At 45.7% G+C, this 115,343-nt stretch carries 99 protein-coding genes and 1 tRNA gene (2 of these 100 only partly in view); 30 read left to right on the forward strand and 70 right to left on the reverse strand.

Going from position 1 to position 115,343, the window contains the following annotated elements:
- Positions 1–2,433 carry the 3' portion of a hybrid sensor histidine kinase/response regulator transcription factor gene (locus SEDOR53_RS16990; protein WP_051416468.1) on the forward strand. The gene continues 1,746 nt to the left of window position 1, outside the view, so the window shows 2,433 of its 4,179 coding nt (coding positions 1,747–4,179); the start codon falls outside the window, past its left edge; it ends in the stop codon at positions 2,431–2,433.
- A 16-nt stretch (positions 2,434–2,449) separates the two neighbouring features.
- Here SEDOR53_RS16990 and SEDOR53_RS0102955 read toward each other — a convergent pair whose 3' ends face one another.
- Complete coding sequence (locus tag SEDOR53_RS0102955) at positions 2,450–3,817, reverse strand: aldehyde dehydrogenase (RefSeq protein ID WP_198018781.1); 1,368 nt, start codon at positions 3,815–3,817, stop codon at positions 2,450–2,452.
- Positions 3,818–3,946: 129 nt separating this feature from the next.
- Between SEDOR53_RS0102955 and SEDOR53_RS0102960 the strand changes: the two genes are divergently transcribed.
- Positions 3,947–4,450 carry a DUF4337 domain-containing protein gene (locus SEDOR53_RS0102960; protein WP_026768372.1) on the forward strand — a complete coding sequence of 168 codons (504 nt, stop codon included), beginning with the start codon at positions 3,947–3,949 and terminating at the stop codon, positions 4,448–4,450.
- Here the strand turns inward: SEDOR53_RS0102960 and SEDOR53_RS0102965 are convergent.
- On the reverse strand, positions 4,447–4,995 hold the full coding sequence (locus SEDOR53_RS0102965; protein ID WP_051416724.1) for a DUF421 domain-containing protein: 549 nt from the start codon (positions 4,993–4,995) through the stop codon (positions 4,447–4,449). The genes SEDOR53_RS0102960 and SEDOR53_RS0102965 overlap by 4 nt on opposite strands.
- A gap of 118 nt (positions 4,996–5,113) precedes the next feature.
- On the opposite strand from SEDOR53_RS0102965, the gene SEDOR53_RS0102970 reads away from it, so the two are divergent.
- The gene (locus SEDOR53_RS0102970; protein ID WP_026768374.1) at positions 5,114–5,884 is read left to right on the forward strand and encodes a glycosyltransferase family 2 protein; all 771 of its coding nucleotides are present in this window, start codon (positions 5,114–5,116) and stop codon (positions 5,882–5,884) included.
- A 226-nt stretch (positions 5,885–6,110) separates the two neighbouring features.
- Complete coding sequence (locus SEDOR53_RS0102975; protein WP_026768375.1) at positions 6,111–6,566, forward strand: hypothetical protein; 456 nt, start codon at positions 6,111–6,113, stop codon at positions 6,564–6,566.
- Between the two features lie 3 nt (positions 6,567–6,569).
- Here the strand turns inward: SEDOR53_RS0102975 and thrC are convergent, their stop codons facing one another.
- Genes thrC through thrA form a run of 3 tightly spaced genes read right to left on the reverse strand, consistent with a single transcriptional unit; the run spans position 6,570 to position 11,265 of the window.
- Positions 6,570–7,868, reverse strand: coding sequence for a threonine synthase (gene thrC, locus SEDOR53_RS0102980; RefSeq protein WP_026768376.1), 1,299 nt, complete (start codon positions 7,866–7,868; stop codon positions 6,570–6,572).
- Positions 7,869–7,873: 5 nt separating this feature from the next.
- Positions 7,874–8,800 (reverse strand): homoserine kinase, encoded by a 927-nt coding sequence (locus SEDOR53_RS0102985; protein WP_026768377.1) that lies wholly within the window; start codon positions 8,798–8,800, stop codon positions 7,874–7,876.
- Positions 8,801–8,817: 17 nt separating this feature from the next.
- Entirely contained in the window at positions 8,818–11,265 is a 2,448-nt protein-coding gene (gene thrA, locus SEDOR53_RS0102990) for a bifunctional aspartate kinase/homoserine dehydrogenase I (RefSeq protein ID WP_026768378.1), read from the reverse strand.
- A gap of 26 nt (positions 11,266–11,291) precedes the next feature.
- On the opposite strand from thrA, the gene SEDOR53_RS19000 reads away from it, so the two are divergent.
- The gene (locus SEDOR53_RS19000) at positions 11,292–11,453 is read left to right on the forward strand and encodes a hypothetical protein (protein ID WP_157576682.1); all 162 of its coding nucleotides are present in this window, start codon (positions 11,292–11,294) and stop codon (positions 11,451–11,453) included.
- Between the two features lie 57 nt (positions 11,454–11,510).
- On the opposite strand, the gene ilvA is transcribed toward SEDOR53_RS19000, so the two are convergent.
- From ilvA to SEDOR53_RS16995, 10 genes are all read right to left on the reverse strand, one after another.
- Positions 11,511–12,761 (reverse strand): threonine ammonia-lyase, encoded by a 1,251-nt coding sequence (gene ilvA, locus SEDOR53_RS0103000; protein ID WP_026768379.1) that lies wholly within the window; start codon positions 12,759–12,761, stop codon positions 11,511–11,513.
- A gap of 58 nt (positions 12,762–12,819) precedes the next feature.
- Entirely contained in the window at positions 12,820–13,884 is a 1,065-nt protein-coding gene (ilvC, locus tag SEDOR53_RS0103005; protein WP_026768380.1) for a ketol-acid reductoisomerase, read from the reverse strand.
- 46 nt (positions 13,885–13,930) lie between these two features.
- On the reverse strand, positions 13,931–14,521 hold the full coding sequence (gene ilvN, locus SEDOR53_RS0103010; protein WP_026768381.1) for an acetolactate synthase small subunit: 591 nt from the start codon (positions 14,519–14,521) through the stop codon (positions 13,931–13,933).
- Between the two features lie 5 nt (positions 14,522–14,526).
- Positions 14,527–16,269 carry a biosynthetic-type acetolactate synthase large subunit gene (gene ilvB / locus SEDOR53_RS0103015; protein ID WP_026768382.1) on the reverse strand — a complete coding sequence of 581 codons (1,743 nt, stop codon included), beginning with the start codon at positions 16,267–16,269 and terminating at the stop codon, positions 14,527–14,529.
- 24 nt (positions 16,270–16,293) lie between these two features.
- Complete coding sequence (ilvD, locus tag SEDOR53_RS0103020) at positions 16,294–17,973, reverse strand: dihydroxy-acid dehydratase (protein ID WP_026768383.1); 1,680 nt, start codon at positions 17,971–17,973, stop codon at positions 16,294–16,296.
- 317 nt (positions 17,974–18,290) lie between these two features.
- Entirely contained in the window at positions 18,291–19,406 is a 1,116-nt protein-coding gene (gene leuB / locus SEDOR53_RS0103025; protein WP_026768384.1) for a 3-isopropylmalate dehydrogenase, read from the reverse strand.
- A gap of 31 nt (positions 19,407–19,437) precedes the next feature.
- Positions 19,438–20,883 carry an ATP-binding cassette domain-containing protein gene (locus SEDOR53_RS0103030; protein ID WP_026768385.1) on the reverse strand — a complete coding sequence of 482 codons (1,446 nt, stop codon included), beginning with the start codon at positions 20,881–20,883 and terminating at the stop codon, positions 19,438–19,440.
- A complete protein-coding gene (leuD, locus tag SEDOR53_RS0103035) occupies positions 20,880–21,461 on the reverse strand; it encodes a 3-isopropylmalate dehydratase small subunit (protein WP_026768386.1) in 582 nt (193 codons plus the stop codon). The genes SEDOR53_RS0103030 and leuD overlap by 4 nt, the downstream gene beginning before the upstream one ends.
- A gap of 13 nt (positions 21,462–21,474) precedes the next feature.
- Complete coding sequence (gene leuC, locus SEDOR53_RS0103040) at positions 21,475–22,848, reverse strand: 3-isopropylmalate dehydratase large subunit (protein WP_026768387.1); 1,374 nt, start codon at positions 22,846–22,848, stop codon at positions 21,475–21,477.
- Positions 22,849–22,924: 76 nt separating this feature from the next.
- On the reverse strand, positions 22,925–24,091 hold the full coding sequence (locus SEDOR53_RS16995; protein ID WP_084220299.1) for a 2-isopropylmalate synthase: 1,167 nt from the start codon (positions 24,089–24,091) through the stop codon (positions 22,925–22,927).
- A gap of 139 nt (positions 24,092–24,230) precedes the next feature.
- On the opposite strand from SEDOR53_RS16995, the gene SEDOR53_RS0103055 reads away from it, so the two are divergent.
- On the forward strand, positions 24,231–25,802 hold the full coding sequence (locus SEDOR53_RS0103055) for a hypothetical protein (protein WP_026768388.1): 1,572 nt from the start codon (positions 24,231–24,233) through the stop codon (positions 25,800–25,802).
- Here SEDOR53_RS0103055 and SEDOR53_RS0103060 read toward each other — a convergent pair.
- The 14 genes from SEDOR53_RS0103060 to SEDOR53_RS0103125 form a co-directional block, all read right to left on the reverse strand.
- Positions 25,790–27,643 (reverse strand): PAS domain S-box protein, encoded by a 1,854-nt coding sequence (locus SEDOR53_RS0103060; RefSeq protein WP_026772603.1) that lies wholly within the window; start codon positions 27,641–27,643, stop codon positions 25,790–25,792. The genes SEDOR53_RS0103055 and SEDOR53_RS0103060 overlap by 13 nt on opposite strands.
- Positions 27,644–27,768: 125 nt before the next feature.
- On the reverse strand, positions 27,769–29,286 hold the full coding sequence (locus tag SEDOR53_RS18485) for a PAS domain-containing protein (protein ID WP_026768390.1): 1,518 nt from the start codon (positions 29,284–29,286) through the stop codon (positions 27,769–27,771).
- 147 nt (positions 29,287–29,433) lie between these two features.
- Positions 29,434–31,218, reverse strand: coding sequence for a long-chain fatty acid--CoA ligase (locus tag SEDOR53_RS0103070; protein WP_026768391.1), 1,785 nt, complete (start codon positions 31,216–31,218; stop codon positions 29,434–29,436).
- Positions 31,219–31,282: 64 nt separating this feature from the next.
- Entirely contained in the window at positions 31,283–32,305 is a 1,023-nt protein-coding gene (locus SEDOR53_RS0103075; protein ID WP_026768392.1) for a lipopolysaccharide assembly protein LapB, read from the reverse strand.
- 41 nt (positions 32,306–32,346) lie between these two features.
- Positions 32,347–33,582, reverse strand: a complete 1,236-nt coding sequence (locus SEDOR53_RS0103080) for a DUF1015 domain-containing protein (protein WP_026768393.1) — start codon at positions 33,580–33,582, stop codon at positions 32,347–32,349.
- 52 nt (positions 33,583–33,634) lie between these two features.
- The gene (locus SEDOR53_RS0103085) at positions 33,635–34,579 is read right to left on the reverse strand and encodes a phosphatase PAP2 family protein (protein ID WP_026768394.1); all 945 of its coding nucleotides are present in this window, start codon (positions 34,577–34,579) and stop codon (positions 33,635–33,637) included.
- A 1-nt stretch (position 34,580) separates the two neighbouring features.
- Positions 34,581–35,876 (reverse strand): DUF4833 domain-containing protein, encoded by a 1,296-nt coding sequence (locus SEDOR53_RS0103090; RefSeq protein ID WP_026768395.1) that lies wholly within the window; start codon positions 35,874–35,876, stop codon positions 34,581–34,583.
- A gap of 80 nt (positions 35,877–35,956) precedes the next feature.
- Complete coding sequence (locus tag SEDOR53_RS0103095) at positions 35,957–38,518, reverse strand: DUF5686 and carboxypeptidase-like regulatory domain-containing protein (protein WP_026768396.1); 2,562 nt, start codon at positions 38,516–38,518, stop codon at positions 35,957–35,959.
- 5 nt (positions 38,519–38,523) lie between these two features.
- Positions 38,524–38,895 carry a GtrA family protein gene (locus SEDOR53_RS0103100; protein ID WP_026768397.1) on the reverse strand — a complete coding sequence of 124 codons (372 nt, stop codon included), beginning with the start codon at positions 38,893–38,895 and terminating at the stop codon, positions 38,524–38,526.
- 3 nt (positions 38,896–38,898) lie between these two features.
- A complete protein-coding gene (locus tag SEDOR53_RS0103105; protein ID WP_026768398.1) occupies positions 38,899–39,351 on the reverse strand; it encodes a phosphatidylglycerophosphatase A in 453 nt (150 codons plus the stop codon).
- Positions 39,348–40,673, reverse strand: a complete 1,326-nt coding sequence (locus tag SEDOR53_RS0103110; RefSeq protein WP_026768399.1) for an inositol-3-phosphate synthase — start codon at positions 40,671–40,673, stop codon at positions 39,348–39,350. Before SEDOR53_RS0103110 ends, SEDOR53_RS0103105 begins: the two co-directional genes overlap by 4 nt.
- A 38-nt stretch (positions 40,674–40,711) precedes the next feature.
- Entirely contained in the window at positions 40,712–41,341 is a 630-nt protein-coding gene (locus SEDOR53_RS0103115; protein ID WP_026768400.1) for a TetR/AcrR family transcriptional regulator, read from the reverse strand.
- Between the two features lie 71 nt (positions 41,342–41,412).
- Positions 41,413–42,486: a 3-phosphoserine/phosphohydroxythreonine transaminase gene (gene serC / locus SEDOR53_RS0103120; protein ID WP_026768401.1), complete on the reverse strand. Its 1,074-nt coding sequence runs from the start codon at positions 42,484–42,486 to the stop codon at positions 41,413–41,415.
- 30 nt (positions 42,487–42,516) lie between these two features.
- Complete coding sequence (locus SEDOR53_RS0103125) at positions 42,517–43,155, reverse strand: DUF502 domain-containing protein (protein ID WP_026768402.1); 639 nt, start codon at positions 43,153–43,155, stop codon at positions 42,517–42,519.
- A gap of 224 nt (positions 43,156–43,379) precedes the next feature.
- Here SEDOR53_RS0103125 and SEDOR53_RS0103135 point away from each other — a divergent pair, with 224 nt between their 5' ends.
- Genes SEDOR53_RS0103135 through SEDOR53_RS0103150 form a run of 4 tightly spaced genes read left to right on the forward strand, consistent with a single transcriptional unit; the run spans position 43,380 to position 50,212 of the window.
- The gene (locus SEDOR53_RS0103135) at positions 43,380–44,012 is read left to right on the forward strand and encodes a TetR/AcrR family transcriptional regulator (RefSeq protein WP_026768404.1); all 633 of its coding nucleotides are present in this window, start codon (positions 43,380–43,382) and stop codon (positions 44,010–44,012) included.
- Positions 44,005–45,351, forward strand: a complete 1,347-nt coding sequence (locus SEDOR53_RS0103140; RefSeq protein ID WP_051416469.1) for a TolC family protein — start codon at positions 44,005–44,007, stop codon at positions 45,349–45,351. The genes SEDOR53_RS0103135 and SEDOR53_RS0103140 overlap by 8 nt, the downstream gene beginning before the upstream one ends.
- Before the next feature lie 25 nt (positions 45,352–45,376).
- Positions 45,377–46,579, forward strand: coding sequence for an efflux RND transporter periplasmic adaptor subunit (locus SEDOR53_RS0103145; RefSeq protein WP_026768406.1), 1,203 nt, complete (start codon positions 45,377–45,379; stop codon positions 46,577–46,579).
- A 33-nt stretch (positions 46,580–46,612) separates the two neighbouring features.
- On the forward strand, positions 46,613–50,212 hold the full coding sequence (locus tag SEDOR53_RS0103150) for an efflux RND transporter permease subunit (RefSeq protein ID WP_026768407.1): 3,600 nt from the start codon (positions 46,613–46,615) through the stop codon (positions 50,210–50,212).
- A 67-nt stretch (positions 50,213–50,279) separates the two neighbouring features.
- On the opposite strand, the gene SEDOR53_RS0103155 is transcribed toward SEDOR53_RS0103150, so the two are convergent.
- From SEDOR53_RS0103155 to rplM, 7 genes are all read right to left on the reverse strand, one after another.
- A complete protein-coding gene (locus SEDOR53_RS0103155) occupies positions 50,280–51,431 on the reverse strand; it encodes a methionine aminotransferase (protein ID WP_026768408.1) in 1,152 nt (383 codons plus the stop codon).
- A gap of 159 nt (positions 51,432–51,590) precedes the next feature.
- Complete coding sequence (locus SEDOR53_RS0103160) at positions 51,591–52,889, reverse strand: TolC family protein (protein ID WP_026768409.1); 1,299 nt, start codon at positions 52,887–52,889, stop codon at positions 51,591–51,593.
- A 61-nt stretch (positions 52,890–52,950) separates the two neighbouring features.
- The gene (gene pyrH, locus SEDOR53_RS0103165; RefSeq protein ID WP_026768410.1) at positions 52,951–53,667 is read right to left on the reverse strand and encodes a UMP kinase; all 717 of its coding nucleotides are present in this window, start codon (positions 53,665–53,667) and stop codon (positions 52,951–52,953) included.
- A gap of 120 nt (positions 53,668–53,787) precedes the next feature.
- Complete coding sequence (gene tsf, locus SEDOR53_RS0103170) at positions 53,788–54,627, reverse strand: translation elongation factor Ts (protein ID WP_026768411.1); 840 nt, start codon at positions 54,625–54,627, stop codon at positions 53,788–53,790.
- Between the two features lie 187 nt (positions 54,628–54,814).
- A complete protein-coding gene (gene rpsB, locus SEDOR53_RS0103175; RefSeq protein WP_026768412.1) occupies positions 54,815–55,702 on the reverse strand; it encodes a 30S ribosomal protein S2 in 888 nt (295 codons plus the stop codon).
- A gap of 53 nt (positions 55,703–55,755) precedes the next feature.
- A complete protein-coding gene (gene rpsI / locus SEDOR53_RS0103180; RefSeq protein ID WP_026768413.1) occupies positions 55,756–56,145 on the reverse strand; it encodes a 30S ribosomal protein S9 in 390 nt (129 codons plus the stop codon).
- 35 nt (positions 56,146–56,180) lie between these two features.
- Positions 56,181–56,624 (reverse strand): 50S ribosomal protein L13, encoded by a 444-nt coding sequence (gene rplM / locus SEDOR53_RS0103185; protein WP_026768414.1) that lies wholly within the window; start codon positions 56,622–56,624, stop codon positions 56,181–56,183.
- A gap of 312 nt (positions 56,625–56,936) precedes the next feature.
- Here rplM and SEDOR53_RS0103195 point away from each other — a divergent pair, with 312 nt between their 5' ends.
- From SEDOR53_RS0103195 to SEDOR53_RS0103205, 3 genes are read left to right on the forward strand one after another with little or no spacing between them, the layout of a single operon-like run.
- The gene (locus tag SEDOR53_RS0103195; RefSeq protein WP_026768415.1) at positions 56,937–57,230 is read left to right on the forward strand and encodes a type II toxin-antitoxin system HigB family toxin; all 294 of its coding nucleotides are present in this window, start codon (positions 56,937–56,939) and stop codon (positions 57,228–57,230) included.
- A gap of 10 nt (positions 57,231–57,240) precedes the next feature.
- The gene (locus tag SEDOR53_RS0103200) at positions 57,241–57,612 is read left to right on the forward strand and encodes a type II toxin-antitoxin system HigA family antitoxin (protein WP_026768416.1); all 372 of its coding nucleotides are present in this window, start codon (positions 57,241–57,243) and stop codon (positions 57,610–57,612) included.
- Between the two features lie 4 nt (positions 57,613–57,616).
- Complete coding sequence (locus SEDOR53_RS0103205) at positions 57,617–58,801, forward strand: amidohydrolase family protein (RefSeq protein WP_026768417.1); 1,185 nt, start codon at positions 57,617–57,619, stop codon at positions 58,799–58,801.
- A gap of 43 nt (positions 58,802–58,844) precedes the next feature.
- Here SEDOR53_RS0103205 and recO read toward each other — a convergent pair whose 3' ends face one another.
- The gene (gene recO / locus SEDOR53_RS0103210) at positions 58,845–59,582 is read right to left on the reverse strand and encodes a DNA repair protein RecO (RefSeq protein WP_026768418.1); all 738 of its coding nucleotides are present in this window, start codon (positions 59,580–59,582) and stop codon (positions 58,845–58,847) included.
- A gap of 9 nt (positions 59,583–59,591) precedes the next feature.
- Positions 59,592–60,623: a phenylalanine--tRNA ligase subunit alpha gene (pheS, locus tag SEDOR53_RS0103215; protein ID WP_026768419.1), complete on the reverse strand. Its 1,032-nt coding sequence runs from the start codon at positions 60,621–60,623 to the stop codon at positions 59,592–59,594.
- Between the two features lie 25 nt (positions 60,624–60,648).
- On the opposite strand from pheS, the gene SEDOR53_RS0103220 reads away from it, so the two are divergent.
- Both SEDOR53_RS0103220 and murA read left to right on the forward strand, forming a co-directional pair.
- Positions 60,649–61,389 carry a DUF4290 domain-containing protein gene (locus tag SEDOR53_RS0103220; RefSeq protein WP_026768420.1) on the forward strand — a complete coding sequence of 247 codons (741 nt, stop codon included), beginning with the start codon at positions 60,649–60,651 and terminating at the stop codon, positions 61,387–61,389.
- A gap of 46 nt (positions 61,390–61,435) precedes the next feature.
- Positions 61,436–62,749, forward strand: a complete 1,314-nt coding sequence (gene murA / locus SEDOR53_RS0103225) for a UDP-N-acetylglucosamine 1-carboxyvinyltransferase (RefSeq protein WP_026768421.1) — start codon at positions 61,436–61,438, stop codon at positions 62,747–62,749.
- Here the strand turns inward: murA and SEDOR53_RS0103230 are convergent.
- The 9 genes from SEDOR53_RS0103230 to SEDOR53_RS0103270 form a co-directional block, all read right to left on the reverse strand.
- Complete coding sequence (locus SEDOR53_RS0103230; protein ID WP_026768422.1) at positions 62,739–64,271, reverse strand: S10 family peptidase; 1,533 nt, start codon at positions 64,269–64,271, stop codon at positions 62,739–62,741. The two genes, murA and SEDOR53_RS0103230, sit on opposite strands and share 11 nt — an antisense overlap.
- A 68-nt stretch (positions 64,272–64,339) precedes the next feature.
- A complete protein-coding gene (locus SEDOR53_RS0103235; RefSeq protein ID WP_051416470.1) occupies positions 64,340–65,509 on the reverse strand; it encodes an AGE family epimerase/isomerase in 1,170 nt (389 codons plus the stop codon).
- Positions 65,506–67,584 (reverse strand): GDSL-type esterase/lipase family protein, encoded by a 2,079-nt coding sequence (locus tag SEDOR53_RS0103240; RefSeq protein WP_026768424.1) that lies wholly within the window; start codon positions 67,582–67,584, stop codon positions 65,506–65,508. Before SEDOR53_RS0103240 ends, SEDOR53_RS0103235 begins: the two co-directional genes overlap by 4 nt.
- Positions 67,581–68,813: an MFS transporter gene (locus tag SEDOR53_RS0103245; protein ID WP_026768425.1), complete on the reverse strand. Its 1,233-nt coding sequence runs from the start codon at positions 68,811–68,813 to the stop codon at positions 67,581–67,583. Before SEDOR53_RS0103245 ends, SEDOR53_RS0103240 begins: the two co-directional genes overlap by 4 nt.
- On the reverse strand, positions 68,810–70,012 hold the full coding sequence (locus tag SEDOR53_RS0103250) for a kelch repeat-containing protein (RefSeq protein WP_051416471.1): 1,203 nt from the start codon (positions 70,010–70,012) through the stop codon (positions 68,810–68,812). The genes SEDOR53_RS0103245 and SEDOR53_RS0103250 overlap by 4 nt, the downstream gene beginning before the upstream one ends.
- An 18-nt stretch (positions 70,013–70,030) precedes the next feature.
- Positions 70,031–70,951, reverse strand: coding sequence for a dihydrodipicolinate synthase family protein (locus SEDOR53_RS0103255; protein WP_026768427.1), 921 nt, complete (start codon positions 70,949–70,951; stop codon positions 70,031–70,033).
- Positions 70,952–71,182: 231 nt separating this feature from the next.
- Positions 71,183–72,733 (reverse strand): RagB/SusD family nutrient uptake outer membrane protein, encoded by a 1,551-nt coding sequence (locus tag SEDOR53_RS0103260; RefSeq protein ID WP_026768428.1) that lies wholly within the window; start codon positions 72,731–72,733, stop codon positions 71,183–71,185.
- Between the two features lie 37 nt (positions 72,734–72,770).
- Complete coding sequence (locus SEDOR53_RS0103265) at positions 72,771–76,112, reverse strand: SusC/RagA family TonB-linked outer membrane protein (RefSeq protein ID WP_026768429.1); 3,342 nt, start codon at positions 76,110–76,112, stop codon at positions 72,771–72,773.
- A gap of 114 nt (positions 76,113–76,226) precedes the next feature.
- Entirely contained in the window at positions 76,227–77,795 is a 1,569-nt protein-coding gene (locus tag SEDOR53_RS0103270; protein WP_037361644.1) for a sialidase family protein, read from the reverse strand.
- A gap of 97 nt (positions 77,796–77,892) precedes the next feature.
- Between SEDOR53_RS0103270 and SEDOR53_RS17005 the strand changes: the two genes are divergently transcribed.
- Entirely contained in the window at positions 77,893–78,624 is a 732-nt protein-coding gene (locus SEDOR53_RS17005) for a FadR/GntR family transcriptional regulator (RefSeq protein WP_051416473.1), read from the forward strand.
- A gap of 54 nt (positions 78,625–78,678) precedes the next feature.
- Here the strand turns inward: SEDOR53_RS17005 and SEDOR53_RS0103280 are convergent, their stop codons facing one another.
- The 3 genes from SEDOR53_RS0103280 to SEDOR53_RS0103290 are packed head-to-tail and all read right to left on the reverse strand — an operon-like array spanning position 78,679 to position 82,045.
- Positions 78,679–80,037: a Gfo/Idh/MocA family protein gene (locus tag SEDOR53_RS0103280; protein ID WP_026768431.1), complete on the reverse strand. Its 1,359-nt coding sequence runs from the start codon at positions 80,035–80,037 to the stop codon at positions 78,679–78,681.
- Complete coding sequence (locus SEDOR53_RS0103285; protein ID WP_026768432.1) at positions 80,034–80,552, reverse strand: hypothetical protein; 519 nt, start codon at positions 80,550–80,552, stop codon at positions 80,034–80,036. The genes SEDOR53_RS0103280 and SEDOR53_RS0103285 overlap by 4 nt, the downstream gene beginning before the upstream one ends.
- 2 nt (positions 80,553–80,554) lie before the next feature.
- Entirely contained in the window at positions 80,555–82,045 is a 1,491-nt protein-coding gene (locus SEDOR53_RS0103290; RefSeq protein WP_026768433.1) for an arylsulfatase, read from the reverse strand.
- A 195-nt stretch (positions 82,046–82,240) separates the two neighbouring features.
- On the opposite strand from SEDOR53_RS0103290, the gene SEDOR53_RS17010 reads away from it, so the two are divergent.
- Complete coding sequence (locus tag SEDOR53_RS17010) at positions 82,241–83,530, forward strand: sugar MFS transporter (RefSeq protein WP_026772564.1); 1,290 nt, start codon at positions 82,241–82,243, stop codon at positions 83,528–83,530.
- A gap of 8 nt (positions 83,531–83,538) precedes the next feature.
- On the opposite strand, the gene SEDOR53_RS0103300 is transcribed toward SEDOR53_RS17010, so the two are convergent.
- Positions 83,539–84,168 (reverse strand): MgtC/SapB family protein, encoded by a 630-nt coding sequence (locus tag SEDOR53_RS0103300; protein WP_026768434.1) that lies wholly within the window; start codon positions 84,166–84,168, stop codon positions 83,539–83,541.
- A gap of 6 nt (positions 84,169–84,174) precedes the next feature.
- Complete coding sequence (locus tag SEDOR53_RS0103305; protein ID WP_026768435.1) at positions 84,175–85,392, reverse strand: DUF2252 domain-containing protein; 1,218 nt, start codon at positions 85,390–85,392, stop codon at positions 84,175–84,177.
- Between the two features lie 95 nt (positions 85,393–85,487).
- On the opposite strand from SEDOR53_RS0103305, the gene SEDOR53_RS0103310 reads away from it, so the two are divergent.
- The 4 genes from SEDOR53_RS0103310 to SEDOR53_RS0103325 are packed head-to-tail and all read left to right on the forward strand — an operon-like array spanning position 85,488 to position 88,997.
- Positions 85,488–86,081, forward strand: a complete 594-nt coding sequence (locus SEDOR53_RS0103310; RefSeq protein ID WP_026768436.1) for a nitroreductase — start codon at positions 85,488–85,490, stop codon at positions 86,079–86,081.
- Between the two features lie 16 nt (positions 86,082–86,097).
- The gene (gmk, locus tag SEDOR53_RS0103315; protein WP_037360449.1) at positions 86,098–86,676 is read left to right on the forward strand and encodes a guanylate kinase; all 579 of its coding nucleotides are present in this window, start codon (positions 86,098–86,100) and stop codon (positions 86,674–86,676) included.
- Between the two features lie 18 nt (positions 86,677–86,694).
- Positions 86,695–87,513, forward strand: coding sequence for an NAD(P)-dependent oxidoreductase (locus SEDOR53_RS0103320; protein WP_026768438.1), 819 nt, complete (start codon positions 86,695–86,697; stop codon positions 87,511–87,513).
- 23 nt (positions 87,514–87,536) lie between these two features.
- On the forward strand, positions 87,537–88,997 hold the full coding sequence (locus SEDOR53_RS0103325) for a M20 family metallopeptidase (RefSeq protein ID WP_026768439.1): 1,461 nt from the start codon (positions 87,537–87,539) through the stop codon (positions 88,995–88,997).
- Here the strand turns inward: SEDOR53_RS0103325 and lysS are convergent.
- The 3 genes from lysS to SEDOR53_RS0103340 are packed head-to-tail and all read right to left on the reverse strand — an operon-like array spanning position 88,994 to position 91,584.
- Complete coding sequence (gene lysS / locus SEDOR53_RS0103330) at positions 88,994–90,514, reverse strand: lysine--tRNA ligase (protein WP_026768440.1); 1,521 nt, start codon at positions 90,512–90,514, stop codon at positions 88,994–88,996. The two genes, SEDOR53_RS0103325 and lysS, sit on opposite strands and share 4 nt — an antisense overlap.
- 28 nt (positions 90,515–90,542) lie before the next feature.
- Positions 90,543–91,007 (reverse strand): GNAT family N-acetyltransferase, encoded by a 465-nt coding sequence (locus SEDOR53_RS0103335; protein ID WP_026768441.1) that lies wholly within the window; start codon positions 91,005–91,007, stop codon positions 90,543–90,545.
- Complete coding sequence (locus SEDOR53_RS0103340) at positions 90,994–91,584, reverse strand: pseudouridine synthase (RefSeq protein ID WP_026768442.1); 591 nt, start codon at positions 91,582–91,584, stop codon at positions 90,994–90,996. Before SEDOR53_RS0103340 ends, SEDOR53_RS0103335 begins: the two co-directional genes overlap by 14 nt.
- A 424-nt stretch (positions 91,585–92,008) precedes the next feature.
- Between SEDOR53_RS0103340 and SEDOR53_RS0103345 the strand changes: the two genes are divergently transcribed.
- Positions 92,009–92,953, forward strand: a complete 945-nt coding sequence (locus SEDOR53_RS0103345) for a UDP-3-O-(3-hydroxymyristoyl)glucosamine N-acyltransferase (protein ID WP_026768443.1) — start codon at positions 92,009–92,011, stop codon at positions 92,951–92,953.
- A gap of 1 nt (position 92,954) precedes the next feature.
- On the opposite strand, the gene SEDOR53_RS0103350 is transcribed toward SEDOR53_RS0103345, so the two are convergent.
- The 3 genes from SEDOR53_RS0103350 to SEDOR53_RS17015 are packed head-to-tail and all read right to left on the reverse strand — an operon-like array spanning position 92,955 to position 95,050.
- Positions 92,955–93,929 carry an NAD-dependent epimerase/dehydratase family protein gene (locus SEDOR53_RS0103350; RefSeq protein ID WP_026768444.1) on the reverse strand — a complete coding sequence of 325 codons (975 nt, stop codon included), beginning with the start codon at positions 93,927–93,929 and terminating at the stop codon, positions 92,955–92,957.
- A 35-nt stretch (positions 93,930–93,964) separates the two neighbouring features.
- Positions 93,965–94,387: a Fur family transcriptional regulator gene (locus tag SEDOR53_RS0103355; RefSeq protein ID WP_026768445.1), complete on the reverse strand. Its 423-nt coding sequence runs from the start codon at positions 94,385–94,387 to the stop codon at positions 93,965–93,967.
- Between the two features lie 6 nt (positions 94,388–94,393).
- Positions 94,394–95,050: an SCO family protein gene (locus SEDOR53_RS17015; protein WP_037360461.1), complete on the reverse strand. Its 657-nt coding sequence runs from the start codon at positions 95,048–95,050 to the stop codon at positions 94,394–94,396.
- Between the two features lie 98 nt (positions 95,051–95,148).
- Here SEDOR53_RS17015 and SEDOR53_RS0103365 point away from each other — a divergent pair, with 98 nt between their 5' ends.
- Positions 95,149–95,553 (forward strand): MerC domain-containing protein, encoded by a 405-nt coding sequence (locus tag SEDOR53_RS0103365; RefSeq protein WP_026768446.1) that lies wholly within the window; start codon positions 95,149–95,151, stop codon positions 95,551–95,553.
- 2 nt (positions 95,554–95,555) lie between these two features.
- Here the strand turns inward: SEDOR53_RS0103365 and cysS are convergent, their stop codons facing one another.
- From cysS to rlmD, 5 genes are read right to left on the reverse strand one after another with little or no spacing between them, the layout of a single operon-like run.
- The gene (gene cysS, locus SEDOR53_RS0103370; RefSeq protein ID WP_026768447.1) at positions 95,556–97,061 is read right to left on the reverse strand and encodes a cysteine--tRNA ligase; all 1,506 of its coding nucleotides are present in this window, start codon (positions 97,059–97,061) and stop codon (positions 95,556–95,558) included.
- 33 nt (positions 97,062–97,094) lie between these two features.
- Complete coding sequence (locus SEDOR53_RS0103375) at positions 97,095–98,210, reverse strand: endonuclease/exonuclease/phosphatase family protein (protein ID WP_026768448.1); 1,116 nt, start codon at positions 98,208–98,210, stop codon at positions 97,095–97,097.
- Between the two features lie 30 nt (positions 98,211–98,240).
- Positions 98,241–99,158 (reverse strand): rhomboid family intramembrane serine protease, encoded by a 918-nt coding sequence (locus SEDOR53_RS0103380; RefSeq protein WP_037360467.1) that lies wholly within the window; start codon positions 99,156–99,158, stop codon positions 98,241–98,243.
- 18 nt (positions 99,159–99,176) lie between these two features.
- Positions 99,177–100,025: a rhomboid family intramembrane serine protease gene (locus SEDOR53_RS0103385; protein ID WP_026768450.1), complete on the reverse strand. Its 849-nt coding sequence runs from the start codon at positions 100,023–100,025 to the stop codon at positions 99,177–99,179.
- On the reverse strand, positions 100,022–101,410 hold the full coding sequence (gene rlmD / locus SEDOR53_RS0103390; protein WP_232214710.1) for a 23S rRNA (uracil(1939)-C(5))-methyltransferase RlmD: 1,389 nt from the start codon (positions 101,408–101,410) through the stop codon (positions 100,022–100,024). The genes SEDOR53_RS0103385 and rlmD overlap by 4 nt, the downstream gene beginning before the upstream one ends.
- Before the next feature lie 97 nt (positions 101,411–101,507).
- On the opposite strand from rlmD, the gene SEDOR53_RS0103395 reads away from it, so the two are divergent.
- The 7 genes from SEDOR53_RS0103395 to SEDOR53_RS0103425 all read left to right on the forward strand — a co-directional run bounded on the left by SEDOR53_RS0103395 (position 101,508) and on the right by SEDOR53_RS0103425 (position 106,951).
- Complete coding sequence (locus SEDOR53_RS0103395) at positions 101,508–102,968, forward strand: redoxin domain-containing protein (protein WP_026768452.1); 1,461 nt, start codon at positions 101,508–101,510, stop codon at positions 102,966–102,968.
- A gap of 155 nt (positions 102,969–103,123) precedes the next feature.
- The gene (locus tag SEDOR53_RS0103400; RefSeq protein WP_026768453.1) at positions 103,124–103,693 is read left to right on the forward strand and encodes a peroxiredoxin; all 570 of its coding nucleotides are present in this window, start codon (positions 103,124–103,126) and stop codon (positions 103,691–103,693) included.
- 10 nt (positions 103,694–103,703) lie between these two features.
- A complete protein-coding gene (locus SEDOR53_RS0103405; protein ID WP_026768454.1) occupies positions 103,704–104,300 on the forward strand; it encodes a carboxymuconolactone decarboxylase family protein in 597 nt (198 codons plus the stop codon).
- Positions 104,301–104,440: 140 nt separating this feature from the next.
- Entirely contained in the window at positions 104,441–105,175 is a 735-nt protein-coding gene (locus tag SEDOR53_RS17020) for an outer membrane beta-barrel protein (RefSeq protein ID WP_037360473.1), read from the forward strand.
- 86 nt (positions 105,176–105,261) lie between these two features.
- On the forward strand, positions 105,262–106,449 hold the full coding sequence (gene hflX / locus SEDOR53_RS0103415; protein WP_026768455.1) for a GTPase HflX: 1,188 nt from the start codon (positions 105,262–105,264) through the stop codon (positions 106,447–106,449).
- Between the two features lie 5 nt (positions 106,450–106,454).
- Positions 106,455–106,805, forward strand: coding sequence for a Rieske 2Fe-2S domain-containing protein (locus SEDOR53_RS0103420; protein WP_026768456.1), 351 nt, complete (start codon positions 106,455–106,457; stop codon positions 106,803–106,805).
- A 72-nt stretch (positions 106,806–106,877) separates the two neighbouring features.
- Positions 106,878–106,951: transfer RNA gene (locus SEDOR53_RS0103425), tRNA-Asn, on the forward strand.
- Between the two features lie 323 nt (positions 106,952–107,274).
- On the opposite strand, the gene SEDOR53_RS0103430 is transcribed toward SEDOR53_RS0103425, so the two are convergent.
- The 7 genes from SEDOR53_RS0103430 to SEDOR53_RS0103460 all read right to left on the reverse strand — a co-directional run.
- Complete coding sequence (locus tag SEDOR53_RS0103430; protein ID WP_026768457.1) at positions 107,275–108,210, reverse strand: hypothetical protein; 936 nt, start codon at positions 108,208–108,210, stop codon at positions 107,275–107,277.
- 69 nt (positions 108,211–108,279) lie between these two features.
- A complete protein-coding gene (locus SEDOR53_RS0103435) occupies positions 108,280–108,846 on the reverse strand; it encodes a DUF6498-containing protein (RefSeq protein WP_026768458.1) in 567 nt (188 codons plus the stop codon).
- Complete coding sequence (locus tag SEDOR53_RS0103440; RefSeq protein ID WP_037360477.1) at positions 108,843–110,117, reverse strand: PDZ domain-containing protein; 1,275 nt, start codon at positions 110,115–110,117, stop codon at positions 108,843–108,845. Before SEDOR53_RS0103440 ends, SEDOR53_RS0103435 begins: the two co-directional genes overlap by 4 nt.
- A gap of 119 nt (positions 110,118–110,236) precedes the next feature.
- The gene (locus SEDOR53_RS0103445; protein ID WP_026768460.1) at positions 110,237–110,866 is read right to left on the reverse strand and encodes a response regulator transcription factor; all 630 of its coding nucleotides are present in this window, start codon (positions 110,864–110,866) and stop codon (positions 110,237–110,239) included.
- Positions 110,853–112,751, reverse strand: coding sequence for a 7TM diverse intracellular signaling domain-containing protein (locus SEDOR53_RS0103450; protein WP_026768461.1), 1,899 nt, complete (start codon positions 112,749–112,751; stop codon positions 110,853–110,855). Before SEDOR53_RS0103450 ends, SEDOR53_RS0103445 begins: the two co-directional genes overlap by 14 nt.
- Before the next feature lie 482 nt (positions 112,752–113,233).
- Positions 113,234–114,886 (reverse strand): alpha-L-fucosidase, encoded by a 1,653-nt coding sequence (locus SEDOR53_RS0103455; protein ID WP_026768462.1) that lies wholly within the window; start codon positions 114,884–114,886, stop codon positions 113,234–113,236.
- A gap of 67 nt (positions 114,887–114,953) precedes the next feature.
- Positions 114,954–115,343, reverse strand: the 3' end of a protein-coding gene (locus SEDOR53_RS0103460) for a zinc-binding alcohol dehydrogenase family protein (protein WP_026768463.1). Its footprint extends 627 nt past the window's final position; the window shows 390 of its 1,017 coding nt (coding positions 628–1,017); its start codon lies beyond the right edge, outside the window; it ends in the stop codon at positions 114,954–114,956.

A 115,343-nucleotide genomic window follows, 5' to 3' on the forward strand; every position in this document is an offset into this window, starting at 1 on the left:
GGTTTATTTAATAAAAGCACAAAGCAATTCATTACTTATTCAGAGAAGGATGGCCTGCAAAATAATACGGTTTACAAAATAGTATCCGACCAAAGCGGGCTGTTATGGGTAAGCACCAACAAAGGCATTAGCAGCATTGACATCAATACAAAAAAGATCAACAATTACAATTACCATAACGGTGTTCAAAATAACAATTTCGTTCATGGAGCCGGACTGCGGATTTCGCATGGTGAATTGTTTTTCGGAGGTCTCGACGGCTTTAATTACTTCAATCCGGCATACCTGAAGAAAAACATCAATATCCCCTCTGTTTTGATTACGGAATTACGAATTTCAAATCAATTGGTAGTACCATCGGCAGATGGTCCTATAAAAGAAAATATTTCTATTGCTAAAGAAATAAACCTTGATTATAAACAAAACTTCGCTTTAAGTTTTGTTGGCCTGAATTATACTTCACCTGAGCAAAACATGTATGCCTACAAACTGGATGGTTTTGATAAGAACTGGAACTATGTGGGAAGTTCCACCACCGCCTCTTATACCAATCTTGATCCGGGTGAATATATATTTCGTATCAAAGCAAGCAATAACGATGGTGTTTGGAATAACAATGGGGCTTCAATAAGAATATATGTCCGTCCTCCTTTCTGGCGAACTACATTGGCTTATATACTTTATGCCTTAATTATTATTGGTTCAGTACTTTACTTCCGCTATAAAAGCATTCAAAAAATAAGAAGGGAGTTTGCATTAGAACAGGAAAGAATGCAGAAAGAACAAGAACGCAAAGAAGCAGAAAGAACACATGAGCTGGACCGTTTGAAGATTAAGTTCTTAACCAATTTAAGCCATGAGTTCAGGACCCCGATTTCTTTAATTCTGGGCCCGGTGGAAAAGTTATTGTCGCAGAAAAAAAACGAATCTTCAATTGGCCAGTTGCACATGATCAAGCGAAATGCAAGAAGGTTATTAAACCTGGTGAATCAACTCCTCGACTTCCGCAAGATGGAAGAACAGGAACTAAAGTTGCAAACCTCTGAAGGCGAACTGGTAACTTTTGTAAAAGAAGTGGTAGATTCATTTAAGGATCTTTCAGAAAGAAAGAAAATCGATTTTGTTTTTCGAAGTCAGATTGACCAATTGTACACCTTATTTGATCACGATAAGCTGGAACGGATATTGTTCAATATTTTATCAAATGCTTTTAAATTCACATTGGCAGGCGGGCAAATACGCCTGGAATTGGAAAGGGATGACAACAGATCCAGAGAATCAATCACATGGGTAGCAATAAAAATAACTGATACAGGCATTGGTATTCCGGAAGATAAAAAGGGAAAAATTTTTGAACGCTTTTTTCAGCACACAACGGCTACCACCATTTTGAATCAGGGAACCGGAATTGGCTTGTCTATTACAAAAGAGTTTGTAAAAATGCACAACGGCGGTACCATTGATGTTGAAAGTGAACCAGGAAAAGGAACAACTTTCACCGTTCATCTTCCTTTTGTTTCACTGAAAGCTCCTGAAAAAAACGCTGAATATTCGCCGGAGGAGGACACAGAACCAACCATCGAATCTAAGCAAACAGAAGAACTCTTAGAAGAAGTAAATGAAGTTGCTTTACCGAATAACAAAAAGGACTTGCCTTCGATTTTGTTAGTAGAAGACAATGAAGACTTCCGGTTTTATTTGAAGGATAATCTCCGGCTGCAATACAAAGTTTTTGAGGCAGCTAACGGAAAAGAAGGTTGGCAGAAAGCATTGGCCTGTCATCCGCAATTGATTGTTAGCGACATTAGTATGCCTTATATGAATGGAATTGAATTAACCCAAAAAATTAAATCAGATAAAAGAACCAGCCATCTCCCTGTTATCCTGCTCACTGCATTAACAGGAGAAGAAGACCAGCTAAAGGGCCTGGAAATAGGTGCCAATGATTACATTACCAAACCTTTCAATTTTGAAGTACTGAATGCCAAAATTAAAAACCTGCTGGTATTAAACACTACTTTAAAGAATACATACACCAAACAAATTAAAGTCATTACTCCTGAAATTGAAATTGAGTCGGCAGACGAGAAACTATTACAAGAAATCATGCGCCACCTGGAAGAAAATCTTACCAATTCGCAGTTATCAGTTGAAGATCTGAGCAGGCATGTGGGCATGAGCCGGAGTTCTTTGTACAGCAAGCTGCTTGAATTAACGGGCCAAACACCAGTGGAATATATCCGTTCAGTAAAGTTGGAAAAGGCAGCTTTTTTACTGGAGAAAAGCGACATGAACATTGCTCAGATTGCCTACTCGGTCGGCTTCTCCACACCCAACTATTTTGCCAAATCATTCAAAGCCAAGTTCAACATGCTTCCTTCTGAATACATGAACAAGATGAGAAAGGAAAGTGAAAAAAAGGGTTCCGATTAAAAATCGTTTCATAACATTACCCGGTTATCCATTTGAACAATTTAAGTTTTCCTTTGAATGGCGGGTATTTCAGCGCCGGATCAAACCAGGTGGGCGTTTTCATTATGGCTTTGCGATGACTGAACGTTTCGAAAGAATATTTACCATGGTATGCGCCTATTCCGCTGTTTCCCCTGCCGCCAAAAGGCAAATGGTGGTTGGTCAGGTGCCAGCTGGCATTGTTAATGCAAACGCCGCCCGCAGGTATTTCCTGTATCCATTCCTTTTCTTTATCAGGACTGGAAGTAAAGATGTAGAAAGCCAGCGGATTGGGATTTTTTGCAATGATGGCTTTGGCTTCTTCCATTGTATCGAAACCAATAACAGGCAATACCGGCCCGAATATTTCTTCCTGCATCACTGGAGCGTCCATCGCTACATGATCCAGTATAGTGGGTTCTATAAAAAGTGAAGTTTCATCTGTTCTTCCTCCATGCACAACCGTGCCCTGTTTCAGATATGCAATAATTCGATGGAATTGTTTTTGATTGATGATCTTTCCATAATGATAACAGGTTTCCGGGCTTTCGGTAAAGAATTGCCCGATGGTTTGTTTCATCGCCTCCAATAATTGATCCTTTACCGAATGATGCACCAGCAGGTAATCGGGCGCTACACACATTTGTCCTGCGTTGGAAAATTTGGTCATCACAATACGCTTCGCGGTAACAGCAATTTTGGCATCTGCTTCCACTACACAGGGACTTTTCCCCCCTAATTCCAGTGTCACCGGCACGAGTTGCGCAGCAGCCAGTTTATACAGGATGCGTCCCACTACAGTGCTTCCGGTATAAAAAATATGATCAAACCGGAATTCATTCATCATAACCGGAATAACTGTGGCACCATCACCTGTTGTATACCCTATGTATTCCGGAGGAAATGTATGGGTGATGATCTCCTGCATCACTGCCGATGTGGCCGGCGCAAATTCACTGGGTTTCAACATCACACAATTACCAGCTGCTATAGCACCTATGAGCGGGGTAAATAGGAGTTGCAGGGGATAATTCCAGGGGGCCGCGATCAACACCACACCCAGCGGCTCATACACGAGTTGACTGCTGCTGGGAAAATTGAGCAGATTGGTTCGTTTGGCTTCTGCTTGCATCCAGGATCGCAAGTGGCGGATGGTATTCTTCAATTCGCTCAATACAAAACCAATTTCAGTAATCCAGCATTCTTCCGGACTCTTCTTCAAGTCGGCATATAAAGCCGCATATAGTTCCTGCTCCCTGCTTTCAATTGCTTTTTTTAAGGCTAACAATTGCCGGCGCCGGAAATCATAAGTCTTTGTAATACCGGTACCGAAATGCCGGCGCATCTGATGTAGTATAGATAACATATCATTGGATATCATGCGGCCTGGCTGATTATACTACAAGGTAACATTTCTTTCGAAAGGCTTAAAAACTCCTCAAAACGATTTTTCTATTATGAAATCCATTTACCTTAACACATCCAATCAATCGCTATGGAAGAAATAGAAGTACCCACTGAGCACCTGCACGAAACCATACACGAAAAAGTAGGCGAAGCCGGCTGGTTCCGTTATGTAGCCATTTCAACCGCGCTGATGGCCGTATTTGCAGCCTTTTCCAGTCTCATGGCCGGGCATCATTCCAACGAAGCCCTGATCGACCAGATCAAAGCATCCGATCAATGGTCTTATTTCCAGGCCAAGGGCATCAAAGGAGAGATCAAAAAACTACAGGCCAATAACGGAATGGCAGATGCAGCTGCCGCCGGTAAATATGCACAGGAACAGGAAGAGATCAAAAAAAGTGCAGAAGAAGCGGAACACAGTTCTGTTAGCCACCTCGAAAAACATGTTACGCTTGCCCGTTCGGTTACTTTATTTCAGATCGCCATTGCCATATCGGCCATTGCCATTTTGATGAAAAGAAAATCGCTCTGGCTATCCAGTCTCGTCATAAGCCTGGTTGGACTGGTATTTTTTATCATGGGGCTCCTTTAATTTTTGATCACCCTTCCTTTCAATTTGTGCCGCCTGGGATGCGCTAACATGCTGCGTTTCTTGAAATCGTCGCTGATTACGCTGATGTTACCATCTACTTCCAGCATCGCGAGGTCTACATGTGCAATGTCCTTGGCTCCATGTTCTCTTACAGCAGCTTCCAGTTCTGCTATAGTAATTTCTGCTTTTTTGCAATTTTCTTCATTGATATCTCCTTTATAGATCAATGGCATCGCTTCACCCTGTAACAGGCTGCTGAATTTCTTGTTTTTATACAGGATCCGCTTCAGGGTATAGTTCACTGCAAACAATGAACCCGCTGCTACCAATCCCCCGTCGAGTGAAGTATCCGGCCCAACCATGGCATTTTGCACCGCGTTGCTGATGAGCAATATGAACACCAGGTCGATCACCGACAACTGAGCCAGTTCTTTTTTCCCGAATATCCTTATGGCGATAATCATGAATATATATACCGCTATTGCCCTTGCCACTACTTCCAGGTAAGCGTTGTGCAGAAAGGAAAGATCGATCTGTAGTATCATACGATAAAAGATATGGGCACAAATTAAGAAAGCTGCGGCAAAATAACCCAAACATAACCTGCAGCTAACAATCATATCACAATCAATGTGAAATTTTATATCCGCCCAAATTTTAACTATGAAACAGCCTGCACTTCCTAAAGTATCGGTATTGATCCCCGCCTATAATGAGGAAAAATACATTTGTTATGTACTCGCCGCATTGCTGAAGCAGGACTATCCCAATATAGAGATCATCGTTGCCAATAATGCATCTACCGATCGTACGGCGGTAATGGTAGAAACATTCATCGCAACACACGCCGGTTCGCCCGTATCTATCCAGCTCGTACACGAGATGAAGCAGGGCACTAATCATGCGCGTGAATGCGCACGCCTGCATGCCACCGGTTCCATCATTGCCCAAATAGATGCCGATTGCGTTCCCGGTCCCAACTGGATCAGCAAAGGACTACGGTACCTGATCAGGAGCAAGCGGGTAGCCGTTACCGGTCCGTATGATTATTTCGATGGTAATTTCTTCATGCGTTATGCCACCATCATCACGCAGTGCCTTACCTATCCCATGACCAATGAAGTGGTACAAGTAGCGCAGCGGGGCGCCATATTGATTGGCGGCAATGCTTTCATCAGGGCCAGTGCGTTGAGAATGGCCGGTGGTTACAATACCGAACTTACTTTTTATGGAGATGATGTAGACCTGGGTGCACGTCTCAGCCGACTGGGTCATGTAATGTATGCACCCCAACTCATGATGCGCACTTCTTCACGCCGGTACCATGCACTGGGTTTCTGGCAGGTCAATAAAAAATACCAGGATTGTTTCTGGAAACTGGTATTCAGGCAAAATCATTTGAATGAAACGGTTGAGCTGAACCACCCAAGGTAATTACTTTTTTTATATTCAAACAAAATATAAAGTAATTTTCGCTCCTTGTTAAACCTTTGTCAGCTTTTCCCCTCCAAATAACAGCCTTCCGGGTGAAGCAACGCCTGAACAAAAATTTGTGTCATGCGTAAAAGCTCGTGGTTGAATTGTTTCAATTTACTTATTTTTGTCATCTATCCTTATGTGAAGGATACGCCTGTGTCTTTTACTTTAAAACCAATATCTGATGAGAAGAACACTGTTTCGGCTTGGATTACTATTCCCTATTTTCTATTCCCTCGGTTGTGGTACAAGCAGACCTACTGCACACATCATCGTCAATAATGAGAACGCTTACCAGCAGCCGGTCTACCTGACCGTGCAGATGTCTGGCAAAACGGAACATTCAAAAGAGGTCCTGGCCAATGCTACCGTTCAGCCCGGACTGCAGTTCATTCCGGGAAAAAAGTACAAAAAAGGCACTTACGAGCTCAATATCGATGCACACGATGGTACATTGAATGTTAAGCATCCTCTTACCCTGGATACGGACCGTTGGATTATCATCAACTACTTGCTGAGCGACTCTTCCAGTATCGTAAAAACTTATGGATACCTGGATACCACCAGCTTTAAAAAGGTGAAGGGCCGTTACGCTAACCTGGATGTCTATATTGATAACAGAAGGCCTCCAAACCTGTAAAAATTAGCGCTGCAACAACCATTCTTTCAGTCCGCTGAAGGAAGGTTCCATTACAATACGCTGTTTTTCCCGGCTGAACAAATATTGCGCTTCCGGGGGAACCGTTACCTCTTTACCGGTAGCTGCCGACACGGTTTCGGGAAACTTCACCGGATGGGCTGTTTCCAGTATCATTCCTTTCATTCCCGGGTGTGTATACAGGTAATCTGCCAGTGCATGATAAGCAACCGCACCATGCGGATCCAATACATAGTGATAGCGATTGAACACCCCGGTGATCGTTTGTTCTGTGACTGTATCGCTGACCGTATAACCCGAGAGATGTTTACTAATATCCGTATGATCATTGTGAAACAATTCCATCACCCTGATGAAATTACTCGGACTGCCCACATCCATCGCATTGGAAACAGTAGCCACTGCTTTTTTAGGTTGATACGAACCTGTACGCAGGTACTCGGGCACGGCATCGTTTACATTGCAGGCCGCAATAAAATGCTTAACCGGTAATCCGCTTGCCTGTGCCAGCAATCCCGCGCAGATGTTACCGAAATTTCCGCTGGGTACCGCAACAACCGGCAGCTCCTGTTGGTTGGGCCATTGTTGGTATGCAAAGAAATAATACAACTGTTGCGGTAACCACCTCGCTACGTTGATAGAATTGGCGGAAGTGAGCGAATAATGGGCGTTCAGATCGGCATCCATGAATGCATCTTTCACCATCGCCTGACAATCGTCGAAACTGCCTTTTACTTCCAATGCGGTAATGTTCTGTCCGCAGGTAGTTAGTTGCAATTCCTGCACGGGACTCACTTTTCCCGAAGGATACAAAATGATCACTTCCACACCTTCCACACCAAGAAAGCCATTGGCTACGGCACCGCCCGTATCGCCAGAAGTGGCTACCAATACGGTTACTTTTTTTTCTTGTCCGCGTGAAAAATAACCCAGGCACCTGCTCATAAACCTGGCGCCTACATCTTTGAACGCCATGGTAGGCCCGTGAAATAACTCCAGTGAAGAAATATTTTCTGTGATGGGCACCAATGGAAAAGGAAAATCAATGGTCTCCGATACGATCTGGTACAACACTTTTTCCGGTATGGTAGTTCCAACATAAGGAAGCATGATACGGAAAGCCAGTTCTTCTTTTGAAAAATTGGTGATATTGTTGATGATCTCTTTCTCAACTGTTGGTATCCTCCGTGGAAAATACAACCCTTTATCCGGCGCTTGTCCGCGTACGGCAGCCTCTTTGAAATCTACATCCGGTGCTGTTTTATTTAAACTGAAATATTGCATGATGATTAACTGGTAAATTTTACGCCTTCGTTGTTGATGGTGGTTACATAAGTGTGATGATCGAGTCCCAACCGTTGATAGGTCTGTTGCATCTGTTGCTCTACCGTGCGGGCGGTGGTTTCATCTTTGCTGAGCATGAAAATAGAAGGCCCGGATCCTGATATACCTCCTCCCAATGCGCCGGCTTCTTTGCTTTCCTGTTTGATGGTATCGAAACCGGGTATCAGTATGCTACGTACCGGTTCTATCAACACATCTTCCAGCGAACGGCCAATCAGGTCATAATCGCTTTTCAGCAAGCCTGCTACCAGTCCTGCGATATTGCCCCATTGCCTGATGGCATCTTTCAATTGCACTTGCTGTTTCAGAATGCCCCTGGCATCGGCCGTACGCACTTCTATCTGCGGGTGCACAATGGTTACATACAAGGGCGGCGCCTGAAGCGGTACAATATCAAGCGGGTGAATAGAACGGATCAATGTTACACCACCGTAAATACACGGTGCAATATTATCGGCGTGTTTTACACCCGATGCCACTTTTTCTCCGTTCATTGCAAAACGAACAAGATCCTGTTTGGAAAACCGGTCATTCAGTAAACGGTTGGCCGCTACTACCGCACCCGCGGCACTGGCGGCACTGGAACCAACGCCACTGCCCGGTTTGATCTGTTTGCATATACCCAATTCAAAACCCAGGGGTTCCTTTATTTCTTCCAGCATAGCCAGCAATGCTGCACCTGCTACATTTTTTTCCGGATCGGTAGGTAAACAATAATCGTCCTTATTGATGATGGTAATTCCCCGACGATCGCTGAACCGAATATCCATCACATCATAAGGTTCATGCACAGCAAAGCCCAGTACATCGAAACCGCAAACCATATTGGCAACTGTAGCCGGTGCGTGAATTATTATGTGTTGATCATTCATGGTTATAGGTTTAGCATTCATGCTTTGGCAACACGGATGATGTCTGCAAATACACCGGAAGCAGTTACTTCTGCGCCGGCACCGGCACCTTTGATCACCAGTGGCTGCTCGGGATACCTTTCTGTATAGAACAACACCAGGTTGTCTTTTCCATAGAGATGATAAAAATCAGAATCGGCAGGTATGTGCTGTAAGCCTACCGACGCCTTGCCATCCTGGTAACTGGCCACAAACTTGAGTTTGCATTTTTTTGCAGCTGCTTCATCATACAAAGCCTTAAAATGCTTTTCCTGCTTCTCCATTTCTGCATAGAAATCTTCTACGGTACCATCAAAACAAGATGCGGGCAGGAAACCATTGTTGGTAATGTCTTCCATCTCTATTACCTGTCCCGATTCCCTTGCCAGGATCATGATCTTGCGCATTACATCGGTTCCACCCAGGTCGAGTCTCGGATCGGGCTCTGTATATCCTTCGTCCTGCGCCTGTCTTACTACTTGCGCAAATGGTTTCTTGCCATCGTAATGATTGAAAACAAAATTCAGCGTGCCCGACAACACCGCCTGTATCCTGTTTACCTGGTCGCCACTGCGCAAAAGATCGTTAAGGGTGCCAATTACCGGCAAACCGGCGCCTACATTGGTTTCAAAAAAGAAAGCCGCATTGTATTCCCTGGCCAGTGATTTCAATTGCTGGTAAGAACTGTACGCAGAAGAGCAGGCGATCTTATTACAAGCTACCACTGAAATACTTTTTTCCAACAATGATCCGTATACACCAGCCACTTCTGCATTGGCGGTTACATCTACAAACACACTGTTGCGCAGGTTTTTGGCTTTGATACGGGTTACCAGGTCGTGTATATTACCAGGTGTAGCGTCTTGCAGCAATGCTTTCCAGTTCTCCAGGTCGATTCCGTCTTCGTTCAGTAAAACGCGTTTGCTGTTAGCCAATCCCACTACCCTTATTTGCAAGCGCAGGTGTTGTTGCAGGTAACTCATTTGTTTTTTCAACTGATCCAGCAATTTGCTTCCTACATTCCCCGCTCCTGCAATGAAAAGGTTCAGTTGTTTATAGGTAGTTTCAAAAAACTCCTCGTGCAGGATGTTGATGGCTTTTTTAACGTCCGAAGCCGCTATCACCGCCGAAATATTTTTTTCCGATGAGCCCTGTGCAATGGCGCGTACGTTGATACCATTCCTGCCCAATGCACCAAACATTTTTCCGCTCACACCAGGGTGACTCTTCATCTTTTCTCCTACCAATGCCAGTATGGCCAATCCCGATTCTACCTTTACCGGATCCACTTTCCCAGTTTTGATCTCAAAATCAAATGCCTGGTCAATCACTTGTTTGGCGCGGGTGGCATCGGCATCATTAATGCCTACGCAGATAGAATGTTCCGAAGAACTTTGGGTGATCAATATCACATTCACACGTTCATTTGCCAGGGCTTCGAACAATCGCTTAGAAAATCCGGGGATCCCCACCATTCCACCGCCTTCCAGGCTCAACAGGCTGATATTGTTAATACTGGAGATACCCCTGATGAAACTTCCGCCGTTAACGGCAGTGGCATTTTCTATCAATGTACCGTAAGCATCGGGCTCGAATGTGTTTTTTACAAATACTGGTATGTTGGCCAACATCACCGGTTGAATGGTGGGCGGGTAGATGATCTTGGCGCCAAAATGCGATAACTCCATTGCCTCCTGGTAAGAGATATGCTGGATAGGTTTTGCATTCTGTACCAGCCGTGGATCGGCGGTCATCATACCACTTACATCAGTCCATATTTCCAGTACAGTAGCCTGCAAAGCCGCTGCAAAAATGGAAGCGGTGTAATCAGAACCACCCCTGCCCAGGGTAGTGGTTTGCTGCGTTTCATCCGCCGCAATAAAACCAGGCGCTATATAAAGTTGGTATTGATGCTCTTCGAAATAGCATTTCATTTTACTATTCGTAGCTACAAAATCAACCGCCGCATTTCCAAAATGGGAATTGGTGGTGATGAGTTGCCTCGAATCTACCCACTGGTAATGGGCATTCAACGATTGCAGTTTGGCTGCAATGGTAAGCGAGGATAACAATTCACCATAAGCAACGATCCTGTCTTTGGTGCGGGGCGATAATTCGCGCAATAAAAAAACCCCATCGCACACACTCTCCAAGTCGTTGAAATGTTGTTTGATGAGGCTCAGCGTTGCGCTTTGTTGCTGGATGGGCAATAGCGATCGCACTGCATCCAGATGTTTTTGCTCCAGCTCTTTCAGGAGGGCTTTATATGCCTCATCGCCTTTTGATGAGAGATCACCTGCTTTTAATAAAGCATCGGTAACACCACCCATGGCCGATACCACCAGTATAACGGGTTCCTTCTTTGCTTCTTTTTGAACTATATCAATGACTTTGTTCATGTTGACCGCACTGGCCACCGAACTTCCGCCAAATTTTAAAACCTTCATGTTGTTTGTGTAATATCCCTGTTGGGATGGATTTGAAAATGGAATACGATGCTTCTGTTTTACAGATACAGCTTTTTGACAAGCCCGCAGGTAATATGGAAATGTACAACCCTTTACAGGGTCGTAATAATAGTAATGATAGCAGTCACAAACAGGAGTCCTGTTTGTGCGGAGAGATGAATATTTGACTGCTTCAGGTTCATTCTATTAAAAGATGTCTAAAGATAGTACTATTTTTTAATTATTTATACAAGATAACCAAAAAGATGGTCATTTTTATTCAATTCGGTATAGTTGATGTGATATTGGTCCATTTTCTTCATCAAAACATCATAATCCGATCGGGACTTCAATTCAACACCTACCAGGGCAGGTCCTGCTTCTTTATTATGCTTTTGCATATATTCAAAACGCGTAATATCATCATGGGGGCCCAATACATGATTTACAAATTCTTTCAGTGCACCCGGTCTTTGAACAAAGCTGATGAGGAAATAATGTTTGAGTCCTTCGTATTGCAGCGACCGTTCTTTGATCTCCTGCATACGGTCGATATCATTGTTGCTGCCGCTTACAATGCAAACCACTTTTTTCCCTTTGATCTCCGCAGCATAATCATCCAGCGCCGCAATAGACAACGCACCGGCTGGCTCTGCTACGATCGCGTCTTCGTTGTATAATTTTAAGATGGTGGAGCAAACTTTTCCTTCCGGCACCAGGTGCATATCATCCAATACTTCCTTGCAGATACTGAATGTGAGGTCACCCACTTTTTTCACCGCAGCACCGTCTACGAAACGTTCAATATCATCCAGCACAACCGGATGCCCGGCTTTCAATGCTTCTTTCATAGAAGGAGCTCCTTCGGGCTCCAGTCCTATAATTTTTGTTTTGGGAGAAAAGGTTTTGAAATAACTGCCCACACCCGCACTGAGTCCGCCGCCACCTACCGGTACAAACAAATAATCCACCGTTGGCTGGTCTTCCAGTATTTCAATGCCCACCGTGGCCTGTCCTTCAATGATACGGATATCATCAAAGGGGGGTACAAAGACCATCTGGTGATCGATGGTATATTTCTTTGCCGCCTGCGCGCAATCATCGAATGTATCGCCTATCAGTTTTACCTGCACAAAACCTTCGCCAAACATTTTGGTCTGGTTTACTTTCTGGTTGGGAGTGATGATGGGCATGAACACCACTCCTTTCACATTCAGTTTTTTACAACTGTACGCAAATCCCTGCGCATGATTGCCTGCACTGGCGCATACTGCACCGCGATGCAATTCATCCGCAGAAAGGCTGCTCATCATATTATAAGCGCCACGCAGTTTATATGAACGAACCACCTGCAGGTCTTCCCTTTTCAGATAAACTTCGCAGCCGTATTTGCGCGACAGGTTGTGATTGAAGGTCAGCGGGGTTCTGTTCACCACCGGCTTCAATCGCGCTGCAGCAGCCTGGTAGTTCAAGGTATGTGATGTTACGGTTGACATGTGCTTGTATTAAAAGGCACTACCGGCAGTTGAACTACCGGTAGTGCTTATGTGCAGCTTACGCTTCTGTTGCTACTTTCTGATTTTCGGGGCGCAGGCTCCTTACTGTTTTACCTGCCTGCCACATTTCGCTTTCACGCAGTTCTTTCAACTCTTCTTCGAGTTTCTCACGGTAGTCTGCCTTACTATTGCTCTCGATCGATTTGGCTGCTTCCTTACCGGTAGCTACGCTTTCATACAATTCTTTGAACACGGGCAGAGAAGCGTCGCGGAATTTTTTCCACCAGTCGAGCGCTCCGCGCTGTGCAGTAGTAGAACAGTTGGCATACATCCAGTCCATACCGTTCTCTGCAACCAATGGCATCAGCGATTGCGTGAGCTCTTCTACTGTTTCGTTGAATGCTTCAGAAGGTGTATGTCCTTTTGAACGCAACACTTCGTATTGTGCGGCGAAGATACCCTGTATAGCGCCCATCAATGTTCCGCGCTCACCGGTAAGATCGCTGTACACTTCTTTCTTGAAATCTGTTTCGAACAGGTAACCGCTACCGATTGCAATACCCAGCGCTACTACTCTGTCGAAAGCGCGACCGGTTGCATCCTGGAAGATGGCATAACTGCTGTTCAGGCCACGACCTTGCAGGAACATCCTGCGCAGAGAGGTACCTGATCCTTTAGGAGCCACCAGGAATACGTCTACATCGGCCGGCGGCACGATGCCTGTCTGGTCTTTATAAGTAACACCGAAGCCGTGTGAGAAATACAGGGCTTTGCCTGGTGTCAGGTGTTTTTTAACGGTAGGCCACAGGCTGATCTGGGCAGCGTCGCTCAGCAAATAACAGATAATGGTTCCGCGTTGCAAAGCTTCTTCTATTTCAAATAATGATTCGCCCGGTACAAATCCGTCGCGAACCGCTTTATCCCAGCTCTTGGAATTTTTACGCTGGCCAACAATTACGTTGACGCCGTTTTCTTTCTGGTTCAGTGCCTGGCCTGGCCCCTGTACGCCGTAGCCTATCACTGCCACCACTTCATCTTTCAGCACCTGCTGTGCTTTTGCAAGGGGGAACTCTTCGCGAGTTATCACGTTCTCTTCTACACCACCGAAGTTTAATTTTGCCATTGTTCTGGTTTTTAAAATGATTGATTGTTACTTTTTATTTTGTTTGTTACATGCTGAATACTTCGTCCTGCTTATCGAGGAATTCGTTTTCTACCACAGTTTCTCCCGGCTCACTTTTCTCAAATGCCTTGATCTTGGCGTGAAAACTATCACTGCCTTTAATGATGGCCACCCTTCCACTTCTCACAAACTCGATCAGTCCGCAGGGTTCCAATACCTTAACTAACTTGTCTATCTCTTCGCGATGGCCACTGGTTTCGAAAATGGTATAGTCTTTACGAATGAGTATCGCTCTTGCTCCATATTTGTGCAGCAGCCTTTCCACTTTTATTTTTTCGGCGATCTCATCGGTAGATACTTTGTACAAAGCCATTTCCTGCCAAACGATCTCATCGTTGGTATTGTAATACGCTTTCAATACTTCCACCTGCTTTTCTATCTGGCGAACCAGCTTGCGCACCACTTCTTCCGTTTCTTCAATAACAATGGTGAACCGGTGAATGCCTTCTATTTCCGATGGCGAAGTATTCAGACTTTCAATATTGATCTTCCTCCTGGAGAACATGATCGCAATACGGCTTACCAAACCGATGCGGTTCTCCGTGTATACTGTTATGGTGAATTCCTGTTTGTTCATGTTGCTTATTTTAAACGTATTTCACTTACACTGCATCCCTGCGGAACCATGGGGAATACATTGTTCTCCTTTCCTACCATTACTTCCAACAGATAAGAGCCCTGGTGGTTCAGCATGGTGGCCAGTGCATCGCGCAGGTTTTGCCTGTCTGTTACTTTTTGTCCCGCTATGCCGTATCCTTTGGCTACCGTTACGTAATCGGGACTCGCAATGTCAACAAAGGAATAGCGCTTGTCGTGGAAGAGTTGCTGCCATTGCCTCACCATACCCAGGAACTCATTATTCAGGATCAATATTTTTACATTGAGTTCTGTTTGCATGATGGTACCCAGTTCCTGTATGGTCATTTGAACACCTCCATCGCCAATGATCGCTACTACAGTTCGATCCAGTGCACCAAATTTGGCACCGATGGCTGCAGGCAGGGCAAAGCCCATCGTGCCCAATCCACCGGAAGTGATATTACTTCTTGTCTGGTTGAATTTTGCATATCGGCATCCCACCATCTGGTGCTGGCCCACATCTGTTACAATGATGGCGTCTCCCTGCGTAAGCTCGTTCAAATGTTTCATCACTTCGCCCATGGTCATCTCTCCCGAACCCGGGTTTAATTCGTGATCGATCACTTCTTTGATCTCTTCCTGCTGGTAATTTCTAAATCTATCCAGCCACTGTGTATGTTTTTTTGCTTCCACGAGTTTGGTCAGCATAGGCAACGTCTCTTTACAATCGCCCCATACGCCTACAGTAGCTTTTACATTCTTATCTATCTCGGCGGGGTCAATATCCAGGTGGATCACTTTCGCCTGCTTGGCATATTTATCGAGCCTGCCGGTAACGCGGTCATCGAAGCGCATACCTATAGCGATCAACACATCACAATCATTGGTAAGTACATTCGGACCATAATTGCCATGCATACCCAGCATACCAACATTTAATGGATGGTCGGTAGGCAATGCGCTCAACCCGAGAATGGTCCATGCGGCAGGAATGCCCGACTTCTCAATGAAAGCTCTGAATTCATCTTCTGCGTTACCCAATATTACACCCTGACCAAACAGCACAAAGGGTTTCTCTGCTGCATTGATCAGCTTGGCTGCTTCTTCAACATATTCTTTCCGCACAATGGGCTTGGGCCGGTAACTGCGAATATGATCGCATTTTTCATACCCTGCATATTCAAACTTTTGCAACTGCGCATTCTTGGTGATATCGATCAGCACGGGTCCGGGTCTTCCGCTCCTGGCAATGTAAAAGGCTTTCGCTAACACAGTAGGCAATTCTGTTGCATCTGTTACCTGGTAATTCCATTTGGTAACTGGTGTAGTGATATTGATCACATCTGTTTCCTGGAAAGCATCGGTACCCAGCAAGTGTGCAAACACCTGTCCGGTTATACATACCAGCGGCGTACTGTCGATCTGTGCATCGGCCAGTCCTGTTACCAGGTTTGTAGCGCCTGGTCCGCTTGTTGCGAACACCACGCCCACTTTCCCGGAAGAGCGTGCATAGCCTTGTCCGGCATGTATACCACCCTGCTCGTGTCTTACCAGTATATGTTTCAGTTTATCGTGATAATCGTATAAGGCATCATAGATAGGCATGATGGCTCCGCCGGGATAACCGAAAATGGTATCTACGTCTTCAGCGATCAATGCTTCAAGCACTGCCTGTGAACCGGAAAGCGTTACCGTTTCTTTAGCGGGTGTTGCTTTCTCTGCTGTGATGGTATCTATTGCTTCCATTCCTTTATTATTAGGGGTTGATGGTTATGCTTCGTCTGTTACGCAGCCTTCTGAGGCATCTTTCACACACTGGGCATATTTGAATAATATTCCTTTCTCTGCTTTGAGCGATGGACGTTTCCACGCTGCTCTTCTTTCGGCTATCACATCCTCCGGTACTTTCAGGGTCATAGACCTGGTAGCTACATTCAGTTCGATGATATCGTCATCTGCTACCATGGCTATCAATCCCCCGTTGTATGCTTCGGGTGTGATGTGTCCGACGACAAATCCATGTGTGCCACCGCTGAATCTTCCATCTGTAATCAACGCCACACTCTTACCCAATCCTGCACCAATGATGGCAGATGTAGGTTTCAGCATTTCCGGCATACCGGGTCCGCCCTTAGGGCCTACATAACGGATCACTACTACATCACCGTGTTTTATTTTTCCGCTGTTGATGCCATTGATCAGTTCATGTTCTCCATCAAACACACGGGCCGGTCCTTCGAAACGCTCTCCTTCCTTACCACTGATCTTCGCAACACTACCGCCTTCTGCGAGGTTACCGTACAATATTTGCAGATGGCCTGTTGCTTTGATAGGATGCTCCAGCGGGAATATGATCTTCTGTTTTTCAAAATCGATCTCGGGTACATCGGCCAGGTTTTCGGCTAATGTTTTTCCGGTAACTGTTAAACAATCTCCATGCAGTAATCCTTTGTTCAACAAATATTTCATTACAGCAGGTGTTCCTCCGTGCTCATACAGGTCCTGCATGAGGTATTTACCACTGGGCTTGAAATCGGCCAGTACCGGTATCCTGTCGCTGATGGCCTGGAAATCATCCTGTGTTAACGCTACATCTACACTCTTGGCCATCGCTATCAGGTGCAATACGGCGTTGGTGCTCCCGCCCAATACCATGATTACGATCATCGCATTCTCAAATGCTTTGCGTGTCATGATGTCTTTGGGCTTGATGTCTTTTTCCATCAGGTGACGGATGGCTTTTCCTGCCGCCAGGCATTCCTGTTTTTTCTCTTCGCTCAATGCGGGGTTGGAAGAAGAATAAGGCAGGCTCATACCCAATGCTTCAATAGCGGCAGCCATGGTATTTGCTGTGTACATACCGCCACAGGCGCCCGCACCCGGACATGAATGCTGAACGATGCCTTTGAAATCAGCCTCATCCAATTGCCCTGCTATTTTTTGTCCCAATGCTTCAAAAGCAGAAACGATGTTCAGGTCCTGTCCTTTGTAATGACCAGGCGCGATGGTCCCTCCGTACACCATAATGGCCGGCCGGTTCAATCTGCCCATAGCGATGATGGAACCTGGCATATTCTTATCACATCCAGGCAATGCGATCACCGAATCATAATATTGCGCGCCGCATACCGCCTCGATGGAGTCGGCAATGATATCGCGACTCACCAGGGAATAACGCATGCCGTCGGTTCCATTACTGATACCATCGCTCACGCCAATGGTATTGAATATCAATCCTACCAGTTCGCTGTCCCACACACTTTGTTTGACCAGCTTGGCCAGGTCGTTCAGGTGCATGTTACAGGTATTGCCGTCATAACCCATGCTCACAACGCCTACCTGCGCTTTTTTCAGGTCTTCTTCTGTTAAGCCAATACCATACAGCATGGCTTGTGCCGCCGGCTGTGTTACATCCTGTGTAATTGTCTTTGAATATCTATTTAACATCATAATCTATTTTTTTTGCCCTGGGCTTAAGCCCAAGGCAAAGAATAAAATAAAAAAGCCCTGCCTTTTTGGAGGGCGGGGCTTTATATTTTCAATGTTTTCTTTTTTATATAAGGGCTCCTCCTCCGTTCAGTGCAGGTACAATAATGACAACCACAATAATAATTGTGTTAATGATGTTGACATTATGGTTGATGCCTTTGAACATAGAGGATTCGTTGCCCCGGACTTAAGTCCGAGGCTATAAAAATACTCCCGCCTGTTGAAAAAACAAAGAACTTTTAAAAAAATTGTGCAATCGTTCTATAACGATCGTTCGTTTATATAATAGTAGAGCGATTCAGCGAAGCATTGTTGCTACGCCTGTTCGCATCTGCATTCCTTTCTATGTGTTCAGTGATCAGGTCGCCGATAGCCGTAGTGGTGTAATTGTTTACCGGATCAATGTCTTTCGATACAAACCCATTCGCCAGTGTCCAATCAACAGCTTCTCTCACAGCAACAGCTTCTTCCACCAGTTGAAAATGATCCAGCAGCATGGCCGCAGAAAGAATAGAGCCCAAAGGATTGGCAATGTCTTTTCCTGCAGCCTGCGGATAAGAACCATGTATTGGCTCAAACAGCGCTACGGTATTGCCTACCGATGCCGATGGCAGCAATCCCAGTGAACCACTCAATACGCTCGCTTCATCACTGATGATATCGCCGAACATATTCTCGGTGAGCACCACATCGAATTGTGCGGGATTCAGGATAATCTGCATAGCAGCATTGTCTACGAACATATAATCTACTGCTACGTCTGTATACTCTTTGGCGATCTCTTGCACCACTTTACGCCACAAACGTGATGTCTCCAGCACATTGGCCTTGTCCACCAGTGTCAATTTTTTCTTTCTTCCCTGTGCATATTTAAACGCCAGGTGTGATACCCTTTCTATTTCTGCTTTTGTATAGGTGCATTCATCAACCGCGGCCGATTGGTCTTCACTCAATTCTTTTTTACCAAAATATATGCCACCGGTGAGTTCACGGAATACAATAAAATCAACCCCTTCCATTTGTTTGGCTTTCAGGGGCGATAAATGTTGTAACGCACGGTAAGTCGTAACCGGACGGATATTGGCATACAATTGCAGCGCTTTTCTCAGCTTCAGCAAACCCTGTTCCGGCCTCACTTTTGCGGTAGGATCATTATCATATTTAGGGTGACCGATGGCACCAAAGAGGATGGCATCGCTTTTCAGGCAGGTATCGATGGTTTCGTCGGGCAAAGGATTGCCGGTTTTGTCTATCGCATCGGCACCCATGATACCATAGCTGTATTCAAAAGAATGACCGAAGCGATCCGCAATCGCATTCAGCACTTTAATGGACTGCTGCGTTACTTCCGGGCCGATTCCATCTCCCAATATAACGGCTATCTTCTTTTCCATACTGTATAATTATTTGGTTGTTAGTTTTAGTTTAAGCTGCGATTTTTCCTGATTCCAATAATAATGTTCTCGTTACACAAGAAGGCACTTCTTCATTGTAATGACTTACATAGATCAGCGTCTTCTTCAATACCGTGCAGATATCATTGACCATCGCAACAAATGCTGCTGCCATCTGGGCATCCAGTCCCTGACAGGGTTCATCCAGTATCAGCAGCGGCGGGTTCTTCACCATGGCCCTCGTCAGCAATACCAGTCTTTGCTCTCCATTGGATAATTGCAACAACGGCCTGTTGGCAAAATCTGTTAGTTGCAATAATTCCATCCAGTGCAGGGTGATCTTTTTCTGTTGACCGGTGAGCTGCCTGAACAGACCAATTGTATCAAACAAGCCGGACGCAACTACTTCAAAGCAGGTAGCGCCCGGCTCAAAATGCTGATGCAACTCAGGTGATACATAACCGATCTTCTGTTTGATATCCCAGATGCTTTCTCCACTTCCTTTCCTCCTGTCGAACAAATAGATTTCATTGGCAAATGCCTGCGGGTTATCGCCGTTCACCAGGCTCAACAAGGTAGACTTGCCTGCTCCATTGCCACCGGCTATACGCCAGCATTCTCCACGCTTCACCTCCCAGTTGATATTGTGCAGTATCTTTTTATTGCCGTAGGTTACATTGGTATTCACCATTTTAACCGCAGTAGCAAAATTGTCGTAACGATAAGCTTCCGGTATGCCCTGTTGAATAGGCAATGCCTGCTTTGCAACAGTACCTGTTGCCGGTTTATGCAGATCAAATTCCTGATGTGTTATCCTGGGTTGCAGGGAACCTTTTTCCAGCACAGCCACATGGGTTACTGCAGGCGGTATTTCCGATTCGGTAGTAACCAGCAGTATGCCGATTCCTTTTACAGCCAGTTGTTCCATGATCATACTGAGCGAATACCTGGAAGCCGTATCGAGTCCGGTATATGGATTGTCGAACAGCAGCCAGTCGGCCTGCCGAAGCAAAGCTTTCGCCAGCTGTAATTTTTTTTGTTCTCCGTTCGACAATTGTATCAAACGGGTGTATCGCACGTGGGTAATACCCAACCAAGATAACACATCGGCAATGGCCTGGTCATCCGTAGTGATCTGTTGCAGCACATCATTCAATGATACCGTATCTTCTGCATCGGATGAATTGAACCGTTGTTGATAGTAAAAAGAAGAAACGTTAGAGAGGTTCTTGAATTTGTGTTGTTGGGTAATAGCTACAACACGGGGCTCACCATTGTGGCGGGCCGTGAACGATATATCGCCGCGACTGAAACAATGACCCGAAAGCGCTTTGATCAATGTAGATTTTCCGCTACCCGATTTACCCACCACAGCCAGCACTTCTCCTTCATGTACAGCAAAAGAAACATCTTTCAGTATGGTTTTACCCGACAACTGAACCGTCAGATGTTCTACCTGTAATGAAGTTGTTTTCATCGTTGCAATTCAAATGCTTCAATATCTTTTTTAATGCTCAGCAGGAAATCGATATCATCGTATCCGTTGAGCAGGCATGTTTTCTTGTATGCGTTGATCTCGAACTTTTCCTGTTCGCCCGTACCATCGATGGTAATGGTCTGCTGTTCGAGGTTAACCGTTACTGTAGCAGCTTCACCTTGTGCAAATAATTTTTGCAGGAAGTTTTCGCTCACCGTCACCGGCAGCACGCCATTGTTCAATGCATTATTCTTGAAGATGTCGGCAAAGAAGCTCGACACCACCACTTTAAATCCATAGTCCTGGATAGCCCATGCCGCATGTTCGCGTGAAGAGCCGCATCCGAAATTTTTACCGGCTACCAGTATCTCGCCACTGTATTTCGGCTGGTTGAGCACGAAATCTGCTTTGGGTTTTGCTTCATCATTGTTCTCATAACGCCAGTCGCGAAACAGGTTCTTTCCAAAACCATCCCTCGTAGTTGCTTTTAAAAAGCGGGCGGGAATGATCTGGTCTGTATCCACGTTTTCCATCTGCAACGGAACAAATCTGCTATGTATGGTACTTAATGCCTGCATGTCTTCTATTTGATTAGATTAACTCCCTAACATCTGTTACAACACCGGTGATGGCAGCAGCTGCCGCTGTAAGCGGACTCGCCAGCAACGTACGCGCACCGGCGCCTTGTCTGCCTTCGAAATTCCGGTTACTGGTGCTGATGCAATATTCACCCGCAGGTATCTTGTCTTCATTCATTCCCAAACAGGCACTGCATCCTGCCTGCCTGATCTCAAAACCGGCTTCTTCAAATATTTTATCAAGACCTTCCGCCTTTACCTGTTTAGATACCTGCTGTGATCCGGGAACGATCATCACCTGCACTTTATCGCTCTTCCTTTTTCCCTTGATCAATGAAGCCACCATGCGCAGGTCTTCTATCCTTGAATTGGTGCAACTTCCAATGAATACATGCTGCACGGGCATACCCAGCAAGGGCTTGCCGGCTTCCAGTCCCATATATTGCAAAGCTTTTGCATTATCGCTGCCTGAAGGTATTTTACCATTCACGGCAATGCCTTGTCCGGGATTGGTACCATAAGTGATCATGGGTTCTATATCTGCTGCATTGATATGAAGTTCTTCATCGAACGCAGCATCTGCATCGCTGTACAATGTTTTCCATTCGGCCAGTTTCTTTTCCCAGGCTTCTCCCTGGGGTGCGAATTCGCGGCCTTTTATATAAGCGAAGGTTACTTCATCGGGAGCGATCATACCACCACGGGCGCCCATTTCAATACTCATATTGCAAATAGTCATGCGGGCTTCCATGGAAAGTGAACGAATAGCAGAACCTGCATATTCAACAAAATAGCCGGTACCACCGCTCGCAGAGATCAGTGCAATGATGTGCAGGATGATGTCTTTTGAAACAACGCCTTTGTTCAGTTCACCTTCAATGTTGATGCGCATCAGCTTGGGCTTGCTCTGCATCAGGCATTGCGATGCGAATACCATTTCCACTTCACTGGTTCCTATTCCAAAAGCAATAGCACCAAATGCACCATGTGTAGAAGTGTGACTATCGCCACATACAATGGTCATGCCCGGTTGCGTAATACCTAGTTCAGGTCCTATTACATGTACAATGCCCTGGTAAGGATGTCCGAGTCCATACAACTCCACACCATGATGCGCACAATTCTCTTTCAGTTGTTGTACCTGTAACCTCGACAGTTCATCTTTAATAGGCAAATGTTGGTTGATCGTAGGCACGTTATGATCGGCAGTGGCCACTATCTGCTGCGGGCGAAAAAGTGAGATACCCCTTTTTTCGAGGCCTTTGAAAGCTTGCGGACTGGTCACTTCATGGATGAAATGTTTGTCGATATACAGCACGGAGGGACCGCCTTCCACTTCCTTAACAATGTGCTTTTCCCAAATCTTATCGAATAATGTTTTTGACATGAGATTGATCTTGAATAAAGGCGTGGCATGAGAACATGCCACGCGAACTAACTAAAACTATACATATGAGAAAATCCTAAGTTGTTGCCGGCACAGCTTTATATGTGCTGGCCAGTTGATGCAGGTCTGCTTCCTCCACTTCTTTTTTCCTGTCTGCTACCTGTAGAAATGACTGGTATAGTATATCTATATCATTCCGGTTAAATTGGTATCCCAATTTTTGGAGGCGATGTGCCAGGGCACTGCGTCCACTGCGGGCGGTCAGCACAATCTTGCTGCCATCGGCGCCCACTTCTTCGGGGTTGATGATTTCGTAGGTCTGTGCATCTTTCAGGAAGCCATCCTGGTGAATGCCGGAAGAATGGGAGAATGCATTGGCACCTACAATGGCTTTATTGGGCTGAACCGGCATACGCATGGTATCCGATACATCGCGACTCATGGGGTTCAGCAATTGTGACTGGATATTGGTATAATAACCCAGGTCTTTGTGTTGTTTGATCACCATCACTACTTCTTCAAGTGAAGTATTTCCGGCGCGCTCACCCAATCCGTTCACGGTACATTCTATCTGGCGGGCGCCATTAATCACACCTGAAATGGAATTGGCGGTGGCCAGTCCCAGGTCATTATGACAATGACAGGAAATAATGGCCTTATCGATATTGGAAACGTTATTTTTCAGAAAAGCGATCTTCTCGCCATATTGATGCGGCAGGCAATACCCGGTGGTATCAGGAATATTCACCACGGTGGCGCCGGCTGCGATCACGGCTTCGATTACACGTGCCAAGTATTCATTATTGGTACGTCCGGCATCTTCGGCATAAAACTCCACATCATCGGTAAAATTCCTGGCCCATTTCACGGCCTGTACCGCTCTTTCCAGGATTTCTTCCCGGGTGGCATTGAATTTAGATTTGATATGAAAATCGGAAGTACCAATACCGGTATGTATTCTTGGTCTTTTCGCATATTTAAGCGCCTGAGCGGCCACTTCAATATCTTTTTGCACGGCGCGGCTCAGTCCGCATACCGTTGCATTTGTAATCGCTTTGGCTATTTGTTCTACAGATTCAAAATCTCCCGGACTGGAGATGGGAAAGCCAGCTTCAAGGATGTCTACACCCAACGACTCCAGCTTCAGTGCCAGTTCCAGCTTCTCTTTGGTATTGAGTTTGCAGCCGGGCACCTGTTCTCCGTCGCGGAGCGTAGTATCGAAAATGTACACCTTTTCAGCCATGAATCTTTCTATTTTATTCGAATTTAGAGGGATATCACTGGCCGATAAGTTCAAAATTGGCGTTATTTTACATCCTGTAAACAGTGCCCGGGGCCTTGTAACCCTTATTGGTATTGGATTTTAGTATAAATGAATTACGATGCCCAACCGTTCTACCGATGCACTTTTCCAGCTGGTTCAATCGCTCGAAAGGTCTGAAAAACGCAACTTCAAGCTCTATATGAACCGGATTTCGGCCGGAGGAGGTGGTGATTTGAAGATTGTGCAGCTTTTCGATGCCCTGGATAAGATGAAACAATATGATGAGGAAGCCCTCCTGAAAAAGAACCCTTCCCTTCAAAAACAGCAGCTTTCCAATCTCAAAGCCCACCTGTACCACGAGCTCCTGGCCAGCCTGCGCCTGTTGAAACAGGAAGAGAATATCGACCTGCAGCTGCATGAGCAGCTCGATTTTGCCCGTTTATTATACAACAAGGGGTTGTATCACCAAAGTTTGCGGATACTCGACCGCATTAAAGACCTGGCCCGTACCAATAACCAGGTCACTTATATCGGGCAGGTATTATTCTTAGAGAAAAAGATCGAATCGCTGCATATTACCCGGAGTATGCAGGACCGGGCGGAGCGGCTCAGCGCCGAAGTGGAAGAAGTGAATGCGCGGCTTTCTGTTATCGGTAAACTGTCAAATCTTTCCCTGCTATTATACAGTTGGTATATCCGTAATGGTCACGCCCGCAATGAAAAAGATACGGCAGCGCTGGATCTTTTTTTCAAGCAGGATGTACTGCAGCATAGCCAGACCTGCAAAGGCTTTTATGAACGACTCTATCTTTATCAGTGTTACTGTTGGTATGCCTTCATTACCCAGGATTTTCTGATGTATTACCGTTATTGCCAGAAATGGGTAGACATTTTCGATAGTGATCCCAAAATGATCGAAATAGAGACTGCTCATTATATCAAGGGCATGCACAACCTCATGAGTGCGCATTTCGATCTCAGGAATTACCAGAAATTCAACGAGTCGATCGAGGTGTTTGAAAAATTCACCGAAACACCTGTGATTCAAGGCAACCAGAACAACCTCATTCAAACTTTCATTTACCTGGTAACCGCCAAGTTGAACAAACATTTCATGGAAGGGACTTTTACAGAAGGGCTCTACCTGGTTCCTTATATTGAAGAGAAGATCAAAGAATACGAATTGTATCTCGACAGGCACCGGATATTGGTATTCTATTATAAAATAGCATCACTCTATTTCGGTAGCGGCGATCATGATAAAAGCATCGATTACCTCAATAAGATCATCAACCTTAAAGTAGACCTACGCACCGATCTGCAATGTTATGCACGCCTGCTTCACCTGATTGCACATTATGAGTTGGGCAATTTTGAATTGCTGGAATACCTGTTGAAATCGGTTTACCGCTTCATGGCCAAGATGGAGAACCTGAGCACTGTTGAAGAAAAGATTTTTGCTTTTTTGAGAAACTCTTTCCGGTTAACGCCCCGTCAGCTGAAACCGCAATTCGAAACGCTGTTACAAACATTGAAACCGCTCGAAAAAAATCGTTTGGAAAGTCGCGCCTTCATGTACCTCGATATCATTTCCTGGCTCGAAAGCAAGATCGACCAGAAACCGGTGCAGGATATTATCCGGCAAAAATTCCTGGATGCCAGGCGTAATAAAACCGATCAAACGGTTTGAGTAGGCGGTTCGATTAGTATTTCTTTTCCGGCAGGGAAAACAATATGCAGTTGGCATCCTTTGTTGGGAGCGCTTTTCAATTCAATACTGCCGTTGTATAGTTCCACGCGGCTGAAAATATTGTTGAGGCCGATGCCCTTTCTCTTTACAGCGGTGTCGAAGCCCTTCCCGTTATCGGCAATGGAAAGGCGAATGAAATCATCCCTGTACAATTCAATGGTAACACAGTTCGCATTGGCATGCTTGATAATGTTGTTGATCTGCTCCTGCACGATCCTGAAAATATTGAGCTTGAACTCGTAGTTGATGTCTTCTTCATAAAAAGATTCGTAGAAAAATTCAATGTTCATCTGGTTCGCCACCAGTATATCTTCCACCAGTCCGTCGATGGCTTTGGCCAGACCAAAATCTTTGATCAGCGGCGTTACGAGCGCCTTGGATAGTTTCCGGATTTCTTCAATGGCGTTGAAAATAAAACCAGAAGATTGTTTCAATAATTCCTGGTGATTATCGCTTCCCTTCAACGCCGTTGCCAGGTACATCATGGCAACTGTGAGCTGCTGGTTCACATTGTCGTGCAGTTCTTTGCTGATCTCATATCTTTCTTTTTCCTGTTCACGTATAACGGCCTCCGTGATCTCTTTCTGCTTCATCTGCCTTTCTTCCTGCAGCTTCTTTTCCATCCGCTTCTTTTCCGTCACATCCCGCGAGTTCGACACAATGCCCCTGATAGAAGGATCTCCAATGAGATTAGTGAGTTTGGTTTCGAGCCAGCGCCATTCCCCATCGGCATTCTTAAACCGGAAGGAAGATATTTCAAGTGATGGTTGTTGACTGATCTGTTTGAGTCGTTTACGTATAAATGTCATATCATCCGGATGGATGAAATCGAATAAATTCCTGCCTACGAGGGTTGATGGCGTATAACCCAGCACTTTTTCTACCGTTGGACTTGAAAAAGTGAAATGGCCATCTGCATCCAGTATTTTGATCATATCTGATCCATTCTGCACCAGCGACCGGAATCTTCTCTCGCTGTTGATGACTTTGAGTTCGGCCAGTTTACGGTCTGTGATGTCCTGCATGGCGCCTATCATCCGGCGGGGTGTTTGACCATGATACAGCAGGTATCCTTTGTCAACCACGTGCGCATAAGTTCCATCGGCCTTCCTGAAACGGAATTCATCCTGCCAGATGGAATGCGTATTGCCGCTGATGGATTTGAACAAACCATCTATGACCCGCTGCCTGTCGTCCGGGTGTATACATTTCTCCCAGAAATCTGCCGAAGTTTTAAAATCGGTGACCTGGTATCCATAAAGTTTGTAGATGTTTTCACCGGCCCAATAAATCTCGTTCGTATCGAGGTTCCAGTCCCACACCATATCATTGGTGGCCTTGGTAACAAATTCATAACGCTCATTACTTTCGCGCAGGTTTTCCAGGTTCCGCTTACGTTCTATGCTGTATTGAATGGATTTGGAAAGCAGCTTCTCATCAAACTCTCCTTTTACCAGGTAATCCTGCGCGCCGTTAGCCATGGTTTCCAACGCTACGTGCATATCTATCATACCTGTTAATACGATGATGGGAATAGAAACGGCATATTGGTTGATGATCTTATAAGATTCCAGCCCATCGCTGTCGGGCAAGGTAAGGTCGAGCAACACCAGGTTGATCTTTTGCAGTTGGAGTACGGTAATAGCTTGTGTCGCATTCGTTACCCTGAAGAGCCTGGCCACAGGCAACGAAGTGGCACCGAGCAACTCTTCCAATAAGAAAAGGTCTCCCGGATTATCCTCTACAATAAGTATGTTCATTGGCAGGTAATGATCGGACATACTCATCTGTTATTTTGAACGGCCTTGGTTTTCCTCATACAAACAGGGATGAAATAAGTTACAAAAAAACATAAACTATTCTGCTATTCCATGTTTTTCCTTTCATTTCATTGAAATGATGAAGATTATTTACCGATTGTCAGGTAAAAACAACTTCCATTCTCTTTGCCAGATTCCACCCATATACTGCCGCCATGCCTTTCTACGATCTTTTTACAAATAGCCAACCCTATACCGGTTCCGCTGTAATTGCCTTTGCTGTGGAGGCGTTGGAACAGCTGGAAAATCTTCTCATAGTGCGCTGCATCAATACCAATACCATTGTCTTCCACGCTGAACAGGTACTGGCTCTCCATTTCTTTGCATGTTATTTTTATCGAAGGCATTTCCTTGCTATGGTATTTCAATGCATTTCCTAACAGATTCTGAAACAATTGAAACATCTGCGTTTTATTCGCATTGATCCTGGGCAGATTGTCTATTTCTACTTGTGCATTTGTTTCCCTGATCTCTTTTTCGAACAAGTTGCAAATATCTTTCAACAACTCATTCATATTTACTTCCTCGTACCCGCTTTTATCCGATCCTACGCGGGAATAAGTGAGCAGGTCCAGGATCAATTTCTTCATCCTTTCAGCGCCATCCAGCGCATAATGGATGTACTTATCTGCCGTTTCGTCGATTTGCCCTTCATATTTTTTCCTGAACAATTGTAAAAAACTGCTCACCATGCGCAAAGGTTCCTGCAAATCGTGAGAAGCTACATACGCAAACCGCTCGAGTTCAATATTTGAAGTAGTCAGTTCCGCAGCCCTTTTTTTCAGGCGTGTGTTCAATTCCCCAAGCAACGCTTCTGCAGCCCTTCTTCTCGTAATATCCTGCGTGGCGCCGATCATGCGAATAGCTTTCCCTTCCTGATTGCGTATGATATATCCCTTGTCGTAAATATAAGCAAAGCTTCCGTCCGCCTTGATGATCCTGTACTCATCATCCCAATAAGCATCCTGCGAATCGTTGAGTGCCCGCGTCCTTTTATCCAGCATGGATTCGAGATCGTCGGGATGCACTTTCTTAATCCAGAAATCCTTGTCTTTTGAAGCTTCTGCCGGATCATATCCGAAATTGGTTTTCAATCCATGCCCTGTTCTTGTAACAATATCCGACTCAAGGTCCCAGTCCCAGATGGCGTCGTTGGTTGCCCTGGCTACGTATAAAAAACGCTCATTACTTTTATAAAGTTCTTCTTCTTTCTCTTTTTTTTCAGTGATATCACGCTGGTTGATGATCACACCCTCCACACCTTTCATGTGCAACAGGTTAACCACCGTAGCTTCCACCCAAACAAAACCGCCCTCTTTTTTTTTGACTCGATATTCTTTTTTGAAGCTCTTGCCCGGTGATTGGATGACCTCTTCAAATTCACTCAATAACCGGTTGAGGTCTGCTTCATAGATCATGTCACGTAATCGCTTTCCTACTACTTCTTCTACTTCATAGCCCATGATCTTTTTTACAGCTGGACTGATATACGTGATCTCCCTGTGTATATTGGCATGGATAATAATGTCCATGCTATTCTCTACCAGCATCCTGAACCGTAGTTCACCGGCACCATCTGAAGCAGCTTCAGCATTTCTAGTCATACAGCAGCATTGGTCTTCGCACAATTTCGCCAAGATTTGCAAAATCGCCAAGAAGATTTATTACACAACAAAAGCACGTTGTGCAGCTTGCTATTAAACTGATTAATAGCAGTTTACGAAGATATTCTATTTAAATAGGAACTGGGGTCAACGATAAATCTGCTCGATCGCTTCTCTGAATTTTTCCATCACTACTTTTCTTTTCAGGCTCAGCTTGGGGGTCATTTCACCTGTTTCGATGGTCCATTCATGTGGCAGCAATTCAAATTTTTTGATTTGTTCAACGTGGTTGAAACCCGTATTGTACTGATCTACCAGTTTCTGATACATTTCCAATACACGGGGTTCACATATCGCTGCCTCATTGGTAGTAAAAGTAATGTTATTTGCTTTCATCCAATCTTTCAGGGCTGCAAAAGCTGGCACAACCAAAGCGCCTACGAACTTACGTTCAGGGCCTACCACCATTACCTGTTCTATGAAACGGCTTTCTTTGAGTTTATTTTCAATGGGTTGTGGGGCAACATATTTTCCCCCGCTGGTTTTGAACAATTCTTTTTTCCTATCGGTGATTCGCAGGAAACCCCCTTCTTCCAATACACCTATATCGCCGGTATGCAACCATCCGTCTATCACCGTTTCGGCCGTGAGATCAGGTCGTTTATAATACCCTTCCATTACACTGGGGCCGCTTACGCATATCTCACCGTCTTCTTCCAGTTTAAGGGTTACTCCTTCTATCACCGGCCCCACTGTTCCTAAGCGGTTACCGCCTTTTGCTTTCCGGTTTACCGCGATAACCGGACTGTTCTCGGTTGGTCCATACCCTTCATAGACAGGTATGCGGGCAGCATTGAAAATACGCAATAGCTTTACCTGGCAGGCCGCTCCTCCGGTTACAATGAAGGCAACATTACCCCCCAGCGCTTCGCGCCATTTGCTGAAGACCAGCTTATTGGCAAGCGCCAACTGCAAACGATACCAGGGCCCACTGCTGTTGTTGTTATCGTATTGAGATGCCAGGCTAACAGACCAGAAAAAAAGTTTACGCTTGATGCCTGTAAGCTCATTGCCTTTGTTCATAATGCGCTCAAACACTTTCTCCAGCAAGCGCGGTACTGTGGTAAACCCATTAGGCTTTACTTCGCGGAGATTGTCTCCAATAGTATCCATGCTCTCTGCATAATAAATACCAATGCCGCTGTAGAGATAGATGTAGGTGACCATCTTTTCGAAAATATGGTTGAGCGGCAGAAAGCTCAGCACTTTATATTGAGGTGCATCTTCAAAAGGGAAACTTATTTTCGAATAATACAGGTTCGAATAGATATTACGGTGACTCAACATCACGCCTTTGGGTGTACCCGTTGTTCCCGATGTATAAATGATGGTAGCCAGTTGCGATACCGGGATGTTCTTTTTGATACGCGCTACTTCCTGTAGCAGATCGTCATTTGCGAGCTCTGTTACCGCACTCCAATGTTCAGCTCCTTCTATCTTGTCAAAGCTGTAAATGGTTTTTATAGAAAGCACACGGCCCGCCACCGATTTTGCTTTTTCATACAGTTCTTTATTGCCTACAAAAATGTATTTTACCGCGGCGTCGTTCAGTATAAATTCCAGTTCAGCCGGGTTGGTGGTAGGATATACAGGCACCAGTATGGCGCCCAGTTGTTGTACTGCAAGATCGGCGAACAGCCATTCGGGCCTGTTATTACTGATGATGGCGATCTTATCGCTGCTCTCGGCGGTCATATCACCGGCGCTCACGCCCAAATGTAACAGGCCGGCGCTGAGCCTGTTCACAATACCCACCACTTCTTCTGTTGAATAAGACACCCATACGCCGTTCTCCTTTGCCGACAGCATATCCTTTTTAGGAAAATGTTGTAACTGGTGTTCCAGGCAATCAAACAATCTTTTCACTGTCATAACAATCGGCACCTTTATAAATGCACCAGGGGTAAGTTAGGCAAAACAGTACAAATAACAAAGCCTAACGGTTCATGTAGTATTGCCCTGCCACCAGTTTAAACACACGGCCTTGTTGAAACGATTTGAAATCGTTGTATTCTTTGGGATGATTGTTCTGCCATATCTGGTAAGCATCTGCGTTGATCACTCCGCCGAACAACCATTGATTGTACGCTTCAAAAATTCCTTCCCGCAAAAGATATTGTTCCTGCTCGAACAAACGGAAAGGATACTGTTGTTTGTTATTACCCTGGAACCATTCCAGGATGAAGCGAGTCCTAATCGTAACCAGGTTGTCGATATTAACGCCGTCTTTCGCCAGCGCCATTGTTTTAGCATAAGTGTTCAGCACTTCTTTTTCAAAGTTGCTGGTACCTTTCGCAGCAACAGCATCCTGCAGGGTATTCCCTTTGAACAGATTCGCGTATGCAAACAATAATCCTTTTTTCACATCTTCTGTCCGGGGTGTAAAGCTTTCCAGGTTCAGGAAGATCTCTCCATATAATATCACCCTGATCCACTCGGCTTTTTTAGCGTAATAGCGTGCTGCATTATAATAATTACTGCTGTAATTAGGATCGGACATGATGCCTTTTTCCCATTTTACAATGGCATCGCCAAGACTGTTATCCATTTCGAGTAACTCACCGTACTCGTTGTAGATAACGCCGCTGTTGGGGAATTTTTTGATAGCTTCTTTGTACAGTTTGCCGCAATCTTTATATGCAGCAATGCTTTTGTAACTCATTCCCAGTATCTGGAAAGTTTGCTCATCGGCATCAGGCCGCTGCACGAGTGGTTTGGCTACCTCTATCGCTTTTGCAAAATCCCTTTTAAGGTAATTGGCAAAGGAGAGATTTTTCAGCAACTCGAGGTTCTGGGGATCTTTCGCCACGGCTTTTTCAAGGACTGTTACAGCATTCGTAAAATCTCCCTGCCGCATCATGGACATGGCTGTTTCCTGTAACTGCTGGGCAGTAGTTTGTTGTCCGTAAGAACCGTGAAACAACAATAAAGCAACGAAAGCTATCAGTGTGTTTTTCATATTATTATTTTGAATCGGCGCCGGATGCCGGCACGCGCTGTTTATTGATAAATAAGATGGGTCAACAATCCATCCCTTAGTTTCGGTTCAAACCAGGTGCTTTTGGGAGGCATTACATTACCGCTGTCGGCAATATCGAACAGCTGTTCGATGGTTACCGGGTACAAGCTGAAAGCAGCTGCCATCTCCCCGCTGTTCACCCTTTTTTCCAGTTCCTGTAATCCGCGTATACCGCCTACGAAATCAATCCTTTTATCGGTACGGGGATCCTCTATACCCAGGATGGGATCAAGTGCATTGTTTTGCAGGATAGTAACATCCAATACACCAATCGGGTCTTCTGTAAACGTGCCTGGTAAGGCGGTGAGCTTGTACCAGCTGCCTTTTAAATACAACCCGAATGTGTGCAGATGGGAAGGCTTGTATGCTGCAGCGCCCACCAACTCTATCGTAAATTTCTCTTTCAATGCCGCTAGGAATTGCGCTGCATCCAGTCCGTTCAGGTCTTTCACCACCCGGTTATAATCCATGATGTATAACTGGTTAGAAGGAAAAAGCGTAGTGAGAAAAAAATCGGCTCCGTTGCCAGTTTTGTTTTCTATCGCTTTGCGCACTTTAGCTGCAGAAGCGGCCCGGTGATGGCCATCAGCAATATAGGTATAGGGAATTTCTGATTCGAAAAGGCCGCTGATCATTTCGCAGGCAGCGGTATCATTGACGATCCAGATGGTATGTTGTATCGCATCATCGGCAACAAAATCATATACCGGCGATTTGGTTTCCTGCCATTCGGCAATGAGGGCATCTACTTTTTCATTGTGACGGTATGCGAGGAAAACATTCCCTGTTTGCGCACCGGAAGTTTTGATATGGTTGATGCGATCCTGCTCTTTCTCCGGGCGGGTGAATTCATGTTTACGGATAATGTCGTTCTCATAATCGTTGATACTGCTTACGCAAACAAGTCCTGTCTGGCTGCGGCCATCCATCACCAACCGGTAGATATAATAACATTCCCTGTTTTCCCTGAAAAGCACATCTCTTTTAATGAATGCCTCCAGGTTTGCTTTCGCCTGCTCATACACTTGCTGTGAATGAATGTCCACAGATTCGGACAGGTCGATCTCGCTTTTGGTAATATGCAGGAAGGAATTGGGGTTGCCTTGTGCTTCAATTTTTGCTTCTGTACTGTTCAATACATCATACGGACGGCTGGCCACTTGCTTGGCCAGTTGCGCATGCGGACGCAGCGCCTTAAAAGGTTTTACTATTGCCATGCGGCAAATATCTGCAAATAATTATAAAAGAAATGTTAGGTTATGGGCTTTCTCAACGTATAGCGTTCTCAAAAGCGGCCAGTCCTTTTTTGACGAGGGATTGTTTTTCCGACAGCCATTTGAACAGGAATATCCCGGCTACCGAACAGGCGATGCCGGCCAGCACATCCAATACATAATGATGGCTCGAATATACTGCCGAGAACCAGATGCCTGCCATTACCAGCACAAACAGGAGGTTGACGGCTCCCAGCTTGTTTTTGACACCGTAATGCAACACGATCAGCGGATATGCGGCATGCAGCGAAGGCATGGCAGCGAACACATTAGAGCTTTTAGCATACAGGGCTTTGAATATCCCCACATGAAAAATACGGTCGAACGCCCCTAGGCCGGCGGTATTGCCTGGTGTGTCCGGAATAAAGCCAAAACCATATTGCTGTACATACCAGGGCGGCGCTGCGGGATAAATATAATAGAACGCAAATCCTATCAGGTTCACCAGCAGAAAGCTGAGCGAGAAATAAAGGAACTGCCTGCGGTCCTTAAAAAATAAAAAGCCCGCGAAAGCCAATGGCACCGGCACCCAGCAGAGATAAAAGATGCCCGAAGCTATATCCAGCAGGGTATAGCGGTGCAAAGACCAATATTCATTGGGTGTCAGCAGCCGGCCGTCTTGCCAGGTGCCAAACAGTTTTTTTTCTGCCTGGTACAGGCTTTCTATATGCACCGTATTGTAATGGTAATTCGGAAATGCCTTCATGTAATCAAAAATGATCCAGAAGACCATGAAAATGGAAAAGCCTGTGATGAATCTGCGGGTGGCGGCAGACAGGTAGTAAAACGTGTTGAACAATGCTACTAGTATCAGTTGATCAGATTTGAATCCAATAAGAAATGACGATAGCAAAAGATAGACAAAAGACAAGATACCCGTTAGCAGCAGGTCTTTTCGTGTGAATAGAGAAACAGTAGTAAGGGAAGAAGGTCTTTGCATATCAGGGTTTAAATCGTTCCATCACTTCTTTGCCGGTTGCTTCATCCCTGCCCTTCAACTCCATATAAATGATGTTGGGCGACCAGAAAGTACCGCCCGGGTCGATGCGGATGAAGATCCTGTTCAGCACCACCATTTTCTGGTTGATATTGGTGTAAACATGGAATTTATTGTCGTGCGTCGATTTCATGAGGTATAAAGTCTGCTTTCTATACGATACAAAATGCAGCTTGTATTTGCCGGCCGATTCCATCTGCGACCTGATGCCGTAAGCGAAAATGCGTTGGATATAGTTGAGCTCTTTTCTCATCCCTCCTTCCGGATAGCGTATCCAGCATACATGCACGGGGTTGTCTTCATCCAGCTCTCCTTTGCTGTTCAGGTTCAGCTCACAAATGATGGTGTTGGTATTCGACGTTCGTTGCAGGTAAAACAACTGCTTGTCATTGCCTTTGGGAACCGGAAAAGTGTCTTGCGGATCGATCACTGTGGCGCTTATAATTGGCTTCACGGTTTTACGGGGCGCTTCATGAGCCTGCGCTGCCATACCCAATACCAGCAGACCTGCCAGCATTACCAGTCTTTGACCTGCATCTCTATGGTTGAGTGCTTTCCCCGCCTGCCGTAAACGATTGATGGCCGTGAGATTGGTGAGTACCGCCATCACTGTAATGGGAACGGTAAAAATAGACATAGTTTCCAGCACATGGAAAGAAACACCCGGAATATACCATTTATGATCGCCGCCAATATAATGAGCCGTGACGCCACAGGCAATCGCAGTGATCCCGATCAGGATCACCCGCTCGGGCCTTTGCATCAACCCGTCTTTACACTGTATGCCCAATCCTTCCGCTCTTGCCCTCGTATAACTTACCATCATAGAGCCGATCATGGCAATGAAAGCAAAAATGGAGCTGAGAAAATAGTGATGCGCCACGAGATAATAACAGATGCCGAAGAACATCACCAACTCACTGTAACGGTCCAGCACCGAATCGTATAAAGCACCAAATGAAGAGCTCATATTTCCCAAACGCGCCACCTGTCCGTCGAGCATATCGAACAGGCCTGCAAACAAAATCAACGCACCGGCCCAGGCCACATAAGAAAGATCGCCACGGTTTCCGCGCTCACCACCCCTGATAAAAATAATGGTTACACCCACATTCAACGCGAAACCAATAGTGGTAACAGCATTGGGGGTGAGCCCTGCTTTGATCAACAGCTTCACAAAAGGGTCTATCACAACATAAATGGCTTTCTGCAATCTTACTCTAAGCGGCGCCTTTTCCATGAATCATGCACTTTTCAATACAAAATAAAAATATATTAACCAGAAAGCTGTAATCATCAACCACAGCTTTCCAACTCGTTTTAAAAATCGAACTTGAACCTGGTCCGTACACCGATCGTAGCGATATAAGGATTGTTCAGGTAAGTGAATCGTTTCACCAGGTCTACCCTGATCAGTTTGAATATATTACCCACTCCTACACTGCCTTCGATATAAGGTTCTTTGGAAAGTGAGAAACTCGTTGTAGTTCCTTCCAGGGAAGGAAACTTGATCAAAGCAGGGTTCAGGTTGGGATTGTTTTCATCCCGGACACCTCCGTACAACACTTTCACCGACAACAGTTCCCTCAATTTGAGTTTTCTCAGCAAAGGAATCCGGTTAAAGATCAAACCGTTGAAATGGTGATCTACCGTAACACCTGCATAGTGGTCACTTACGAATTCCATAAAGTTCATCAGGTTATATGAATTCAACTGGTAAGCATATGTCTGGTTGGCTCGGTGAATGGTCATGAGCGGATAAGGAAGCTGCCCGAAAATATAACCGCCTTCCAACACCAGGTCGCTGTAACCTAACTGCGCCATATAAGCCCTCTTTTCTACCCGCAGGTTCAGGTTCTCGTAATTGTATTCACTACCAAACAATCCTTTCACACCTGCCGTAAACCGCAGTGTTAAAATGGGATATTTATTGATGATGGGAATACGATACACTTTACCCTGGTAAAACTGTTCATGCGGCGCCCAGCGCAATTCACCCGAAAGTTCGGTAGTAGTGATATGATCTACGGCCACTGTTCCGGTACTATCTACTTTGCTATAACTGATAGCTCCCGCGGGTTGGTGTTGCCAATGCTTGAACCCAAAAGTGTACGACAAATGGCTGGGCAATTCATGTACGTATTCCAGTTTAAAGATATCGTTGTACAATAGTTTATTGTTCTTACCTCTTTTGAAAGACAAGAGGAAATTATCTTCCGATACAAACTGCAATTCCTGGCCGGGTATCTTGGTATCTTTCTGGTAGCTGGCCCTGATGAAGTTCAAAGGGTATTCATAGATCGATTTATTGTTGATGGAATAAGTTCCACTGAGGAAGTATTTCCATTTCTCATCTTTGAATCCGTAAGCGCCATAGGTTTCAAAGTAAATGCGTTTACTCATCTTGGGCGTGGTTCTGCCACCCAGTCTCAGTCTGAATCCTTCAATGGGATTGAAACTGTAGAACGCATTAACAGGTCCTACTTCAAACGGACCAAAAGAGGTATATCCTGCAACCAGCAAAGTAGCAATGGCCATGGCTCTCCGGAACGAAGGCATTTTTTCCAGGCTGTCGATATTGCTGTAGATCTTCGATTCGGTATGCGTAAGCGAATCGTGACGGTTGGCCAGCCAGAAGCTATCGGTGTGCAGCTCGGCTTTATCCAGTTTTACCAGTGAAGGTCCATTGTATACACTATCAGACAATGGTTTGTTCACCACATAGTTCTTATACGATACGGTCCTGCCGCCATAAAAACCGCTGGCTCCTGATTTGGTAATACCGGCTTCGGCCATCACACTGCTTTTCTTGATATGGTAACGGCCATCTTCGCTTTTTTCAAAATCAAGATCAATATGCAGTTCGCGCACCCAGTTCAGGTTGGCATTTTTGCTGATGAACATGTTCAGTTTCTGTACGGCATAGTTTCCATCGAGCGTGATATACATATTGCCCCTGAAGAGCAGGTCGTTGGTATTCCTGGGGGTGAAATACATCTTGATCAGCTTCCTGCCATTCTCATCGGTTACCGTATCCCTGATGTAATACATGTAAAACGTGGGGCCGAGATCGGCAATGGGACTCAGGAACTGGTACGTAAAGAGCGGGATATTGTTGTCGTATATATCCACATCCATCACCAACCTGTTCAGGTAGCTACTTACTCCGTGGTTATCGATGTATTCACCAAAATTCACCTGTTTCTGTCCGGTGACAATGGTTTTGGTTTTTTCGGGATTCCGGCGATAATATTTTTTCGACAATGTTTCTTCCAGGTAAACCGGCATCAGCGATTTGCCGCGAACAGATAGGGTATCCCTGTTATCGAATAAGAACTGGTACTTGCGCAACAGTTTGCTGTTCATTATTTTTTCAGGAATGCTGCTGAGCGATACCTCCAGTTTTTCGTATTGATCGTATTGGAGATAATTATACCGCTCCATGCGGTTGATCGGTTTGTTTTCGATCACATGCCTGATGAGTTCAACCGCCGGGTTGTTTTTATTCCTGTATTTCGCCCGCTTATTAGTAGTAACGGTTACATTGTTCACGGCACGGGGGTCCGCCTCCATTTCAAGGTTGATGGTTTGTTCCTTACCTATTGCAATGGGTCTCGAAATGGTGATATATCCTACATAGAAAATCTGAATGGTAGGATTGGATATCTTGCCTATTGATTGGAGTGTATAATTACCCAGGCTATCGGTAACCGTTCCGCGCCCTCCCTTGAATACCACGCTCACATACTGCAATGGCTGTTTGGTGACTGCATCAACGACCTTCCCCTGTATCACGGTTTGCGATACAGCTGCATAAGCAAAGCCCAGCAACAAGAACAGTAAGGAAAATAAATATTTTATCAGGGTCCTTTTCCTTTCCATAATAACTATTTAAACACGAATCTCTTTTGCATCAGGTAATTATAGGTAGCGCCTATAACTATCGATACCAGGATCTTCGACAACACGTAATTTATTCTTCCATAGTTCGTAACTACATATACCCCACCTGAAACCAATACGAGGTTGCCCGTCCATACCAGCAGGTATTTGATCGCCTGCATAGGAATACCTTTCTCTGTTGCCTTGAATACCCATCTTCTTCCCAGCATGAAGTTGGCAACTCCTCCGCTGATGGTACCGATTACACTTGCAGCCAGGTACCAGCAGTGAAATACTTCCACCAAAATGATGGTGACAGCGAAATCCACTATGGTAGCGGCCAGCGAAGCGGCCTGTGCTTTTATAAAAGTAACCATCGTTTAAAACAAGTTGAACCACAACACAAGTTGGAGCAGCAGGTTACTGTATATACCTGCAACCACATCATCGGCCATCACACCCCAGCCTCCGGGCAGTGATTCTGTTTTACGGATCAGCAGCGGTTTTGCGATATCAAAAAAACGGAACAGGATCAGTCCTGCTACCACATACCAAAACTTTACAGGCACGAACAACAGCGTAACACACATACCCGCCACTTCATCGATTACTACACGGCTGCTGTCTTTCCCCCAATCTCTTTCGGTCTTCGATGCAACCCAGGTTCCCACAAAAACAACGATCACTGCAACTATCAGACCAGTCGTGTAGCCCGCTGTATTCAACGGAGTCAGATACCATGCTGCGGCAGTTAGCGCCGCAGCAATGGTACCTCCTCCGCGGATATATCCTATTCCAAAGCAACTGGCAACCAGTTTACTGATGGTGATCATAATGCTTCAACCAGGTCCTGGTAATAATCCAATCCCAGATGGGTGATCAGGTCTTCTCCCATAAGATGACGCAACGTATTCTGCAACTTGATCAGCTGTTTGAAAATATCATGTTCCGGTCTCAGGCCCGGCGCCGTTTGCGGCGATTTGAAATAGAACGATAACCATTCCTGGATACCGGTCATACCCGCGCGTTTGGCAAGGTCCATGAACAATGCCAGGTCAAGCACGATAGGAGCTGCCAGGATAGAATCGCGACAGAGGAAGTTGATCTTGATCTGCATGCCATATCCAAGCCATCCGAAAATATCTATATTGTCCCAACTCTCTTTGTTATCACCGTGCGGAGGATAGTAATTGATGCGCACTTTATGATACAGTTCTCCATATAAGCCGGGATTGATCTCCGGTTGTAAAATATCTTCCAGTACACTCAGCTTGGATACTTCTTTTGTTTTGAAATTATCCGGATCGTCCAGCACCAGTCCGTCCCTGTTACCCAATATATTGGTAGAGAACCAGCCGCGAACACCCAATGCCCTTGCGTGTAAACCGGGTGCCAGTATGGTTTTCATCAATGTTTGTCCGGTCTTGAAATCTTTTCCGCCGATCGGTGTATCGGTTTCTTTGGCCAACTGTATCAATGCAGGTATATCGCAGGTAAGGTTGGGAGCGCCGTTCGCAAAAGGTATACCCATACTGATCGCAGCATAGGCATAGATCATGCTGGGCGATATGGCCGGATCATTATTTTTCAATCCTGCTTCGAATACCTCAATGCTTTCATGCACGGCCGATTGTTCAATGTATTTCTCGGTTGAACCGCACCATACCAGCACAACCCTGTTACAACCATTGGCCTTACTGAACTGTTCGATATCGGCAGCCACTGCTTTCGCCAGGTCGTATTTGGTAGGCGCTTCTTTGATATTATGGCCATCCAGATTTTTGACATAAGATTTATCGAACACGGCCTTCATGGGCACGATGGCTTCCAGCTCCGGCTTGATGGCTTGTAACAGGGCCGGTTCCAGCACTTTTGCTTTCATGGCCGCTTCATACACATTATCGCCGTACACATCCCATCCGCCGAAAACCACGTCCTGCAGGTTGGCCAAAGGAACAAAATCCTTGATCAGCGGATACCTGTTTTCCGTGCGCTTACCCAAACGGATATTTCCCATCTGCGTGAGCGCTCCTATGGGTTGGGCCAGGCCCTTGTTTACGGCTGCTACCCCGGCAATGAACGTGGTGGCTACAGCACCTAAACCGGGCAGTAGTATACCCAGTTTACCATCCGCTGATTGAATCTGTTCTTTCATTTTTTATGTATTTATCATCAATAAATCCGCCAATCAACCTATGATAGAACGATTGGCGGCTGTGTATATTTTACTTTTTTAAGTCCGCGTATCAGAATCGAAACAATGGATCCTATCCGCACTTCCATTTTAGTGTATTTATTGTTGAGGAACATGTCGCGTTCTATGCCGCGCAGCGAGCTCACCATAACCGAGGGTAACAGGTCGAGCTCTTTACTGATGCTCCTGTCAAATTCGCCATTGGCCAGTCCGAATGAAAGGATACTCTTCATCAGTTTGGTTTCCTGCTGGTCATACGCGAAGTACATGTGTTTCATACACCGCATGTTCTCCTGTAATTCGCCCCTGACGATCTTATAAAGGTTTGATTTTTTTTGCAGGGCCTTGATCTTGGTAACGGCAAACATTTTCAGCTTTTCCTCTGCAGTAACTGCATGGTTCACAGCCTGCATCACCTGGTGGAACACTTCATCCATTTCTTTCATGATGACCGCATCGAATATTTCTTCCTTGCTGCAGAAATAATAATACAATGTACTTTTCCCCTTACCCAGTGTTTTGGCAATATCTTCCATCGTGGTCTTTTTAAGACCATACTGCTGGAAAAGCTTCTGCGCTACTTTCAGTATCTCTTCCCTGATCAGTTCGTCTTTGGGTGAGGTGAGCATTTTCGACTAAAATCGTTTTTCGGTCCAAAATTAGTGCAAAAACTTTTTCCCGTCCCAACCGTTTATCAAAATCATCCGTTCTTGGAGGCAAAATGGCGCATCAGGTCGCAGAATGTCTGTACGCTTTCCAGCGGCAGCGCATTATACATGCTGATCCTGACGCCGCCCACGGTACGGTAGCCTTTAACACCGATCATACCTTCCTGTTTGCAAAGATTCAGGAAGCTTTCTTCGAGAGAGGGGTTCTGTAAAAAGAAAATACCATTCATCCAGCTGCGGTCTTCTTTGGCAACCACCGGCTGGTACACTTCCTGCAGGCTGTCGAGGGTATTGTAAAACAAGTCCGCCTTAGCGCGGTTTCTTTTCTGCATTTCGGGCAATCCGCCTTCGTTCAATATCCAGCGCAGCGTAAGCATGCTCACATAGACTGCAAAAACCGGTGGTGTATTCATCAGCGATCCTGCTGCAATGTGTTTGCTGTAGTCCATGATGGTAGGTATCTTCCGGGATACCTTACCCAATATGTCTTTGCGAATCACGGTCATATTCACACCGGCGGCTCCCATGTTCTTTTGCGCACCTGCATAGATGAGGGCGAATTTATTGAAGTCCATCGGCCGGCAAAAAATATCGCTGCTCATATCGGCCACCAGCGGTACTGCTGTTTGCGGGAATTGGTGCCACTGTGTGCCTTCCACCGTATTGTTGGTGGTGATATGCAAATAGCTGGCATCGGAAGGAATAGCAAAATCCTTCTGGATATAACTGTGTTTGCGGTCAGATGTATCAGACACTACCTGCACTTCTCCAAACAAAGCCGCTTCCTTGTGGGCTTTGTTCCCCCAGATACCATTATCACAGTATGCGGCCATGGCATTTTCATCCAGCAGGTTCATCGGCACCTGCATGAACTGGGTGGTAGCACCTCCGTGCAGGAAAAGCACTTCATGGTCATCACCCAGTTGCATCAGTGTTTTTACGGAGCTGATGGCTTCATTCAGTATTTCCTGGAACCAGGCAGTGCGGTGGCCGATTTCCAGAACAGACAATCCGGTGCCATTGAAATCGAGGATAGCTCTGGAAGCGGCTTCCAATACGGGTTGCGGCAGGATTGAAGGTCCTGAATTGAAGTTGTGAAGTTTCATTTCGGTTGCTTGAGGCCGCAAGATACTATATTATTCATGCACATCTGTTACACCGCCCGATACCGCATACTTCATAGCATCTGCGGCGCTCACCTTATCGATGAGGCGGATATGATCGCGGGGAACGATATACGTAATGCCCGATATGGCATAAGAATGCGGCACATACACCGTTACATGATCGGCGAGGTTGAATTCACGAGCCGATTGCTGTGTCATGAAACCGATACGCCATACATTGGGAGCATCTACATTCACCAGAACGGCTTTGTCGAATTTTTTCTTATTGCCTGCAAAAGCTTCCAGGAAATCTTTCACAGAGGAATAAATGAATTTGATACCCGGTGTTTTTTCCAATACGGTATCCAATACCGCTACCAATCTCCCCACTACGAAAAGAGATGACAACCATCCTACCAATAATACCAGGGCCACTACCACCACAAAACCCAGGCCGGGCAGGCTGTTCACATTGCCGGCTATATCTTTTTTTAACAGATCGGGAAACAAGGCATTCACCAGGTTGGGTAAAAAACCGTCTACCAGCTTAAAAAGGCCTACTACTACCCACAGTGTGATGCCTATCGGCGCCAGTACAATCAACCCTTGTAAAAACAACTGCAAAAGTTTCTTCAAATAGTTGCGTACATTGGGTTTGAGCCTGCTCATGGCATTCAATTTGTATGCAATCTACAGAAGATTTCTTAATAGCACCGGAACCGTTCTTTTCAAAAAAACAACCATCCAGATACAATATCAGGTAAGCTGGCACGTCTCCCCAGTTTGCGTTCATCTTATTTTTCAACCGTTCAACACAAAAAATCAGGGAAAAAAGGCCGGAAACTTTAGCAACGATTAAAGTTTCCATAGTTTTACGGCCCGAAATGTGAGTCATGGACATACAAGAAAGAATTGTACTAAAAGCACACGAGCTGTTTATGCGTTACGGTATCCGTAGCGTAAGCATGGACGAAATTGCCAACCACCTGGGCATGAGCAAAAAAACCATTTACCAGTTTTTTGCCGATAAAGATGCGCTGGTAGAAAGTGTGATAGACATTGAGATCAGCAGAACCAGGGAAGATTGCAGTGTGCATCGTCAAAAATCGGAAAATCCCGTTCACGAGATCTTCCTGGCCGTTGACATGCTGCAGGAATTGCTCAAAAGTATGAATCCTTCCCTGATGTTCGACCTTGAAAAATACCATGCCAGGGCTTTTCAGAAAATCAGTGAGCACAAAAACCGCTTCCTGTACGATGTGATCAAAAGCAACTTGGAAAAAGGCATTAGAGATGAGTTGTACCGGCCCGAGATCAATACGGATATCATGACCCGTTACCGGTTAGCTACTACATTCCTCTTGTTCAACCCGGAGTTGTTCTCTACAGGAAAGTATACGCTGCCGCAGGTGATGGAAGAGATCACGGATAATTTTTTATACGGACTGGTAACGACGAAAGGACTGAAGCTCATCCAGAAATACAAGCAACAACGATTAAAGACAAAAAATGTAACCTATGAGTAAAAGAGGATCAACAACCATTTGGCTGTTTTGTCTGGCATTGTTCAGCAGCACGGGTTTTGCACAAGCACCGGGGGCCATACATGAACTTTCCATTCAACAGGCTGTGGAATATGCACACAAAAATAATGTACAGGTAAAGAACGCCCTGCTCGATATCAGCATCCAGCAGCAGAGCAACAGGGATATTACTTCTGCAGCCCTGCCCAGCGTAACAGGATCGATCGGAGCAACTGATTACCTGAAGATACCTACTTCACTGTTGCCCGGAGAAGTGTTCGGCCAACCGCGCGGAACTTATATCCCCGTTCAGTTCGGTACCAAATACAATTCTACTGCCAGCATACAGCTTCAGCAACTGTTGTTCGACGGACAGGTATTCATTGGTCTGCAGGCAAGGGCCACTTCCCTGGAATGGCGTAAAAAATCTGCGGAAGTAACCGAGGAGGCCATCAAGACCAATATTTATAAAATATACTACCAGCTCGTTGTAAGCAAAACACAGATCGCGCTGCTCGATGCCAATATCAACCGGTTGAATAAATTGGATCATGATACGCGTGAGTTGTACAAGAATGGTTTTGCAGAAAAGCTGGACCTTGATAAGATCGCTGTGCAGGTTGCCAATCTGCAAACTGAAAAAACCAAAGCGCTCAACAATATCGATATTGGCTACCTGGGACTGAAAACACTTATGGGTATGCCCATTAAAGACAGCCTCGTGCTAACCGACAAGATCACGGACGATCAGATCAAGGAAGATTTTACGAATGACAGCAGCTACCAGTACTCCGACAGAAAGGAATTTCAATACCTGCAACTGGCCAAGAAGCTAAACGAGTTCAATATCAAGCGTTACAAGCTGAGTTATTTCCCCACCCTTTCATTGACCGGCGCTTACAGCAAAAATGCCCAGCGTAATGAATTCGATTTTTTTGGAAAAGGCGACTGGTTTACCACTTCGTATGTAGGGCTGAATATTTCCATTCCTATTTTCGACGGTTTTGCCAAAGATTCCAGGATTAAAAAGTCGAGGATGGAGCTGACACAAACCAATAACCAGATCGATAATCTCCAATTGTCTATCGACAATGAAGTAGCGCAGGCCAGGATCAATTTCCGTTCTGCCATCTCCACTATGAGTTACCAGAAGAAAAACATGGACCTGGCAGAAGATGTGTACAACCAGACCAAAAAGAAATACGAAATAGGTTCGGGCTCGAATACAGAAATCACTTCTGCCCAAACAGATCTCGTTACTGCTCAAACTAATTATATCAACGCTTTGTATACCGCCATCATTGCGAAGGTGGATTACCTGAAAGCAATAGGAAAATTATAATCACTACCAACCTAAAACCGAGTATATGCAAAAGATAGTACAACTGGCGCTCATGGCAACCGCTATTACCCTGGCGTCTTGCGGAGCCAAGTCAGACAACAATGCAACCAGTGAAAAGCAAACAAAACTGGCCGAGCTCAAAAAACAGCAGGCCGGTATCAATGCTCAAATTGAAACACTGGAAAAAGAACTCGCCAAAACCGATCCCGCCGCAGCCAAAGAAGAAAAGGCCAAGCTGGTAACCATTGCTGCCATCCAGCCCGAAACCTTTGTGCATTATATTGACCTCCAGGGAAGGGTTGAAGCGGTAAATATTTCTTATGTGGCTCCTAAAGGTGCGCCTGGCGTAGTGAAAGCGGTGTATGTGAAAAAAGGTGATGTAGTGAAGAAAGGTCAGCTGTTGCTGAAACTCGAAGACGCCATCCCCCGCCAGAGCCTGGCCGCAGCACAGCAGAACCAGGAGACACTCAAAACACAACTGGCGTACCTGAAGAACTTGTACCAGAAGCAGAAAAATCTTTGGGACCAGAACATCGGTACTGAAGTACAACTCATCACTGCTAAGAACAATGTTGACAATGTAGAGAGCCAGATGAAAGCCAGCGATGAACAAATCAAGATCGCCAAAGAGCAACTGAATTATACTTCTATTTACAGCGATGTGAATGGTGTGGCTGAAGATGTGAACATCCGCGTAGGTGAAACTTTTGCAGGTATCGCCGGCAACAGTCCGCAAATAAAGATCGTGAACACATCCGACCTGAAAGTAACCACACAGGTACCGGAAAATTATCTTGGTAAAGTAACCGTAGGCACTAAAGTGAAAGTAAACCTGCCCGATATCAATCGCACACTTGATGCCAAAATCAGTGTGGCCGGTAAACTCATCGATCTTACCAACAGGAGTTTCTTTGCAGAAGCCAGGATACCTTCCGATGCTGCGTTTCATCCCAACCAGGTGGCGCTTGTGCAGATACAGGATTACACCAAAGCACAATCTATCACCGCTCCTGTCAATACCATTCAATCGGACGATAAAGGCAAATACGTAATGGTGGCTGTTAAAGAAAATGGCAAAATGATCGCTCACAAAAGACCGGTAGTGATTGGTGAATTCTATGGCGATAAAATGGAAATCAAATCAGGACTGCAAACAGGAGACCTGATCGTTACCGATGGTTTCCAGAGCCTGTATGAAGGCCAGCTCATCACAACGGAAAACAAATAACCCACTGTCTAAGACCAATACCAAACTATTTATATGAGCGTATTAGAAAATATCAAACACAAGTTCAAAGAGTTTGGGCCTACTACCTGGAGTATCAAAAACAAAACATCGATCTACCTGATGATGCTCTTCGTGAGTATTGCAGGTATATTCCAGTTTGTTACGTTGCCCAAAGAACAGTTCCCGGATATTGTGATCCCTACTATTTATGTTCAAACCATTTATGTAGGTAACTCTCCGAAAGACATCGAAAACCTGGTTACGAGGCCTATCGAAAAACAAATCAAGGGAATCACCGGAGCCAAGATCAAAAAGTTCACCAGTACATCGCAGCAGGATTATTCTGCCATCATTGTTGAATTTGACACCGATGTAAAGACCGATGTGGCGTTACAGAAAGTGAAAGATGCGGTGGACAAATCAAAGCAGGACCTTCCCAACGATCTTACACAAGAGCCTACCGTATTGGAAGTAAGCTTCAGTGAGCAGCCCATCATGTACGTAAACCTGAGTGGCGATTATGATCTTCCCCGCTTGAAGAAATATGCCGATGACCTGAAAGACAAGCTGGAAGACCTTTCGCAGATCACCCGCGTGGATATCGTAGGCGCTCCGGAAAGGGAATTTCAGATCAATGTAGACAATTACCGCATGCAGAGTTCCGGTATCACTTTCGATGATATCAATGCTGCCGTACAGCGCGAGAACATGGATATATCCGGCGGTTTGCTTGATGTGGGTAATATGAAGCGTAACCTGCAATTGAAAGGACAGCTGAAAACAGCCAAGGATATTGAGAAGATCATCGTTCGCAACACCAGCGGCGCTCCCATCTACCTGAAAGACATTGCCAGGGTGATCGATACCACCAAGGAAAAAGAAAGCTATGCCCGCCTCGATGGCAAGAATGTGGTAACCCTGAACATCATCAAACGCAGTGGTGAAAACCTCATCGAAACCAGTGATGGTGTGAAACAAGTAGTGGAAAATGCCAAAGGCGTGCTGTTTCCTAAAGACCTCAAAGCAGTGATCACCGGTGATATGAGTATCAAAACAAGGATATCATTCAACGACCTGGTGAACTCTATTGTGATCGGTTTCGTACTGGTATTAATTGTACTCATGTTCTTCATGGGGGTCATCAATGCCTTCTTCGTAGCGCTCTCGGTACCATTGAGTATGTTCGTGGCCTTCGTGTTCTTACCGGGTGCCGATCTCATCATAGGCACACACGTGACACTGAATTTCATTGTGCTCTTTGCCTTGTTGTTCGGTCTCGGTATCATTGTGGATGACGCGATTGTGGTGATCGAAAACACCCACCGTATTTTCACGGAAGGAAAAGGCAGGCTACAGATTACGACTTCTGCACGAATGGCTGCGGGCGAAGTATTTGTGCCGGTATTGGCTGGTACGCTTACTACGTTGGCTCCCTTTTTCCCGCTACTCTTCTGGCCGGGTATCATTGGCAAGTTCATGGTGTACTTACCCACCATGCTCATATTCACGCTGGCCGCTTCATTGGTGGTAGCATTCATCATGAACCCGGTATTCGCCGTAGACTTCATGGCCCATGCCGATGATGAGAGCAAGGAAGCGCCTGGCGCCATCTTTAAAAAGAAAGGTTTCTGGATTGCTATTGGTGTAGGCTTGTTGCTGGATTTGGCCGGCGCTCCTTTCTGGGGCAACCTGCTCATCTTCTTCATGCTGCTCGTTATCTTAAACCGTTTCGTGCTCGACAAAGCCATCCACTCATTCCAGAACAGAGCCCTGCCCTGGATCATGAATCACTATGAACGTTTGCTCCGCTGGGCGTTGAAAGGATGGAGACCCGTGCACCTTTTATTAGGAACCATTGCTTTGTTCTTTGTCTCCTTCTTTGCATTCTCCGGCAGCATCAGTTCAGGCAGGATACCTATTACTTTCTTCCCGCAGGGAGATCCCAACCAGATCTATGTATATCTCAAATTGCCGGTAGGAACGAATGTAGCTTATACCGATTCCATTACCCGCATACTGGAATCACGTGTGAACAAAGTATTGGGCGTTGAAAACGGCAAACAAAACCCCGTAGTGGAAAGTATTATCAGCAACGTGGCCATCGGTGCGGGCGACCCTGCCAGTGGCGACCGTAGTACACGCAGCGAACTGGGAAGGATACAGGTATCATTCGTGGAATTCGAGAAAAGGCATGGTGTTTCTACACGGCCTTATCTTGATAAGATCCGCGCAGAGATGAAAGGTATTCCCGGCGCCGAGATCAGTGTTGACCAGGAGAAAGGCGGACCTCCCACCGATCCTCCCATCAATATTGAAATTGCCAGTGAAGAATTTGATGACCTGATCAAGACCGCCTCTGCGCTCAAGAATTATCTCGACAGCATACAGGTGCCTGGTGTGGAAGAGTTGAAGATGGATGTGGATCTCCAAAACCCAGAGATCACCCTTACGGTAGACCGCGACCGCGCCCTGATCGAAGGTGTTTCTTCTGCCCAGATCGGGTCTCAGATACGTACTGCTTTGTTCGGAAAAGAAGTATCGAAGATCAAAGAAGGTAAAGAAGAATATAAAATACAATTGCGCAACAACGAGCTGCAAAGAAAAAGTCTCGTTGATCTGCTGAACATGCGCGTTTCATTCCGTGATATGGCCAGTGGCGGTGCAGTGAAGAATATTCCTATCAGTGCATTGGTAAAAGTAGAACCTACTTCTACCCTTGGAAGCGTGAAACGCAAGAACCAGAAGCGCCTGATCACTTTGCGTTCGAATGTATTGACCACAAAAGGTTACAATGCAACGGCTGTAAACCAGGTACTGGCCAAACATATTGCCAATTTCAACAAGAAGCCTGATAATGTAACCATCAAGCAAACAGGTGAAGGTGAACAACAGGCTGAGACAGGCGCATTTCTGGGCAAAGCTTTGGCTATTGCACTCGGATTGATCCTGCTGGTACTGGTATTGCAGTTCAACAGTGTGAGCAAACCGGTGATCATCCTCACCGAGATCATTTTCAGTGTGATTGGTGTATTCATCGGTTTCACTATCACCGGAATGGAGGTATCGATATTGATGACAGGACTGGGTATCGTTGGTCTCGCAGGTATTGTGGTGAAGAACGGTATCCTCGTGATTGAATTCGCCGATGAGTTGCGCTCCCGCGGTATCAAAACCAAGGAAGCAGTGATACAGGCAGGTAAAACACGTATCATTCCGGTACTGTTGACCGCGCTTGCGGCGATACTCGGATTCATTCCCATCGCGACCGGCTTCAACATCAACTTCATCACACTGTTCTCTGAGCTCAATCCGCATATCTTCTTCGGAGGTGATAACGTGGTATTCTGGAAGCCGTTGAGCTGGACCATCATATTCGGTCTCGCCTTCGCCTTCTTCATGACCCTGTTCATCGTTCCCAGCATGTACCTCATTGCAGAACGCCTGCGCAGGCCCATGCGTAACATGTTCGGCGGTAAATGGATCAGCTTCATGGGTATTCCGCCGCTCACCATCATATTCCTGTTCTTGATGGTAGTGGCGCTCATCAGGCACCGTATTGCCAGGAAGAAAAGAGAAAGAAGATTGAGGAACGATAAGAATGTTAACGCTGCTTTTACCGGCAGTTGGTTCTAACATAGTTTTGGTTAATAATCAACCGGCCGCCAACGTTTGTGAAGACACAAGCCTGGCGGCTTTTTTATTAACCCAGGTAAACCAGCTTCTCTACTGCTTTTTCTAATGTCTGCTCTTTTTTAGCAAAACAAAAGCGCAGCACTTTATCATCTTTACCTTCTTTATAAAAGGCCGATACGGGAATGGTGGCAATGCCATATTCCCGTGTTAACCTGATAGCTAACTCCTTATCGGTTTCATTACTGAAATGCCCGTATCCGTAGCATTCGAAATAACTGCCGTGCGAAGGAATGCACCGGAATGGTGTTGCTGCCATCAGTTTCCGGAAATAATCGCGCTTTTGCTGCATGAAGTCATTCAATGAAAGATACGCGTCTTTATGTGTAATGTATTCAGCTAACGCTACTTGTTTGGATGTATCGCAACTGAAACAATTGAATTGATGCACTTTTCTAAACTCTTGCATCAGGCTGGGGGCGCTGATGCAATAACCCATTTTCCAACCGGTGCAATGATAGGTTTTGCCAAAAGAAAAACATACAAAGCTTCTCTCAAGCAAAGCTGGGTAACGCAAAATCGACTGGTGGGCTATGCCATCGAATATCAGGTGCTCATACACTTCATCGCTTAGGATAATGATATGGGTTCCTTCAACAATCTCCTGTAACTGCCGCATATCTTCTTCACGCAACACACTACCGGTAGGATTATGCGGCGAATTGATCATGATCATCCTGGTCCGGCCACTGATCTTTGCGCGAACTTCATCCCAGGGAATCGAATAACCAGGGTATTGCAGTGGTATCAATACCGGTTTGGCGCCATTGACTTCAATATTGGGAATATAGCTATCGTAAGCCGGTTCAAAAACGATCACTTCATCGCCTGGTTGTAATACAGTGGTGAGTGCTGTATAAATAGCATAAGTACCACCAGGTGTTATCGTTATTTGTGTGTCAGGGTCAATGACAGCGCCATAAAGTTGCCCGGCTTTGGCGGCCAGTCTTTCCCGCAGCAAAGGCAGTCCGTTCATGTGCGTGTACTGGTTCCATCCGTTGCGCATGGCTTCATTAACAAGTGAAACCAATTCCTCGCTCATGGGGAAGTCGGGAAATCCCTGGCCCAGGTTCACTGCCCCATGCTCTGCAGCCAGCTGGCTCATAACCGTAAAAATAGTTGTGCCTACATTGTGTAGCTTCGAATGGATGAGGGGTTGCATGAAAGAACAATTAGGTATGATCAATGCATTTATTACAGCAATTTACTGATATGCACCAATCTTCCATCCTGTGTTATTCCTTCCAGTATAAATTGGAGTGAATGACTGATACGGCAATGACTGCCGGGCGTTGTTAAAGAAATGGCAAAAGTGCATGTATCAGGGAGCCAACTGGTTGGAGAGACGCTTCAATTCTGTTTCAGCAATTTTGCCCATATAGTTGAGGTTCATCAAACGGTAGCCTGCATCTTCAAAGCTTTGCTGCGCCAGCTTTACGTCAACGATGGTGGCCTGCCCCACCTGAAAACGCTGTAATACCAGGTCCATCAACTGGCCCGAGAGGCGATAATTGTCCTGCTCGGTCTGTAATTGCTCCAACGCGTTAGTGTAAGATTGAAAAGTCTTTACAGCGCCCGCTTCCAGACTGAGCGCCAGGTTATCGCGTTGAATAAGGGCATTGCGCGTATTGATTTCTGCTACCTGTTGTTGTCTTTTGCTGGCACTTCCGTTATAGATGGGTATTGATAAACTGATTCCAACAAAAGGGCCATAGCTTTGGTTCAGCAGGCTGAAACCTGCACTACTCTTGTTACTATTGAAATTATACCCGGTATTGGCACGCAGGGAGGGATAACGAAGGGCGGCTGTTTCCTTTTCTATGAGCGCATTGATCTGCACCTGGCTGGCAGCAGAAAGTAACTGTGGGTTATCTTTCAATGCAGAACGGATATTATCCAGGCGAATGGAACGGTCTACCACAATCGTATCGGTAATATTCACGGAAGAGTCGGGCTTTGCAACGATGAGGTTGAGCAGATCTGTTTTGGCCTGATGGATTACCAGTTGCTGGCTGAGTTTTGACTGCACCAATGTATTGAGATCGAGCTGTGCCTGGTATATATCTGCATTGTTCGATAGGCCTGCTTCTTTGCGTACCTGCAGTATGGATAATTTTTGTTTCGATACTTCAATGGATTGCAGAATGGTTTGCAGGAGTTGCTGCTGCCGTACAATATCATAGTATTTCACACTAACCGCCGCAATGGTATTCTGTATCTGGGCATTCAGCAATTGCTGGTTCTGGCGCTGTAGTTCACCCAGTCTCTTCTCGGTTGTTACTACCCGGTACCCGTTGTATAATAAAATGCTGCCAGTAATACCCGCCGTTAAGTTGTTGGAGCCTACATTGTTCCTTTTCACATCACGCGCAGCGTCTGCATATTTCTGGTTGATGGTAGTGAGCTGTTCATTATCGCCTGCCGTTGCACTCACTACCGGTAAAGCTCCTGCCACACCGCTGTTATTATTGATGTTGCTGATCTCCAGGTTGTTTTTAGCCAAACGGATATCGAAACTGTTTTTCAATGCAGTATTAACAGCATCGGAAAGCGACAGTGACTGCTGCGAATACCCTTCCATGGCAAGGGCCGTCAGGAAAACAAACAATAATTTTTTCATGTGCTGTGAAATTACCGGGCTGCTGTTGATGCATCCTCAAAAATTACACCAACGGATGAGTTCAGCTTACCAGGGTACCAACACGCATGCCTTCTACCACTTTCAACAGGTTGCCTGGTTTATTCATGTCGAATACAATGATGGGCAGCTTGTTTTCCATGCAGAGCGTAAATGCGGTCATATCCATCACTCGCAGGTTCTGGTTGATGCATTCCTGGAAACTTACCGTATCGAATTTTTTTGCTGAAGGGTCTTTTTCGGGATCTGCATTATAGACACCGTCTACGCGCGTTCCTTTCAATATCACATCTGCTTTCATTTCAATAGCACGCAGTGATCCCGCTGTATCGGTAGTAAAATAAGGGTTGCCGGTACCCGCACCGAAAATTACCACACGCCCCTTTTCCAGGTGACGAAGGGCTTTCCGGCGGATATACGGCTCGGCCACCTGCTCCATATTGATGGCGCTTTGCAAACGGGTATACACGCCGATCTTTTCCAGCATCGCCTGCATAGCCATCGCATTAATCACTGTGGCAAGCATACCCATGTAATCGCCATGCGCCCGTTCGATACCACTTTCAGCCTCATTCATACCCCTGTAAATATTACCCCCGCCGATCACAATGGCTACCTGAACACCCAGGTCGGTCACCATTTTGATATCCTGTGCATATTGCTCAATGATACGGGGGTTAAAAGGATCACCATTCTGCTGGTCGCCTAATAAGGCTTCACCGGAGAGTTTGAGGAGAATACGCTTGAACTTGGGGAGCATGAGGAGGTTATTGATTCGACTGCAAATAACCTGAATTTTTAATGAGTCGCCAAACAGAAAATAAAAAGGAGTGGCCTGTATCAGTACCACCCCTTCAATTATGCTACAACGGCATTGCCCTTATCCCAGTGCAACGCGTTTAAAACCTGTTACTTTCAGATCGGCTCCTACACTCTTCAGGTACTCGCCAACGCTCTTACCACCGTCTTTCACAAAAGCCTGTGCCAGCAAGGTTTGCTCTTTGAAGAAAGCATTCAGTTTGCCTTCAGCGATCTTGGAGATCATTTCATCGGGCTTACCGGCCATTTTAGGATCCTGCTTCATGGTATCTACGATGATAGCTCTTTCCCTTTCGATCACATCGGCAGGAACTGAGTCGGCATCTACCGCTACAGGATTCATCGCTGCGATCTGCATAGCAATGTCTTTTCCTGCTTCAGCAGCTTCGCTTGACAGTCCAACCAGCACGCCCATACGGTAAGCGCCATGGATATAAGAAGCTACATAAGGCGCTTCGATTTTTTCAAATTTCGCAACACCGATCTTTTCACCAATGGCTGCGAGTTTATCGTTGATCAGGTCAGATACTTTAGCGCCATTGATCACCACTTCATTCAGCTCTTCCGCACTGTTCACATTGTTGGCTACGGCAGCATCGGCGATGCTTTGCGCGAAGGCAACAAAGTCTGCGTTTTTAGAAACGAAGTCGGTTTCGCAACTGATACATACAATGAAACCGGTTTTGTTATCAGCAGATGTTTTTGCAATGATCACACCTTCTTTCGCTTCACGGTCGCTGCGCTTGGCAGCTACTTTCTGACCCTGCTTGCGGAGCCAGTCAATCGCTGCTTCAAAATCACCGTTTGTTTCGGTGAGGGCCTTGCGGCAATCCATCATGCCGGCGCCGGTAGCCTGGCGGAGTTTATTAATTTCTGCGGCTGTAATTGTTGCAGTACTCATATTCTTTTACAATTTTGAAACGTTATTATGGATGCGGTGTGAGCAAAACTAATAGCTGCACCCGGATACCAACATTATGGTTTAATGAAATAAAAATCAGTAGCAGCGGATCAAACAAATTGGGTCATCATGCCATTACCCATAAGAGAATGACGTAATGACCCAACGAATATTTCATTCAGGATGATTATCTGCTTCCACCACCGGCAGGGCGACGGTTACCCGGAACACGACGTTTGGGTTGTCCTTGTCCACCTGCATCGGCGCTTCCACGCTGTCTGCCCCCGCGGCCAGATTCAGACTGGGCTTCTGCTTCGAGGCGACGGGCCTTCGCCTCATTTTCGTTATTGCTCTCTTCTGTTTCTTCTTCATCTTTAGAAGCCTGACGTTCTGCCAAACCTTCAGCTATAGCTGCTACGATATAGTTTACAACGATAGCGATAGACTTGGTGGCATCGTCGTTGGAAGGAATAGAAAAGTCTACTTTATTGGGATCGCAGTTGGTATCAACCATACCAAAAGTAGTAATGCCCAGGCGCTTGGCTTCTGCCAGTGCAATATGTTCATGCCCGATGTCTACCAGGAACAAAGCAGCCGGCAGGCGTCCCAGTTGAGCGATACCGCCCAATACTTTTTCCATTTTATCCTTATCGCGACTCAAAGTCAGACGCTCTTTCTTGGTGAGGCTGTCGGCGCTGCCATCTGCCAGCATTTTTTCAATGCTCTGCATTTTCTTAACGCTCTTACGAACCGTATTGAAGTTGGTAAGCATACCACCCAGCCAACGCTCGGTAGCATAAGGCATGTTCACACGCTTAGCGCACTCGCTCACGATCTCTTTCGCCTGCTTTTTGGTAGCAATGAACATGATCTTCTTACCGCTTTTCGCAATTTGTTTAACAGCAGCAGCCGCTTCCTGCAGGTGGTCCACTGTTTTATTCAGATCGATGATGTGGATGCCTTTCTTCTCAGCGAAGATATAAGGCAACATCTTGGGATTCCACTTCTTTTTCAGGTGACCAAAGTGTACGCCGGCCTCCAGAAGTTGTTGTTGCAGTGAAGTGTTATTTTCCATTGTATTGATTGTATAAGTTGTTATAGTTTAATAATAACCACAGGAGCCAACGATTAACGCTTGCTGAACTGGTAGCTTCTACGTGCTTTCTTGTGACCGAATTTCTTACGTTCAACACCACGGGGATCACGCTTCAACTGACCTTCTGCTTTCAGCGCAGGACGGAATTCAGCATTCACTTCAAGCAATGCACGGGCAATACCCAGTTTGGCTGCTTCGGCCTGGCCTTTCAAACCACCACCGGTTGCATTGATTACCACATCGTACTTGCCAAACACATCGGCAGTTTTCAGCGGAGCTTCCACCTGGTTCTGCAGGTATACCAGCGGAAAATATTCTTTATAGTCCCTGTCATTTACAGTGATCTTACCCTCACCCTTGCTGATGAATACGCGGGTAACGGCTTCTTTACGGCGACCAACTGCGTTTTTTTGTTTTTCCATTTATGTTGGAATTAAAGTGTTTTAAAACGGTTGATTTAGAATTTAAATTCTTTGGGTTGCTGTGCAGCATGCGGATGGTTGGGACCAGCATACACGAACAGTTTCTTGATCATTTTGCGACCCAGGCGGTTCTTAGGCAGCATGCCTTTTACCGCTCTTTCCATGATCACTTCAGGACGACGCCTGATCAGGTCCTGGGCAGCTTCTTCTTTCTTACCACCGGGGTAACCAGAGAAGTTGATGTATTGTTTGTCTTCGAACTTGTTACCGGTGAAGACTACCTTTTCTGCATTGATAACAATGACATAATCACCGCAGTCTACGTGAGGTGTATAATACGCTTTGTTCTTACCGCGAAGAGCAGCAGCGATCTTGGATGCAATACGACCTACGGTTTGATTAGTACCGTCAACCACGTACCAGTTGTGCTGCACGGTAGCCGCATTCGCATGCTTTGTAGTGAAATGAAGTTTACTCATGATCTTTATTTTTTTGTTCAACCGGCGCTATCCCGACGGTTTTTAAATGGACGGCAAAGGTACGGCCACAGTAATCGATTTTCCAAGGATTTTGCAAAGTATTTTGAATGATGCCTTTACAAATGACTGATAATCAATAAAAAAATAGCGTCTCGAAAATCATCACGTCTATTTTACCCGCTCCGTTACAGCCGGAGCATAGCTATTCATATTTGTGACATTATTTAATTGCCTTAAAAGTTGGCAATTTACCAACTTTTAATACCTTTGCTTTATGCTAGTAAGCAAAGGTGCAGGTACAAACCATTACTTATGCTTATTATCAACGGAAGGTTACTGGATTCTTTTGCTCTTGCTCATGCTTCTACAAGAAAAAGTCTGGCAGCATGGAAAAAAGCAACCAAAGAAGCTTCCTGGAAAAAGAAACAGGATATACTTTTTTCTTTTCCCAATGCAAAAGTCCTGGGCAATAACAGGGCAAGATTCGAGATACAACACAATAAATACCGTCTGATTGCCGAAGTGTTTTATGAAGATGGGTTGGTGGAAGTAAGGTTCATCGGCACGCATACGGAATATGATAAAATCGATCCTTTAACTGTATAAATATTGAATTATGTCAGATTGGTTCTTTATCGAAAACGAATCCGAATACCAAAAAGCCATGGAGCGTTTTCAGGAAATTAAATACGCTGAAAAAGGCAGTATGGAGTACAGGGAGAAAATGTTACTCGCTCACCTCATCGATCGTTATGAAGACAGAACATCTTCTCTCCCCGAATTAGACCCCATCGAATTCATTAAAATTCGAATGGAAGACTTTGGCTATAAAGCCACTGATCTTGCCAAAGCATACGGAGACAAAGGCACCGTAAGCAAGGTGTTGAATTATAAACAACCGCTTTCTTTAACGATGATCCGGAAATTTAGTGAGATATTGCACATCCCTGTTGAAGCGTTGATCAAAGAATATAAACTTCAATCCTAGCATTTTGGCATTCAGAAAACTCCAGGCAACACAGCTTTTTACCGGATCGGAGATGCGCGGTAATGATGCTGTACTGGTTATCGATGAAACCGGGGTCATCAAAGACCTGGTATCCCTGGCAGATGCCGGTGATAACGTTGAATCTTACAAGGGCATCCTTTCACCTGGATTTATCAACTGTCATTGTCACCTGGAGCTCAGTCACATGAAGGGTTTGATACCCGAACAAACAGGACTGGTCGATTTTGTTTTCCATGTGATCACCCAACGGCATTTCCCTGATGCTGAAATACTGGAACATATTACCCGTGCAGAAGATGAAATGCTGCAAAACGGTATTGTAGCGGTGGGGGATATCTGTAACAATACACTCACCATTCCGCAAAAACAGTTACAGCAACTGGCATATTATAATTTCATTGAAGTAAGCGGCTGGCTCCCCGCCCTGGCAGAACAGCGATTCCAACGGTCTTTCGGGTATTACCAGGAATTCAAAAACCTGAATGCCTGTAATCCTCGTTCGCTCTCCCCCCATGCGCCTTATTCGGTTTCCGAAGAATTGTGGCATTTGTTACAACCTCATTTCAACAATAAAACCATCACCATACATAACCAGGAAACGGCTTTCGAAGATGAACTGTTCGAAAAAGGCAGCGGCGGTTTCTCCCGTATGTATGAAATGATGCAATTGGATACGGCTTTCTTTAAACCCACTGGCAAGACCAGTCTGCAATCTTATTACAGCCAGTTATCGAATGCCCGGCAAGTACTCCTCGTTCACAATACATTCACTAAAGAGCCCGACCTGTTATTTGCTAAAAGCCAGGCAATCGCTAACAGGCAGACCCTGTTTCATTGCCTATGCATCAATGCAAACCGTTATATCGAAAACAGTGTTCCTCCGGTTCAACTCCTGCGCGGCTACGATTGTACCATCGTGTTGGGCACAGACAGCCTGGCCAGTAACCACAGCCTAAGTATTCTTGCAGAACTTCAATCGATCACTAAATATTTCCCCCAGGTGCCGCTCAACGAATTATTGCGATGGGCAACCCTCAACGGCGCAAAAGCATTGCAGATGGAAGATGAACTGGGAAGCTTTGCCAAAGGCAAGAGGCCGGGCGTTGTATTACTCGAGGGCAGTGATGGGAAGATTGATGAAGCTACTACTGTTCGGAGGATATTATAGGAGTTGATAGTTGTTAGTTGTTAGAAAAGACATCCTCTGACAACTAATTCAATACTTCCTGTAAAACACCCAGACTCCTCATTTCACCAAAATCAGCTACATGTAGTGCAATATAGGTTTGAAAAGCTTGTAAGAGTTCCCGTCTTATTTGCCTGTTCAACGATATATGATCAAGATCATTGTAAAACTGTAACGATAACAATTGACCGGCTACCTCGGCCAACCGGCTTTCTATGTAATAAGGGTGTGCAGGTTTTTCCCGGATAAAAATTCCTTCCTGTAAATCAAGCACCGGTGTTTGTGCATGATAAGTGCCCTGCATCTGGAAACCTAATTCACTTCCCAGGTGGAGAATGAAATACAATGGTAAATTGGCTACGAGTGTATCTGAGCCTTTGTCGAGTTGTTTAAGGGTATCTTCTATCAGGTAGAACAATTCCGGGTTGGCTTCCGGTTGTTTGAGGCTATGCTGTAACAGTTCTATCACGTACATGGCAACTGCATTCCGCATCACATCGAACAATAATCTCTCGTAGAGATAAGCCCACTGGAACTCTTTCACAAACTGTAATTGTTTGAGTTCGTTGTGATACACTTCCATCTCCAGTATGGCTGCCGGCTGAAAATAAACTGCTTTGCCCGCTGAGGTTTTACTGCTTTGCCTCACCCCTTTTACAATATAACTCTGCACCCCAAACAATTCGGTATATACCGTGGTAATGACGCTTGTATCGCCATATTTCACGGTACGCAACACAATGCCTTTGGTAGCATGTATCATAGGCTAGGTTCAGATCGCCCCGGTAAACTGCTTCAGGAAGCGCAGGTCGTTCTGGGAGTAAAGGCGCAGGTCGTTCACCTGGTATTTCAACTGGGTGATTCTTTCCACACCCATTCCAAAAGCAAAACCGGTGTATTTATTCGGATCGATACCAAAATTCTCGAGCACTTTCGGATGCACCATGCCGCTGCCCAATATCTCTACCCAACCGGTATGTTTGCAAATATTGCATCCTTCGCCACCACAGATCAGACAGCTGATGTCCATTTCGGCGCTGGGCTCGGTAAAAGGAAAATAACTTGGCCGGAAGCGCACTTTCACATTCTTTCCAAACATTTCCTGCACAAAAAAGTAAAGTGTTTGTTTGAGGTCGGCAAAGCTTACATGCTCATCGATATACAAACCTTCTACCTGGTGGAAGAAACAATGGGCGCGGGCGCTGACTGTTTCATTACGATACACCCTGCCCGGACATATCACCCGGATGGGCGGTTTTTGTTTTTCCATCACCCTTGCCTGCACACTACTGGTATGGGTACGCAATAACCAGTCGGGATTGCGGCTGATGTAAAAAGTGTCCTGCATATCCCTGGCCGGATGGTCTTCCGGCAGGTTCATCGCGCCGAAATTATGCCAGTCGTCTTCTATCTCAGGCCCTTCGGCCACAGCAAAACCCAACCGTTTAAAAATAGATACGATCTGGTTCCGCACCAGGCTGAGCGGATGGCGTGAACCTACGGCAACAGGATCTCCGGGTAATGACCAGTCGATCTGGTTACCGTGTACATGGTCTTCCTGCGCACCCAGGGATTTCAGCGTTTCGTAACGTGTTTCAGCAAACTGCTTGAATTCGTTCAATACCAGTCCGAATGCCTTTTTCTGTTCATTCGGCACATTCTTCATTTCCCCCATCACTTCTTTTACCAGTCCCTTGGTTCCCAGGTATTTGATGCGAAAAGCCTCCACCGCTTCGGCAGTCGCAGCCTCATAAGCGGCCATTTCCTGCTTGTACGCCTCTATCTGTTGCACTAACTGTTCCATGGGAGCGAAGATAGAGATAAAATAAATGAGTACATTTGCTTCGAAGAACGAATACTACATGGAATATAATACCAGCAGGAATTACCTGGGCATGAAGGAATATGGTCGCCACGTGCAGAAGATGGTGGAATACCTGCTTACCATAGAAGACCGCGAAAAAAGACAGCGACAGGCACAGTCAGTGATTGAATTGATGGGATTTCTCAACCCGCACCTGAAAAACGTAGATGATTTCAAGCACATGTTGTGGGACCATCTGTTTTTCATCAGTGATTTCAGCCTGGATGTAGACAGTCCTTACCCCATCCCCCAAAGAGAGACTTACAAGCAAAAGCCCGATCCGCTTCCTTATCCGAAGCGTAATCCCAGATATGCCCACCTGGGTAAGAACCTGGAAATGGTCATCGATAAAGCGTTAAAACAGGAAGACGCTGAAAAGAAAGCAGGTTTTGCCCATGCCATTGCTTATTACATGAAACTGGCTTACAGCAACTGGCATAAAGAACTGGTGCACGACGATGCCATCCGCAGCGAGTTGAACAATATCACCGGCGGTGAGCTGGAATTCAGCAACACCCCTTTTATCAAACACCGCAACCAGAATTTCGAGCGTGATGATTATAGTACCGGAAACCGCGGCCGCTGGCAACAGAATTTTGGCGGCAGAAACAACCGCAACAACCGGAATAATAATAACAACAACCGCAGCAATAACGGAAACCGCAACAACAATAAGAACCGGCAGTTCAAGAAACGGTTTAATTAATGTAATAGTTGCTCCATAGGCAATGGCTCAATAACAACTTAACTACATGAGTTCCTTCGAAGTAAGGGGAGGCAGACAACTGAAAGGAGAAATTGTTCCGCAAGGGGCAAAAAACGAGGCATTACAAATCCTGTCAGCCGTGTTGCTGACCGCCGAACCCGTTACCATCGCCAATATACCCGATATACTGGATGTTAATCTGCTCATTGAACTGCTCGATGAGATCGGCGTTAAAATTTCCCGCAGCAACAGACATACCTGTACCTTCCAGGCCGACCAGATAGACGCAGATTACCTGGCTTCCGATGAGTTCAGGAAAAAAGGCGGCCGCCTTCGCGGAAGCGTAATGCTCGCGGGGCCTATGCTGGCCAGGTTCGGAAAAGCCTATATACCCAAGCCGGGCGGCGATAAGATCGGGCGCAGAAGGCTGGATACGCATATCATCGGTTTTGAAAAACTGGGCGCGCGATTTGAATACGATGAGTTACACAGTTGCTTCAAATTGAGCTCGCCGCGTTTACGTGGTGCATATATGTTGTTGGATGAACCTTCTGTTACCGGCACTGCCAACATTATCATGGCAGCCGTATTGGCTGAAGGCATCACTACTATTTATAATGCTGCCTGTGAACCTTATGTGCAGCAACTGTGTCAAATGCTGAATCGCATGGGTGCGCGCATCTGCGGTATCGGCAGTAATCTCCTCACCATCGAAGGAGTAGGCAAGCTCGGTGGCACTACGCACCGCATGTTGCCCGATATGATCGAAATAGGCAGCTTTATTGGGCTGGCGGCCATGACGCAAAGCGAGATCACCATCAAGAACGCAGGCGTGGAACACCTTGGCGTTATTCCCGAAAAATTCCAGCAACTGGGTATTCAGTTCCAAATAAAGGGCGATGATATTTATATCCCTTCGCAAGACGTTTACGAGATACAGACATTCATGGATGGAGGCATTCTCACGATATACGACCATCCCTGGCCCGGATTTACGCCCGACCTGTTAAGTATCGTATTGGTAGTAGCTACACAGGCAAGAGGCAGTGTACTCATTCATCAGAAAATGTTCGAAAGCCGTTTGTTCTTTACCGATAAACTAATCGATATGGGCGCGCAGATCATTCTCTGCGATCCGCATCGCGCTACCGTAATTGGCCTTGGCAGGAAACAGAACCTGCGGGGTATTACCATGACCAGTCCCGATATCCGCGCAGGACAGGCCCTCCTCATTGCCGCATTGAGCGCCGAGGGCAAAAGCATCATCCAGAACATTGAACAAATCGACCGCGGGTACCAATATATCGATGAAAGGCTCAGGAGCCTTGGAGCCGATATAAAGAGGGTTGCTAATACTTAGCCGCCTGCCCGGGCTTAGGAGTAGATTGCTTAATGAATTCACGAAGGCGTTCATTGCTCGTAGCCAGGTCTTCCTTGCGCAGGTACATCATGTGTCCGCTGCGGTAACCTTCCCAACTCATACGGTCTTTCAGTTTGCCGCTGGGGTCCATCTGCCACATGCTGTATTTCGCATTGAAATAATCACAGGCCCCATCATAGTAACCAGATTGTACCAATAAGTGCATGTAAGGGTTTTCGGCCATCGCCTGGCGCAGGTTCTCACCTGTTTTGTCATTACTACCATCCCAGGGATGAACGGGACCAAACATGTAATAGTCCAGATCAGTCTTATAGTTTAATTCTTCTCTCAGGTACATATTGATGGCCGGAGTGAATGAATGCAACCAGGATGTGAGCTCAGCATTATAATCGGGATAGTCGCCCGCGTTTTTACGATCGATACCCAGGTAGCGCGAATCAAGACGGCCAACGGTCTGTCCCTTGCTGCGCAACAATTCTTTCCAGAAATATCCTGCAGGAACATCAAGGTTCTGATCCAATACCTGCTGCACTCCTATCCCGGAATAGCGGGCAACTTTTTCGGCAATCTCTTTTTTCTTGTTCTCCGTTAAAGAGCCACCGAGCGCAAGTGCAGGAATGAATTCATCCACCGTAAATTTTTCTACTTCAGGCAAAACAGCCGTCAGGTCTTTTTGTTGCAGATCAGATGCCAGCGCTTTATGATACCAGGCCGTTGCCGCGAAATAAGGTAACCGCAATGCGGCGCTTAACGGTCCGTTTCTTTCGATACCCAATGTAGTAGGTGATACCAGTATAACCCCGTTCAGGTAAATCCAGTGTGCATTCTGTAGTTCAAGCGACAGCCCGGATACACGGGTAGTACCATAACTTTCCCCAATAAGATATTTGGGTGAAGCCCAACGTTTATAACGGCTGATAAAAGTGTTGATCCAGTCAGCCAGGTATTTGATATCGGCATTGACACCAAAAAACTTGGACGTAGGCACATCTTTCGACAAAGGCCTGGAGAAGCCGGTATTGACGGGATCTACGTAAACAATATCTGCAACATCCAGGATCGAATTCGGGTTATCCTTGAGACCATAAGGTTGTACAGGATTGCCTTCGTCATCAACCTTAAGTATCCTTGGTCCGGTATAACCGATCTGCATCCATACAGAAGCGGTTCCGGGACCTCCATTGAAAGAGATCATGAGGGGTCTTGCAGAACGATCGCTTACATCGGACCGCTCATAGTAAGTATAGAAAATACCAGCAATGGGCTTTCCCTCTTCATCCCATACCGGCAGGGTGCCAGCAACTACTTTATAAGGCACTCGCTGTCCCTTGATCGTAATTTCGTTTTTGGTAACAACAGACGATTCAACCTCAACCGCTCTTTTATGGGCGTTCTGTTGTTTATCGTTTTTGGAAGTGGTATCGGCTGCCGCAGGTTTCTGAGCCTGAACAACGGCAAGACAGGTAATCAGCAAAAGCAATGACAGAAATATTCTCTTCATGTTAGTTTTTGTTAGTTCCCGTGAATAAGTTCAACGGAGATTAAAAATAGGGAATATTACAGAAATGACTAGCAAAGTAGCTGATAACAGAACCATTCCTGCCGGGGCAGGTGGAAAGGCCCTTTGAAAAGATTGCCTTTTGCCGTTTGGGCAATACTTCCATCGCGATGCAGGTATCCATACCATTCACCGTTCACTTTGTCATGGAATTTATCATAAGCGTAGTCATGCACCATCTTGTGCCAACGGGCATATTTTTCGTTGCCCGTTAACAGGTAAGCCATGAGCGTAGCGATGATGACTTCATTGTGCGGCCACCAGAATTTCATGTCCTGCCAGTATTCCTGCACGGGCTTCCCATATACATCTCTGAAATAAAGGATGCCGCCGTATTCTTTATCCCATCCCCGCTCCCACATATAATCCAGCATGGTGCAGCCGAGTGTGATGAGTTCTTGGTCGTTATTGCGATGCATGGCTTCACGAAGAATGAACCAGGCGCCCTCGATGGCATGACCGGGGTTAAGGGTCCGTCCATCGATATGATCGATGATGCTTCCATCCGGCGCCACCTGCTCCATTACACATTTGATGTCGTGTTTAACAAAATCCGTCTCAATTTCTTTTATCCATTTTTCAATCCATTCATCACAGCGCGGATCACCGATGGTATTCCTGATCTCCTGCGCCGTATTGATCATGATCATAGGTACGCCGATACCTTTGGCAGGTCTGGTATGGGTGAATTTGGGCGGCAGCAGTCCCGGGGTTGACGCATATTCAATGCATTTTCCAAAAAGCTGTCTGGCCTCTGCAGCAATTATTTCACTTCCGATAGCTTTGGCGTAAGCTGCAAACCCAATAGCTGCAAATGTTTCTGAAAAAAAATACCGTCTTTTTCGGATGGGCTTGCCTTCTCTTGTTACATGAAAAAACATTCTTCGGTCTGTATCAAAGCAATGTCGTTTTAAAAATTCATACCCTAGTTTAGCACCGTCCAGCCATTCCTGCCGGGGCTCAATGGTATTGTATAAGGTGGATAATGTCCAGGTAGCACGGCCTTGTATCCATACTGCTTTATCGTCATCGATCAGGGTTCCGTCTGCATCACGCATGAACGTATAACCGCCGTATTCATGGTCATAAGAACGCGGGAACCAGAAGGGTATCGTATCATTCACCAATTGATTATGGTAAAACGTCTTCAGTCGCTGCAAATCATCTTGGGTATAACTCATGGATGTAATTTTTTTGAAAAAGTAGATGCAGGCAGCCCGTATTCATTAACGAGATTGGCCCGTGTAAAGGGCTGCCAGGCATATAGTATTTTTTGAAAACGTTCGCCAGGCGGTATTTCGATCCACACTTCATTTCCATGAATAGAAGCGGCGGCTGCAAAACGAACACCTTTGTCGTTCACGAGTTCAAACCCGGTAAGCGTTTTACCATTGCCGGTTGACAATCTTCTTGCATGAGAGAACTGCAAAATCATTTTCTGTCCCCGGATATCGGTGCCGATAAGTTCCGGTCCGCTTGCCGCAACCGGTCTTTGGTAGGTATAATGCAGTGCCAGCGCTGCCAGGCGCTCGGCCACTTCTTTTTTCCTGGTTGGATGTACATTCAGGGAATCTCCCAGATCAAGCGTCACCGCCATTCCCGTACCGGGTATTTCCTTAACCATTTGTCTTTGCAGGTCGCGGAAAGATGGCCAGGAAGGCCTGTCGATGCTGGTCAGTTGTACATAATAAAAAGGAAAGGCATCGCCCCATTTTTTCCGCCAACTGTTCACAAGGGCAGGGAAAAGGTGATGGTATAGTTCCACATTGTGCGCATTGCTTTCGCCCTGGTACCAGATCACTCCTTTTATCGGAAAAGAAGTGAGCGGCTCTATGGCCGTTTCATAATTATAGCAAGGCTCATAAGGATGCCGTTGTTTATCGTTCGTTGTATTCCGCAAATTAACCGACGATCTTTCACGACAGAAGTCCTGGTAAAAATCAGATTTTCGCCAGTTGTTCAGCTCATCTACCAACAGTGGATCCTGTTCCATGGTATGCCTGTCTATCCATGATTCAATGGGAGATCCTCCCACCGAAGCTTGTATCAATCCAATGGGTATATTTTCTTCTTTCGCCAGTCTCCTCCCGAAATAATAGCCAATGGCCGAGAAATCGGCCGCTGCACTGGAATCACCATCTTTCCAATTGCCCGAGAAAAATTCACCCCGGTTCGTTTTTACCAATGTAAGGGAATCCCAGGCACTGTTATCTGTTTGGGCAATTGCCTCCAGCCTGAATAAGCGGATATTCCTGTGAGCCGCATTCACGCTTCTCAATTCCTCCTTGCCTCCTTCTGCATTTTTCAATTTAAAATCCATGTTCGACTGGCCGGAACAAAGCCATACATCTCCGATAAGAATATTTTCTATAATAATTTTTTGATGTCTGCCGGTGATGGTAAGTTTATACGGACCACCATGCTCCATGGCAGGGAGCATTATTTTCCATTTTCCGTTTGCATCAGTCACAGCAGATGCATTGTTGCCTGCCAGTTGCACTTTTATTCTTTCACCTGCATCGGCAGTTCCGTATACAGGGATGGGTTTTCTTCTTTGCATCACCATATTATTGGTGAATACTTTCGCCGGTTGCAGTCCCCCATAGTTACCCGTAATAGACTGATACACTGTTCGGGCAATGATGGCAGCGCCTTCTTCTACAGGATGAAGGTTATCGGGAAAAAGATCGGGACGATGGTATAAAGCTTCGTGCAGGTTGATCAATGATGCGTGATTGGCTGCTGCAATGCCAGGGATCAGTTCCTGTATTTGCCAGAACCAGTTGCGCGTACCCGATTTAAAACGTGGATGGCCGCTGAAAATAGGTGTGAGCCTGCAAACATATAATTGAACAGATGGATTCACCTTCTTCAGGGTATCCAGCAACCAGGCATAATCTGCTTCAAATGTTTCTTTATGGTTGGGCCAGTTCCTCGGGTCCGTATCATTCAATCCGAGGTGAACAATGGCAATATCCGGCTTGAATGCCAGCGCCTCGGAAAAAGCTTTGGTTTTATAATAGGGGTTATGCCCCTGTTTCAAAAGTGTTGCACCGCTGTGACCGAAATTCTCCACTACATACCCCTTGCCCAGCAAATGTTGTAATTGAGCGGGATAAGATGATACAGCACGGTCTTTCAATCCATATCCATATGTAACAGAATTGCCAATACAGGCAACCCTGGTCAACTGTGCATGGCTGGCTGGCAAACAGCCGAGCAAAAAGAAAAATAAAATGATGGTTTGCTGTTTCATTCTGCCAGGTCATTTTCTTTAGGGCGCAGGAAATAAAGTTGTACCACGAGCGCCACCAGCACAATCACGGCCAGCATGGCAAAGTCCCTGCCCAGGTGTCCGCCGTCGGTTGATTTGCCCAGCAGGTTGGTGATGAAGGCGCCGGAAAAAACGCCTACCATATTCATCATTCCATAAGCGGTAGCCCTGCTCCTCGCCGGTACAAACTGGCAGAGAATGGGCATATTATTCGCATCGAACATGCCGTAACCAAAACCAAAACAAAGAGCCGCACCCACAATATGAATCAGTGTATGACCCGATCCCAATAATAAAAGCGCGGGAATGGTCAACGCAATGCCGATGGCACTGGTGTACACCCTTCCCCGGATATTTTTCTGTATCCATTTATCCGACAATATTCCTCCGGTGATCACACCCAGGAAAGAAGATGAGGCGATGGTGATGGTTGATAAAGGACCTGCTTCCGACATGGGGATGTTCAGGTTTCCTGCAAACAGGGTAGGTAACCAGTTCTTGGTAGCCCATCCGGGTAAACTCGGCACGGCAAAATAGAACAGTATGACCCAGAAAGCCATATTGGAAAACAGGGGCACCAATCCTTTCAAAAATGAACCACCGGGTGTTACCGGCTGCTTAGCAGGGGCTATTTCTTTTTTCCTGTACTCTTTGAGGCCAATCATCAATACGCAAGCGTAAACAATCCCGATCATGCCAAATGAATGAAAAGTAGCCTGCCAGGAATAACTGGCTGCTACTGTAGCCCCAAAGCCGCCAATGGCCTGGCCCAGATAAAAACCTGTCATATGAATACCTACTGCAAGTGACCGGGTTTTATGCTGATGATAATCTGCTATCAATGATAGTCCGGCTGGTATATACAAAGCTTCGCTTACACCCATGATGGCGCGCAGCCAGTACAACTCGTTGAACGTGCGGGCATATCCCATGGTGAAAGTAACGCCCGACCACACGAAAAGACTGCCAACGATCAGCCATTTACGGTTGAACTTATCGGCTATGATGCCAGAAACCGGACTCATACATCCATATATCCATAAAAATATGGCCATGAGGTAACCGAAATTCGTGGCCGACTGCAACTCGGTAATATCATGCTGCATTGCAGGCTTCATGGTCGACAACATTTGCCGGTCCATATAATTGAGCAGTGCCACACCCCAAAGCAGGCCTACTACAACCCATGAATATGTCTTGGATGGTTTCATTTTTTATCCGGCAGTATCCTGCCTACCATGATTTTAGGGGTACGCACACCTGGTTTTATTTCTCCGCTCGGAATAAAAATATAATCTTTCCATTTCACCAGTGTTGTGGTTACCTGTGCGTTATCGGGCAACTCACCTATTTTTTCCCATCGATCGTTTGTGGTGTGATAGAGATAAAGGTTCCTGGAAAAACCGGAATGATGGTGGATCAAAGACAGCTTTTCTTTCTGCAGCGCCTGTTTTTCTGACTCCGATTGTACCGCAGCAATATGCGCATTGTACGTTTCTATTTTATGAAAGGTAAGCCCGTTATCACCGCCCGGCAGCAAAATATAGTCGGCACCCAGTGCAACACCTGTACCGGCAGACAGGTTGGTATTTTTATTACCGTCGCTGATCGGATGCTTTTCTTTCCATTGGCTGGTCGCAGGATCGAAACAAAAATTAGTATGGTGCAGTTTGCTGATGCCCGAAGCTGATGCTGTTCTTCCGCCTATGATGTATACGCAATCATGTGTGCCATCGGACTGCGCTACTGCTACTGAATGCGACATGGCAGCCGGTATTGAAGGTAATGTTTCCCACTGCGGGTTAGCAGCCGAAAGATTGAGCCGAAAGAAGGCCTCCGATACCTTGCCTGTTGTTTCGCCGCCTGCTACATAAATACTATCTCCGATATGGGTAACAGCGGTGTTTGCAATAGGTATGGGTAATGAAGGAAGTTCCCGGAAGATCACGCTTTGTTCAGCATCGTTCCACTGCATCAGGAATACCTGGTTGCTGTAAGTAGCTGCACCTGTTTCACCACCAATGCATACAACACCAGCGGGAATGGTAACACTTGCCCCATAGGCTATAGCCTGTTTTAAACGGGCATCGCGCGCATGGATCCAACTGAAACCTTTTTTCTCATCCAGCTTCAACACATAGATTTCGTCGTGGTATCTTTTTTTCCCTCCCTGCCAGGGCATGGCATCCGGAAAATTAGCTCCGCCGGCAACCAGGAGCACCCCATCGTGCACGCCGGCGAATACACCGGCAACTCCTATTTGTTCTTGTGCACCTTCAGGCGCTGGTAATATAAGATCTGATGACCATTGAATGTATTCAGATTTTCTCCCCTGTGCAAACAACCCGGCATGTATCATGATGGAAATGAAAAGAAAGGAAACGTATATGAATTGCTTTGTAGGCAACATTTTTTACAGCTAATTTAATCATCTTGACCTGAACTGGTCGAAGCCTAGGGCTGCCACATCGGTTCTGAACCGGGCAAACTGTTCGGCACTCATGTTGTTCACAGGCAGCCTGAATTCACCACAATCAACGCCAACCAGTTTCATATATGCTTTACCGGTTGCAATACCTCCGTATTTACCCAGCAACCTGATCATATCGATAGATTGTTGTTGCAATACACGCGCTTTTTCAAGATCGTTGTCATTAAATGCCCCCATCAGTTCATAATACAATGGAGCAGCATAGTTAAAGGTACTTCCAACAGCCCCGGTAGCGCCTACTGCCAGCGCCGATAACATGTTTTCATCGCGGCCCCATAACATATCGTACTGTCGATCGGAGAAATTGAAACAGGATTGAAAATCCATGAAATCCTCGTGTGTGTATTTTATCCCTGCAAAGTTGGGCACATTGCCGTGTATTTCCTGCAAGAGGTTGTACATGGGAATGTCAACACCCGTCAACACCGGTATATGGTAATAATAGAAGGGCATGTCGGGCACGCTTTGAGCAATGGCCGCACAACATTCAGCGAGTGTTTTGGCATTGGCCGGTTTGAAATAAAATGGCGCCGTGAAAGCAACTGCGTACATGTTTGTGCTGCGTGCATACCTGGCAAGCTCCATGCAATCGGTCAAACTGGTGCCTCCCAACAGCGGCATCACTTTGAAATCCATATCTCCTTTGGTGCAGGCGCCCCATGCTTCTATGACTGCTTTCTTTTCTTCCAGGCTTAAGGATACGCCTTCTCCGGTAGATCCTACTATGAATGCTCCCTTCACGCCGTTGCGTTTTAAGAATGCATAATAAGTGGGGATCAGCGACAGATTCACCGATCCGTCTGCATGCATGGGTGTAAAAGGAGCTGCTATCAGCCCGCTTAAATGTTTAATGGTCATTGGTTTCTTTTATTACTATTCTGAGATGCTTTCCATTTGTTCGTTCGCAGTTGTTTGGGTCGTATGTTGTTCTAATAAATGTAAGCATTGATGCCATTTAATCCGGTTGCAGTAAAAATGACCGGAGACGAGCTCCGGTCATCCGCTCTATCTAAATAACCATTCGCAAATCGTTCCTGCCAGAACACAGGCAGGGAACGAATGGCGCTGATACTCAAGAATGCCGGGCTATCAGTATCCGGTGGTTTGTGTCAGCAGAGGATCATTGTTCAGCATGCTCATAGAAATGGGCAGCAAAAAAGTAGGTCCTTTACCTGAGTTAACCGTTGCAGGCGACAGGTATTTGGGATCAACATATTTGAATACCCATTTATCTCCAGCCCTTCTCAAGCCAAACCAACGTTTGCCTTCGCCAATGAATTCTCTTAACTGCTCTTCCAGAACGGCCTGTATATTATCGTCGATCGTGCTATTCACATAAGGAATATAAGTGGCTCCATAAGCCCTTTGCCGTATCTGGTTGATTTCGGCTGAGGGGTCCTGCCCCAGCTTCGCTTTTGCTTCCGCAGCCATCAACAATATTTCTGCATAACGGTAAATGGGGTAATCGTTATTATAAACCTGGGTGGTACCCGATGTAGATCCGATCCATTTGGTAAGCAATACACCCCTGGTGGCATAAGGTGCACTGGTGCTGTACATCACTTTAAAGCTACCGTTGATGCGCTGGTCAGCCGGACCACTTGTCAGTTTGTTAATCATATTTTGGTTCATCCCACAACGGTTGGCTCCATTCACATAAGGATAGATGCTGGAAACCGTAGGCGCGTTAGGTACCTGCTGAAATGAAAGCGTGGTCGCTTGTATGCTGTTGACCTGGAAGGAACCAAAGGTTCCCATCTGCGCCTGGTTAAGTTCATAATTCAACGCAAAAATGATTTCCGGGTTATTTGCTTTTTTTGTAGGGTCGAATATATCTGCATAATTCGCGTCCAGGTTCAATGTTGCGCTCTGCAGGCCTTCTAATTCCTGTAAGGCCGCCAGTGCCGTATTCAGGTCATTGGTTCCACCTCCCATCAAAGTGCCCGACCACAAATACACATCTCCTTTCAACGACAAGGTAGCAAGTCGGTTCCAGTAAACCCTTTTGCCCGCCGGCAGCGCGTTGTTGCCGTTGAACAGGGTGAGCGACTGGTTGATGTCGTTTTTGATCTGTAACATGATAGAATCGACTTTAGTGCGTGCCTTATAGGTCTGTGCCGCATTATTGATCGTGGAAATGGGTGTTGTATTGAGTGGTACATCTCCCCATGTACGCAGCATGGTATAATAAATGTATGCCCTGAGGCCGTACATTTCGGCCAATGCCTGGTTCTTTACTGCAGATGATAAAACCGATACCTGCGGATACAAGTTGATAACGTTATTAACCTGGTAAAGCAGATTGTAAAAACCACCCCAGTTATTTGCCGGCACATTCAGTGCGCTGATGTTATGGGTATAATATTGTGAAAGGCCTCCATCGACAGACTCGGTAAACAACCCGTCTGTCCATATTTCGCTTCGCATTTCGCCCAATGCAAATAAAGTACTGTTATAACCTCTGAGCGATGCATACACACCTGAATAAAGCGTTTGTGCAGCGTTGGGGTCCGATAAAGTAAGGGAGGTACTGATCTGATCCTGCGGGATCACATCCTGTAAATCTTTTTTACAGGATGTGGCGCCTGTCAGCAGTCCCAGGCCCAATATGATAAGTATTGAAAATCTATGCTGTTTCATAATACATTGTATTGAATGGTTCTGTGTTGAATCATAATTAAAGTGTAATGTTCACGCCCAGTGTCAGCCTCCTGGGAAGTGGAAATTTGCCATTGTCCACACCACCCACTTCAGGGAAGTTGCCACTGTATTGTGTCAGGTAAAACAGGTTGCTTCCTGTTGCAAACAGGCGGAGGTTATGCACTTTATTATTCAGGGCTTTTCTCAATAATGCAGGAGTCATGTCGTAGCTCAGTGTAAGCTCCCGCAGGGCCAGGTAATCTCCTTTCTCCCAAAACTCTTTAAAAGGATTGTTGCCGGATGCATCGGTAGCATAGTTCCTTCCCTGGTTAGCCCAGTAGAACCTGGGCAATGTGCCGTTCGGATTGGTGGGCGACCATGTCTTCAATGCATCTACGGTTGAGTTCTGTGAACCCTGCACCTGGCTCAATCCCCTTAATTTCTCGTTGTTAAGAATCATGAAGTTCAGCGCATAATCGAACTGTGCATACAGGCTAAAGCCTTTATAGCCTACCATTGTCGAAAATCCGCCTAGAATATTGGGCACTGACCTGCCTACATAAGTAAACTGGCGGCTGTCAATGGTGTCGTTCTTGTATACCTGGTTCCACATCGCATCACCCAACTGGTGCAGGTTCTTATGTATGTAAGGCATAAACGCGTTGTATACACTGGCATCCTTGCTGAGATCGGCGGCAGATCTGTAAATGCCGCTATAGCTGGGCGCCCAGATTTCATCGGTACCTACCCTGCTGCCTTCCTGTAACCCGGCTACCTGCATTAACTGGCCGGGATGATTCGGATCCCATACCTGTATGGTGCTCTGCCTGTTTCCGGGAAGCCCGTTGTAAGGCAGTTTCACTACATAGTTTTTGAACGTATAGAAGTTGGCGCTGACATCAACACTCAATCCATCTGCTTTCACCGGCTTGATGATTTTCGCTTTTACTTCCAGTTCAATCCCTTTGTTCCTTAACTGACCAAGGTTGGTAGTAAAAGAAGTAAACCCTGTTTGTGCAGAGATGGGAAGAGAAGCGATCTTATCGTATACATCGCGCACAAAATAATCGGCGATCAATGTAACGCGGTTATTCAGGATACCAATGTCCACACCTACATCGAACGTAGACGCTTTCTCCCATTTCAGATCGGTATTGATATAAGAGGGCGCATAAGTTCCTCCCAGTCCATTATAAATACCAGCCGATGAATATACCTGTGCGGTGGCGTAGTAACCCAACGGATTGATGCTGCCGTTCTGTCCCCAGCTCACCCGCGGTTTCAATACATTGATGTATTTACTCAGGAAGCTTTTTTCAAAAAAATCTTCTTTGTGCATATTCCATCCGGCCGATACACCGGGGAATAAACCGAAGCGATTATTGGCAAGCCTTGAACTGCCATCGTATCTGAAGTTGGCAGTAAGAAAGTATTTATTGAGATAACTGTAATTGACCCTGCCGATGGCCGATGTAAGCCTGTCCCATGCATTGAAATCGGAAGAAGCGCTGACAGGATTCTGGATCACACCGTTTACCACGCTGGCGGGAAGCGATGCATATAACCAGGGGATCAGGTCGGTAGGCGCCCCACTTGCACTGGCAGAGAAGCTTTTTTCGGTAAACTCGTAAAATTCACCGCCTCCCAATACCGACAGTTTGTGGTTGCCGAAAGATTTATCGTATTGCAGGAAAGCGTTGTAAGAATACTGAACATCATTGTAATTGCTGTACGATGCAGGCCTGGTGGTGTTGAAAGCACCGCCGTTGCCCTGCTGGTATGCCTTGGTAAATGCATTGGCATTGTTATACAACAGGTAACCCGATCCCGAAGCCAGGAACTTCAAAGAAGGCAGGATACTGTATTCAATGTTCAGGCTACCTGTGATCCTTTGCTGTGAACTGTTGTTATTGTACAACTGGCTCCAGTAATTAGGATTGCCCAGCGAATTGTCATTCGGGCCCGGCAAAACAGCGCCGGAAGTATCATTGGTATATCGTACTGTAGGCGCCACACCAATGAACCGTTGCATCAGTCCGCCGGCGCCGCCACCCGCAGGATCCACATAAGGTACCAACTGGCTCACAGTATAAGCAGAAGTGCTCATGGACACTTTCAGGTTTTTCCCCACATTGAGACCGCCGTTAAAATTCATGCTCAGCCTTTTCAGCGATGAGCCGATGATGATGCCATTGTCTTTTGCCATACCTAATCCCAATGAAAAGCTTCCCTGCTCATTGGCCCCTGATAAATTCAGGTAATGTTCCTGGGTGGTCTGCTGCTGCAGGATCATATTTTCGCGCGTCTTTACATCGAGGGAGCGATATAGAATACTATCCATCTGACCGGCTATAAAAGGGTTCGGATCGATCAGTAAACCCCATTGCGGATTGCCGATGTATTTTCTGTTCGCAGCAGATACCAGTTGAGTTGAATACAAACCGATGGGTGTGGTCCAGGCATTGTTCACCGCCCAGCCCCATGAACCCAGGTTTTGTCCCCTGTCGGTAGCCGCAGCGCTGTTATTGCCATCGGCAAGGTCGGCCTGGTAACGGCTGGCGATACCTTCCCTGTTCTTGGAAATATATTGTGCTGCCGTTAAATATTCCAATGGATTCCGGCGGATATAATTGGTTGTTTGACGGAAGCTGTAGTTTACCTGGGCTTTGCCCTTCTTACCTTTTTTGGTAGTAACCAGGATAACGCCGTTGGAAGCGCGGGCGCCGTAAATAGCCGTAGAAGCCGCGTCCTTCAACAGGTCGATGCTTTCTACATCGTCCATATTGATACCGTACAAACTGGGCACGATCACACCATCCATTACCACCATTGGGCTACCGCCGCCGTTGAAATCGGTACCACCCCTGAATGAAATGGAAGGCGTTGTTCCGGGCTGGCCGGTGGACTGCTGTATTTTCAATCCGGGCATTGTACCCTGTAAAGCAGTGGCCACATTGGTACTGGGAGAAGATTTGAGTGCATTTTGGTCGAGACTGGTTACGGCGCCCGACAAGGTCTGCCGGCTTTGTTTACCGTAACCCACCACCACCACTTCACCCAGTTTTGATACATCTGGTTTCAGCTTGATGCTGGCTTCATCATTATCACCTACCCGCCATTCCTGGGAAATGAAACCGGTGTAGGTGAAAAGGAGCTGGTCTCCTTTTTGGGCCAGGATCACAAAGGTTCCGTTGGGTTGCGTTTGGGTAACACGTTTCTTTCCTTTTACGGTAACGGTTACACCGGCGAGCGGATTATTGTCTTCCTGTGAAAGAATGGTACCGGATACTTTCCGGTCCTGCGCTTGCAGCGCTGCAGAGCAAAGAAGGGCGAATAAGCAGATCATCCCCTTCCATAGCATAGTCTTTTTTCGATTCATGGCAACTGTTTTGACTTTATGTATTATGTATTACATATACACAAACATACAGAAATACTTATTCGGTCCAAATTTATTTTTTACCGTGGGTAAAATCGGCAGAAAGCCGCATGCTTACTGGGCTTTCAACACGTCTTTTACAGGTATTTTCTGGAAAACCAGGTTGGCCTGGCTTCCTTCGTACAGGAGCCCCAGGTGGTCTTCATCAATGGAAGTAAGTGTGGGATAACCGTTGCCTGTGAGGTCATCCACTACCAATTGCAAGTTTATCGGCCATGTCAAACCCATATCCAGGCTGGCTTTGATGGTCATGCGATCCCGGTGTTTGGTATCATCAGGATTTACAAAGAACAAAACAGTTTGTCCATGATAAATATGCTTGATGATAGAAGCATTGCAGACCGGATCTTTCAGGGCCTTGCGCGAAGAAGGATGTTCCGTCCAGGTTTTACCCAGGTCCTGCGTAGTGAAGATCGTTCTTGCAGCACCTCTGTTATCGCGCATATTCAACATCAGTATTCCGGGGGTTGTTTCCACCACCTGCGCCTCGGTGGTATTCGGATAAGCGGCAGAGCCAAAATGCCAGCTCGCGCCGTGATCTTTGCTGTAGAGTATCGTGGAATGGGGCAACTTGCTGGAGTCTTTAAACTGTGCCGGGAATACCAGCGTGCCGTCCTGCATGCTGATGCCCCTGCCGGGTCCCTGAAAACACAATGTCCAGGAAGGGTCTTTCACCTGCGCAGTGATATTGATGGGGGCCGACCAGGTTTTGCCATCGTCCATGCTTTTCACCAGCATCAATTGCCCCGTTTGTTCGGGCGTCAGGCCAGGCTGTGAAGCGGTCCATGCCCGCTGTTTAGGATAGCCGTGCAACCAAAGGGCAGCAACCCAAAGAGTGCCTGTTTGCCCGTCCACTAAAACTGATGGGTCACCTATACCGTTTTCATCTTGCGGGCGGTTGCCATAAGTACCCATGTCCATGACGGTTTGCATCGGTTCCCAGGTTTGTCCGCCGTCTGTACTTCTACTCATCCCTACATCTATATTGCCCTGCAGGTCTGCCGAATTGTTGTAGCGGATATCATACACGGCAACCAATGTTCCCAACCGGGTGGTAACCAGTCCGGGAATACGGTAAGTATTCACTTTATCGTCGCCCGCTTTTCGTAAGGCGACTCCGATCCGTTGCGGCACGCTGGTAAAGTTCATCCCGATCCGCTCCTGCCTGCCATCCAACACAAGACTTTCCGGCACTGCATTGATGCGGTTCAGCAGCCCGGCTCCATTATCCAATGCTGCCGATAACCAAAGATGGTGTATGCTGTCTTTCAAAGGAAGGTTCGTGTGCAATACAACTTTTTCGCTTTCCGGCACAGCGGTTGCCACCAGCGCCCGGGTATTGAAAACGCTGTCACTCCCGGTATCATACAACCGCAATATTTTGATATCCTGTATACGGGTAGTTCCGGTAAGCCTGATGCTCAGTCCCGTCAGTGTTTTTCCGCGCCCGGCTATACGCACACGCACCAACTGGTTATCGGTCTTCCCCAGCAGCACCGGCACCCGGTCCTGGTGAACAACAACGCCCGCAGGCGTCTGGCTGATTTTACTTACTTTGTTACAGGTAGCATATACACAGGTGAGCATGACCAGGATGGGCACGAATCTGATGGCAATCTTCATAAAAAATTTTTTCAAAAATATAATATGTAATACATAATACATAATTTTAGTTTATCTTGGAATTCATTCAATATCTTTACCCTTTAAAGAAAGCCACATGAGTACAGCGTCAGCTAAACCGACTTTGCAGAGCAAACTCAAACCCATCGTGAGTTACTCGCTGACCGACCAGGTTGAGACCAAGTTATTAGAGTTGTTTAAAAAGGAGAACCTCAGAAGCGGCGATCCGATTCCCAAAGAGAACGATCTCTGCGAAGCCATGGGTGTGAGCAGAACTGTTATCCGGGAAGCGCTCACCCGCCTCAAAACCATTGGACTCATCGAGTCCAAAAAGAACAAGGGTATGATCCTCACCGAGCCCGACCTGTTGATTGGTCTCGACAAACTCATACAACCCAATATCCTGAGTGATGGTACTTTGCAGGATATGTTTGAAATGAGACTGGTATTGGAGATGGGAATTGCCGAACTCATTTTTGCCCGCATTCAGCCGAAAGATATCACCGACCTGAAAGCCATTTTAAAAACGGAAAAAGATTACCAGAATAATTTTGAGATGGATTTCGAAGCCAAGTTCCATGGTAGGATATATGAGATCGCCCAAAACAATACGCTTATCCGCTTCCAGTCGATGTTGCTGCCCATTTTTAAATACGTGCACGACAAAGGCTTCAAACTGAAAAAAGAAGAACTGCCTAAAAACTATGTCACGCACGCCACACTGGTAAAAGTATTGGAGACCGGTGATCCCGAAAAATACCGCGACGCTATGAAGCGTCACCTCAAAGTGCATTTCGACCGTACCATCAAGGCTAAGAAATTAAAATAACAAAGAAGCCGGCTCTGGGCCGGCTTCTTTGTTTACATCGCTATTGATAAAGGATTAATACTCGTCATTCAGCGCAAATACCGGTTTTCTGTACATCCACTGTCCGCCTGTGAAATCGGGGAAATCTACCGTTTCATTACCCAGTTCAATTGATCTTTCACTCAATGGTGTGATGGCACTCCAGGCAGCAGCATCATATACATCCAATGGTGTAGCCGCTTTACGTTTGATCGATTCAATGAATGCATGCTCTACAAAGAAATCCATCCCGCCATGACCGGCACCGGCACTTTCTTTGCTCCAGCGGGCCCACAGCGGGTGATCATATTTGTCAAGCCAGGTTTTTTCATCATCCCATATATCATTCTTGGCCGACTTCCCTTCTATATAAATACCCTTGTTCACATCCATCCACAAACCCTCGGTACCCTGTACACGGAAACCCAAAGAATATGGTCTCGGCAAATCGGTATCGTGCTGTAATAAAATGGTTTCGCCGTTTGCACAATTGATAGAAGTAGTTACCACATCACCTAGTTTGAAATTCACTTTTGCATTGGGATGGTTTTCACCGCCCACTTTTACTATGTAATTGTGCAGGCCTCTTGCTTTGGAAGAGAAAGAGCAGAGCGATAAGAAACGGTTGCCCCTGTTGATGTTGATGTATTGGGCAATCGGTCCGATACCATGTGTAGGATAGAGGTCGCCATTGCGCCGAACGGAATGCTCTGTTCTCCAGTGCGCTTCTGAATAACCTTTTTCACCGAATTCCGCACCCTTCGTATACGGACCATTTCCATCGTTGAATTTCACTCCACGCAGATCGTGCTGGTAACCACCCTGCAAATGGATGAGTTCACCAAACAAGCCCTGCCTTACCATATTCAATACCGCCATCACGTCGCGACGATAACAAACATTCTCCATCATCATTACATGTGCATCGTAGCGTTCAGCGGCTCTCACCACTTCCCAATGGTCTTCGAGCGTGATACCCAATATCACTTCTGTTCCTACATATTTAATACCCGCCTGCAGTGCTCCTATGATCATGGGCTTGTGCCATTCCCAGGGCGTTGCAATCACAATACCATCCAGCTTTTTACTGTCCAGCATTTTTTTCCAGGCATAGGGGTCTCCGGTATACACTTCCGGCATTTTCTTTCCGGCTTTGCTCACCATCCCCCGGGCGGTGTTCAACACTTTTTCGTCCAGATCACAAATAGCTATCACCTCCGTATCATCCCTTCTCAACAGCAGGCTCAGGTGCGAGAGGCCCCGCTGCCCAACGCCAATGATCCCTATCCTTACTTTATCATCTGCCACCGGGTGGGCAAACAATTTACCGGAAGATAAAACAGCGGTTGCTGCCGTTGCCAGTCCGGCTGTCTTTACGAATTCTTTTCTGTTCATTGTTTTCTATTTGGAGTATAAAATTGTTGATTGATAAATTGTACGCAAGTCACGTTATCAGTATACAGCGCTGTATCCGGGTCATCCGTCATCACGTGTTCGGCACTCAATGTTGCCAGTGTATTGCCATAGTCATCAAAAGCTTTCAGCTTCAGGAACTGTTTACCTGAAGCTTGCGGTATCATCGTAAGCACAATTTTAGTGCGTGAGAAAGTAATATTTTGTTCGATGGGTTTGAAAGAAAACGCATCGCCAATAAACAAATGGCCATCCTTTGTCATGCCGGCCTGCAATACAGCAACGCTTTCACCATTCTCCAGCCTTTCAGACAGCCGGAAGCCCGCATGGATAGGCTTTTCATTGTCAGTCGCTATATCCAGGAAGCACAATTCAACACTGGCCGTAAAATGTTTGGGTGCAACAACAGCAGATGGCCGTCTGCCTGTTTCCGGTGCAGTAACGCCGGCATTGGCAGCATGCGCAAATAATTTTTTAAAGATATCCCTGCGGTTCATGCTTATTGATCTTTCATATTGAATTTAGGATCTACAAATTCCCATTCCCTGATATGTGCCTGCTGGTGTTCTTTTTTAACGATCGCCTGGAATTGACTGATCAGTTCAGGATGTTGCGGTGCAAGATCGGTTGTTTCATTGCGATCCGATTCGAGATTGAACAATAACCAGTGCTTTTCGGGGTGATGTCTTACATCCAACTTTACGCCTTTCCAGTTTCCTATGCGAATGGCAAGCTGACCGCCATTCTCAGGGTATTCAAAATACAAATATTCATGCTTTTTTTGCGTCTTCGCATTGCCCTTTAACTCCGGTAAAAAAGAAATACCATCGGTATGCGTAACTTTTTGTCCTGTTAGCTCGGCCAGTGTGGCCATCATATCGAACTGTGCCGATACCAGCCTGCTGGTAGTCCCCGCAGGAATCGTACCCGGCCACCTGGCAATCAGTGGCTCACGTATACCTCCTTCAAAAAGATCCATTTTTTGTCCGCGCAATCCACCAGTGCTGTTGAAGAAAAACCGGTCAACCCCGCCATTGAAAGCGGCACCGTTATCGCTCGAAAAAAAGACCAGGGTATTATCATCCAGACCCAATTGCTTTATTTTCTCCATGATGATGCCTACCTGCGCATCCAGGTAACTGATCATGGCTGCATAGGTAGACAGCGGGTATTTGCAAGCCGCATAGCCTGCCTGGCCATAATAAGGCTGTTCATTGAACTGGCCGATATACTGTTTCACCCATTCGTCGGGCACCTGTAAAGACACATGCGGAATAGTATAGGGCAGGTAAAGAAAGAATGGTTTACGGGCGTTGCGTTCTATAAATGCAAGCGCTTTTTCAGTCATCTTCGCCGGGGCATAGTCTTTCCCTTTGAAATAATCGAAATCGGCATCGGTAGCTTTAGCAGGGTCAACGCTTTTGTGCACATAGATGCTGTGGTTGCGCAAAGTATCCCAGTGATCATTTTCCCAGAGATGGGTAGGATAATAGTTGTGCGCCTGTTTCTGATCAAGGAAACCGTAGAAATAATCGAATCCCTGTTTCAATGGAGAGCCGGTAGTGTTGGTCATACCCATGCCCCATTTTCCAATGGCGCCCGTTGCATAGCCAGCCTGCTGCATCAATTTTGCAATAGTAAAACTGCCTTCCGGAAGCGGCATCTGCCCGCCTTCCAAACTATCGGCAAATCCTCCCATTTCATAATTACCATGTATATAAGTGTGCCCGCCATGCTTGCCGGTCATGAGCATACAACGGGCAGGTGCGCAAACAGGTGTGCTGGTATAATGATCGGTGAAGCGCATGCCTTCCCTGGCCATCCTGTCGAGATAGGGTGTGCGGATCTTTTGTTGCCCATAACAACCCAATTCGCCATAACCCATATCATCTGCATAGATATAGATCACATTAGGTGTCTTCTTTTTTTGCTGAGACCAGGCCTGTATATCCGCCAACAGGAACAGTACCAGCACCAGGCTGGCTTTCATTATAAATGAAGGTTTGTATCTACGCATGAGGCAACAGCATTCGTTTTAGGCGATCAGGCAACGGTGAAAATAAGCCTTTCAAACCTACCCCTCTCATGCAACCGATTGATTAAATTTTAAAGCCTCCCGAATCATTTTGGCTGTATCTTACGCACTTCAAACTCATTCTTCAACGTTCTACCCCAACCGGCTGTTATGCAACAAACCAATTCCAGTAACAGGTACGCCATTATTATTATCGGCATCTTATTTTTCGTTTTCGGTTTCGTTACCTGGCTCAATGGTACATTGATCCCTTTTCTCAAGCTGGCTTGTCAGCTCGAAAACGATATCCAGGCATTCTTTGTAACATTTGCTTTTTATATGGCTTATTTTTTCCTGGCATTGCCTTCTTCCCTGCTATTGAAGAAAACAGGTTTTAAGAATGGTATGGCGTTAGGATTGGTAGTAATGGCCGTTGGGTCACTCATTTTTGTTCCGGCTGCCAATAGCCGCAACTTCGGACTTTTCCTTACAGGCCTTTTTGTACAGGGCGCCGGTTTATCATTATTACAAACAGCCAGCAATCCTTATATCAGTATCATTGGCCCTATTGAAAGTGCCGCACAGCGCATCAGCATCATGGGTATCTGTAATAAGGTAGCTGGTATGCTCAGTCCCATCATTGTGGGCGCGCTGGTGTTAAAGCATGCCAATACCATCCAGGAACAGATCACTACCACTACAGATGCGGCTTTGAAAGAGAGCCTCTTGAATGAATTGGCGGGAAGGGTAATCATTCCTTATATCTGCATTGCTGTTGTTTTATTCTTGCTGGCCATCATGATCAAGCGTTCTTCCCTGCCTGAAATCGAATCTGCAGATGAGCACAGTGCGGATACGCATTCTGGCGACAAGACAAGTCCCCTGCAATTCCCACACCTCATGTTAGGCGTGCTGTGTCTTTTCTTATATGTTGGTGTTGAAGTAATGGCGGGCGATGCCATCGGTACTTATGGAAGGATGTTAGGTATGCCGCTTGATCAAACCAAATTCTTTACCACATTCACACTGTCTGCTATGCTGGCCGGATACATCATTGGTGTATTCACCATACCTAAATACATTTCACAGCAAAAAGCGCTTTCCATTTCAGCTGTATTGGGAGTGATCTTTAGTTTATGCGTATTCTTTACCAGCGGGTATACGGCTATCACTTTTATCGCGCTCCTCGGCATTGCCAACGCATTGATGTGGCCTGCTATTTTTCCGCTTGCCATCGATGGTTTGGGTAAATTCACCAAAACCGGGGCCGCTTTCTTAGTCATGGGCATTGCCGGCGGTGCATTGATACCTTTATTATACACTACTTTAAAAGACAAGCACATTGTCTCAAACCAGGCATCTTTCCTCATCTGCATGCTGCCCGCTTACCTGTATATATACTATTATGCAGTGAAGGGCTTTGCCGTTGGAAAAGCACAGATCAGTATCGCGAAAAAATAAATCTGCGATCAGTAGTCGAACCGCTTGATGGACTTGTCATCACAAATGGCATGAATGAATGCATCATGGTTCCTCAAATGACCCTCTACTTCCCATGTAACGGACAGGTTATTGTCTTCTCTTGAATAACCAATGACCCTGAAACGTAGGCGGTTTTTTTTGAGGAGTGTCTCGTAGTGATGTTGTGCCGACTCCGTGTAGGTGCATGAAATAGAATAATTCCTCGATTTATTCAACCGGTCGATCATTCTTTCAATATAAGGAAGAATGGTCAGCACCAGTAATATGAGTATGCTTGCGCAGCCTGCGGCAAAATAATGACCATTGCCAATACCCATGCCTACCGCCGCTACGGCCCAAATAGTGGCAGCCGTAGTAATACCATTGATCCTGTTCTGCCCGTGAAAAATAACACCCGCTCCCAGGAACCCGATCCCGGTAACAATATTGGAAGCGATACGATCAGGATTACCCGGCATGCCAATACGAACCGAAAGCATGGTAAACAAACAGGAGCCGATAGAAATCATGATCATGGTGCGAAAGCCGGCCGACTTGCTGCGGTATTCCCGCTCCATACCCACCATACCACCCCACAACGCTGCCAATAAAAAGCGGAGAAAAATTTCAAAGTCCATATCAACTCATTTTGAGGTTTTGAAAAAACCTTTTTTATATGCTTGTTGAAAAATAGCAAAATCATGATTCACCTGGCTCGCGTATTGTATTGCCCATTTCTTCACAGCAGCTATCCATTTTCCCTCAGCTGCAAATGCTTTCAATGCATCCGCAGTGGCAGACCCCTGTCTTCCGCTGCTTCTCAATTGCGCTGAAGCCGTAATCACAGCCAGGTCGGTGATATATTCATCCAGGGCTTTCGACTTTTTCCTGGAAGGTGCTATCACCACTTTATCAGTAGTGGGTTGTATTTCCTTTACCACGTACCAGTCTTTCTTGTATTCAAACGACGACAAGAGATATGGCGTTACATGCTCCATCATTTGCTGTACATCTATTACGCGATGCGCAGGGTTTTTCCATTTGGGCTGGGGCAGATGGCCATGCGCATGAGCCAGCACTTCAGACGGCACTACCTGTTTCATATCCAGGATCATTTTTTTCTTCGGATTGCTTTGATTTTCCATCAGCAGGCAATACCGTTTCACACCAATACTACCCGTTCCGGCAATACGATAGCTGGCGTCGCTGACTTTATATTGTTTATACCTTACATGGTATTTACTAAACCAGGCCTGAAAAGCCGGTATCAGGTCTTTCTTTTCTTTTTCGGCTAATTTCAGCAGATTCGGCGTGACGAGGAATTTGGCATTTTTCTTTTTATCGTCCGTACGTTCCCGTAACAGGTCTTTTTCTTTCCTGTTCACCACTCCTTCGATCGTTTTTTTAATCAATCCCCTGGCCGTTTCCTCTTCTACTACCACTGCTTTATTGTAAATGAGTGCTTGCTGGTATTCTTTCAGCAGCAGTTCCATCAATACTTCGCTTTCTTTTTTCGAATATCCCGATTCCACGCCGCTGAGTATCACGGCAACCGCCAATCGCGAGATTTCATACAACACCGGTGCAATGATGGCTTCGTCAAAATCATTCATGTCGAAATAGACCAGCCGGTTACTCCCTTTATAACATCCGAAATTCTCGGTATGCAAGTCTCCGCATATCCAGGTTTTGGGCGAAGGGCCGAAAGGGTATTTCTTCATCAGGTCTTCGTAATACAAATGGCAGGTGCCTCTGAAAAAACGGAACGGACTTCCCACCATAGCAGCATATTTCAACGGTAACACTTGCTGCTGTCTCGAAGCATTGAACTTTTTTATCCTGGATAACAAGTCCTGGCTCATAATGTTCTTTTTAGGTGAAAGAATAGTTAGCCTGTCCATTTTCCCCGGCAGCTGGATATTGGTCAGTAACTCTAAAGTTCTCTTATTTTTGCCGGATGACAAAGTTTGAAACGCTGAAAGAGATCATCAGCAACAGGAGAAGCACCAAACCGGCAGCACTGAATGGCAGAAAAATCGATGATACTGTTATTGGAGAACTGCTGCAATTGGCCAATTGGGCCCCTACCCATGCGCGCACCGAGCCTTGGCGTTTCGTGGTGTACAGCCACGCTGCATTGCATGCATTCTGCGCTGCCCACGCCGAACTCTATCAAAAATACACGCCGGAAGATAAGTTCACCCAGGCCAAATTTGAATCGATCAAACACAATGGCGATAAAGCTTCACATATTGTAGTGGTGTACATGCACCGGCAGGCTATTGCCAAAATCCCGGTGATTGAGGAAATCGCAGCCGTTGCAGCAGCCATCCAGAACATCCTGCTTGGTGCCGAAGCACTGGATATAGCCGTACTCTGGAGCACTGGCGGCATGACCCATCATCCTTCCATGAAACAATACCTCGGATTGGGTGAGGAAGACATTGTGATGGGATTACTGTACATGGGATATTCCGATGAGCCGCATCAAAAAGGCACCCGTGCAGTTCCTGTGGAAGCCAAAGTGCAATGGAAGGGAGAATTCAAATAAAATTGTTTCTTTGCCAATGGCCACTCAAGCTCATAAGCTCATCATCATTACAGCGCCTTCGGGGGCGGGTAAAACCTCCATCACACATTATTTGCTGAAGAAATACCCACGCCTGGCTTTTTCTATTTCCGCAGCCACCAGGCAACCCAGGGGAAAAGAGCAGGACGGCGTGGATTACTATTTCATGAGCGTGGAAGCTTTCCATCAAAAGATCGAAGAAAATGCTTTCATTGAGTGGGAAATGGTGTATGAAGGAAAGTATTATGGCACACTGAAAAGCGAACTGGAAAGGATATGGAGTGAAGGAAAAACACCCATACTGGATATCGACGTTAAAGGCGCTATTCATGTACAGGAACAGCTTAGCAGCCGATGCCTGAGCATCTTTATCGAACCGCCGTCCGTTGAAGAGCTGAAGCGCCGGCTCGAAAGTCGAGGTACCGAAACAACCGAAAGCCTTGCCACACGCGTGAGCAAGGCTGCCTATGAAATATCTTTCAACCACCATTTCAATAAAACGATTGTCAACGACAACCTGGACAAAGCCTGTTCCGAGACCGAGCAGGCGATCAAAGCATTCCTGGGCTGGGATTGATGATGCAAACCCGTTGCCATGTCATTTAAAAACCGCACTGTTCTGATCACAGGCGCCAGCAGGGGCATTGGCAAAGCCATTGCACTCAAGTTGGCCGCAGCCGGCGCCAATATTGTCATTGCAGCCAAGAGCGTGGAAGAAGACCCCCGTTTGGGCGGCACCATTTTTTCTGCTGCGCAGGAAGTGGAAGCCACCGGCGCGCAAGCCCTGCCGGTGAAAACAGATATCCGGTTTGAAGAAGAGATCAACGCACTGGTACAAAAAACCGTTGAGCGTTTTGGCGGCATCGATGTGGTGATCAACAATGCTTCCGCCATACAACTCACGCCTACCGAACAAACCGAGACCAAACGTTTCGACCTCATGCAAAACATCAATGTAAGGGGTACTTTCCTGCTGGTGAAACATTGTATCCCTTACCTGAAAAAAGGCAACAATCCGCATATCCTCACTTTATCGCCTCCTGTTAACCTCGATCCCAAATGGCTGGGTGGACATATCGCTTATACCATTACCAAATACAATATGAGTATGATGGCCATGGGATGGGCTGCCGAATTCAAAAGCTACGGTATCGCATCCAATGCACTCTGGCCCCGTACCACCATTGATACCGCTGCCATAAGAAATTTATTGGGTGGTGAAGCGCTGGCAAGGATGAGCCGCACGCCTGCGATCCTGGCCGATGCCGCTTATTATATTTTACGCAAGACCGCTGCCGAATACAGTGGCCGTACTTTTATCGATGAAGAAGTGCTCGCAGCAGAAGGCATCACCGATCTCAATGCTTATGCCGTAGTACCAGGCGCAACACTTTATAATGATCTTTTTATTTAATCATACCTGTTGAAATAAAAGCCATGAGAAAAACAGTACTTAGTTTGATCCTGCTCGCCAGCTTTTGCTCGCTGCAAGCACAAAAGCAAAACACGGCAACCACTTCTATTGCCGAACCGCTGAAAGCAGAAGCCCTGCAAAACCTGCAGGCTAATTACGATCTGTATAAAAAGAACGCTTTGCAGATCTGGGATTATGCAGAAGTGGGTTATAAAGAAGTGAAAAGTGCTGCCTTGCACCAGCAAACACTTACAGCTAACGGTTTTACCGTGCAGGCTGGCGTTGCAGGTATACCCACCGCCTTTATAGCTTCTTATGGCAGCGGTAAACCCGTTATCGCCATCCTCGCCGAATATGATGCCCTGCCTGGTCTTGCACAAAAAGCTGTGCCTGAAAAAGCGCCCATAGAAGGAAAAAATGCAGGCCATGCTTGCGGTCATCACCTGTTTGGCACCGCTTCAGTTGCAGCAGGCATTGCTATAAAAAAATTGATCGAAGAAAAGAAGATACAAGGTACCGTTCGGGTATATGGCTGTCCCGCCGAAGAAGGCGGCAGCGGTAAAGTATACATGGTGCGGGAAGGATTGTTCAATGATGTGGATGTGGTATTGCACTGGCATCCCGACAATGAAAACAAAATTACCATGACTAGTGCGCTGGCCAACAAATCGGCCAAGTTCCGGTTTCATGGTATTGCAGCACATGCCGCTGCTTCACCCGAAAGGGGCCGCTCGGCACTCGATGCCGTAGAAGCCATGGATAATATGGTAAACATGATGCGTGAGCATGTGCCGCAGGAAACAAGGATCCACTATGTGATCACCAATGGCGGCAAAGCGCCCAATGTGGTGCCCGATTATGCAGAAGTATATTATTATGTACGCCATCCCCGCAAAGATGATGTCAAAGCCATCTTCGACCGGGTGGTAAAAGCGGCCAATGGCGCTGCCATGGGCACAGAGACTACCATGGAGTATGAGATCATTGGCGGCACGCATGATCTGCTGCTTAACCAAACACTTGCCGAAGTAATGCAACACAACCTCGACAAAATTGGTGGTGTGAGCTATACCCCGGAAGAAAAACAGTTTGCGCAAAAGATACAGTCCAGTTTCGGATACCAGGTCCCGGCCATTGAAACCGCCGGTGCCGTTAAACCGCTTCGCGTAGAAATGAATGCAGGCGGAGGCTCTACCGATGTAGGCGATGTGAGCTACGCAGTTCCTACAGTGGGTATGGGTGCTGCCACCTGGGTACCCGGCACACCTGCACATAGCTGGCAAGCCGTTGCGTGTGGCGGAACAGAGATCGGTACCAAGGGAATGATGGTGGCCGCCAAAACATTGGCATTGACGGCTATTGACCTGTACACCAATCCTTCGCTGATCAAAGACGCCACGGAAGAATTCAGGAAAGCAAAAGGAACCTACAAATATGAAGCACTGTTAGGGAATAGAAAACCTGCGCTGAATTATAGGGATTAAATACTTTCCGGCCGCATTTGCGGGAACAACAACACATCCTGTATAGATACTTGGTTGGTCATCATCATGCACAACCTGTCAATACCGATACCAATACCGGAAGTAGGCGGCATACCATATTCTAGTGCGCGGAGGAAGTCATGATCGATGAACATAGCTTCATCATCGCCACGCTCCATCAGTTTTGATTGTTCTTCAAAACGCTCGCGCTGGTCAACGGGATCATTCAATTCGGAATAGGCATTCGCGATCTCTTTTCCGTTTACCATCAGTTCAAAACGCTCTACCAGTCCGGGTTTGCTGCGGTGTTTCTTTGTAAGCGGACTCATCTCCACCGGGTAATCAATGATGAAAGTAGGTTGAATGAAAGTATGTTCGCTGGTAGCACCAAAGATCTCATCAATCAATTTGCCTTTACCAATATTGCCCGGCACGTCGATATGTAATTGCTTGCACACTTCCCGCAGGCTAGCTTCGTCCATCGCGCTCACATCAATACTGGTATTCTCTTTGATGGCATCGTAGATACTGATCCTTTTGAAAGGCGCTTTGAAATGGATCACCTGGTCGCCCAATGGCACATCGGTAGTGCCGTGCAGGGCAATGGCTATTTTTTCGAACAACTGTTCGGTGATCTCCATCATCCAGAAATAATCTTTGTAAGCCGTATACCATTCCAGTACGGTGAACTCTGGATTATGGGTTCTGTCCATACCCTCATTCCTGAAATTGCGGCTGAACTCGTATACCCAGTCGAACCCGCCCACGATCAAACGCTTCAGGTACAACTCATTGGCAATACGTAAGTAAAAAGGAATATCCAGTGCGTTGTGATGCGTAACAAACGGACGGGCCGCAGCACCTCCGGGAATGGACTGCAATACCGGTGTATCTACTTCCAGTGCACCCTGGGCATTGAGGAATTCGCGGATGGTATTGATCAGCTTGGTGCGTTTAACAAAAGTATCCTTCACAGCGGGATTGATGATCAGATCGGCATAACGCTGGCGGTAACGGAATTCCGGGTCGGTTACGGCGTCGAACACATGTCCTTCTTCATCGCGCTTCACCACAGGTAGCGGTTTCAGCGATTTGGTAAGCAGGGTAAGTGTTTGCGCATGGATAGATGTTTCACCGGTCTTGGTGATGAACACATAACCGGTAGCGCCAATGATATCGCCCAAATCAAGACCATGCTTTACCAATGTATCCCACAGCGATTTATCTTCCCCCGGATAGAGATCGTCTCTTTTCACGTACAACTGGATAAGTCCTTTGCTATCCTGTATCTTGATGAAGAACACTTTACCCTTGTCGTTCATGCTCATGATACGGCCAGCCACACAAACCGAAGCGAACTGTTCTTTCGTCTCTTCCGTAAAATGGTCTTTAATATCCGTTGAATAATGGGTTACCGGGTACAATGGCGCCGGGAACGGATCGATGCCCGCTTCCACCAGTTTTGCCAGTTTCTCCCTGCGAACCAGTTCCTGCTCTGATAAGTGTGCTTGACTCATAATATAATAGCTTGAGAAGGCTGCAAAATTAACGGTTGGCGGGCACTTTATACACATCGGGATTATGCCGTTGCATAAAACGCTGGTAGAGTTCTTCCGGTAACGGCTCCCATCCAAACTGTTGATAAAGGCCATGCGCATCTTTAGTGCCCAGCATCCAGCGTCTCAAACCCTGCAGTTCCGGGTTCGTATGGATGGTAGCAACGAGCCATTTGGATAACCCCTTGCCCCTGTGTTTCGGTAAAATAAAAACATCGGCCAGGTAAGCAAAAGTGGCTTTGTCGGTAACCAGTCTGGCGAACCCAATTTGTTGGTTATGGTGGTAGACCCCAAAACAAAAAGAATGTTCAATGGATCTTTTCACCACCTCGTAAGGAATACCGGCAGCCCAATAAGATTCTTCCGAGAGGTAACGGTGGATCACATCGATATCCAGTTTAGCCGGGTCTGTACTGATGGAATATCCTTCATGGTGATGATCAATGGGCGTCATAAAAAAGTTTTTTACGGATGGTGTTTTCAGATAATTCGATGATCTCTCCTGGTTGCATATTACCCAGTTCGAGTTGCTCGATCCTGTAACGGATCAAACGCAAAGTAGGAAATCCTGTTTTGGCAGTCATCCTCCTCACCTGCCTGTTTTTACCTTCCGTGAGGATCATGCGAATCCAGGGTGAAGGTATTTCTTTCCGGAACCTGATGGGCGGGTCGCGGTCGGGAACAGGCGGCGCTGTTTCAAATACCATTGCCTTGCATGGCAGGGTATGATGCGCTTTGCCATCGATGTTGATGATCACACCAGACTGCAATTGTGCAATGGCCTCTTTGGTAATGGCGCCATCTACCTGTACCCAATATTCTCTTTCGTGTGCAAAGCCCGGATCCAATAAACGATGGTTGAGTGTTTTATCATTCGTTAGCAATAACAATCCTTCACTGTCATGATCCAATCTTCCTACAGGATATACATCACGGGGCACTTTGAAATAATCAGCCAGTGTTTTCTTTCCTTCCACTGCAGAAAACCGGGAAAGACATCCATAAGGTTTGTTGATGAGGAAGTAGCGCATCTTACAAAAACAAAAGTCCCGCAGAAGCGAGACTTTGTATATGGATGGGTTAGTAAGTACCGGGAAATAAATTTCCCAACACAATATTAAAAATAGTTTTATCGAAAGCAAAAAATTTTTTGAACAATTTTATTCACATTTTCGGCGGGAATGTGAATTGCGCGTATGTACCAGGTACGATCTTTCGCTGCAATATTCGTTGTTGTGTTTTGAATTTTATATTTTCAATTCATTGTTGTACTTGCTGAAATACTGATGAATAAAGGGTTACAGCAGTTATCATTTTCATCGCTCAAACAAAATGCACTTCATATTTTAGGTCTTGCGGGCTGTTAAAAACGGGTGAAAAGGCGGGAACCTGGCCTAAAAAAATTTTCTCTTCGCCAGGTGTTGTTACCTTTGATTTTTACCCAAAACCATCATTATGAAGTTCCCAGCGCCCGTTTCCATACAATGGATTGCCAACCTGATCCAGGCAAGCCTTTCAGGAAATCCAGATGCACAAGTAACAGGCATCAATGAAATTCACCGCGTGGAAGCAGGCGATCTTGCATTCGTTGATCATCCAAAATATTACGATACCTGTCTCAACAGCGCCGCTACTTTCATCATCATCAATACCAAAGAAGTAAATATTCCCACTGGTAAAACCATACTCGTTGTTCCCGATCCTTTCGAAGCATATTTAAAAATCGTTGATCATTTCAGACCTTTTGTTCCTGCCAATAAAACCATCAGCGATACAGCGGTGATTGGAGAAGGAACTGTGATCATGCCCAATGTATTCATTGGTCAGCATGTACGTATAGGCAAGAACTGCACCATCCATCCCAATGTTTCCCTGCTCGATTACAGCATCATTGGCGACAATGTAGTGATACAGGCAGGCACTGTTATTGGCAGCGATGCATTTTATTACAACACCAAAAAGAACCGCGAAGTATGGTATAAAAGAATGCAAAGCTGCGGTTGGGTACATATAGAAGATGATGTAGAAATTGGCGCCGGCTGTACCATCGACAGGGGCGTAACGGCCGACACAAGAATAGGTAAAGGCAGCCGGATCGATAATATGGTGCATATCGGTCACGATACCCTGGTAGGAAAAAATTGCCTGTTCGCCGCGCAGGTGGGTATTGCAGGTGGAACCATTATTGAAGATGGTGTAACGCTATGGGGACAGGTAGGCGTTAGCAAAACCCTTACCATTGGTGCCAACGCCATTGTGCTGGCACAAAGTGGTGTGCCTTCTTCACTGGCCGGTGGCAAAACCTATTTCGGTTATCCTGCAGAAGAAGCTTCAACCAAGAGAAGAGAGCTGGTGTGGATCAAACGCATTCCCGAGCTCTGGAAAAAAGTGATGGATTAATTCACAGTTTGTATTGCTGTTTCAATTCACTGCATACCCTTTGGATGGTATCGGTTAGTGGCGTGTATTGAAAACCGGGCAGGTATTGCAACAATTTTTCGTTATTGAAGTAAACTTTCGCCTGCGCCGTGCGTGCAGTTTCCCTGGTGAGCAAAGGATCTTTCCCTGTTATTTTTCCTTTGATCGCTTCAAGTCGCCATACGATCTCTGCCAGCAAGGGCGTTACTTTTTTATGCGGCGGCCGCTTGCCAAATTGTTGTGCTGCTTCCGTGAAAATAGTCCTGTAAGGCACACTGCATGCACTGAGGATAAAGCGCTGTGCGCTGATGTCTTTTTCCATCAATAATACCATGGCCCGCACTACATCCTGTACGTCTACAAAACCGCTGACCCCATCGGTATACCAGGGGAACTCTTCATAAGCCGATTTGAAGATACCCGATGAGCCGGATTCCCAATCACCTGCCCCTAAAATGATCACGGGGTTCACCATCACCGCATTCAACCCTTCGCCTATTCCCCGCCATACTTCCATCTCGGCCAGGTATTTGCTTTTGCCATATTCACTGTTGCTGGTCTCGGCGGTCCAGTTCATGGTTTCGTTGATGGCTTCATTTTCCCGGATACGACCAAGGGCCGCCACCGAACTCACGAACAACAATTTCTGTACCCCCGCATCCAGGCAGGCATTCACCACATTGGCTGTTCCTTCAATATTGGTTTGATGTAACTGTTGTTTTCTTTTGGGATGAAACGATACTACCGCAGCGCAATGATACACCTGCGTAACGCCTTTCATGACTTCTTCCAGCGATACAACATCCAGTATATCGCCGCGCACCCATTGCACTTTGCCGTTGAAATCGGAAGACGGGATAGCAGAACGGTACAGGGCCCGTACTGTACAACCGCGGCCCGTTAATTCTTTCAGGAGGTGTGAACCCACCAATCCCGTTGCTCCCGTTACTAGGATCATGCTATCTGTTTGCACGAAGATAAGGCCGGGAACCTTTAGGCAGGATTACATTTTGAACATATACCGCTAACCACCACATCGGTTTGGGTAGCACGGAATCCTTTGGGTAATTGTACCGCCGGCACCGTTATGTGGTCGAGACAATAAGTAGTGCCGCAGGCATCGCAAAGGAAATGGATATGGTCGTCGTGGTGATGGCCGGCAGAACATTCATCCTTGCACAAAGCGTAGCGCACTGAGTTGTCGGTAGTGGGTATGGTATGAATGATGCCCTTTTCCACAAAGGTTTGCAAGGTGCGGTAAACGGTTACCCTATCGAATCCTGTACCACTGCGCTGTTCAATATCGGCATGCGCCAAAGCGCCGTCGGTACGTAAAAACATATCCAGTATCTTCTTGCGGCTCTCGGTAACACTTAACTGGTTGCGCTTCAATATCTCACTGGTACTACTAAACATGACGCACTATTGAGGATTGTTACTAAAAATATTGTTGGCAAAATGCGCCGATCCTTTTTCTGCCAGAAGCGTCCGGATATCTTTCTTCATTTTATCCAGTTCGTCTGCTTTCAAACCATCGTATATCTGTCCGCGTACTTTGCCGTTCTTATCCACCAATGCAAAAAACTGGGTATGGATGAACTGGTCTTCGATCTTCTGGAAACTGTTCTTAGGATCGTCTAACAGATACGAATTTCGTGCCAGTTGATACAGGCTGTCTTTCCGTCCGGTGAGGAATACCCATTTGGCGGGATCAGCTTTCATAGAATCGGCATAGGCTTTCAAACGGGGCACAGAATCGGTTCCGGGGTCACAGGTATTGGAAACGATCATGAAATCGGGCTCCTGTTTGAAAGTCTCATAAATGGCTTTCATGTTGGTATTCATTTTCGGGCAAATACCCTTGCAACTGGTGAAAAAATATTCCACCACACTTACTTTTCCCAGCATGTCCTGGTCGGTATAAGGCCGCCCGTCCTGTGCAGTGAGACGATAGGGTTTCACATAACTCAATACCGGCAGTTTGGGTTTCCACAAATCTGTTCCCCTGAAAAGGAAGAAGTAAAACCCCGCTAACAATACCACAAAAAACAAGAGGTAAACCAGCCATTTTCTTTTCATATCCGTGTTTGAACTACAAAGTTACACCCAAGTGCCTGATAAACCGGGTTTGAGGAAATATTTTGCAACAACGTTGCAATGTTGTAATTTTGCCCCTTATGAGCATCAAAATCAACTGGGACGCATTCGGCATTGCCACTTCGCTGGCCTGCGCCATTCACTGTGCCATCCTGCCACTGGTATTGACAAGCTTACCTTTATTCGGGGTGGAGATCATTGAGAACCGTTGGTTCGAATACCTGATGATCGGGATTGCTTTTTGTGTGGGCAGCTACGCTTTATATCATGGGCGGAAAAAACACCACCATAGCTGGCTGCCCTTCATTCTTTTCAGTATAGGTATAGTGTTCTTGGTTACCAAGATGATCTTTCATGCGCTCCAGCTTTGGTTGCTGGTGCCTGCCGTGATCCTGATCGTTACCGCTCATTTTCTGAACTATAAACTTTGCCGGGTACACAACCACGCGCATGCCGATGATTGCAGCCACGAATCTGTGATCTGATCTTAACTGAAGGTATAACTCATACCACCACCTTTTTCATCTTTCAGTTGTACGCCCAGCGCCGCCAGCTCATTCCGGATCTTATCGCTGGTAACAAAATCTTTACGGGTCTTGGCCTCCTTGCGTATGTCTATCAGTAATTGCAGCACGCCTTCGAGTTTACCATCGTCGGCAGATCGTTCGCTCTGCAATCCGAAGATGTCTTCTACATAGGCTTTTAGTTGTGTTTGTAGCAGCGACACTGTAGTGGTTGATAAAGATTCGGCCGCTATATGTTTGTCCTTGATGGAATTGATCACGGATACCAGTTCGAACATATTGGCCAGCACTTTTGCCGTGTTGAAGTCATCGTTCATGAATTCATCGAACTCATCTGCCAGCTTCTTCACTTTTTCATCCAGTGCCACATCACCGGCCGTATCGGCTCCGCAGATGCCCGACTGTTGTAACCAGTGATACGCTTCCCACAAACGCTTCATGGCTTTTTCCGCCGCCTGCAAGGCTTCATTGCTGAAATCGAGTGTGCCCCGGTAATGGCTTTGCAAAATGAAGAAACGGATGGTCATGGGATGATAAGCCTGTGTGAGTGCAGGATGCGAGCCGCTGAACAGTTCGGTAAGCCGGATCACATTGTTATAACTCTTACCCATTTTTTTTCCGTTGATGGTGATCATGTTATTGTGTAACCAATAACGGGCCGGGGTCTTGTGATTGCATACCGTGCTCTGCGCAATCTCACATTCGTGGTGCGGGAAAACGAGGTCCATCCCGCCGCCGTGTATGTCGAACTCTTCTCCGAGGTATTTGGTACTCATGGCCGAGCACTCGATATGCCAGCCGGGAAACCCTTCTCCCCAGGGACTTTGCCAGCGCATGATGTGTTCGGCAGGCGCATGTTTCCACAACGCGAAATCGCTTTTATTTCTCTTCTCATCCTGGTTATCCAGTTCGCGGGTGGTATCGAGCTGGTCTTCCAAAATACGGCCGCTCAATATGCCATAAGGTTGCCCTTTTTTAGAAAAATCAGTATTATATTTCTCTACGTCGAAGTACACAGAACCATTTGCTTCATAAGCATACCCATCGGCAATGATCTTTTTGATCATTTCTATCTGCTCAATGATATGACCTGTAGCAGTGGGCTCTATGCTGGGATTCAGGTTGTTGAAGCGTCGCATGGCCCAATGATAGAGGTTGGTGTATTTCTGCACCAGCTCCATGGGTTCCAGTTTCTCGAGCACGGCCTTCTTGCTGATCTTGTCTTCCGCTTCGCGCCCTTCTTCTTCGAAATGTCCGGCATCGGTGATATTTCGCACATAGCGTACTTTATAACCCAGGTATAGGAGATAACGGTAGATAACATCAAAAGTGATGAAAGGCCTGGCGTGACCCAGGTGGCTTTCTCCGCTTACGGTGGGTCCGCATACATACATGCCTACATAAGGTGCATTGATAGGTATGAACGTTTCTTTTTCGCGGGTCAGGGAATTATATACTTTGAGTGGCATGAGATATCATTAAGCGGAGCCTGCGAAGATATTTTATTTTCTTAAACGAAGATCGGATACCAGCATAATATGATCGCTCAGGTCTTCATCCACCATATCGAACTGCCTTACTTCGAAATGTTTATCGGCCAGGATATAATCGATCCGTAATGTGGGCGCCAAGGAAATGAAACTGCGGCCAATACCAAAGCCTTTTTTAATGAAGGCGTCCTGCCAGCTGTCCTTGATATGGAAATAAGTGAAGGAGTTGGGCACATCATTGAAATCGCCGCAGAGAATGGTGGGGTACGGACTGGCATCCAGCGCTTCCCGCACCAGGGAAGCCTGTACGCCCCTCCGGCGGAAGGCCAATCGCATCTTCACAAAAATATTCTTAGACGCCATTAGTGCTTCTTCGTCCTGCGTGCGGATCTTCTCCAGGTCGTTGTAGTCGCCTTTTTTGAATTTGAAAGATTGCAGGTGCGTGGTAAACAGTCGTATGGTATCGGTCCCTTTTACGATATCTGCGTAAATAAGACTTTCGGCCACCGGGTATCGTACCCTGCCCGTGTCTACGATGGGATATTTAGAGAAGATGATGCAGCCCGACTGGTACTCCCCGTTGTTACGCTGGTAGTCTTTCGAAAAAAAATAATAAGGAAAACGGCCGGTGAACAACGAGAGATTATCGGCATCATTGCCTGAACGACTGGCATGGTTGAACTCCTGCATACAAATCACATCGGGCTCCAGCTTTAGCACAGTTTGCGCTACTTCTTCGCGGATGTGTTTTTTTGTTTCCTTGTTTTTAGACAGCCCGTTAAAACTCTGCACGTTCCAATCCACCACGCGCAGGTCGTTACTTTTCTTAGGTTTGTTGATACCCGATCCGGGATGCCAGGCAAACAATACATTGAGTTGCCGGTAGCCTACACACAATGCAACAAGTGGCAGCAACGCCAATGCCGGCTTCGCAATAAGCCAGCCAATCAGAAAAAATATCAGCAATAAAACCAGGTATGGAACAATAAGTCCGGTAAAACCTATCAACCACCAATGTGTGGGATTGAGGTATGGCGAAAGACAAGCTAATAAAAACAAAGCAACGAGTAAAAGATTGATTCCGATAAGCGTTGTTTTTACTGCGCGACGAAAAAGGGTCTTGGCCATACGTAAATTTACGAAATCTTATCTCAAGCCTTACAACTCTTCTTTGCTGGCCTGCTCCAGGAATGCTTTCTCTTCATCTGTGAGCTGATCGTATCCGTGCTGGTTGATTTTATCCAGTATGGCATCTAGTTTTTGCTGGGAAACATGAGACGTTTTGGTATACGGCTTCCGGTCTGATTTGTAAAACAGTCTTCCTTTCCCTTCCTTCCTCGCATGTTTTTTTTCCGGGTTGAAAAGATCATCTATCCAACTCACCAGGCGCATCATCCACAAAGACCAGTCCTGCCCCCTGCGCAACTGCCTGATGAAAAAGAAACCCGTGATGCCTGCTCCTAAATGTGCAATAACAATGCCCGCATTCGAACCGGCCAGGGTGGCAAAATCTATCGCCACATAAACAAGTGTCAGTACCCAAAGCGGAATACCTCCGTTGATCAGGGGAAAGATGCGGTAATCGGGTGCGAGCGTGGTGGTGGCTACTGCAATGGCCATCACGGCTGCCCCGGCGCCCAGCATAGGCGCTATATTGTTCAGGTCCCGGGCCAGCACAGGCACCAGGTTATTACTCAATAAAAAAAGTACACCGCCGATAAATCCTCCATAGAGGTAAAGAGGGAACAGTTTATTATTACCGGCGAGGTCCTGCAATATGTATCCAAAGCACCACAGCCACAGCATGCTGTTTACCAATTGCCAGATGCCATGGTGTGCAAACATATACACCAGCAAGGTCCAGGGTTTGCCAGCCAGTTGTCCGAATGAAGCAGGGAGACTAAGCCAGTTGAGTATCTGCTGGTAAAATAATTCGTTGGTGCTGCCCGATAAATAATAAATGATCTTGAGTGATATGATGCCGGCAAACAGTAGCATGTTGATGGCAAAGAGCAGCACCAGGGCATTGTTGTCTTGTCCGAGTAATATTTTGCGATTGCTTTTCATTGATTGCATAGCCAGCTCCTTACTTCTTTAATAAAACGTCTTTTTATTCGTTTTGTTCCAGGTCATCACCATCAACAATCCAACGATGGCGCCACCAATATGCGCCCATCGTGCCACATTATCGCCTGCTGAATTCTCGAAAGCATAAAATACTTCGTATCCAAAGTAGATCAGTCCCAGCCACTTGGCTTTGATAGGCACCAGGAAATAGAGATAGATATAGGTGTTGGGGAACAGGTACACAAAAGCAGCGAGCACTCCGAACACTGCGCCGCTGGCGCCGATCGTGGCCATGTCGATGTTTTTTTCATAGTAATCCGTGACCACCTTGAACAATTGATTGGCAATTCCGGTGTCACCGGGATTGGCATCTATAAATGATACGAGTCTGGGATCCGCTGCATATTGCAATTGGTATTTACGTCCAAATTGCATGATGGCATCTGTTAATGCCGCAGCGCTTCCATTCGAATGGCGGCTCACGATCGATGCATAGTCGTGCATCATGGGCGTCAATTCATAGCTCAGGAACAGCAGGTGTATGAAAGCTGCGCCCAGTCCGCATATAAAGTAAAAGATCAGGAACCGCTTCGATCCCCAAAGGTTCTCCAGTATCGATCCAAACATCCACAGCGCAAACATATTTCCAACAATATGCCAGAACCCGCCGTGCATGAACATGTGCGTAACAAGCTGCCAGGGCCTGAAGAGACCGCTTTGCCATGCATGCAGTGCAAAAAGGTCGTCCAGCTGCGCAGCAATAGCCGGGCTCTTTCCTATCGTATTCTGCGCCAGGAAAACCAATCCGTTGATGATGAGCAGGTTTTTGATGATGGTAGGTAATATCTCAAACCGGCTGGGCCTGAATTCTGTCATTGATCCTTCAATTTTAACTGTACAACGTTTTCTATGTGCAAGGTATGCGGGAACATGTCAACCGGCTGTATTTTTTCTACCCGGTACTTTTCATCCAGCAATCCCAGGTCGCGCGCCTGTGTTGCCGGATTGCAACTTACATAAACCACGGTGGGGGCTGCAATATCCAGTAGTTTTTTAACGAGCTTTTCATGCATGCCCGCCCTTGGCGGATCGGTGATCACCACATCGGGCTGGCCATGGGTGGTAAAGAAAGCATCGTCGCATATATCGATCACATCGCCCGTGAAAAAAGCAGTATGGGCCAGGCCGTTCAGTTGTGCATTTTCTTTAGCGTCGGCAATGGCATCGGCCACAGCTTCCACACCCACTACTTTCTGCGCTCCTTTGCTTACAAAAATACCAATACTGCCGGTGCCGCAATACAGGTCGTACACTACCTGGCTTCCATCGAGCTCCGCGAAATCGCGCGTTACCCTGTATAATTTTTCGGCCTGGCGGGTATTGGTCTGGAAAAACGACTTGGGACTGATCTTGAACCTGAAATCTTCCAGTGTTTCTATTATATACCCTTTGCCATGATACACTTTGGAGTCGAGATCGTAGAGACTGTCGTTCTTTTTCGTATTGATGGTATATAATAAAGTGGTGATCTGCGGAAAATCATGCAAGAGTTGATCGAGTAATTTTTTTCTGGCGCCTGTATCTTCATATCCGAATACCAGGTTCACCATCAGTTCACCGGTAGTCGTATTGCGCACCAGCATATTGCGCAACCAGCCCTGGTGTTGTTTGATATCGTAAAAAGGAAGTTCCTCTTCTATGGCAAACCGTGCGGCTGCTTTGCGTAATTGATTGGTGGGTTCTTCCTGCAGGTAACAGGTATCAATCTCCACTACCCTGTCGAAAAACCCCCTCACATGAAAACCTGCAGCGCCGGGTTGCGATTCCCAGGAAAGACCTGCTGCTTTCATTTGCTGGAACTCATCTGCAGGGATGAATTTGCGTGTAGCGAAAGTATATTCCATCTTGTTCCGGTAGCCGGTAGTAGCATCGGCGCCGATGATGGGTGAAATGGGTGGCAAACTGATCCTGCCAATGCGTTGCAGGTTATCTGTTACCTGTTTTTGTTTGTACACGAGTTGTTGTTCGTAAGGCAGCATCTGCCACTGGCAACCTCCGCAAACACCGAAATGCGAACAAAAAGGTGTTACACGGGTGGGTGATGGTGTTTTGATCTGGATGGCCTGGCCTTCGGCCCAGTCGGATTTGTTCTTTGATAACCTGATGTCTACTACATCTCCGGGCACAGCACCTTCAATAAATATCACTTTTCCATCCACGCGCGACAAAGATTTTCCTTCAGCGGCATAGTCCTGTACCAAAACATTTTCTAAAATTGTATTTTTTCTTTGTTTTCCCACGGTTGCAAATGTAATCAGGATAGCCTATTTAACTACATTTACCATCCAATACCTTATTATGAATCGTATCAGCATCTTTTTGATCTTCCTTTGTTCGGGTCTTTCGCTTGCAGCACAGAAAAAAACAGTGCCTGTTAAGCCCCAGGTTACTACCAACGGACGCAATATCAATATCACCCTTACCCCGCTTAAGAACTGCAAAGTGTACCTCGGCAGCTATATGGGCAAAGGTAAGGCGCTGGTTGACTCCGCTATGCTGAACGATAAAAGCCAGGGGGTATTTCGCGGTGCCAACAAACTCACAGGGGGCATTTATTTCGTGGTATCGCCGCAACTCACCATTCAGTTTGAATTATTGATGGATGACAAGCAGCATTTTTCCATTGCAGCCGATACCGCACTCAAAGAACAGGCAGTCATCACCGGTTCTTTCGATAACGATCTTTTCAAAACCTATTCAGAAATATCCACGGCACAGGGCAAAAAGATCCAGCAGTACGAAGCCAGCTATCACGCCGCAAGGACTGGTGCCGATTCCGCCGCTGCAAGGGCCGAGTTGGTCAAAGCCGATAAAGCAATCCGTCAATACCAGTCGGACATCATTGCAAAATATCCCCAGTCGCTGCTGGCCATGCTGTTCAATACTATGAAGCGGCCTACGGCGCCGGCCATTCCCATTGTAAATGGCAAGGCTGATTCGTTGTATCCTTATCGTTTTGTAAAAGAACATTATTGGGATGATGTGAATTTCAACGACGACCGCCTGCTGCGCACGCCATTCTTTGAACTCAAGCTTGATGAATATTTTAAATACTATGTATCTCCCGAACCCGACTCTATTATTGCAGAAGTGAAATACATATTACTATATGCCAGAACAGGTAAAGAGATTTATCCTTACCTGCTCACCAAGTTCACCAACAAATACATGAATCCCGAATTCATGGGGCAGGACAAAGTATTTGTGTATCTCTTCGAAAATTTTTATGCCAAGGGAGATACCGTGCTGCTGAACCAGGCTTCGCGTAAAACGGTTACGGAGCGGGCTTATTTCCTGATGGCCAACCAGATCGGCCAGCCCGCGCCCACACTCAACCTCAGCGATACCACGGGCAAAGCCGTGTCTTTGTATGCTATCCAGGCGCCTTTTACCATGATCGCTTTCTGGGACCCTAACTGTGGGCATTGCAAGGAAGAAATTCCACGGCTCGATTCATTATATAAGGCCAAGTGGAGAAACATGGGCGTGAAAGTGTTATCGGTGAATATTTATGAGAATGAAATTCCTTCCTGGAAAAAATTCATAGCGGCCAAGAGCTTATCATCCGACTGGCTGCAGGCTTACGAAACAAAAGAAGCTAAAGAAGCCACCGAAAAATCAGGACAGGCTAATTACCGTCAGTTATTCGACATCATCAAGACCCCTACTTTCTACCTGCTCGACAAAGACAAACACATCATTGCAAAGCAACTCAGCCTGGAGCAGTTCGATGATATTTTGAAAATAAAAACGAAGTAAACATTATAGATTTTATCTATCAATCTATAGATATTATATATAGAAAGCTATCATCGAATAGCTGACATTTGCATTACAATCAAACCGGCTACCGGTCATTTACATCTTTATTATTGCTTGTCCATTTTCAGTATTGTAAAAAACAACTACACAATATGAGTAATAGGGTATTATCTATTGGAAACCAGTTTCCTGCATTCAAGAAAAAAGCAGTGGTTTCTATCGAGAAAGGAAAAGAGTTCGTTGAATTGACAAACGGGTATGCAACTGAAAAAGGCAAATGGACTGTTATGTTCTGGTGGCCTAAGGATTTTACTTTTGTTTGTCCGACCGAGATTGCCGAATTCAACAAAAAACACAGCGAATTCACCGACCGCGATGCGGTACTGATCGGCGCTTCTACCGATTCTGAATTTGTACACGCCGCCTGGAGAAGGGATCACAACGACCTGCGCGACCTGAAATTCCCCATGCTGGCCGATACTTCCAAATCACTGGCCGAAGAACTGGGTATCCTGGATGCAGAAGAGAAGATCGCATACCGCGCTACTTTCATCATCGACCCGCAGGGTATTGTTCGCTGGGTAAGTGTGTATGACCTGAATGTAGGCCGCAGCGTGCAGGAAGTGATCCGTGTACTGGATGCTTTGCAAACCGACGAACTCTGCCCTTGTAACTGGAGCAAAGGCGAAGAGACCCTCACCACACAGTTGAACCTGAATTAATACGCGTATCATGAGTGAATCCATCATACAAAATGAAACTTTCAGCAACCTGCTCAACGACCTGCAGTTGTCTGACTACGCCGTTTCTGCCAATGCACAGGCCCTGCTCGACGTGGATGCCAGATACATCCGCGACCTGAAGATCAATGTGGGCAATGTGCTCAACAACACACAATACCTGAACAAAAAGGAAGCATTGTTGCTGGCACTGGCGGTAGCCGTGAATGAAAAGCATACAGTGCTCGGAGAAGGTTTCTCGCGCCAGGCGCTCGAAGCCGGCGCCAATGAAGGCGAACTGGCAGAGATCGTTGCCTGTACATCGCTGATGAATACCAATAATATATTTTACCGTTTTCGCCATTTCACCAATAAAGAATTCTACCAGAACCATCCGGCCGGTATCAAAATGAGCATCATGATGAACCCGGTGTTGGGAAAAGAGTTCTTTGAACTGGTGAGCCTGGTGATCTCGGCAGTAAATGGTTGTGAGCTGTGCGTGAGATCGCATGAGCAATCTGTTTTACAGCATGGAAGCAGTGAAGCAAGGGTATTGGAAGCTGTTAAACTGGGCGCAGTGCTGAAGGGACTGATCACCGTACTGGCTTAGTGTGAGTGATAGAATGGGGTTGAAAAAGAGCGGGCAAGCCCGCTCTTTTTTTATTTATAAAGCCCTTTCCGGCGATTTGACTTATTTTTAACGGCCGGGGTGCAGTCAATTCTATTATTTTTGCCCCTCATAGCTATCAAATGAAAAAAACACTACTATTACTGCTGGGCGTTTCTCTGAGCATTTTATCTATTGCACAAACGGAAACAAAGACTAAGAAAGACTGGAGTAAGATAGATATCAGCAGCAGGTCGGCCGACCATTTCATGATCCAATATGGTATCGACAGCTGGCAAGGGGCTCCCGACAGCGTGAGGACCAGCGGTTTCAGCAGGCATTTCAACTTTTATTTCATGTTGGATAAGCCCTTCAAAACCAATCCTCATTTCAGCGTGGGACTCGGGGCGGGCATCGGTACCAGCAATATGTTCTTCCATAACACCAAGGTGGACATCAAATCAATGGCTTCCAAGCTGCCCTTCATCAACCAGGACAGTACAGATCATTTCAAAAAGAACAAGCTTACTACCATATTCCTGGAAGCGCCTGTTGAATTGCGCTACTATGCCAATCCCGCCAATCCCAACAAATCTTGGAAAGCGGCCCTGGGCGTGAAAGTGGGTACTTTGCTGAAGGCTTACACCAAGGGTAAGAACCTGGTGAACAAGAACGGCGCTTCTATTTATGGACCTTCTTATATTGTAAAAGAGTACGACAAACGTTTCATCGACGGCACCATGCTGGCGGTAACCGGCCGTATTGGTTATGGTATCATTTCGCTGGATGCGGGATACCAGATCACCAGCGTATTGAAAGACGGAGTGGGGCCGAATATGCACAAATTCTCTATCGGGCTTACCATCAGCGGGCTTTAAATTGTTCGTGTGAATATATCATTGAGAGGGCGATGCTGAATGGCATTGCCCTTTTTTATTAACGATCCACCCTACCTTTGCACCCTATGATCGAAAAAAAGCAGGTTATACAGCGTGAAGAAAAGGCTGTGCTGGTGGGATTGATACAGAAAGATCAGACCAATGAACAGGTTGCCGAATACCTCGATGAACTGGCGTTCCTCTCTGAGACCGCCGGGGCTATTGCTATTAAGCGGTTTACACAAAAGATGGCGCATCCCGACAGCCGCACTTTTGTAGGAAAGGGCAAGCTGGAAGAGATACGCGAATATGCAACGGACAGGGAGATAGACCTCGTTATTTTCGACGACGAGCTCACCGGCTCACAAATCACCAATATTGAAAAAGAGCTCGGCATCAAAGTGATCGACCGCAGCGACCTCATCCTCGATATTTTCGCACGGCGCGCCCGTACAGCGCAGGCCAAAGTGCAGGTAGAGCTGGCGCAATACCAATACCTGCTGCCCCGCCTCAAGGGTATGTGGAAGCACCTTGAAAGACAGGGAGGTGGTATCGGTACACGCGGACCAGGTGAAACGGAGATCGAAACCGACCGTCGTATTGTGAAGGATAAGATATCGCTCTTACGTAAGCGTTTGGCGGAAATAGACAAGCAGTCCTTCACCCAACGCAAAGACCGCGGCGAGCTGATACGTGTTTCACTGGTGGGTTATACCAATGTGGGCAAAAGCACGCTGATGAATTTACTGAGCAAGAGCGAAGTGTTTGCGGAAAACAAATTGTTCGCTACGCTCGATACCACTACCCGCAAAGTGGTATTTGAAAACACACCTTTTTTATTGAGTGATACCGTAGGATTTATTCGCAAACTGCCGCACCACCTGGTAGAAAGTTTCAAGAGTACACTGGATGAAGTGAGAGAGGCAGATATTTTATTGCACGTAGTAGATATTTCCCATCCGCAATATGAAGAGCAGATAGGTGTGGTGAACAAGACCTTGCAAGACCTGAAAGCTTTTGAAAAGCCCATACTCACCATTTTCAATAAAATGGACCTGTACGAAGAGCGCACGTTCGACGAATGGCTGGAAGACAGTGTGAAAACAGAGATTTTGCAGGACCTGAAAGACCGGTGGGATGAAATTACCCATAACAATTGCGTATTCGTTTCGGCCCTGGAGCGAAGAAATGTAGATGCCCTGCGCGAACTGATATTGAATAAAGTGCGCGATATGTACCAGGTGCGTTATCCTTACCGCACCGTTCATTTTTAGTTTCCATGACAGAAAAAAAGATCCACTGGTTCAAGATTGCCGATGATGCTGCCTTACTTCCATGGCAAGACAATAATATGTGCCAGGTAGAAGCAGATGGTAAAAAAATAACCATGGCGCGTTTTGGAAGCCAGTTCTATGCTTTTGCGCAAAAATGCCCGCATGCCAGCGGCATCATGTCCGATGGATATATTGATGCACAGGGCCATGTAGTATGCCCGGTACACCGTTATCGCTTTAATATGCAAAATGGTCGTAATACGAGTGGCGAGGGTTATTACCTCAAAACCTATTTAGCCGAACAGCGCCCGGATGGCATATATATTGGGATAGAACAGAAGGGTTGGTGGTTATGAGATATTTTTTCTGAACTGGTTTTTCCGGAATACATTTTTCCCTATTTTTGCAACCCCGAATAGGGCAGGTATTCCCAAATAGCTCAGTTGGTTAGAGCATCTGACTGTTAATCAGAGGGTCGCTGGTTCAAGTCCAGCTTTGGGAGCCCAATACTAGAAAAGGTTTTAGCGAAAATGCTAAGACCTTTTTTCATTAAAAGACATTGGAAACAAAATGCAAATATTATTCCATGCTAAACGTTTTTTTCAGTTTCAGGGCCATCTGATTGATTTAGAGTTGACCCGGTATTGATACCTTTTAAATATACATTAAAATACAAATAAACCGCGATAAACCACATTAAAAGTGGGTTGGTGTGGGAATACTGTGGGTTTGATGTGGGTTTGCCCAGAACCAAGTGCGTTCCAATTACCTGTCATGAAAGAAAATAACATATCAATACTCGTATAAATGATAGCTCTATTTTCTCTAAAAGCTTCCCTTGTCTATCTTGGCCGCGATATTGTTTACAGCTTGTTCCATAGCATCATATTCGATCTTTTCGGCTTCTCCGTTATTCCATTCAAAATGCCCGAATGAAGATTTGAAAGAAACCAAAGCCTCTTTGCTGTACCCGCGAATTGCATCTTTGTTTTTAAACAAGACGATAGGCTTCTCCTCGGCATCATATATCCGGAAATCCAGCTTAACTATTGCATGAGGTGGTTCTTTGTGAAACATATTGCTAAACCCACCTAGCGTTTTCCCATCCGCTGTTTCAGATGAAAAATAAACTGAAACATGAATGATCATAAAAGCATCTGCATTCATATCTTTTGCCATCCTGGCATATACTTTCAATGCTTCATCGCTGTAATAGTCTGCAATAACAGCGCCTGGTTTTTCTTGTCCGTTCTTATCAATTGCAGGCGCTAAAGCTACGCTGGTGTTACTGCTTGAGATAGCATTAGAATTACCCGTGACAAGCCCGCTCCCTCTACCTCCCATCTTCATATTGACCATCTGCTGTAATTTCTGTAATTGCTCCATCTGGTTATTCAACTGGTTGATCTGTTCTTGCGTAGGCGCCGGCTTACCCTGTATCTCAGACAAGGCTGTTACCATTTTTGTCATGCTGGAGTACACCGGTTGTGACTCACTGAAGGGAATCAATTTAATATTAGCAGCATTCATCTTTTCAACTACTTTCTTTTCCAGGAAATCGTAAAAAGGCTGTTGATCGAATCCATATTTCTTAACATCAATTTTCGTTGAATTGAAAATGGTAATATCAGGAACTCCCCAACAATAGGCAAATGCCAATGATTTGATACCGGAGAGCTTCTCTTTGTCTAACTGTTGCCCCCAGGTCTTGCCAGTGACAACAAGCAGTAAGATGACAGCAGAAAATATTTTTATCTTCATAATTGAAAAGTTTTGATGATAAAAGTAGGAGGCAACCATATCGCCTTACAATACCAACTGGTTTGTATTTTATAGCTTTTGCAGGCGTTCACAAATCATATAGCTGCCTATATCAGTAATTATTTTCAGTACCAGAAATACCAGCCCGAAATCGGAAGGCAGGTAGGTAATACAAAAAATTATGACACCTATTGGAACGACCCGCAGGTATGGAAGAAAAAACAATTTTCCTATGTCTATTCCTTTATTAAATGAATGAATGATCAGCCTTGAATTATCGGCTATCATTGAAGCTACCAGTAGCCAAAAAGCTACCTGGAACATTTTCCAATCACCTCCCTGCCTGCTTATTGCGTCATTCGCCAGGAAAACATAGAGCATAAAATTGAAAAAACTAAAATGAAAAAGAAAAAACAAAGCCTGTTTTATCCTGAATAGAAGCGAATGATTACTGTTTGGGGAGGGTTTGCAAAAGACAATAGATAATGCATTGAATAACCCCAGCAGCATACTCTGTACCAGGTAAAGGAAAATAACGGCATCAATAGTACCCTGGCGCTCTATATACCGAATAAAGATGTATAAATTACCAGCCAGGAGTAGCCAAAATGACGGATTTTCGAATATTTTTTTCATTCTATTTCAATTCTAACGGTATAATTGTTGTCTTTGGAAACCTGTAAAGAAAGTGTAATAAAATGCTCTTTATACGGCGTTATGTGCCCAAGATCTGGAGCGAATACTATGCTTCTTTTGTCAAATATGTGGTCAAACTCGCCCACCTTCTCATAATAAACAAATTGGCTACTTAATGAATTCTGAATGTCTCTGTAAAGTTCATTGAATATAGAATCGGCTTTCTGCTGGCTTAGCCACCTGTATTCCGCTGTGAAATAATATTTCGGCACTTTATGACTAAATTGTAGATCATCCATTGTAAACACCATACATTTTGCTTCTTTAAAACAATATTTCGAATAATACGAAGTAGCGCCATCGTACAAAGGGGCCCCAGCCAGGTTCTCATGTACTTTATTGGTATAAAAACTATTAAACAGGTATTGAATCTTATTCCTGAATTCCGTTGAAGTTTGTGTTGTATCGGGGTTCACAAATACACAGGAAGGTTTAATTCCTCCTTCAACAACTAATGCGACTTCATAATGACTTCTATCTTCGGTTCTATAAGCAGATAAATACGTTCGGCATGCCCGGTAACCTTTGAATGTTTTTTTGCTGAAACTAATTTGATGAAAAAAAGAAGTATCAGCAGCCTGATATTCTTGTGAGTAAGCCTGGAGACCAAAATAAAAATTGAGTTGTTGTTCATACCTGGCGAATACGCTCATCGCTTCTTGTGGAGAATCGCCTGAATAGCAATAGGAAACCACATCATGTTGCTTTAACAGCATATGTTTTCGTAATGTGGTTTGATGCGTTGGCGTCAATTGAATTTTCGACTCATAAATAAATGCTTTTTCAGTGGCAGCGCCCTTGAAATCTCCGAAGCTGCTATCGGCCTGTAACAGCAACCTGTTAAGACCAGAAAATAGCAAGGTATCTATATCCACAAACGCTTTGGTAAGTACATGAGCATACTCCTGGCTATTTCTGGAAGTTTTGATTTCGATGGTTTCCGGCTTCATCATTTCTTTCACTTCATCCAGGGATTTGTTGCTAATGGCAATACCGCTGATGGCGGTTATTTTATCACCCGCCATTATTCCTGCCTGGTATGCCGGAGATCCCGGATAGATACTGTTCACCACATAATAAGCAGAAAAAGGGTCGTCTTGTGGGCTTTCCTGGCCGTTCTTATAATGATAAGAAAAGCCAAAGCCATGCATTTGCGCCATCATTGCTAAGTGAAATAACAGGAAAGAAAAAGTGAATATTGTTTTTTTCATGACTTTTCAGGTAAGTAGTTTTACTGCTAAGTATCATCAGACTATTTACCATCAGTCTAAAGTGACAAAAAACAAAACCATTCAAAATACCAACCAGTTTGTATTTTGAATGGTTATTATTACAGGTTATGTTGGATAATAAACCTGGTTAATTCCACCGGTTTTTTCAGCTTTAGCTTCTGCATAATATTTTTCCGGTGTGTTTCTACCGTGTAAATACTCAAATGAAGCTGGTCGGCAATTTGCTGGTTGGTTAAATCTTGCTTAATCAATTGTAATAGCTCCATTTCTCTCCTGGTGAGATTAAATTGTTGCAGGAAAGGGTCTATTTCCGAGAATCGGGTTGGTTCAACAACCTTCTTTGTTGGAAAGCAAAGCTGTCCCTGATTTACCTGCCGAATGGCCTGCATTAGTTCTTCTTTGTTGGCATTTTTCAACAGATACCCATGAGCTCCGAAGGTTTTCGCTTTTTCTACCAGGTGTTCTTCATTATAGGTAGATAGCATAACGAGCTTAATAGATGGATACTGCCGTTTCAATATCCTGGCAGCTTCAATACCGTTCATTCCTGGCATATTGATATCAAGTAATACCACGTCGGGCTTATTTTTATGCAGCAGTTCAAGCAACTCTTTCCCGTCGTTTGCTATGGCCATTACTTCCATATCTCTTTCCGAGGTAAGCATCGACAACAGGCCTTCTAAAAATAAATTATGGTCATCGGCTATAATGAGTTTAGTCTTTTCCATTATTGATCTTATAAGGTAATTGAATAATAATGGTAGTTCCGTACTCGTTGCTGTCAAATATAATTTTTCCATCCAGGTAATTGATCCTGGATTGTATATTCTTCAGACCTATCCCTTTTTTATTGGGTTCAGCGGGTATTCCTTTACCATTATCCTCCACTATCACTTCCAGGTATGTATCACAATAGATCATCTGAACCGTAGCCTCTGTAGCACAAGAATGTTTCACTACATTGTTCGTCAGTTCCATGATGATGCGGTATATCATCAATTCATCTTCCTTGGTGAATTTACCAGATTCACCATTCACATGGAACTGAAAAACAATTCCATGTTCGTTGTTCAGTTGCCTGTAATAACTATCCAACAAGATATCCAGCGGTGTGGCGCTGAAATCGGGAGGCATCAGGTTATGCGAAATACTGCGTATATCACCAGAGGCTTTATCCAACAGCTTTATCACCTTATTCAATCTTTCCGTATCAACCGTTGCTTTTTGAAGGTTTATTTTGATGGCAGCGATATCTCCTCCCAACTCGTCATGCAGATCTTCTGCGATACGCTTTCTTTCCATCTCCTGGGCAGAAATGATATGTCCTGCCGTGGCGATCTTTTGCCCCTCCAACTCCAAAGAAAGTTTTTCCTTTTCTTTCTTGAACAGGTTGTACCTATATAAAATACCAAAGGAGATCACCAGTGTTTCAAATACAACTCCCAATTGTATCCGGCTAAGCATATAACCCATTGTAGTGTCAAAGGTTGTAATGACCCCGAATAGATTGAGTATAAATTCAATTGTGGCCAGGAATAATGGAGTAAGGGCAAACAGGTAAAAATAACCCGGTTTAAATCCTTGCCTCACTCTTTCTATCGCAGAGAAAACAATGAGTACAAATGAAAGGACTGCTGTTACACTGAAAAATAACGTATAGGTCTCCTTCAGGATCATCGAATGGAATAATTTATATACAGGTATACAGGAGATAATTAAAAAAATAATCGCGGCCTTGAAAACAATAGTACCTTTTAAAAAGCGGGAGTTCTCTTTCTTTTGGTCAAAAAATTTCTGCATTACCTGCAGCATTAAAAGCAGGTTAAGTCCGCAGCTGATAAATTTAGCAATATCATTAATGGAAGGAACCGCTGGGTAGAGAAATTGAAAATCCATTCCTTCAAATGCAAGCATCTGCCATAAAGTTGCCAGCACGTAAAGTGCATACCATCCGTGAATGGCATCTCTGAGGGAATAAAACAGAAAAACATTAAATAAAAATACCAGCAATAGGATGCCTGTTAAAATGCCCATGACAAAATAGGCGTTGCTTTGCAGCTGTTGCAATGTTTTTGCATCCATCAACTGGAAGCGCTGTTTGAGGTTTTCCCCTTTTTTATTTATGAATGCATAGAACCGGGCATCTTCGCCAGGTTGTAGGGACAATGGATAAACAAAGAGATAGAAATAATAAGGTCGTTGATTGAATGCAAAATGATCACCGGTAACTCCTAGCGAGGTAATTCTATTATTAGATACCTTATACACTTTCATTTCGTTCACTGTTGCATTCTGGAAAAGCCACATTATCTCCATTGTCGATGATGTTGGGTTTTTCAGGTGCAGACTGTGCCAATAATATTTATTGGAAAATCCGCTGTTCAGCACATCTTTCTTCAACCGTTCAAATTTCCCGGCATTATTGATCTTAATAACTGAATCTATCGGTAGTAAAGCCGTATCACAATAATATTCCAGGTATCCTTTAAGATCGTATTGATGCTTGCCTGTCAGGTACAAAGTATCAGAAAAGGGGCGGGCAGCAACAGTATAATGAATCGCAGCTGTTAAACAAAACAGCAATATCGTAATATATAGCGCGCGTTGATTCATGTAATGACAAAAATACCTTTCCGTGGTCAGTTAAGATATACAAACAAGTTTGTATAATAGATACTTTATTTAACAGTGCAATCAATATGATAAGGCTTCATCTTTCCTTAAGATGACGGTATCAATTCTGCCGAAAATACCCTCGTGTTCGGCGTTTTTGATCCCTTTAGGGCGTTTTAATACGGCAGCAACCCACTTTTGGTTCCAAAGCAGTTGAACGAGTAAAAATCGCTTAAACTATTCATCTTTTCTTGATTTAAAACCAGATCGGGAAATAAGTGGGTGCGAAGCTTACAACTTGTATATACAGAACCCTTTTCCTTTTGTAATAGCTTCCGGTGGAGAGATGTTATTCATTGGAAGAGGAGATCATTTAAAACCCGGAGTATATGAAAATAGTGGGCATAGAACAGCCGCAATTGAAGACTCAAGACTGTTGCCTCTTGAAGAATTAAAATTGAAGCAGCCTTAACTTCTACAAATTATAGTATTTTCAAAACACAGGCATATGTATCAGCATTGTTCTCGGGCAAACTAACCACAAGTTCCGTTTCGGTTCGTTGAAACAATAATGGTTGCCCGGCAGGTACCCACTCCACTTTTTGAATTTCTTTTGGAAAATGCCGGCTGTTTTTTGCAAGACTTTTTATAATAAGCTTTCCATCTTGCGGCCAACCCAATGCAGTAGCATAAAGCACATCGCCTTTGGTAGCAAAGCGAATATCTTCATATGTAAACGGCTTACCTTTCCCTTCATTAAAACCTTGCGCATTAAGTTGAGCCGCTGCTTCTTGTGCAGGCCCTTCACCAAATATCTTCCATGGCCTTGTAGCATAAATACTTTCGCTATTTGCTTTCATCCAGTTGCCAATTTCCTCAACTAATTTTCTTTCTTTTTCATCAATGGTGCCATCTCCGCGAACAGGAATGTTCAACATCAGATTACCATTTTTGCTAACAATATCTACAAGCGTTTGAATAACAGACTTTGCTGTTTTGTAACCATTGCGTTCATACAGTCCGCGATCATAATGCCAGCCCCCAATACAAGTATCGGTTTGCCACGGCAGCGGCTGAATATCGTTGGCCTGTCCTCTTTCAATATCCCAAACCATGGCTTTGCGTTGGTCCTCATTTAACATTTTTCCGTTGAGGACTGCACGAAGCACGCCATGCTCTTCAATGCTTTTGTTGTACAAATGAGCGGCAATGCGCAAGCCCGCATCATTAACCGGCCAGAACGGAAGCTTGTCGTCGTCGAAATAAACGACATCAGGATTGTATTTGTTGATAAGGTCTACAGTACGATTATAAAATTTATCGATGTATGCTTTGCTGGGTGGATATACCCCGTTGCCCCAATCCCATTGCCGGGTGTCGAAATTATTATCTAAACTATTTTGACTCAAAGGATGATTTTGGGCATATAACTCCTGGGGATCCAATCCACTCCACCATTTTCCTTTACCATCTGCCTGGGTTAGTTTTCCATCATAAGGAATGCCCGAATATTGTCCGGTTTTATCTGCACGTTGTGCCATTTCGTACCAGCGCCATGCGTGAGATGCATGAATACTCACGCCAAATGGCAATCCATTGTTTCTTGCTGCCTTTGCCCATCCGCCAATCAAATCTTTCTTAGGGCCAATCTTGGTAGCGTTCCAATCCTTTTGATATTTACTGTTGTATAAATCAAAGTTATCGTGGTGATTGGCAAGTGCCATGAAATATTGTGCGCCTGCACTTTTATACAAGCTCACCAATTCTTCGGGATCCCATTTCTCCGCTTTCCATTCATTGATCACATCTTTAAATCCAAATTTCGAAGGATGTCCGTATTTTTTAAGATGAAATTTATATTGCCGTGATCCTTCCTCGTACATATTTCTTGCATACCAATCACCGGCTTCAGGCTGGCATTGCGGCCCCCAGTGTGCCCATATGCCAAATTTTGCATCACGAAACCATTCTGGTGTTTTATAATGCTGCAACGATTCCCAGCTAGGGTTGAATGGACCTTTTGCGATAGGCTCTCCTAAATGTTGTTCTTTAAGAAAATTACTTCCAAATGCACCGGACAACCACATAGATGGTAAAGTGGCGGCCATTCCCTTGATTAATGTTCTGCGTTTCATTTTATAAGTTATTAGTTTATAAGCGCTTGTTGAGAAATTTTATCCATTGCAGCCCCTTCATATCAGATCAATACATTTCTACCATTGCTTTTATTACGCCATTTGCCGGGTTTAGCCATCTTTCGAATTCGTGACTCACCTGGTCAAAGAAAACCCGGTGAGTAATGTAAGTGGTGGGGTCTACTTTCTTCTCCTTCATACAAGCAATTACATGTTCAAAGTCCTTTCTCGTTGCATTTCTACTGCTCATTAATGTAGCTTCCCGTTTGTGAAACTCGGGATGGCTGAAATTGATTTCACCTTTCTGTAATCCAATCAAAACATACCTTGCTCCATGTGCCATGTATTGAAACCCGCTATTTATCGCTTTCAAATTGCCTGTAGCATCAATTACAACTGCCGGCATATCTCCATTGGTGATAACCTTCAATTGCAGTACAACATCAGCATCCATCGC

This window comes from Asinibacterium sp. OR53, assembly GCF_000515315.1.
Classification (GTDB): domain Bacteria; phylum Bacteroidota; class Bacteroidia; order Chitinophagales; family Chitinophagaceae; genus Sediminibacterium.

Bases quoted from the DNA above. Each gene is read 5' to 3' on its own strand.
- SEDOR53_RS0103090 (WP_026768395.1), bottom strand. From the start codon at position 35,876: ATGGAAAAGGCGCCGCTTAGAGTAAGATTGCAGAAAGCCATTTATGTT.
- ilvN (WP_026768381.1), bottom strand. From the start codon at position 14,521: ATGAACAAACAGGAATTCACCATAACAGTATACACGGAGAACCGCATC.
- SEDOR53_RS0102970 (WP_026768374.1), top strand. From the start codon at position 5,114: ATGAAACAGCCTGCACTTCCTAAAGTATCGGTATTGATCCCCGCCTAT.
- SEDOR53_RS0103070 (WP_026768391.1), bottom strand. From the start codon at position 31,218: ATGACAGTGAAAAGATTGTTTGATTGCCTGGAACACCAGTTACAACAT.
- serC (WP_026768401.1), bottom strand. From the start codon at position 42,486: ATGAAACTTCACAACTTCAATTCAGGACCTTCAATCCTGCCGCAACCC.
- pyrH (WP_026768410.1), bottom strand. From the start codon at position 53,667: ATGCTCCCCAAGTTCAAGCGTATTCTCCTCAAACTCTCCGGTGAAGCC.
- ilvC (WP_026768380.1), bottom strand. From the start codon at position 13,884: ATGGCAAAATTAAACTTCGGTGGTGTAGAAGAGAACGTGATAACTCGC.
- SEDOR53_RS17015 (WP_037360461.1), bottom strand. From the start codon at position 95,050: ATGAAAAGAAAATGGCTGGTTTACCTCTTGTTTTTTGTGGTATTGTTA.
- SEDOR53_RS0103265 (WP_026768429.1), bottom strand. From the start codon at position 76,112: ATGAATCGAAAAAAGACTATGCTATGGAAGGGGATGATCTGCTTATTC.
- SEDOR53_RS0103240 (WP_026768424.1), bottom strand. From the start codon at position 67,584: ATGAAACAGCAAACCATCATTTTATTTTTCTTTTTGCTCGGCTGTTTG.
- SEDOR53_RS0102985 (WP_026768377.1), bottom strand. From the start codon at position 8,800: ATGAATGATCAACACATAATAATTCACGCACCGGCTACAGTTGCCAAT.
- SEDOR53_RS0102960 (WP_026768372.1), top strand. From the start codon at position 3,947: ATGGAAGAAATAGAAGTACCCACTGAGCACCTGCACGAAACCATACAC.
- SEDOR53_RS17020 (WP_037360473.1), top strand. From the start codon at position 104,441: ATGAAAAAAACACTACTATTACTGCTGGGCGTTTCTCTGAGCATTTTA.
- SEDOR53_RS0103400 (WP_026768453.1), top strand. From the start codon at position 103,124: ATGAGTAATAGGGTATTATCTATTGGAAACCAGTTTCCTGCATTCAAG.
- SEDOR53_RS0103095 (WP_026768396.1), bottom strand. From the start codon at position 38,518: ATGGAAAGGAAAAGGACCCTGATAAAATATTTATTTTCCTTACTGTTC.
- SEDOR53_RS0103195 (WP_026768415.1), top strand. From the start codon at position 56,937: ATGCTTATTATCAACGGAAGGTTACTGGATTCTTTTGCTCTTGCTCAT.
- SEDOR53_RS0103110 (WP_026768399.1), bottom strand. From the start codon at position 40,673: ATGAAAGAACAGATTCAATCAGCGGATGGTAAACTGGGTATACTACTG.
- SEDOR53_RS0103160 (WP_026768409.1), bottom strand. From the start codon at position 52,889: ATGAAAAAATTATTGTTTGTTTTCCTGACGGCCCTTGCCATGGAAGGG.
- SEDOR53_RS0103230 (WP_026768422.1), bottom strand. From the start codon at position 64,271: ATGAAGAGAATATTTCTGTCATTGCTTTTGCTGATTACCTGTCTTGCC.
- SEDOR53_RS0103385 (WP_026768450.1), bottom strand. From the start codon at position 100,025: ATGACAGAATTCAGGCCCAGCCGGTTTGAGATATTACCTACCATCATC.
- SEDOR53_RS0103335 (WP_026768441.1), bottom strand. From the start codon at position 91,007: ATGACGCCCATTGATCATCACCATGAAGGATATTCCATCAGTACAGAC.
- SEDOR53_RS0103350 (WP_026768444.1), bottom strand. From the start codon at position 93,929: ATGATCCTAGTAACGGGAGCAACGGGATTGGTGGGTTCACACCTCCTG.
- SEDOR53_RS0103320 (WP_026768438.1), top strand. From the start codon at position 86,695: ATGTCATTTAAAAACCGCACTGTTCTGATCACAGGCGCCAGCAGGGGC.
- SEDOR53_RS17005 (WP_051416473.1), top strand. From the start codon at position 77,893: ATGAGTACAGCGTCAGCTAAACCGACTTTGCAGAGCAAACTCAAACCC.
- hflX (WP_026768455.1), top strand. From the start codon at position 105,262: ATGATCGAAAAAAAGCAGGTTATACAGCGTGAAGAAAAGGCTGTGCTG.
- SEDOR53_RS0103255 (WP_026768427.1), bottom strand. From the start codon at position 70,951: ATGACCATTAAACATTTAAGCGGGCTGATAGCAGCTCCTTTTACACCC.
- ilvD (WP_026768383.1), bottom strand. From the start codon at position 17,973: ATGATGTTAAATAGATATTCAAAGACAATTACACAGGATGTAACACAG.
- SEDOR53_RS0103140 (WP_051416469.1), top strand. From the start codon at position 44,005: ATGAGTAAAAGAGGATCAACAACCATTTGGCTGTTTTGTCTGGCATTG.
- leuC (WP_026768387.1), bottom strand. From the start codon at position 22,848: ATGTCAAAAACATTATTCGATAAGATTTGGGAAAAGCACATTGTTAAG.
- SEDOR53_RS0103155 (WP_026768408.1), bottom strand. From the start codon at position 51,431: ATGCAACCCCTCATCCATTCGAAGCTACACAATGTAGGCACAACTATT.
- SEDOR53_RS0103290 (WP_026768433.1), bottom strand. From the start codon at position 82,045: ATGAAAGCCAGCCTGGTGCTGGTACTGTTCCTGTTGGCGGATATACAG.
- tsf (WP_026768411.1), bottom strand. From the start codon at position 54,627: ATGAGTACTGCAACAATTACAGCCGCAGAAATTAATAAACTCCGCCAG.
- SEDOR53_RS0102955 (WP_198018781.1), bottom strand. From the start codon at position 3,817: ATGTTATCTATACTACATCAGATGCGCCGGCATTTCGGTACCGGTATT.
- SEDOR53_RS0103060 (WP_026772603.1), bottom strand. From the start codon at position 27,643: ATGTCCGATCATTACCTGCCAATGAACATACTTATTGTAGAGGATAAT.
- SEDOR53_RS0103235 (WP_051416470.1), bottom strand. From the start codon at position 65,509: ATGAGTTATACCCAAGATGATTTGCAGCGACTGAAGACGTTTTACCAT.
- SEDOR53_RS0103250 (WP_051416471.1), bottom strand. From the start codon at position 70,012: ATGTTGCCTACAAAGCAATTCATATACGTTTCCTTTCTTTTCATTTCC.
- SEDOR53_RS0103340 (WP_026768442.1), bottom strand. From the start codon at position 91,584: ATGCGCTACTTCCTCATCAACAAACCTTATGGATGTCTTTCCCGGTTT.
- gmk (WP_037360449.1), top strand. From the start codon at position 86,098: ATGGCCACTCAAGCTCATAAGCTCATCATCATTACAGCGCCTTCGGGG.
- SEDOR53_RS0103260 (WP_026768428.1), bottom strand. From the start codon at position 72,733: ATGAAACAGCATAGATTTTCAATACTTATCATATTGGGCCTGGGACTG.
- SEDOR53_RS0103395 (WP_026768452.1), top strand. From the start codon at position 101,508: ATGAATCGTATCAGCATCTTTTTGATCTTCCTTTGTTCGGGTCTTTCG.
- SEDOR53_RS0103030 (WP_026768385.1), bottom strand. From the start codon at position 20,883: ATGAAAACAACTTCATTACAGGTAGAACATCTGACGGTTCAGTTGTCG.
- SEDOR53_RS0103355 (WP_026768445.1), bottom strand. From the start codon at position 94,387: ATGTTTAGTAGTACCAGTGAGATATTGAAGCGCAACCAGTTAAGTGTT.
- SEDOR53_RS0103080 (WP_026768393.1), bottom strand. From the start codon at position 33,582: ATGGCAATAGTAAAACCTTTTAAGGCGCTGCGTCCGCATGCGCAACTG.
- SEDOR53_RS0103450 (WP_026768461.1), bottom strand. From the start codon at position 112,751: ATGAATCAACGCGCGCTATATATTACGATATTGCTGTTTTGTTTAACA.
- SEDOR53_RS0103380 (WP_037360467.1), bottom strand. From the start codon at position 99,158: ATGCAATCAATGAAAAGCAATCGCAAAATATTACTCGGACAAGACAAC.
- SEDOR53_RS0102975 (WP_026768375.1), top strand. From the start codon at position 6,111: ATGAGAAGAACACTGTTTCGGCTTGGATTACTATTCCCTATTTTCTAT.
- SEDOR53_RS0103245 (WP_026768425.1), bottom strand. From the start codon at position 68,813: ATGAAACCATCCAAGACATATTCATGGGTTGTAGTAGGCCTGCTTTGG.
- SEDOR53_RS18485 (WP_026768390.1), bottom strand. From the start codon at position 29,286: ATGACTAGAAATGCTGAAGCTGCTTCAGATGGTGCCGGTGAACTACGG.
- SEDOR53_RS0103105 (WP_026768398.1), bottom strand. From the start codon at position 39,351: ATGATCACCATCAGTAAACTGGTTGCCAGTTGCTTTGGAATAGGATAT.
- SEDOR53_RS0103115 (WP_026768400.1), bottom strand. From the start codon at position 41,341: ATGCTCACCTCACCCAAAGACGAACTGATCAGGGAAGAGATACTGAAA.
- SEDOR53_RS0103150 (WP_026768407.1), top strand. From the start codon at position 46,613: ATGAGCGTATTAGAAAATATCAAACACAAGTTCAAAGAGTTTGGGCCT.
- SEDOR53_RS0103445 (WP_026768460.1), bottom strand. From the start codon at position 110,866: ATGGAAAAGACTAAACTCATTATAGCCGATGACCATAATTTATTTTTA.
- SEDOR53_RS0103325 (WP_026768439.1), top strand. From the start codon at position 87,537: ATGAGAAAAACAGTACTTAGTTTGATCCTGCTCGCCAGCTTTTGCTCG.
- SEDOR53_RS0103280 (WP_026768431.1), bottom strand. From the start codon at position 80,037: ATGAACAGAAAAGAATTCGTAAAGACAGCCGGACTGGCAACGGCAGCA.
- SEDOR53_RS0103435 (WP_026768458.1), bottom strand. From the start codon at position 108,846: ATGAAAAAAATATTCGAAAATCCGTCATTTTGGCTACTCCTGGCTGGT.
- SEDOR53_RS16995 (WP_084220299.1), bottom strand. From the start codon at position 24,091: ATGGCTGAAAAGGTGTACATTTTCGATACTACGCTCCGCGACGGAGAA.
- thrA (WP_026768378.1), bottom strand. From the start codon at position 11,265: ATGAAGGTTTTAAAATTTGGCGGAAGTTCGGTGGCCAGTGCGGTCAAC.
- SEDOR53_RS0103270 (WP_037361644.1), bottom strand. From the start codon at position 77,795: ATGAAGATTGCCATCAGATTCGTGCCCATCCTGGTCATGCTCACCTGT.
- pheS (WP_026768419.1), bottom strand. From the start codon at position 60,623: ATGGAACAGTTAGTGCAACAGATAGAGGCGTACAAGCAGGAAATGGCC.
- SEDOR53_RS0103135 (WP_026768404.1), top strand. From the start codon at position 43,380: ATGGACATACAAGAAAGAATTGTACTAAAAGCACACGAGCTGTTTATG.
- SEDOR53_RS0103375 (WP_026768448.1), bottom strand. From the start codon at position 98,210: ATGGCCAAGACCCTTTTTCGTCGCGCAGTAAAAACAACGCTTATCGGA.
- SEDOR53_RS0103310 (WP_026768436.1), top strand. From the start codon at position 85,488: ATGACAAAGTTTGAAACGCTGAAAGAGATCATCAGCAACAGGAGAAGC.
- recO (WP_026768418.1), bottom strand. From the start codon at position 59,582: ATGATACATGCTACCAAAGGCATTGTGTTGCGTACCGTGAAATATGGC.
- rpsB (WP_026768412.1), bottom strand. From the start codon at position 55,702: ATGGAAAATAACACTTCACTGCAACAACAACTTCTGGAGGCCGGCGTA.
- murA (WP_026768421.1), top strand. From the start codon at position 61,436: ATGAGTTCCTTCGAAGTAAGGGGAGGCAGACAACTGAAAGGAGAAATT.
- rpsI (WP_026768413.1), bottom strand. From the start codon at position 56,145: ATGGAAAAACAAAAAAACGCAGTTGGTCGCCGTAAAGAAGCCGTTACC.
- SEDOR53_RS0103440 (WP_037360477.1), bottom strand. From the start codon at position 110,117: ATGAAAAAAACAATATTCACTTTTTCTTTCCTGTTATTTCACTTAGCA.
- rplM (WP_026768414.1), bottom strand. From the start codon at position 56,624: ATGAGTAAACTTCATTTCACTACAAAGCATGCGAATGCGGCTACCGTG.
- ilvA (WP_026768379.1), bottom strand. From the start codon at position 12,761: ATGTCAACCGTAACATCACATACCTTGAACTACCAGGCTGCTGCAGCG.
- SEDOR53_RS0103405 (WP_026768454.1), top strand. From the start codon at position 103,704: ATGAGTGAATCCATCATACAAAATGAAACTTTCAGCAACCTGCTCAAC.
- SEDOR53_RS0103200 (WP_026768416.1), top strand. From the start codon at position 57,241: ATGTCAGATTGGTTCTTTATCGAAAACGAATCCGAATACCAAAAAGCC.
- thrC (WP_026768376.1), bottom strand. From the start codon at position 7,868: ATGCAATATTTCAGTTTAAATAAAACAGCACCGGATGTAGATTTCAAA.
- SEDOR53_RS0103220 (WP_026768420.1), top strand. From the start codon at position 60,649: ATGAGTACATTTGCTTCGAAGAACGAATACTACATGGAATATAATACC.
- SEDOR53_RS0103420 (WP_026768456.1), top strand. From the start codon at position 106,455: ATGACAGAAAAAAAGATCCACTGGTTCAAGATTGCCGATGATGCTGCC.
- SEDOR53_RS0103455 (WP_026768462.1), bottom strand. From the start codon at position 114,886: ATGAAACGCAGAACATTAATCAAGGGAATGGCCGCCACTTTACCATCT.
- SEDOR53_RS0103085 (WP_026768394.1), bottom strand. From the start codon at position 34,579: ATGCAAAGACCTTCTTCCCTTACTACTGTTTCTCTATTCACACGAAAA.
- lysS (WP_026768440.1), bottom strand. From the start codon at position 90,514: ATGAGTCAAGCACACTTATCAGAGCAGGAACTGGTTCGCAGGGAGAAA.
- SEDOR53_RS0103305 (WP_026768435.1), bottom strand. From the start codon at position 85,392: ATGAGCCAGGACTTGTTATCCAGGATAAAAAAGTTCAATGCTTCGAGA.
- SEDOR53_RS0103365 (WP_026768446.1), top strand. From the start codon at position 95,149: ATGAGCATCAAAATCAACTGGGACGCATTCGGCATTGCCACTTCGCTG.
- leuB (WP_026768384.1), bottom strand. From the start codon at position 19,406: ATGGAAAAGAAGATAGCCGTTATATTGGGAGATGGAATCGGCCCGGAA.
- SEDOR53_RS0103075 (WP_026768392.1), bottom strand. From the start codon at position 32,305: ATGAAAAACACACTGATAGCTTTCGTTGCTTTATTGTTGTTTCACGGT.
- SEDOR53_RS0102965 (WP_051416724.1), bottom strand. From the start codon at position 4,995: ATGATACTACAGATCGATCTTTCCTTTCTGCACAACGCTTACCTGGAA.
- SEDOR53_RS17010 (WP_026772564.1), top strand. From the start codon at position 82,241: ATGCAACAAACCAATTCCAGTAACAGGTACGCCATTATTATTATCGGC.
- SEDOR53_RS0103055 (WP_026768388.1), top strand. From the start codon at position 24,231: ATGCCCAACCGTTCTACCGATGCACTTTTCCAGCTGGTTCAATCGCTC.
- SEDOR53_RS0103145 (WP_026768406.1), top strand. From the start codon at position 45,377: ATGCAAAAGATAGTACAACTGGCGCTCATGGCAACCGCTATTACCCTG.
- SEDOR53_RS0103300 (WP_026768434.1), bottom strand. From the start codon at position 84,168: ATGGACTTTGAAATTTTTCTCCGCTTTTTATTGGCAGCGTTGTGGGGT.
- SEDOR53_RS0103345 (WP_026768443.1), top strand. From the start codon at position 92,009: ATGAAGTTCCCAGCGCCCGTTTCCATACAATGGATTGCCAACCTGATC.
- SEDOR53_RS0103125 (WP_026768402.1), bottom strand. From the start codon at position 43,155: ATGAGCAGGCTCAAACCCAATGTACGCAACTATTTGAAGAAACTTTTG.
- SEDOR53_RS0103430 (WP_026768457.1), bottom strand. From the start codon at position 108,210: ATGAAGATAAAAATATTTTCTGCTGTCATCTTACTGCTTGTTGTCACT.
- ilvB (WP_026768382.1), bottom strand. From the start codon at position 16,269: ATGGAAGCAATAGATACCATCACAGCAGAGAAAGCAACACCCGCTAAA.
- cysS (WP_026768447.1), bottom strand. From the start codon at position 97,061: ATGCCACTCAAAGTATATAATTCCCTGACCCGCGAAAAAGAAACGTTC.
- leuD (WP_026768386.1), bottom strand. From the start codon at position 21,461: ATGCAGGCATTAAGTACCATACATAGCAGATTTGTTCCGTTGCAGATG.
- SEDOR53_RS0103100 (WP_026768397.1), bottom strand. From the start codon at position 38,895: ATGGTTACTTTTATAAAAGCACAGGCCGCTTCGCTGGCCGCTACCATA.
- SEDOR53_RS19000 (WP_157576682.1), top strand. From the start codon at position 11,292: ATGGATTTGAAAATGGAATACGATGCTTCTGTTTTACAGATACAGCTT.
- SEDOR53_RS0103285 (WP_026768432.1), bottom strand. From the start codon at position 80,552: ATGAACCGCAGGGATATCTTTAAAAAATTATTTGCGCATGCTGCCAAT.